The organism is Thermotoga sp. KOL6, from assembly GCF_002866025.1.
In the GTDB taxonomy this organism is placed as follows: domain Bacteria; phylum Thermotogota; class Thermotogae; order Thermotogales; family Thermotogaceae; genus Thermotoga.
Genome location: NZ_LNDE01000004.1, coordinates 1 through 115,343, shown reverse-complemented (window position 1 = coordinate 115,343; position 115,343 = coordinate 1). Strand labels below are relative to the sequence as shown.

Annotated in this window: 118 protein-coding genes and 3 tRNA genes (1 of these 121 running past the window's edge); 37 read left to right on the top strand and 84 right to left on the bottom strand. The window is 40.5% G+C overall.

Annotated elements, in window-relative coordinates; genetic code table 11:
- The 8 genes in view from AS005_RS08505 to AS005_RS08470 are tightly spaced (at most 26 nt apart) and all read left to right on the top strand, a layout consistent with a single transcriptional unit that may run on beyond the window.
- Nucleotides 1-131, top strand: the 3' portion of a protein-coding gene (locus tag AS005_RS08505) for a MinD/ParA family protein (protein WP_101511280.1). The gene continues 697 nt to the left of window position 1, outside the view; 131 of the gene's 828 nt are visible here — the last part of the coding sequence; its start codon lies beyond the left edge, outside the window; its stop codon occupies nucleotides 129-131.
- A gap of 6 nt (nucleotides 132-137) precedes the next feature.
- Complete coding sequence (locus AS005_RS08500; protein WP_101511279.1) at nucleotides 138-827, top strand: flagellar brake protein; 690 nt, start codon at nucleotides 138-140, stop codon at nucleotides 825-827.
- The gene (gene cheC, locus AS005_RS08495; RefSeq protein ID WP_101511278.1) at nucleotides 824-1,438 is read left to right on the top strand and encodes a CheY-P phosphatase CheC; all 615 of its coding nucleotides are present in this window, start codon (nucleotides 824-826) and stop codon (nucleotides 1,436-1,438) included. The genes AS005_RS08500 and cheC overlap by 4 nt, the downstream gene beginning before the upstream one ends.
- Nucleotides 1,435-1,908 carry a chemoreceptor glutamine deamidase/glutamate methylesterase CheD gene (gene cheD, locus AS005_RS08490; RefSeq protein WP_101511277.1) on the top strand — a complete coding sequence of 158 codons (474 nt, stop codon included), beginning with the start codon at nucleotides 1,435-1,437 and terminating at the stop codon, nucleotides 1,906-1,908. The genes cheC and cheD overlap by 4 nt, the downstream gene beginning before the upstream one ends.
- Before the next feature lie 17 nt (nucleotides 1,909-1,925).
- A complete protein-coding gene (locus tag AS005_RS08485) occupies nucleotides 1,926-2,570 on the top strand; it encodes a FliA/WhiG family RNA polymerase sigma factor (protein WP_233186300.1) in 645 nt (214 codons plus the stop codon).
- Nucleotides 2,554-2,856: a hypothetical protein gene (locus AS005_RS08480; RefSeq protein ID WP_101511276.1), complete on the top strand. Its 303-nt coding sequence runs from the start codon at nucleotides 2,554-2,556 to the stop codon at nucleotides 2,854-2,856. The genes AS005_RS08485 and AS005_RS08480 overlap by 17 nt, the downstream gene beginning before the upstream one ends.
- A 26-nt stretch (nucleotides 2,857-2,882) precedes the next feature.
- Nucleotides 2,883-3,335 (top strand): hypothetical protein, encoded by a 453-nt coding sequence (locus tag AS005_RS08475; RefSeq protein ID WP_233186299.1) that lies wholly within the window; start codon nucleotides 2,883-2,885, stop codon nucleotides 3,333-3,335.
- Complete coding sequence (locus AS005_RS08470) at nucleotides 3,320-3,982, top strand: hypothetical protein (protein ID WP_101511274.1); 663 nt, start codon at nucleotides 3,320-3,322, stop codon at nucleotides 3,980-3,982. Before AS005_RS08475 ends, AS005_RS08470 begins: the two co-directional genes overlap by 16 nt.
- Here the strand turns inward: AS005_RS08470 and AS005_RS08465 are convergent.
- The 11 genes from AS005_RS08465 to AS005_RS08415 form a co-directional block, all read right to left on the bottom strand.
- Nucleotides 3,969-4,199: a hypothetical protein gene (locus AS005_RS08465; protein WP_101511273.1), complete on the bottom strand. Its 231-nt coding sequence runs from the start codon at nucleotides 4,197-4,199 to the stop codon at nucleotides 3,969-3,971. The genes AS005_RS08470 and AS005_RS08465 overlap by 14 nt on opposite strands.
- Nucleotides 4,196-4,474 (bottom strand): stage V sporulation protein S, encoded by a 279-nt coding sequence (locus AS005_RS08460; protein WP_101511272.1) that lies wholly within the window; start codon nucleotides 4,472-4,474, stop codon nucleotides 4,196-4,198. Before AS005_RS08460 ends, AS005_RS08465 begins: the two co-directional genes overlap by 4 nt.
- Nucleotides 4,475-4,544: 70 nt before the next feature.
- Nucleotides 4,545-5,552: a galactose-1-phosphate uridylyltransferase gene (gene galT / locus AS005_RS08455; protein ID WP_101511271.1), complete on the bottom strand. Its 1,008-nt coding sequence runs from the start codon at nucleotides 5,550-5,552 to the stop codon at nucleotides 4,545-4,547.
- 13 nt (nucleotides 5,553-5,565) lie between these two features.
- A complete protein-coding gene (locus AS005_RS08450; RefSeq protein ID WP_101511270.1) occupies nucleotides 5,566-7,026 on the bottom strand; it encodes a glycogen synthase in 1,461 nt (486 codons plus the stop codon).
- Entirely contained in the window at nucleotides 7,023-7,652 is a 630-nt protein-coding gene (locus AS005_RS08445; RefSeq protein ID WP_101511269.1) for an MBL fold metallo-hydrolase, read from the bottom strand. Before AS005_RS08445 ends, AS005_RS08450 begins: the two co-directional genes overlap by 4 nt.
- Nucleotides 7,653-7,658: 6 nt before the next feature.
- Entirely contained in the window at nucleotides 7,659-8,369 is a 711-nt protein-coding gene (locus AS005_RS08440) for an undecaprenyl-diphosphate phosphatase (protein WP_101511268.1), read from the bottom strand.
- 2 nt (nucleotides 8,370-8,371) lie between these two features.
- Nucleotides 8,372-8,977, bottom strand: a complete 606-nt coding sequence (locus AS005_RS08435; RefSeq protein WP_101511267.1) for a CBS domain-containing protein — start codon at nucleotides 8,975-8,977, stop codon at nucleotides 8,372-8,374.
- Nucleotides 8,978-10,009, bottom strand: a complete 1,032-nt coding sequence (gene ispG / locus AS005_RS08430; RefSeq protein ID WP_101511266.1) for a flavodoxin-dependent (E)-4-hydroxy-3-methylbut-2-enyl-diphosphate synthase — start codon at nucleotides 10,007-10,009, stop codon at nucleotides 8,978-8,980.
- Nucleotides 10,006-11,508, bottom strand: coding sequence for an RIP metalloprotease (locus AS005_RS08425; RefSeq protein ID WP_101511265.1), 1,503 nt, complete (start codon nucleotides 11,506-11,508; stop codon nucleotides 10,006-10,008). The genes ispG and AS005_RS08425 overlap by 4 nt, the downstream gene beginning before the upstream one ends.
- Complete coding sequence (dxr, locus tag AS005_RS08420) at nucleotides 11,484-12,620, bottom strand: 1-deoxy-D-xylulose-5-phosphate reductoisomerase (RefSeq protein WP_101511264.1); 1,137 nt, start codon at nucleotides 12,618-12,620, stop codon at nucleotides 11,484-11,486. Before dxr ends, AS005_RS08425 begins: the two co-directional genes overlap by 25 nt.
- Nucleotides 12,599-13,207, bottom strand: a complete 609-nt coding sequence (locus AS005_RS08415; RefSeq protein ID WP_101511263.1) for a thiamine diphosphokinase — start codon at nucleotides 13,205-13,207, stop codon at nucleotides 12,599-12,601. The genes dxr and AS005_RS08415 overlap by 22 nt, the downstream gene beginning before the upstream one ends.
- A gap of 64 nt (nucleotides 13,208-13,271) precedes the next feature.
- Between AS005_RS08415 and AS005_RS08410 the strand changes: the two genes are divergently transcribed.
- The 3 genes from AS005_RS08410 to AS005_RS08400 are packed head-to-tail and all read left to right on the top strand — an operon-like array spanning nucleotide 13,272 to nucleotide 16,178.
- A complete protein-coding gene (locus AS005_RS08410; RefSeq protein WP_101511262.1) occupies nucleotides 13,272-13,685 on the top strand; it encodes a methylated-DNA--[protein]-cysteine S-methyltransferase in 414 nt (137 codons plus the stop codon).
- A complete protein-coding gene (locus AS005_RS08405) occupies nucleotides 13,682-15,616 on the top strand; it encodes a transglycosylase domain-containing protein (protein WP_101511261.1) in 1,935 nt (644 codons plus the stop codon). Before AS005_RS08410 ends, AS005_RS08405 begins: the two co-directional genes overlap by 4 nt.
- 4 nt (nucleotides 15,617-15,620) lie before the next feature.
- The gene (locus AS005_RS08400; RefSeq protein ID WP_101511260.1) at nucleotides 15,621-16,178 is read left to right on the top strand and encodes a pyruvate kinase alpha/beta domain-containing protein; all 558 of its coding nucleotides are present in this window, start codon (nucleotides 15,621-15,623) and stop codon (nucleotides 16,176-16,178) included.
- On the opposite strand, the gene AS005_RS08395 is transcribed toward AS005_RS08400, so the two are convergent.
- Entirely contained in the window at nucleotides 16,138-17,493 is a 1,356-nt protein-coding gene (locus AS005_RS08395) for a radical SAM protein (protein ID WP_101511297.1), read from the bottom strand. The two genes, AS005_RS08400 and AS005_RS08395, sit on opposite strands and share 41 nt — an antisense overlap.
- Nucleotides 17,490-18,233, bottom strand: a complete 744-nt coding sequence (locus AS005_RS08390) for a type III pantothenate kinase (RefSeq protein ID WP_101511259.1) — start codon at nucleotides 18,231-18,233, stop codon at nucleotides 17,490-17,492. Before AS005_RS08390 ends, AS005_RS08395 begins: the two co-directional genes overlap by 4 nt.
- A gap of 137 nt (nucleotides 18,234-18,370) precedes the next feature.
- Between AS005_RS08390 and AS005_RS08385 the strand changes: the two genes are divergently transcribed.
- The 9 genes from AS005_RS08385 (at nucleotide 18,371) to tsaB (ending at nucleotide 26,599) form a co-directional block, all read left to right on the top strand.
- Nucleotides 18,371-19,663, top strand: a complete 1,293-nt coding sequence (locus AS005_RS08385; RefSeq protein WP_101511258.1) for an O-acetylhomoserine aminocarboxypropyltransferase/cysteine synthase family protein — start codon at nucleotides 18,371-18,373, stop codon at nucleotides 19,661-19,663.
- A 3-nt stretch (nucleotides 19,664-19,666) separates the two neighbouring features.
- Entirely contained in the window at nucleotides 19,667-20,581 is a 915-nt protein-coding gene (gene metA, locus AS005_RS08380; RefSeq protein WP_101511257.1) for a homoserine O-succinyltransferase, read from the top strand.
- A gap of 156 nt (nucleotides 20,582-20,737) precedes the next feature.
- Nucleotides 20,738-21,787, top strand: coding sequence for a sodium ion-translocating decarboxylase subunit beta (locus AS005_RS08375; protein WP_369819498.1), 1,050 nt, complete (start codon nucleotides 20,738-20,740; stop codon nucleotides 21,785-21,787).
- A 12-nt stretch (nucleotides 21,788-21,799) separates the two neighbouring features.
- A complete protein-coding gene (locus AS005_RS08370) occupies nucleotides 21,800-22,024 on the top strand; it encodes an ATP-binding protein (protein WP_101511255.1) in 225 nt (74 codons plus the stop codon).
- Nucleotides 21,993-23,147 (top strand): 2-oxoacid:acceptor oxidoreductase subunit alpha, encoded by a 1,155-nt coding sequence (locus AS005_RS08365; RefSeq protein ID WP_101511254.1) that lies wholly within the window; start codon nucleotides 21,993-21,995, stop codon nucleotides 23,145-23,147. The genes AS005_RS08370 and AS005_RS08365 overlap by 32 nt, the downstream gene beginning before the upstream one ends.
- Nucleotides 23,148-23,201: 54 nt before the next feature.
- Nucleotides 23,202-24,491 carry a phosphopyruvate hydratase gene (eno, locus tag AS005_RS08360; RefSeq protein WP_101511253.1) on the top strand — a complete coding sequence of 430 codons (1,290 nt, stop codon included), beginning with the start codon at nucleotides 23,202-23,204 and terminating at the stop codon, nucleotides 24,489-24,491.
- 50 nt (nucleotides 24,492-24,541) lie between these two features.
- Nucleotides 24,542-25,462 carry a cation diffusion facilitator family transporter gene (locus tag AS005_RS08355; protein WP_101511252.1) on the top strand — a complete coding sequence of 307 codons (921 nt, stop codon included), beginning with the start codon at nucleotides 24,542-24,544 and terminating at the stop codon, nucleotides 25,460-25,462.
- Nucleotides 25,463-25,489: 27 nt separating this feature from the next.
- Nucleotides 25,490-25,966, top strand: a complete 477-nt coding sequence (locus AS005_RS08350) for a DUF3855 domain-containing protein (protein ID WP_101511251.1) — start codon at nucleotides 25,490-25,492, stop codon at nucleotides 25,964-25,966.
- Between the two features lie 9 nt (nucleotides 25,967-25,975).
- Nucleotides 25,976-26,599 (top strand): tRNA (adenosine(37)-N6)-threonylcarbamoyltransferase complex dimerization subunit type 1 TsaB, encoded by a 624-nt coding sequence (gene tsaB, locus AS005_RS08345; protein WP_101511250.1) that lies wholly within the window; start codon nucleotides 25,976-25,978, stop codon nucleotides 26,597-26,599.
- Nucleotides 26,600-26,606: 7 nt separating this feature from the next.
- Here tsaB and AS005_RS08340 read toward each other — a convergent pair whose 3' ends face one another.
- Complete coding sequence (locus AS005_RS08340) at nucleotides 26,607-28,985, bottom strand: ATP-dependent Clp protease ATP-binding subunit (RefSeq protein WP_101511249.1); 2,379 nt, start codon at nucleotides 28,983-28,985, stop codon at nucleotides 26,607-26,609.
- A gap of 255 nt (nucleotides 28,986-29,240) precedes the next feature.
- Here AS005_RS08340 and rsmH point away from each other — a divergent pair, with 255 nt between their 5' ends.
- From rsmH to AS005_RS08330, 3 genes are all read left to right on the top strand, one after another.
- Nucleotides 29,241-30,140, top strand: coding sequence for a 16S rRNA (cytosine(1402)-N(4))-methyltransferase RsmH (gene rsmH / locus AS005_RS08335; protein WP_101511248.1), 900 nt, complete (start codon nucleotides 29,241-29,243; stop codon nucleotides 30,138-30,140).
- Between the two features lie 106 nt (nucleotides 30,141-30,246).
- Nucleotides 30,247-30,396, top strand: coding sequence for a hypothetical protein (locus AS005_RS08810; RefSeq protein WP_158241066.1), 150 nt, complete (start codon nucleotides 30,247-30,249; stop codon nucleotides 30,394-30,396).
- Nucleotides 30,397-30,405: 9 nt separating this feature from the next.
- Nucleotides 30,406-32,157 (top strand): penicillin-binding transpeptidase domain-containing protein, encoded by a 1,752-nt coding sequence (locus AS005_RS08330; RefSeq protein WP_101511247.1) that lies wholly within the window; start codon nucleotides 30,406-30,408, stop codon nucleotides 32,155-32,157.
- On the opposite strand, the gene trxB is transcribed toward AS005_RS08330, so the two are convergent.
- From trxB to rplI, 7 genes are read right to left on the bottom strand one after another with little or no spacing between them, the layout of a single operon-like run.
- Nucleotides 32,148-33,101, bottom strand: coding sequence for a thioredoxin-disulfide reductase (gene trxB / locus AS005_RS08325; protein WP_101511246.1), 954 nt, complete (start codon nucleotides 33,099-33,101; stop codon nucleotides 32,148-32,150). The genes AS005_RS08330 and trxB overlap by 10 nt on opposite strands.
- Nucleotides 33,102-33,107: 6 nt before the next feature.
- Nucleotides 33,108-33,773: a thioredoxin family protein gene (locus tag AS005_RS08320; protein ID WP_101511245.1), complete on the bottom strand. Its 666-nt coding sequence runs from the start codon at nucleotides 33,771-33,773 to the stop codon at nucleotides 33,108-33,110.
- A gap of 29 nt (nucleotides 33,774-33,802) precedes the next feature.
- Nucleotides 33,803-34,285 carry a hypothetical protein gene (locus AS005_RS08315; protein WP_101511244.1) on the bottom strand — a complete coding sequence of 161 codons (483 nt, stop codon included), beginning with the start codon at nucleotides 34,283-34,285 and terminating at the stop codon, nucleotides 33,803-33,805.
- The gene (locus AS005_RS08310; RefSeq protein ID WP_101511243.1) at nucleotides 34,282-35,208 is read right to left on the bottom strand and encodes an SPFH domain-containing protein; all 927 of its coding nucleotides are present in this window, start codon (nucleotides 35,206-35,208) and stop codon (nucleotides 34,282-34,284) included. The genes AS005_RS08315 and AS005_RS08310 overlap by 4 nt, the downstream gene beginning before the upstream one ends.
- A 14-nt stretch (nucleotides 35,209-35,222) precedes the next feature.
- Nucleotides 35,223-35,645: an NfeD family protein gene (locus AS005_RS08305; RefSeq protein ID WP_101511242.1), complete on the bottom strand. Its 423-nt coding sequence runs from the start codon at nucleotides 35,643-35,645 to the stop codon at nucleotides 35,223-35,225.
- A gap of 19 nt (nucleotides 35,646-35,664) precedes the next feature.
- A complete protein-coding gene (rnz, locus tag AS005_RS08300) occupies nucleotides 35,665-36,507 on the bottom strand; it encodes a ribonuclease Z (RefSeq protein ID WP_101511241.1) in 843 nt (280 codons plus the stop codon).
- The gene (rplI, locus tag AS005_RS08295; protein WP_101511240.1) at nucleotides 36,504-36,953 is read right to left on the bottom strand and encodes a 50S ribosomal protein L9; all 450 of its coding nucleotides are present in this window, start codon (nucleotides 36,951-36,953) and stop codon (nucleotides 36,504-36,506) included. Before rplI ends, rnz begins: the two co-directional genes overlap by 4 nt.
- A gap of 88 nt (nucleotides 36,954-37,041) precedes the next feature.
- Between rplI and AS005_RS08290 the strand changes: the two genes are divergently transcribed.
- Nucleotides 37,042-38,109 (top strand): glucose-1-phosphate thymidylyltransferase, encoded by a 1,068-nt coding sequence (locus AS005_RS08290; RefSeq protein WP_101511239.1) that lies wholly within the window; start codon nucleotides 37,042-37,044, stop codon nucleotides 38,107-38,109.
- Between the two features lie 28 nt (nucleotides 38,110-38,137).
- On the opposite strand, the gene secF is transcribed toward AS005_RS08290, so the two are convergent.
- The 11 genes from secF to AS005_RS08235 all read right to left on the bottom strand — a co-directional run bounded on the left by secF (nucleotide 38,138) and on the right by AS005_RS08235 (nucleotide 46,938).
- Nucleotides 38,138-39,016, bottom strand: a complete 879-nt coding sequence (gene secF / locus AS005_RS08285; protein WP_101511238.1) for a protein translocase subunit SecF — start codon at nucleotides 39,014-39,016, stop codon at nucleotides 38,138-38,140.
- Nucleotides 39,013-40,413 carry a protein translocase subunit SecD gene (secD, locus tag AS005_RS08280; RefSeq protein ID WP_101511237.1) on the bottom strand — a complete coding sequence of 467 codons (1,401 nt, stop codon included), beginning with the start codon at nucleotides 40,411-40,413 and terminating at the stop codon, nucleotides 39,013-39,015. The genes secF and secD overlap by 4 nt, the downstream gene beginning before the upstream one ends.
- 3 nt (nucleotides 40,414-40,416) lie before the next feature.
- Nucleotides 40,417-40,767, bottom strand: coding sequence for a preprotein translocase subunit YajC (gene yajC, locus AS005_RS08275; protein WP_101511236.1), 351 nt, complete (start codon nucleotides 40,765-40,767; stop codon nucleotides 40,417-40,419).
- The gene (locus tag AS005_RS08270; protein ID WP_101511235.1) at nucleotides 40,760-41,263 is read right to left on the bottom strand and encodes an ECF transporter S component; all 504 of its coding nucleotides are present in this window, start codon (nucleotides 41,261-41,263) and stop codon (nucleotides 40,760-40,762) included. Before AS005_RS08270 ends, yajC begins: the two co-directional genes overlap by 8 nt.
- The gene (gene ribF / locus AS005_RS08265) at nucleotides 41,260-42,150 is read right to left on the bottom strand and encodes a riboflavin biosynthesis protein RibF (RefSeq protein WP_101511234.1); all 891 of its coding nucleotides are present in this window, start codon (nucleotides 42,148-42,150) and stop codon (nucleotides 41,260-41,262) included. Before ribF ends, AS005_RS08270 begins: the two co-directional genes overlap by 4 nt.
- Before the next feature lie 4 nt (nucleotides 42,151-42,154).
- A complete protein-coding gene (gene truB, locus AS005_RS08260; RefSeq protein ID WP_101511233.1) occupies nucleotides 42,155-43,084 on the bottom strand; it encodes a tRNA pseudouridine(55) synthase TruB in 930 nt (309 codons plus the stop codon).
- Complete coding sequence (gene rbfA, locus AS005_RS08255; RefSeq protein ID WP_101511232.1) at nucleotides 43,081-43,461, bottom strand: 30S ribosome-binding factor RbfA; 381 nt, start codon at nucleotides 43,459-43,461, stop codon at nucleotides 43,081-43,083. Before rbfA ends, truB begins: the two co-directional genes overlap by 4 nt.
- A gap of 14 nt (nucleotides 43,462-43,475) precedes the next feature.
- Complete coding sequence (locus AS005_RS08250) at nucleotides 43,476-44,336, bottom strand: HDOD domain-containing protein (protein WP_101511231.1); 861 nt, start codon at nucleotides 44,334-44,336, stop codon at nucleotides 43,476-43,478.
- Nucleotides 44,305-45,777, bottom strand: a complete 1,473-nt coding sequence (locus AS005_RS08245) for a cell wall metabolism sensor histidine kinase WalK (RefSeq protein WP_233186298.1) — start codon at nucleotides 45,775-45,777, stop codon at nucleotides 44,305-44,307. Before AS005_RS08245 ends, AS005_RS08250 begins: the two co-directional genes overlap by 32 nt.
- A gap of 6 nt (nucleotides 45,778-45,783) precedes the next feature.
- Complete coding sequence (locus AS005_RS08240) at nucleotides 45,784-46,791, bottom strand: L-threonylcarbamoyladenylate synthase (protein WP_101511230.1); 1,008 nt, start codon at nucleotides 46,789-46,791, stop codon at nucleotides 45,784-45,786.
- A gap of 60 nt (nucleotides 46,792-46,851) precedes the next feature.
- Nucleotides 46,852-46,938 (bottom strand) — tRNA-Leu (locus tag AS005_RS08235).
- A 129-nt stretch (nucleotides 46,939-47,067) separates the two neighbouring features.
- On the opposite strand from AS005_RS08235, the gene hrcA reads away from it, so the two are divergent.
- Genes hrcA through dnaJ form a run of 3 tightly spaced genes read left to right on the top strand, consistent with a single transcriptional unit; the run spans nucleotide 47,068 to nucleotide 49,710 of the window.
- Complete coding sequence (gene hrcA / locus AS005_RS08230; RefSeq protein WP_101511229.1) at nucleotides 47,068-48,087, top strand: heat-inducible transcriptional repressor HrcA; 1,020 nt, start codon at nucleotides 47,068-47,070, stop codon at nucleotides 48,085-48,087.
- Between the two features lie 4 nt (nucleotides 48,088-48,091).
- Nucleotides 48,092-48,592 (top strand): nucleotide exchange factor GrpE, encoded by a 501-nt coding sequence (locus AS005_RS08225; protein WP_101511228.1) that lies wholly within the window; start codon nucleotides 48,092-48,094, stop codon nucleotides 48,590-48,592.
- 5 nt (nucleotides 48,593-48,597) lie between these two features.
- Entirely contained in the window at nucleotides 48,598-49,710 is a 1,113-nt protein-coding gene (gene dnaJ / locus AS005_RS08220) for a molecular chaperone DnaJ (RefSeq protein WP_101511227.1), read from the top strand.
- On the opposite strand, the gene yqeH is transcribed toward dnaJ, so the two are convergent.
- From yqeH to AS005_RS08835, 23 genes are read right to left on the bottom strand one after another with little or no spacing between them, the layout of a single operon-like run.
- Nucleotides 49,707-50,798 (bottom strand): ribosome biogenesis GTPase YqeH, encoded by a 1,092-nt coding sequence (yqeH, locus tag AS005_RS08215; protein ID WP_101511226.1) that lies wholly within the window; start codon nucleotides 50,796-50,798, stop codon nucleotides 49,707-49,709. The two genes, dnaJ and yqeH, sit on opposite strands and share 4 nt — an antisense overlap.
- 11 nt (nucleotides 50,799-50,809) lie before the next feature.
- On the bottom strand, nucleotides 50,810-51,706 hold the full coding sequence (gene era / locus AS005_RS08210) for a GTPase Era (RefSeq protein WP_199203896.1): 897 nt from the start codon (nucleotides 51,704-51,706) through the stop codon (nucleotides 50,810-50,812).
- The gene (cdd, locus tag AS005_RS08205; RefSeq protein ID WP_101511224.1) at nucleotides 51,702-52,097 is read right to left on the bottom strand and encodes a cytidine deaminase; all 396 of its coding nucleotides are present in this window, start codon (nucleotides 52,095-52,097) and stop codon (nucleotides 51,702-51,704) included. Before cdd ends, era begins: the two co-directional genes overlap by 5 nt.
- A complete protein-coding gene (locus tag AS005_RS08200; protein WP_101511223.1) occupies nucleotides 52,039-53,400 on the bottom strand; it encodes a hemolysin family protein in 1,362 nt (453 codons plus the stop codon). The genes cdd and AS005_RS08200 overlap by 59 nt, the downstream gene beginning before the upstream one ends.
- A gap of 16 nt (nucleotides 53,401-53,416) precedes the next feature.
- On the bottom strand, nucleotides 53,417-53,872 hold the full coding sequence (locus tag AS005_RS08195; RefSeq protein ID WP_101511222.1) for a 23S rRNA (pseudouridine(1915)-N(3))-methyltransferase RlmH: 456 nt from the start codon (nucleotides 53,870-53,872) through the stop codon (nucleotides 53,417-53,419).
- Entirely contained in the window at nucleotides 53,869-54,783 is a 915-nt protein-coding gene (gene ftcD, locus AS005_RS08190; protein WP_101511221.1) for a glutamate formimidoyltransferase, read from the bottom strand. The genes AS005_RS08195 and ftcD overlap by 4 nt, the downstream gene beginning before the upstream one ends.
- Entirely contained in the window at nucleotides 54,780-55,550 is a 771-nt protein-coding gene (locus AS005_RS08185; protein ID WP_101511220.1) for a response regulator, read from the bottom strand. The genes ftcD and AS005_RS08185 overlap by 4 nt, the downstream gene beginning before the upstream one ends.
- A 39-nt stretch (nucleotides 55,551-55,589) precedes the next feature.
- Nucleotides 55,590-56,960: a PEGA domain-containing protein gene (locus AS005_RS08180; RefSeq protein WP_101511219.1), complete on the bottom strand. Its 1,371-nt coding sequence runs from the start codon at nucleotides 56,958-56,960 to the stop codon at nucleotides 55,590-55,592.
- 16 nt (nucleotides 56,961-56,976) lie between these two features.
- Nucleotides 56,977-57,627: a hypothetical protein gene (locus AS005_RS08175; protein WP_101511218.1), complete on the bottom strand. Its 651-nt coding sequence runs from the start codon at nucleotides 57,625-57,627 to the stop codon at nucleotides 56,977-56,979.
- Between the two features lie 49 nt (nucleotides 57,628-57,676).
- A complete protein-coding gene (locus tag AS005_RS08170) occupies nucleotides 57,677-58,711 on the bottom strand; it encodes an FtsW/RodA/SpoVE family cell cycle protein (RefSeq protein WP_255408103.1) in 1,035 nt (344 codons plus the stop codon).
- Nucleotides 58,712-58,753: 42 nt separating this feature from the next.
- Nucleotides 58,754-59,959 carry a hypothetical protein gene (locus AS005_RS08165; protein WP_101511217.1) on the bottom strand — a complete coding sequence of 402 codons (1,206 nt, stop codon included), beginning with the start codon at nucleotides 59,957-59,959 and terminating at the stop codon, nucleotides 58,754-58,756.
- Nucleotides 59,956-61,662 carry a GspE/PulE family protein gene (locus tag AS005_RS08160; protein ID WP_101511294.1) on the bottom strand — a complete coding sequence of 569 codons (1,707 nt, stop codon included), beginning with the start codon at nucleotides 61,660-61,662 and terminating at the stop codon, nucleotides 59,956-59,958. The genes AS005_RS08165 and AS005_RS08160 overlap by 4 nt, the downstream gene beginning before the upstream one ends.
- Entirely contained in the window at nucleotides 61,662-62,717 is a 1,056-nt protein-coding gene (gene ftsZ / locus AS005_RS08155) for a cell division protein FtsZ (RefSeq protein ID WP_101511216.1), read from the bottom strand. The genes AS005_RS08160 and ftsZ overlap by 1 nt, the downstream gene beginning before the upstream one ends.
- 16 nt (nucleotides 62,718-62,733) lie before the next feature.
- On the bottom strand, nucleotides 62,734-63,984 hold the full coding sequence (locus tag AS005_RS08150) for a cell division protein FtsA (protein WP_199203892.1): 1,251 nt from the start codon (nucleotides 63,982-63,984) through the stop codon (nucleotides 62,734-62,736).
- A 1-nt stretch (nucleotide 63,985) separates the two neighbouring features.
- Complete coding sequence (locus tag AS005_RS08145; RefSeq protein WP_101511214.1) at nucleotides 63,986-64,540, bottom strand: DUF4894 domain-containing protein; 555 nt, start codon at nucleotides 64,538-64,540, stop codon at nucleotides 63,986-63,988.
- A 2-nt stretch (nucleotides 64,541-64,542) separates the two neighbouring features.
- Entirely contained in the window at nucleotides 64,543-66,453 is a 1,911-nt protein-coding gene (gene gyrB, locus AS005_RS08140) for a DNA topoisomerase (ATP-hydrolyzing) subunit B (protein WP_101511213.1), read from the bottom strand.
- Nucleotides 66,454-66,738, bottom strand: a complete 285-nt coding sequence (locus AS005_RS08135; protein ID WP_101511212.1) for a DUF721 domain-containing protein — start codon at nucleotides 66,736-66,738, stop codon at nucleotides 66,454-66,456.
- Entirely contained in the window at nucleotides 66,735-67,556 is an 822-nt protein-coding gene (locus tag AS005_RS08130) for an aminotransferase class IV (RefSeq protein WP_101511211.1), read from the bottom strand. Before AS005_RS08130 ends, AS005_RS08135 begins: the two co-directional genes overlap by 4 nt.
- Nucleotides 67,516-68,820: a tRNA (N(6)-L-threonylcarbamoyladenosine(37)-C(2))-methylthiotransferase MtaB gene (gene mtaB, locus AS005_RS08125; protein WP_101511210.1), complete on the bottom strand. Its 1,305-nt coding sequence runs from the start codon at nucleotides 68,818-68,820 to the stop codon at nucleotides 67,516-67,518. The genes AS005_RS08130 and mtaB overlap by 41 nt, the downstream gene beginning before the upstream one ends.
- Nucleotides 68,817-69,269: an HPP family protein gene (locus AS005_RS08120; RefSeq protein WP_101511209.1), complete on the bottom strand. Its 453-nt coding sequence runs from the start codon at nucleotides 69,267-69,269 to the stop codon at nucleotides 68,817-68,819. Before AS005_RS08120 ends, mtaB begins: the two co-directional genes overlap by 4 nt.
- Before the next feature lies 1 nt (nucleotide 69,270).
- Complete coding sequence (locus AS005_RS08115; RefSeq protein WP_101511208.1) at nucleotides 69,271-70,230, bottom strand: 1-phosphofructokinase family hexose kinase; 960 nt, start codon at nucleotides 70,228-70,230, stop codon at nucleotides 69,271-69,273.
- Nucleotides 70,231-70,260: 30 nt separating this feature from the next.
- A complete protein-coding gene (locus AS005_RS08110) occupies nucleotides 70,261-70,965 on the bottom strand; it encodes an ATP-binding cassette domain-containing protein (RefSeq protein WP_101511293.1) in 705 nt (234 codons plus the stop codon).
- Entirely contained in the window at nucleotides 70,934-71,104 is a 171-nt protein-coding gene (locus AS005_RS08835) for a hypothetical protein (RefSeq protein ID WP_199203891.1), read from the bottom strand. Before AS005_RS08835 ends, AS005_RS08110 begins: the two co-directional genes overlap by 32 nt.
- A 125-nt stretch (nucleotides 71,105-71,229) precedes the next feature.
- On the opposite strand from AS005_RS08835, the gene AS005_RS08105 reads away from it, so the two are divergent.
- The 3 genes from AS005_RS08105 to AS005_RS08095 all read left to right on the top strand — a co-directional run bounded on the left by AS005_RS08105 (nucleotide 71,230) and on the right by AS005_RS08095 (nucleotide 74,322).
- Complete coding sequence (locus tag AS005_RS08105) at nucleotides 71,230-72,201, top strand: radical SAM protein (RefSeq protein ID WP_101511207.1); 972 nt, start codon at nucleotides 71,230-71,232, stop codon at nucleotides 72,199-72,201.
- Between the two features lie 81 nt (nucleotides 72,202-72,282).
- On the top strand, nucleotides 72,283-73,731 hold the full coding sequence (locus AS005_RS08100; protein WP_101511206.1) for a radical SAM protein: 1,449 nt from the start codon (nucleotides 72,283-72,285) through the stop codon (nucleotides 73,729-73,731).
- A 15-nt stretch (nucleotides 73,732-73,746) separates the two neighbouring features.
- Nucleotides 73,747-74,322 (top strand): TetR/AcrR family transcriptional regulator, encoded by a 576-nt coding sequence (locus AS005_RS08095; protein ID WP_101511205.1) that lies wholly within the window; start codon nucleotides 73,747-73,749, stop codon nucleotides 74,320-74,322.
- A gap of 14 nt (nucleotides 74,323-74,336) precedes the next feature.
- Here AS005_RS08095 and pheT read toward each other — a convergent pair whose 3' ends face one another.
- From pheT to AS005_RS08045, 10 genes are all read right to left on the bottom strand, one after another.
- The gene (gene pheT / locus AS005_RS08090) at nucleotides 74,337-76,703 is read right to left on the bottom strand and encodes a phenylalanine--tRNA ligase subunit beta (protein WP_101511204.1); all 2,367 of its coding nucleotides are present in this window, start codon (nucleotides 76,701-76,703) and stop codon (nucleotides 74,337-74,339) included.
- A gap of 14 nt (nucleotides 76,704-76,717) precedes the next feature.
- On the bottom strand, nucleotides 76,718-77,695 hold the full coding sequence (gene pheS, locus AS005_RS08085; protein WP_101511203.1) for a phenylalanine--tRNA ligase subunit alpha: 978 nt from the start codon (nucleotides 77,693-77,695) through the stop codon (nucleotides 76,718-76,720).
- A gap of 34 nt (nucleotides 77,696-77,729) precedes the next feature.
- A tRNA-Ser gene (locus AS005_RS08080) sits at nucleotides 77,730-77,818 on the bottom strand.
- Between the two features lie 21 nt (nucleotides 77,819-77,839).
- A complete protein-coding gene (locus AS005_RS08075; RefSeq protein ID WP_101511202.1) occupies nucleotides 77,840-79,027 on the bottom strand; it encodes an iron-containing alcohol dehydrogenase in 1,188 nt (395 codons plus the stop codon).
- A gap of 39 nt (nucleotides 79,028-79,066) precedes the next feature.
- A complete protein-coding gene (locus AS005_RS08070) occupies nucleotides 79,067-80,266 on the bottom strand; it encodes a uracil-xanthine permease family protein (RefSeq protein WP_101511201.1) in 1,200 nt (399 codons plus the stop codon).
- 47 nt (nucleotides 80,267-80,313) lie between these two features.
- Complete coding sequence (locus tag AS005_RS08065) at nucleotides 80,314-81,045, bottom strand: WecB/TagA/CpsF family glycosyltransferase (protein ID WP_101511292.1); 732 nt, start codon at nucleotides 81,043-81,045, stop codon at nucleotides 80,314-80,316.
- 46 nt (nucleotides 81,046-81,091) lie between these two features.
- Nucleotides 81,092-81,178 (bottom strand) — tRNA-Leu (locus tag AS005_RS08060).
- Nucleotides 81,179-81,216: 38 nt separating this feature from the next.
- On the bottom strand, nucleotides 81,217-82,521 hold the full coding sequence (locus AS005_RS08055; RefSeq protein ID WP_101511200.1) for a DUF438 domain-containing protein: 1,305 nt from the start codon (nucleotides 82,519-82,521) through the stop codon (nucleotides 81,217-81,219).
- 46 nt (nucleotides 82,522-82,567) lie between these two features.
- Entirely contained in the window at nucleotides 82,568-84,595 is a 2,028-nt protein-coding gene (locus AS005_RS08050; RefSeq protein WP_101511199.1) for an RND family transporter, read from the bottom strand.
- A complete protein-coding gene (locus AS005_RS08045) occupies nucleotides 84,592-85,026 on the bottom strand; it encodes a MarR family winged helix-turn-helix transcriptional regulator (RefSeq protein ID WP_101511198.1) in 435 nt (144 codons plus the stop codon). The genes AS005_RS08050 and AS005_RS08045 overlap by 4 nt, the downstream gene beginning before the upstream one ends.
- Nucleotides 85,027-85,134: 108 nt before the next feature.
- On the opposite strand from AS005_RS08045, the gene AS005_RS08040 reads away from it, so the two are divergent.
- The gene (locus AS005_RS08040) at nucleotides 85,135-86,529 is read left to right on the top strand and encodes an MATE family efflux transporter (protein ID WP_101511197.1); all 1,395 of its coding nucleotides are present in this window, start codon (nucleotides 85,135-85,137) and stop codon (nucleotides 86,527-86,529) included.
- On the opposite strand, the gene nagA is transcribed toward AS005_RS08040, so the two are convergent.
- The 7 genes from nagA to AS005_RS08005 all read right to left on the bottom strand — a co-directional run bounded on the left by nagA (nucleotide 86,522) and on the right by AS005_RS08005 (nucleotide 94,161).
- Complete coding sequence (gene nagA, locus AS005_RS08035) at nucleotides 86,522-87,613, bottom strand: N-acetylglucosamine-6-phosphate deacetylase (protein WP_101511291.1); 1,092 nt, start codon at nucleotides 87,611-87,613, stop codon at nucleotides 86,522-86,524. The two genes, AS005_RS08040 and nagA, sit on opposite strands and share 8 nt — an antisense overlap.
- A 10-nt stretch (nucleotides 87,614-87,623) precedes the next feature.
- Nucleotides 87,624-88,613 (bottom strand): SIS domain-containing protein, encoded by a 990-nt coding sequence (locus AS005_RS08030; protein ID WP_101511196.1) that lies wholly within the window; start codon nucleotides 88,611-88,613, stop codon nucleotides 87,624-87,626.
- Between the two features lie 15 nt (nucleotides 88,614-88,628).
- Nucleotides 88,629-89,450 carry a carbohydrate ABC transporter permease gene (locus AS005_RS08025; protein ID WP_101511195.1) on the bottom strand — a complete coding sequence of 274 codons (822 nt, stop codon included), beginning with the start codon at nucleotides 89,448-89,450 and terminating at the stop codon, nucleotides 88,629-88,631.
- The gene (locus AS005_RS08020) at nucleotides 89,443-90,345 is read right to left on the bottom strand and encodes a carbohydrate ABC transporter permease (protein ID WP_101511194.1); all 903 of its coding nucleotides are present in this window, start codon (nucleotides 90,343-90,345) and stop codon (nucleotides 89,443-89,445) included. Before AS005_RS08020 ends, AS005_RS08025 begins: the two co-directional genes overlap by 8 nt.
- A 61-nt stretch (nucleotides 90,346-90,406) precedes the next feature.
- Complete coding sequence (locus AS005_RS08015) at nucleotides 90,407-91,672, bottom strand: sugar ABC transporter substrate-binding protein (protein WP_101511193.1); 1,266 nt, start codon at nucleotides 91,670-91,672, stop codon at nucleotides 90,407-90,409.
- Entirely contained in the window at nucleotides 91,669-93,072 is a 1,404-nt protein-coding gene (locus AS005_RS08010; RefSeq protein ID WP_101511192.1) for a glycoside hydrolase family 3 N-terminal domain-containing protein, read from the bottom strand. The genes AS005_RS08015 and AS005_RS08010 overlap by 4 nt, the downstream gene beginning before the upstream one ends.
- Before the next feature lie 24 nt (nucleotides 93,073-93,096).
- Nucleotides 93,097-94,161, bottom strand: a complete 1,065-nt coding sequence (locus tag AS005_RS08005; RefSeq protein ID WP_101511191.1) for an ROK family transcriptional regulator — start codon at nucleotides 94,159-94,161, stop codon at nucleotides 93,097-93,099.
- 734 nt (nucleotides 94,162-94,895) lie between these two features.
- On the opposite strand from AS005_RS08005, the gene rbsK reads away from it, so the two are divergent.
- The 6 genes from rbsK to rbsB are packed head-to-tail and all read left to right on the top strand — an operon-like array spanning nucleotide 94,896 to nucleotide 100,517.
- Complete coding sequence (rbsK, locus tag AS005_RS08000; protein ID WP_101511190.1) at nucleotides 94,896-95,792, top strand: ribokinase; 897 nt, start codon at nucleotides 94,896-94,898, stop codon at nucleotides 95,790-95,792.
- Nucleotides 95,789-96,790 carry a LacI family DNA-binding transcriptional regulator gene (locus AS005_RS07995; protein WP_101511189.1) on the top strand — a complete coding sequence of 334 codons (1,002 nt, stop codon included), beginning with the start codon at nucleotides 95,789-95,791 and terminating at the stop codon, nucleotides 96,788-96,790. The genes rbsK and AS005_RS07995 overlap by 4 nt, the downstream gene beginning before the upstream one ends.
- A complete protein-coding gene (rbsD, locus tag AS005_RS07990; RefSeq protein WP_101511188.1) occupies nucleotides 96,787-97,194 on the top strand; it encodes a D-ribose pyranase in 408 nt (135 codons plus the stop codon). The genes AS005_RS07995 and rbsD overlap by 4 nt, the downstream gene beginning before the upstream one ends.
- Nucleotides 97,195-97,205: 11 nt before the next feature.
- Complete coding sequence (locus tag AS005_RS07985; protein ID WP_199203895.1) at nucleotides 97,206-98,675, top strand: sugar ABC transporter ATP-binding protein; 1,470 nt, start codon at nucleotides 97,206-97,208, stop codon at nucleotides 98,673-98,675.
- Complete coding sequence (locus AS005_RS07980; RefSeq protein ID WP_101511186.1) at nucleotides 98,672-99,595, top strand: ABC transporter permease; 924 nt, start codon at nucleotides 98,672-98,674, stop codon at nucleotides 99,593-99,595. The genes AS005_RS07985 and AS005_RS07980 overlap by 4 nt, the downstream gene beginning before the upstream one ends.
- 34 nt (nucleotides 99,596-99,629) lie before the next feature.
- Complete coding sequence (gene rbsB, locus AS005_RS07975) at nucleotides 99,630-100,517, top strand: ribose ABC transporter substrate-binding protein RbsB (protein ID WP_101511185.1); 888 nt, start codon at nucleotides 99,630-99,632, stop codon at nucleotides 100,515-100,517.
- Nucleotides 100,518-100,550: 33 nt separating this feature from the next.
- On the opposite strand, the gene AS005_RS07970 is transcribed toward rbsB, so the two are convergent.
- From AS005_RS07970 to AS005_RS07915, 12 genes are all read right to left on the bottom strand, one after another.
- Nucleotides 100,551-101,468: a sugar phosphate isomerase/epimerase gene (locus tag AS005_RS07970; protein WP_101511184.1), complete on the bottom strand. Its 918-nt coding sequence runs from the start codon at nucleotides 101,466-101,468 to the stop codon at nucleotides 100,551-100,553.
- A gap of 85 nt (nucleotides 101,469-101,553) precedes the next feature.
- A complete protein-coding gene (locus AS005_RS07965; protein WP_101511183.1) occupies nucleotides 101,554-102,504 on the bottom strand; it encodes a substrate-binding domain-containing protein in 951 nt (316 codons plus the stop codon).
- Between the two features lie 47 nt (nucleotides 102,505-102,551).
- On the bottom strand, nucleotides 102,552-103,490 hold the full coding sequence (locus AS005_RS07960; protein ID WP_101511182.1) for an ABC transporter permease: 939 nt from the start codon (nucleotides 103,488-103,490) through the stop codon (nucleotides 102,552-102,554).
- Between the two features lie 9 nt (nucleotides 103,491-103,499).
- On the bottom strand, nucleotides 103,500-105,005 hold the full coding sequence (locus AS005_RS07955) for a sugar ABC transporter ATP-binding protein (protein WP_233186297.1): 1,506 nt from the start codon (nucleotides 105,003-105,005) through the stop codon (nucleotides 103,500-103,502).
- Entirely contained in the window at nucleotides 104,986-106,014 is a 1,029-nt protein-coding gene (locus tag AS005_RS07950; protein WP_158241065.1) for a Gfo/Idh/MocA family protein, read from the bottom strand. Before AS005_RS07950 ends, AS005_RS07955 begins: the two co-directional genes overlap by 20 nt.
- An 18-nt stretch (nucleotides 106,015-106,032) precedes the next feature.
- The gene (locus AS005_RS07945) at nucleotides 106,033-106,662 is read right to left on the bottom strand and encodes a PIG-L deacetylase family protein (RefSeq protein ID WP_101511180.1); all 630 of its coding nucleotides are present in this window, start codon (nucleotides 106,660-106,662) and stop codon (nucleotides 106,033-106,035) included.
- On the bottom strand, nucleotides 106,659-107,657 hold the full coding sequence (locus AS005_RS07940; protein ID WP_101511179.1) for a LacI family DNA-binding transcriptional regulator: 999 nt from the start codon (nucleotides 107,655-107,657) through the stop codon (nucleotides 106,659-106,661). The genes AS005_RS07945 and AS005_RS07940 overlap by 4 nt, the downstream gene beginning before the upstream one ends.
- A gap of 301 nt (nucleotides 107,658-107,958) precedes the next feature.
- Complete coding sequence (locus AS005_RS07935; protein ID WP_101511178.1) at nucleotides 107,959-108,606, bottom strand: peroxiredoxin; 648 nt, start codon at nucleotides 108,604-108,606, stop codon at nucleotides 107,959-107,961.
- Nucleotides 108,607-108,792: 186 nt separating this feature from the next.
- Complete coding sequence (locus tag AS005_RS07930) at nucleotides 108,793-111,990, bottom strand: O-antigen ligase (RefSeq protein ID WP_101511177.1); 3,198 nt, start codon at nucleotides 111,988-111,990, stop codon at nucleotides 108,793-108,795.
- Between the two features lie 16 nt (nucleotides 111,991-112,006).
- Nucleotides 112,007-112,930 (bottom strand): glycosyltransferase family 4 protein, encoded by a 924-nt coding sequence (locus AS005_RS07925; protein ID WP_101511176.1) that lies wholly within the window; start codon nucleotides 112,928-112,930, stop codon nucleotides 112,007-112,009.
- Nucleotides 112,931-112,934: 4 nt separating this feature from the next.
- Nucleotides 112,935-113,636 carry a PHP domain-containing protein gene (locus tag AS005_RS07920; protein ID WP_101511175.1) on the bottom strand — a complete coding sequence of 234 codons (702 nt, stop codon included), beginning with the start codon at nucleotides 113,634-113,636 and terminating at the stop codon, nucleotides 112,935-112,937.
- Complete coding sequence (locus AS005_RS07915; protein WP_101511174.1) at nucleotides 113,636-115,207, bottom strand: CTP synthase; 1,572 nt, start codon at nucleotides 115,205-115,207, stop codon at nucleotides 113,636-113,638. Before AS005_RS07915 ends, AS005_RS07920 begins: the two co-directional genes overlap by 1 nt.
- Nucleotides 115,208-115,343: the final 136 nt, after the last annotated feature.

The window sequence follows — 115,343 nt, the reverse complement described above, 5'->3', positions numbered from 1 at the left end:
CTTTTGTTAAATCACACAGGCGTTCACAACCTGCATTCGCGATATTTGGCCTCAGAGAGAAGATATTAAAAGAACCTGTTCAAAGTGGAGGATTTTTGAACAAGATAAGACAAATGCTGGGAATAGGGTGATGAGATATGCAATATTATACGGAGTTAGTAAAAGCAAATGATGTCATCAGACCCGGGCAGAACGTTTCCGTTGAAGTTACCAGCCCTGAGGATTTAGAGGGGGAATACAAGAGTAGCGTTCACGATGTGGATTTTGAAAGGGGTATTCTGATACTCTCTATGCCAAGTTTCAAGGGAAGACTCGTCCCTCTTCCACGTGGAACACGGTGTGTTGTGAAAATAATAGACAGTTCCGCAATTTACATGTTCAGAACTTCTGTTTTGGAGAGTGGAAGGGACGAAGATGGTTTTCCAGTTACAAAAGTGTTGTTTCCAAACAAATTGAGAAAAGTCCAAAGGAGACGGTACAAGAGGATAAAAATATCTTTAGAGGGAACTTACAGAGTCTCCTCCAAAGATGAACCACCTAAACGTTTTGTTACAAGAGACTTCAGTGCTGGAGGAATGTTGATGGTCGTGAATGATATTTTAACACCAGGGCAAATCATATACGTTACCATAGATCTAGATACAGATTTGAAACTGGTAGATCATCCTGCCAGAATCGTGAGAGATGCTGGTATGCTTGAAACGGGGGAAAGAATGTATGGTGTGGAGTTCTTAAATGTTCCCCCTTCTCTTGAAAAAAAGTTGGTGACGTTCGTCTTCAGGAAAGAGATAGAAATGAGGAACAAAGAAAGGGGAGAGACCGAATGAACATATCTGAAAGACAGAAAGATCTACTGAAGGAAATTGGAAACATAGGATCAGGAAATGCTGCGACAGCTATTTCTTATATGGTGAACAAAAAAGTTGAAATTTCCGTTCCTAATGTGGAAGTCGTTCCTCTGAGCGATGTAATATTCGTGGCAAAAGATCCAGAAGAGATAGTTGTGGGTGTGAAAATGCCCATAGCGGGTGAATTAGAAGGGAACGTTCTTTTGATAATGGGTGCAAACGTGGTTAAAAAAATACTGGGAATTCTCGTAGGTAAACCACCGGAAAATTTGATGGAACTAGATGAGTTCTCTTCATCGGCCCTTCAAGAAATTGGAAATATCATGTGTGGGACTTATGTTTCCGCACTCGCTGATTTTCTGGGTTTTAAAATAGATACTTTACCTCCACAACTTGTTGTAGATATGATATCAGCGATATTCGCAGAAGTTTCTCTGGAAGAAATTGGAGAAAGCACCGATGATCAAGTAATATTTGTGGAGACTTCTCTCACAGTAGAAGACGAGGAACCAGTGACGTCGTATTTAATGTTGGTACCGAAACCGGGTTATCTAAAAAAGATATTCGAAAGGATGGGTGTTCAGGAATGAAAAAAGTAATAGGAATCGGAGAATACGCTGTTATGAGAAACCCAGGTGTTATAGTCACTCTTGGGTTAGGTTCTTGTGTAGCTGTGTGCATGAGGGATCCTGTAGTAGGAGTAGGAGGAATGGCTCATGTCATGCTCCCTGACAGCGGTGGGAGAATGGATAAACCTGGAAAATACGCGGATACCGCTGTGAAAATCTTGGTGGAAGAGCTTGAGAAAATGGGTGCAAAAAGAAACAGGTTGGAAGCTAAAATAGCCGGTGGAGCCAGTATGTTCGATTCCAAGAGCATGAACATAGGACAGAGAAACGTGGAAGCTGTGAAAAAGCATTTGAAAAATTTTGGAATAAAATTGCTGGCAGAAGATACAGGAGGTAACAGAGCAAGAAGTGTGGAATACAACATATCAACCGGAAAACTCCTCGTGAGAAAGGTGGGCGGTGGTGAACGATTAGAAATAAAAGAAATTTGATATGGGACAGAGAAAGAATGATAAGAAATTTGCTTCCAACGATCAAAAGGATTGCTGAAGACTTAAGCCACACTCTTCCTCCAAATGTGGAAGTAGATGATCTGGTACAAGAGGGTATCGTTGCAGCGCTTTCTGCTTTCGAGAGATACGATCCTTCGAAAGCTAGTTTCACAACGTTTGTTATGAAGAGAATAAAAGGGGCGATGTACGATTATTTAAGGAGAATAGATTGGATGCCAAGAAATTTGAGGAAAAGCGTGAAATTGGTAGAGAAGGCAATCTACGAAAACGAAGATTTCCCAACTGATGAAGAGATAGCCAGAAGGACAGGATTAGAATTAAAAGAGATCGTTCGAGCTAAGAATGAGATGATGCGAAGACAGTTATTGATGATAGATGCGTTTGAAGACGAACCTATTTTAAAAACAGAAGGTCCAGAAGAGAATGCTTACAGAGAACTTCTAAAAGAAGAAATCAAAAAGGCTATCGAAAAACTTTCAGACAGAGAAAAACTCGTTCTTTCCTTGCGATTTGAAAAAGATTTGTCTTTGAAAGAGATAGCCCATGTCATAGGTGTTTCTGAATCACGTGTATCTCAGATAGTGAGTTCGGCTCTTCTGAAAATAAAGAAGGAAGTGATGGGTAATGATCAGACCGATTGATTTTCAAGGCTTTGTGGTAAAGGGAGTAGAGTCCGTTCAAAATGTTTCTCAAATTTTGAATCAACAAGCTTTGATGCAACAGATAACGGAACAACATTTGATACAACGTTTTACAAGAGAACAACAATCAGTCAAAGAAAGCGACCTCACAGAAGGAACTAAGATGAAAACTTCAACAGAAGGAGAAAGAAAGAGAGAATTTCAAAACTATCGAGCAAATACTAGAAAAAGGAAAACCATATTAAAAGAAGAAAACAAAGGATTATTTTTGGACGTGAGAACGTGATGATCGCATATCTGGAGTCAAAGAGGGTGAATCAAAAATTTATCGGAGGACTCCTCGTAGTTGATGAAAGAGGAATTCCAATGGAGTTCAAGTACACCGATCCTATAATTCCCAACGAACTCCAGAAAATATTGTATGGAGGATCACTCGAAGTTTATCTGAAATCGGAACTCATAGCCAAAACTTTGATGAAAAAAATGGAGAAAAACCCAGACTTCATTTTCATTCGTGATCCCGAACTATTGGAAGTAGATCCTAGGCTGATTCTTATTTCCGAAAAGAAAGAACGCCTTGAAAAGCCCCTTCGTATTTCCGAGGAGGAAGCATTTCTCCCTTTCAGAGGTAATGCAATAAGGATTGTCGGAAAATTATCCGATGAACAATTAGAAAAACTCATGAATCTTTTAGAAAACTTTGATGTTTTGGAACCATTTCAGAGATTGGACAAGGCGTTGGATTATGTATGCTCAGGAGAATAGTAGCACTCATCAAAAAGTGGTTTGAGGGTTTTTTTCTAGAGTTAAAAGGTCCAAAGGTGAGTGAAATCGTATTCACTAGGCCGTCACTTGACGTGAAAGAAGAACATTTTGATCATGTAGTGACAGTCTGTTCACTAAAAAACGAACCAAAGGTTAAAAGCGAGATTTTCAGGCAAGAAGAAATACTCGTCGAAGAGGTAGTGAACAACGAAAAGATCACTTGCCATTCTGAAGAAATCGAGATTTTGGCCGTTGAATCTCATCTCTCAAGCCCCATCGAGATGGAAACGAACTTCCACTCGGAAAACTTTCTATTTTCAACAGATATCCGTTCTTTTATTCTTCTAGAGCCAAAGGTTTTTTCCAACAATAACATAAAAGCTTTGAAGAGAATAATGGTAAGAAGAGAAACGAAGGTTGATAAGAAAAAAATGGAAGGAGCACTGAAAGTGCTCCTTTCGGAATTAAAGGAGAAAAGTTTCGACCGAGTAAGTTTCGTGGGATATTACAGAAACGTACCATCTGGAAAAACAACCTTCTTACATGGGAATCTCTTAGTAGAAGCTGAAAAAGGAACATCAAGAGACTTAATGGTGTTCGAAATAATCATCAAAGGAACAAAAAAGTACATTTTCATCGCCGTTTGAAGAATTTTGAAAGCTCCTCAACATTTTCCAAAACCGCCTTGAAGAACTTGAAAGCCTCAATGTCAATTTCGGATCTCTTGTCCATGAAGTAGTATGTCATCTTTTTCCGAAATTTTTCCCTCTCTTCATCAGGCATATCTAGAATCTGAAGAACGATGGTTTTAATTCTCGGATCTTCCTTCATCGCCTTCAAAATTTCTTGAATTTCCGGTTTCATCCCTCACTTTTGTTGTTCTCCAGAAAGACCTTGAAGGAAATTCCCGTTCTCACATCGTCCCCGATCTTTATCTCGATGAATCCTGGTACAACGAAGAGATCCTTTCCGGATTCTTCTAAAAATCTCCTGGCAACAGCAAGAGCCTTTACCGCTTGATTTACAGCTCCCGCACCGATTGCCTGAATCTCTACCTTTTCACTCTTGGAAAGAGATCCGGCAATAGCCCCGGCAACTTTGTTTGGATTCGAATTCGAACTTACTTTTAGAATTTCCATTCTACCATTCCTCCTTACTCACGAGTTCTCTAACTTGCATTTTATCATAAAAGATTTATATGATTCAAACTCACTCTATAACCACTTCTCTCAGATATTTAGCGGCGTCTTCCGGTGGTACCGTGTTTATGTAGAAACCGGTTCCCCACTCGAAACCCGCTACCTTTGTCAGCCTTGGGAATATCTCTATATGCCAATGATAATAATCTTTCCCCTCAAGATTGGTAGGTGAAGTATGGATTATCAAGTTGTAGGGTGGGTTGTCGAGAGCCGAATAGATCCTGTAAAGCACGTTTTTTAATATTTTCGCAAGAGAACTTACCTCATCCTCAGAAATCAAATGAAAACTGTTCATATGTCTCTTTGGAAGAATCCAGGTTTCAAACGGAAATCTGGAGGCAAAGGGTTCTATCGCTATGAATTGATCGTTTTCTTCGACAATTCTTTCTCTTTCCCTCTTTTCTTCATCGATAATATCACAGAAAGGACATCTTTCTTTGTATTCGAAGTATTCCTTGGATCCATCGAGTTCCTCTTGAACTCTTTTAGGCATGATAGGCAATGCAATTATCTGACTGTGAGGATGGCTGAGAGAAGCTCCAGCATCTTTTCCATGATTTTTGAAGATCAAAATATACTTTATTCTGCTGTCCTTCATGAGCTGTTCGTATCTGATCTTGTAAGCCCAGATTACTTCTTCAACGTTTTTGTAATCCATAACGGCCAGGTGTGAGTTATGATCAGGCGTTTCTACGACGACATCATGATAACCAAAACCCATGGCTGCATCGTACATCCCTCTGCCATACTTTCTCAACGGTGTGTTTGGATCTACTGCTGGGAACTTGTTGGGTACAACTCTCACCCACCATCCAGGAGTGTTGGGTTCCGTGTCAGCAGGTCTGAAAGCAAATATTTCGGGTGGTGTCGTATGTTCGTTTCCATAATCGAAAGGGCAAAATCCTTCTTCCTGAGGTGTTTCCACTCTCACTCTTGCGAAATCATGAGGTCTCTTTGCTCTTTCTGTAGCTATTATGACCCATCTCTTTATAATAGGATCCTTTCTGAATTCCGGCATTTCCTTCTCCCCCTCATCTTCCCACTTTGGCAAGTGCTTTTTTGTAGAGCTCGACATACTCCTTAGCCGATCTATCCCAAGAGAAATCTGCGTTCATAGCATTTACCATGATTCTCTTCCAATGGTCTTTTTCCCTATAGTAGAAATGAAGTGCTTTGGAAACGGCTTCCAGAAAATGAGCTGAATCGTAGTTTTTAAAACCAAATCCTGTTCCCTCCAAGGTTTGTGGATCGTATTCTTTTACGGTGTCTGCAAGCCCCCCTGTGTACCTGACCACAGGAACCGTACCATATCTCATACTGAACATCTGGCCCAAACCGCACGGTTCGTATCTACTCGGCATAAGAAAAATATCTGCACCAGCATATATCTTCTGCGCCAAATCAACATCGAATTTTATGTTCGTTGAGACTCGTTCAGGATACTTCTCTTGGAACTTTCTCAATGCGTTCTCGTAGAGATCATCCCCTGTGCCAAGAATCACGATCTGCAGGTCAAAAAGGGTGAGATAGTCCATTATATCTATCAGGAGATCTAAACCTTTCTGTGGAACCAACCTGCTTATCAATCCCAAAAGTGCGATCTCTTTTCTTACTGGAAGCCCCAATTCCTCCTGGAGTTTTACTTTGTTTTCCCATTTGAGCTCAATACGATTGACGTCGTAATTCACGTATATTCTCTTGTCCGTAGCGGGATTGTATAGTTCGTAATCTATACCGTTTAGGATTCCATAAAGATCTTTAGCTCGCATTCTGAGAACACCATCCAATTTTTCTCCGTACTCTTCAGTTTGAATTTCTTTGGCGTATGTGGGACTCACAGTGTTTATCACATCACTGAAAACAATTCCGCCCTTCAAGAAATTGATCTGACCGTAGAACTCAAGTCCATCAATGGTGAAAACGTAATCAGGTAGTCCTGCAAAAGAGAGATATCTTGGGTCGAAAACACCTTGATATCCAAGATTATGGATAGTAAAGACAGAAGCTGTCTTCGAGAAAAAGGGATCATCTCTGTAAAGAGTTTTCAAATATACAGGAATGAGTGCAGTTTGCCAGTCGTTTACATGAACTATGTCAGGTTTGAGATCCAAGTGTTTCAACAAATCCAGCGTAGCAGCAGAAAAGAATATGGATTGCTCCCCGAGATCAGGACCAGCATATACTTCATCGGCGGAGAAGTAATATTCATTTGCTACGAAAAACGTTTTTACGTTGCTCCCAGGTAAAGTAGATTCGTAAACATCGAATTTTTCATCAGTTTTCACGTGAGAAACTGCGATTTCACTTACTACCTTTTCAAGTTTGTAACCAAATTTCTCGGCGTTTTTTTCCACCAGTTTATGCTTTGGCATAATCACAAAAACTTCTATTCCCTGCTTTTCTAGATATTTCGGAAGAGTACCGGCTACGTCTGCAAGTCCTCCGACTTTCGCAAAAGGGAAAACTTCATAAGAAACGAATGCCACCTTCATTCCTTCACCTCCAATTTCAACGGTGCATCGTGTGGAAAAACGAGAAGATCAATGTTTCCAACAGCGGAAAGAAAATCTTTCAGCTGACCTTCTTCGTACCCTTTGATTATATCATAGTATCTAAGCCTGTTAGGCAGTACATCCCCTACTACGAGCACTTTCCCTTCGTTATCTGTATGAATAAGGAAAGAGAGGTGTTCCCTAGCATGCCAAGGAGTATGAAATACATGAATTTTGCCATTCAGAAGACTTTCGTCTCCTTTCAGCAAAACGATGTTTTTCCAGGAGGAAATCACCAATGAATAAGCTTTGCCTAAAAGAGGACCAAATGAACGGTAATTTTTTGTTTTGTACGATTCATGAACATAAAAAGTTGCATTCTCGAAGAAGATAGAATTGAAGATGTGATCAAGATGTACGTGTGTAAAAAACACGTCGGTTATCTCATCAGGAGACACTCCCAAGTTCGAAAGTTTTCTTTCCAATTCTTCCAAGGATGGGAGGTTACCAGGATCTATCAACATTTTTCTCTTCTCTTCTTCCAAATAAATAACTGTGGAAAAATGTGCGTTCAACCTTTCTGGTACAAAAATGCTTCCCCCAGAAACCAAGATCTCCAATTTCAACTCGTATCACCTCACAAGATAACTGAAAATAGCCACAAAAAGACAGTAATAGGCGAACTGCCACACTTTTCCGGATTTAACGGATCTTGAGAGAATGTACAGTGCTGCTAGACCGGATAGAAACGCAGAAAATGGTGCCAAAAATGAAATCTGTGTTCTTTCTAATCCCAAAAGACCTGCTCCCAAGACAATGGGTATGGACATAAGGAAAGAATACTGAAGAGCGTCTTCTCTTCTATATCCTAAAAGGAGAAGAGTTGAAACGGTGATACCGCTTCTTGAAATACCTGGGAAGAGAGCTGCTACCTGCGCTAAACCTACAAGAAAGGCGTCTGAAGTTTTCATCTTTTCCATCGATCTATCACCAGAGCTCATTCTGGTGAACAAGAGTATTAAAGCAGTTATCAGAAAAAACACGGGAAGAACATCGAGGGAAGAAAACACATCGTCTATGTATTTCTCAAATAACACACCGAAAACACCGGCTGGTATCGTGGATATCACCAAGTTGGTAACAATTCGCCAGTTTCTCAAACTTCTCTTTATGCCATCCAATGCGAAAATAATGACGGAAGCTAGAGTACCAAGGTGAAGAACGGCAGTTCGATATGCATCAAGATCGATATGAAACAAATAGGAGAAAAGAGACAAATGCCCAGAGCTTGAAACAGGTAGAAACTCGGTGAATCCCTGGATCACACCAAGGAGCGCTTCCATTTTCAGAATCCCTCTTCTTTCTCCAAATTCTCTATTTTCAAACCTATCGTGTCGAAAAGATCTGCAAGCAGCTTTTCATTCTCAGTGTCCACTTTGATAAACACCTCTCTTCTTCCATCAACTTCTCTTGCTGTTAAAATCGAGAGAATGTTTATGTTTCCCCTAGAGAGCAGGTCCACTATTTTCTTTAGCTCACCAGGTTTGTCTTCCAAAATCACCGAGAACCGAATGCCCGGAACATCTATGGCAAGAGCCTCTATCAACGCTTCGAGAAAATCGTGTAAACTCACCGCTCCCACAACTTTCAAATTCTCATCAACCACCGGAAGATAAGGTTCTTGATGTTCTAAGAACAGAAGTAAAGCATGTGTGATGTTGTCATCTTCGTGAACAAAGAAGTCTGGGAGGGATGCCTTTTCAGAAATTGAAAGGGACAAGTCCATATCTATTAAATCTTCTTTGTTCACAACTCCTTTGAAATATCCCTCGTCATCGATTACAATACACTCGTTTGTTTGGTATTGCCTCATTTTGTGCAAAGTTTCTTTCACTGTTGCCGAATCTTTCACGACGGGAAAATCTTGAACACTCCATCTTTTGATCTTCATTTAATCCACCTCCTCAAGATATCGATCTATGTAAAATTTCAATCGATCGATTATCTTCTCCTTTGGAACCCGCTCCTTTACCTTGCCTTTTACGAATATGACCGCTCCATCTTTCAAACCGGCTACTCCTATGTCAGAATCTTTTCCTTCCCCTATACCGTTAACAACACACCCCATAACAGCTATTTTCACTCTCTTTTTGATGTGGAAAAGATTCTCCTCAACCATCGCTGCAAGTTTTTCGACATCGATTTCCGATCTACCACAAGTAGGACAAGCTATCACTTCAGGACCTTCTCTCAAACCGAGAGCGATCAGTATTTTTCTTCCCACGACCACTTCCCTTACAGGATCACCCGATATGGAGATTCGAATGGTATCACCGATTCCTTTCAAAAGAAGATAGCCGATGGCAATGGAAGATTTCACAATGGCCGTTTCTGCTACTCCCGCTTCGGTCACTCCCAAATGGATAGGGTAATCTACCTTTTCTGCAATGTATTCGTTCGCCTTTATCGTTTCAAGAACGTCGGAGCTTTTAACAGACACGACGATATCGTAAAATTCTAGACTTTCGAGTAATCTTACTTCTTCAAGCGCAGATTCTGCGAGATCTTTCCATCTTTCAGAAGTTCTCTTTCTCAATGATCCCACATTCACTCCCACACGAATGGGTACTCCTTTTTCTTTGGCTACCGCCACGACCTCTTTTAAGCGATCCTTTCTCATATTCCCAGGATTTATCCTTATTTTGTCCGCACCGTTTTCGATGGAAAGTATGGCAAGTCTATGATCAAACTGAATATCAGCAATCAAAGGGATATTGATTCTTTCTCTTATCTTTCGAATAGCTTTAGCATCTTCTTCATCTTGAACAGCTACACGAACCACATCACATCCTGCCTCTTCTAACCGCTTTATCTGAAAGATTGTTTCCTCTACGTTGGAAGTTTTTGTGTTCGTCATCGACTGAACACTCACCGGAGCATTTCCCCCAATGATTAACTTCCCAACTTTAACAGCCCTTCTCATATTCCCATCAACCTTCCTATATCGAGAAAAGTTATGTAAAGGAACAACAACATGAGGAAGATGAAACCAAGAAAGTGAATGATGTTCTCGACACGAGGGTCGAGCTTTCTTCTGGTAACCATCTCCACAAGGGAAAAAATAATTCTTCCCCCATCCAAAGCTGGAAGAGGTAAGAGATTTAACACTCCCAAGCTTATTGTTATGATGGCCACCACGGTAAGAACTGCTTCCATTCCACTTTTCGATGCTTGACTGATAACACCTGCTAGACCCACAACACCGACTATCTGTCCTGTTTGAACATTTCGGAAGAAATTTTTTAAAGAAGCAACCGTTGCGAAAAGTACGTAATTACATGCTTTTATAGAGAGTCCTACCGTTTCGAAAAAGTCCTTTGGTTTGTACCGTGGAATTTGTGGTTCTAAAACGTTCGGAGTCTCGAGAATTGTTTTCAGAGAACTCGCATCAACAAATTTTTCAACGAGCTTGTCATTCCTTTTGAATAGCACTTTAACTGTCCCAGAAAGACCTCTCCACCATTCTATTTTGTCTCCTTGAATGCTTATCATCAAAGTATTCTGACCGAGTGTCAACCTCTGATAGAGAATGATCAGATCTTGCCAACCATCTATTCTTTGTCCCTCAACTTCCAATATTCGATCTCCTTTTCTAAACAATATATTCCCTTTTTCGTAGAAATCCTCCCTGAAAACAGGCGAAAGTCCAGCAAAGGATATACCGATCATGTATCGTTCTGGAATTTCGGTGAAACTCTTCAAGATACCTTTTACCAAGCCATTTTCAAATTCCAAAGTCACGAATTCGTTCACATACTCCCTCAAAATCGAAATATCGTGATTTCCATTAACCGAAACGAGCTTACCTTTTGGGACTCCTTCAACACTTTCTAAAACTATTTCGTAAGTTTTTGGATACATTCTTGGTTCAATCAATACGGGCTTTTTTCTACCATTTCTCATCACCAGCATTTCCACAGGAAGTCCTTTTTGAATTTCACTAGAGATTATAGTCGTATCAAAAGCGATTTTACCGTTAATGGAATATACAATATCTCCCTTCTTCAAGCCCGCCTCTTCAGCGGGACTTCCAGGAAGGACTTCGTCTATTCCTGGAAGAGTGATTCCCCAATATAGAGTGATAGGGAGAAAGAGAACGTAACCTGCTACAATCGAAAACAAAGGACCCGCAAACGTTATCAAGAGCCTCTGCCAAGCAGGTTTGGAATAGAAACTCTTTTCACGTTCTTTCTCATCCGCTATTTCTTCGCCTTCTTCTCCAAGCATCCTTACGTATCCACCAATAGGAAACACGTTGAATCTAAAAACAGTTTCCTTCCCCTTAACAGAGAATATCTTGGGACCAAATCCTAAAGCAAATTCCAACACCTTTACTTTGAAGAGCTTTGCAAACAAATAATGTCCGAATTCGTGAACCATTATTACACCGGTGAGTATTAAAATGAAATAGACGATAACCATTCTGTCACCCTTCCTGCTGTTTTCTGCGCTTCCTCGTGGATCTGCTCAATCTCTTCCAAGTTTTTTGGTTCCGAAAAACTTGTGAACTCCTCCAAGGTTTTCTCTATGACTCTGTATATCCCTCCGAATCTTATTTTACCCTTCAAGAACGCGTTGACTGCTACCTCATCTGCTGCATTGAATACCGTTCTCAACGCGTAGGAATCTTTTATGCGGGGGAGTAGAGAAAGGACAGGATATTTTCTTGGATCAGGATCTTCGAAAGAAAGAGTTGAAATCTCTTCAACAGCGAAGGTTTCTAAATTGGCACGTTTTGGATAAAATAGAGAATAACTTATAGGTATCCTCATATCGGGTGGTGAAATAACAATTTTCACGTTTCCGTCCGGTAGGATAACAACTCCATGGACCAATCCTTCTCTGTGTATTTTGACATCTACTTTTTCAAAAGGCAAATCGAAAAGTTCCATAGCCTCTAGAACTTCGAATGTTTTATTCACCATCGTTGCTGAATCTACGGTGATTCGGGCTCCCATTTTCCACACAGGGTGTTTCAACACATCTTCCGGAGTAGCACTCTCCATATCTTCAACGTTCCAATCTCTGAGAGCACCTCCTGAGGCAGTAAGAATTATCTTTTGGACGTCTGATTCTAAAATCTGAAATATAGCATTGTGCTCACTGTCAACTGGTATCAGCTCAGTATTTGTTTTTTTCAAACTTCTCCTAACAAGGAATCCACCGCAGACGAGAGACTCTTTGTTTGCAAGACACACTCTCCGTGAATAACGAATAGAAAAAAGAACGGCCCTCAATCCGCTGAAACCTGAAACAGCTACCATTGTGATATCGGGTTTCAGACTCTCGAGCATTTCTCCAATGGAATCGTGCCCTTTCCATATCTTTTTCGCAAAATCGCTCTCCACTCGAACATCGCCCGTGACCGCTACGTTCTCCACTTGAAATTCCTCTACAATTCTTTTTGCCAGTTCTACATTTCTGTGAAACGATATACCCACGAGACGAATACCACTTGTCTTTCTCAATACGTCGAGAGTTTGAGTCCCAATGGAACCAGTTGCACCTAATATTACGAGGGTTCTTTCTTCCATCTGAAGTAAATCACACCTCCTTCTCTCACTTCTATCTCAACTTCATTACTAATAGCCACGTTACTCACACCATAAGGTTTCAAAATTGGCATCTTCGCGTCTTTTAAGGTGTATTTAAAACCCTTCAAAGTCACTCCTGTTGCATCTCCCCCGAGTGGGAGTATAGACCATTTCTCTCCAACCCGAGCTCGAAGAATCATTCTTCCTTCCACATAGCCAACTGTCAGATTTTCAGATTCGAGAACGGTGTTTTTGAACCTTTTCAAAAGATAAAAGAGCGCGAGAATCATATCCAATCGTTCACCTTGCCATCCGAAAACAATCTTCTCTTCGTCTTTGAAAAATTCAAGAGCAAGTTCAAGGTCTATCTCGTCTTTTTCGCTTGGATAAAGCTTCATCTCAACATTGTTTTTCCTCAGCCAATCCATCGTTTCGTTCTCTACGGAATCTGCGTCACCTATGAAAAAGTCCGGGATTATTTTCCTCAATCTCAGAAAATTTGCCCCACCGTCCACCGCCACTATCTTTTCGCAGCATGAGAAATCCAATTCTCCTTCATAGAGTCCGTTCGCAAATATGCAAATCATTGAAAGATGCCCCCTTTTCAAGACGAGCCTGATATAATTCTATCAGGGGAGGTGTGGATTTTTCATGAAGGATACTCCAGGAAAAATCTCTGTTCGGGTTGAAAATGGAAAAGTTGTGGAGATAAAATTAGGAACCGACGAATTCATCTGTCCAGAGAACGTAAAGCGCGAAATAGAGGAATATTTCCTTGGTAAAAGAAAGGATTTCACCTTCCCAGTAGAAATAAAAGGAACTCCCTTCCAAAAGAGAGTTTGGGCAGAAGTCAGAAAGATACCGTATGGCCAGACGAGGACCTACAAGGAAATCGCCGCAAAGCTCAACACATCCCCCAGAGCTGTTGGTCAAGCCCTCGCAAAGAATCCTCTTCCAATTTACATACCATGCCATCGTGTGGTTTCAAAAAGTGGACTTGGGGGATTCAGCGCTGGACTTGAGTGGAAGAAATTTTTGATAGATCTGGAGAGAGGTAAACAATGAAGAAATTCATTTTATCTTTCTTGATCGCATTCGCTTTTACTTTTTCTGTTTTCTGGAGTCTTTACTTTCTCTTCACCAAAGATCTTCCTCCACCTGAAAAAAGGCTCATTCCAACTCTCAGGGTGTACTACAACGACGGAACGCCTCTCTTTATATCCAGAAACATGTGGATAGATCTCTCGCACGTGCCAGAAACGTTCATAGAGATGCTCCTCACCTCTGAGGACGAGGACTTTTACGAACATCCAGGCTTCGATTTGAAAGGATTCTTAAGGGCAATAATAGTCGACATAAAGACGATGAGTTTCTCACAGGGCGGAAGTACTCTGACTCAACAGCTCGCCAGATCTCTCTATCTCTCTATGGACAAATCCGTAATAAGAAAGTTGAAAGAAATATTCATAGCGTTGTGGCTCGAACGCATAAGAACAAAAGATGAAATCCTTGAGATGTACATAAACTCTGTTTACATGGGAAATGGAATATACGGGTTCCAAACGGCAGCTCATTACTACTTTGGAAAAGATCTCTCAGAACTCTCGGTTTCAGAAATGGCCATCTTGGTAGCTCTGATAAAATCTCCAGAAAATTTCAATCCTCTGAAAAATCCGGATCTTTCGAAAAAAAGGGCTAAAGTGGTCCTGGACAGAATGTTATCAGAAGGCAAAATTGGTAAAACAGAATACAAACGATACGTTTCAGAACTGGAAAAGCTGGAGTTTCATCCGTGTCAGATCACGGTAGATGAAGAGCTTTTCTGGAGGATTGTTAGAGAAGCGCAAAATATAGGTTTTTCGTTGGATGAACTCAGACACGGATACAAGGTTTTCCTCACACTCGATAGAGAACTTCAGGAACTGGTTTTCAGAAATATCCAAGATGTAAAGACTGCTTTTGTTGGAATAAAGACAAAAACGGGCGAGATAGTGGCATTCCGTGGTGTTGGAATCCAGTATGGAACAGGTTGGAGACAAGTGGGATCCGCTATAAAACCCCTGTACTACTACTACGCCCTGTTAAAAGGAGTAAATCCTACAGATCTTCTCTTGGATCTTCCTATAAAAATTGACGATTGGAAACCGGAAAACTTCGAAAAAGATTATAGAGGGATAGTGAGTTTTAAAGAAGCTTTGGTGGATTCTCGTAATATTCCCTCGGTTCTTCTCTATTCTCACATACAGCCCGAGAACGTTAAAACTTTCATTATAGAGAATCTGAAGTTGAGATCCAGATATCCGGACGATCTAACTGCTTCTCTTGGAACGGTTGAGACCTCTCCTGAAGAACTGGTGAAAGTATTCGCTGCAATTTTTAATGGTGGAATAGTTTTGGAACCCTATATGATTGATAGAATAGAAGATAGGAACAGCAGAGTTGTTTACTCGGGTTCTCCAAAGGTAGTCTCCACGGTTCCTGCCTTTGTACGAACTCCTCAAGAAGCGAGTGGTATTATGAAGTGGATCATGAAGGAAGTAGTAGAAAGAGGAACTGGTGTTCGAGCTAGAATTTCTGGAAAGATCATTGCCGGAAAAACTGGAACAGCCGAAAACAACGCGTGGTTCATAGGAGGGGATGATGAATACATTTTGGCCTTGGTGAAGGATGGTAAAGAGCTTTTGGGTGGAAGAGATTGCGCCCCCGTTTGGAAAAATATCGTGATGAATTGGGGAAAATTCAAAGGTGTTCTCACGTTCGAAGAAGGAAAAGAGGTTGATCAAAAGCTTATTATCGACGAAAATACAATAAAATACATCGATTATGAGGAACTTGTGAAACTTCTGAACGATAGAAAAATCAGTTCAGAAAAAATTGTGAAAGTTTTGAAAGTTATGAGTTATAAGTATCAAATAGAACTTCTTTCTAACATGAATGCGGTGGATCCGATCGTTTCTTTGGAGATATGGAAAAGATTTCTGAGAGAAGGAGGATGATAATGTGATATTGTTCAAAAAACCGGGAGAAAAGAACACCAGAGAGACTTTAGAAATCGCTGTCAAAAAGGCTGCGACTCTTCCTTCGAAAAAGATATTAGTAGCTTCTACTACAGGACGCAGTGCAAAAATAGCTCTTGACATAGCACCAGATGACCTGAAGATAGTTACTATCACACATCATACAGGATTTGAAGAACCAGACATTCAGGAATTCGACGAAGGTATAAAGAAGCTGTTAGAAGAAAGGGGACACAGAGTATTGACAGCTACTCACGCCCTTTCCGCAGGAGAAAGGTGTTTGAGGAAAAAATTCGGAGGAATTTATCCTCTCGAGATCATCGCAAACACCCTAAGAATGTTCAGCGAAGGAGTGAAAGTGGCCGTCGAGATTTCTTTGATGGCTGCAGACGCCGGTCTTGTGAAAACAGCAGAACTGATAGTGGCATGTGGTGGAACAGGAAGTGGTCTCGATTCTGCCGTGGTCATTAAACCTGCAAACTCTTCTAATCTTTTCGATCTTAGGATTGTAGAGATTCTTTGTATGCCCCAGAACTTTTGATTTTCAGTTCCTGAACGATGCGCTTTATTTCCTGAATCTCCTCTGCACTCATTCCATATCTCCACCAAAAGGGAAGTACAGTGTTGTTCAAAAGAACAGGATCCGTGTTTGGATCTATCATTCCTCTTTCTATCAATTTTTGCCAATCTACCGTTCCAGGAATGGGAGTATACTCATTCACAGAAACACCTATGCCTTCGTTCAAACACACTTTCACGGCTTCCAAGACGTCTTTTTTCGTTTGACCTGGCATGTTTACCATAATGTAAGCCGAAACTTCTTCGGCCGTGAAGCCCACTTTTCTTAAAATCCTAGCAGCACGGATTAAATCTTTGTCATATACTTTTCCACCCGTTTCTTTTTGGAGCCTTCCTGTGGTCTCGTATCCAAGCTTTATGGTTTTGAAGTTCGCCTCTTTCAAAAGAAAGGCTGTTTCTTCATCGATAAGTCTTGCATGTATACCATTTGGTAAATGAAATCTCACATTCCACTTCCTCCCGATTATGAATTTGAGCAGTTCTTTAAAACGTTTTGAAACAAGTATGGCATCATCAAAAAAAGTCACGTCCTTCACTCTGAAGGTATCCAGGTATTTTTCGAGAGTTTCCACCACTTTTTCTGGACTTCTCACTCTGAGTCCTTTCCAAAGTTTGTGGACGGCACAGTAAGAACATTTGAAGGGACAGCCCAACGTTGTGATGAAAACCAAGTATCCAACTCTTTCGTAAAGTTCGTACATGGGATCGAAAACCTCGAACCAATCTTCTGGTATTTTTTTCGAAGGGAATCCCATCTTTTCAAGAAATTTGGGCAAAAAAATGAGATCTCCAAAGGAAAACACTCTGGCACCGCTTCGGGTTGCATGCTTTGGAAATAGCCTTGTATAAACCCCACCCAATACTATTGGAACATTGTATCGGGATTTAAGAAACTCTATTGTAGACCATACACCTGGGTACCAATAACTCAAAGTGGAAGTAACCATTATCAAATCGATCTTTCCAATTTGATCGAGTTTCCATTCTAGGTACCTCGGAGGAGCACCGTATCTTTTGTACTTCCTTGGTACAAAATGAAGAATTTTGGGCTTTTCTATTATCTCACTCGGGAACTTTCCTGTACCGAATTTTTTATCTCTCGGGACCTTTGTGAATCGATTTAATTCTGGATCGTGTCTGTTCAAAAGGTCTATCAAATGTACCTCGTACCCCATCTTCTCCATGGCGCGGGCAACGTACAGAAGGCCGAGAGGTTTGAGCCAGAAGTCGTACGCTGCAAAGTCGTGTATCCAAGGATTCACAAGAAGCACTCTCATTCTTCTCCGAAGCAACAATAGAACACCCCCTTAATTGTCAAATCTTCATCATGAACCTCGTGTTTAAGAATCTCTTTAACAATTTTCGATTGCCCACCGGTAAGCACCACAGGCATATCCCCGTATATTCTTTTCATCCTGGACACAATCCCTTCCAAAGCATAGACACTCCCGTTCACTACTCCGAGCTGAATATTCTCCTCAGTATCCTTTCCAGAGATAAGATCGGTTGGTTTTATTTCAACAAGGGGAAGTTTAGCAGTTCCTCTGAAAAGTGCATGAATCATCATGAAAAGACCTGGAAGAATAGCCCCTCCCTCGTAAGAAGCTTCAACAACCAGATCCACTGTTGTGGCTGTTCCCATGTCTATTATGATGCCACTGTTTCCGTACTCTTTTACCAAAGCTACTACATTTGCTACTCTATCAGCACCTATTTCTGAAGGATTTTTCACGTTCCACTTTATCTTTCCATCCTTTGCTTTCACCCAAACAGGTACCATTCCAAAGAACTTCTGAGAAAATCTTTCTATAACCACGTTCTGGGTAGGCACGACCGAAGCTACACCTATCCCTTTCGTTCTTTCCAAAAACTTTCCCATCAGTGGGAATAAATGGGCAAAAAGCTCATCTTCTGTTTGAAATACACCGGTTGAGAGTCTCCATTTTTTAAAACTCCTTCCATCCTCCGTAATGGCAAAAACCGAATGAGTGTTCCCCACATCGATCAATAGATACACTTGAGTCACCTCCTTGCTGTCTTTCACAAATCAAATGGTATCATTTATTTTACAATTTGTTTTAGAAGGTTGACAGACTTTTCCAGTAAGGCAATACTAAATGCCAAGAGGAAATTTTATCATGGGAGGTGGACTAATTGGACTGGAGAAAATTCGGTTTCAACACGAGGGCGCTTCATGCGGGATACGAGCCACCAGAATCGTTTACAGGATCGAGAGCAGTTCCTATTTATCAAACTACCTCCTACGTCTTCAAGAATTCTGATCATGCTGCGAAACTTTTTGCATTGGAAGAACCTGGTTTTATTTACACGAGGATAGGGAATCCTACAGTGAACGTTCTTGAGGAAAGAATTTCCGCTTTAGAAGATGGTGTAGGGGCTTTAGCTGTTTCTAGTGGACAAGCTGCCATAACGTATGCTATCTTGAATATAACAGGACCCGGTGACGAAATAGTGAGTGGGAGTGCACTTTACGGAGGCACTTACAACCTGTTCAAACACACACTCTATAAAAAATCTGGCATTGTGGTTAAATTCGTTGATGAAACAGATCCAAAAAACGTGGAGGAAGCCATTACTGAAAAAACGAAAGCCATCTATTTAGAAGCTATAGGGAACCCTGGGCTCACTGTACCAGATTTTGAGGCAATAGCGGAGATCGCTCACAAACACGGTATACCGCTCATTGTTGACAACACGGTGGCACCATACATATTCCATCCATTCGAACATGGAGTAGACATTATCGTGTACTCTGCCACAAAGTTCATTGGTGGTCATGGTACGTCGATAGGGGGACTCATAGTTGACAGTGGGAAATTCAACTGGGCGAACGGAAAATTTCCAGAACTCGTGGAACCTGATCCCAGCTACCATGGGGTGAGCTATGTTGAAATGTTCAAAGAAGCAGCGTATATAGTGAAGTGCAGAACACAACTTCTCAGAGATTTGGGAAGCTGTATGAGTCCGTTCAACGCGTTTCTGTTTTTGTTAGGACTCGAAACACTGAGCTTAAGGATGAAAAAGCACTGCGAAAATGCTCTAAAGGTAGTTGAATTTCTGAAGACTCATCCTGCAGTGAGTTGGGTCAACTACCCCATCCTGGAAAACAATAAAACTAGGGAGAACGCTCTGAAATATTTCAAAGAGGGGTACGGGGCTATTGTAACTTTCGGAATAAAGGGCGGAAAAGAAGCTGGAAAAAGATTCATCGACAACCTTATGATTATTTCTCACCTTGCTAACATCGGAGATGCGAGAACTCTCGCCATACATCCAGCGTCTACCACCCATCAGCAACTCACAGAGGAAGAACAATTGAAAACGGGTGTCACACCGGATATGATAAGATTGTCTGTCGGTATAGAAGATGTGGAGGACATAATAGCGGATCTCGATCAAGCACTCAAAAAATCTCAGGAGGGATGAAAATTGCCAATAAATGTTCCCAGTGGGTTACCAGCGGTGAAAATTCTTGCAAAAGAAGGAATATTCGTGATGACGGAAAAGAGAGCCATTCATCAAGATATCCGCCCTCTGGAGATCCTCATATTGAACCTAATGCCGGACAAAATAAAAACAGAAATACAACTTTTGAGACTTCTAGGAAACACTCCTCTTCAAGTAAATGTAACCCTCTTGTACACGGAATCCCACACACCAAAACATACTCCGATAGAACATATCCTGAAATTTTACACAACTTTTTCGGCTGTGAAGGAAAGGAAATTTGATGGATTCATCATAACAGGAGCTCCTGTAGAACTTCTTCCTTTCGAAGAGGTAGATTACTGGGACGAACTCATAGAGATTATGGAATGGAGTCGTCACAATGTGTATTCAACCATGTTCATTTGTTGGGCAGCTCAAGCTGGTCTTTATTATTTTTACGGTATTCCCAAGTACAGACTCCCAGAGAAACTGTCCGGCGTTTATAAACACTATATCGTGAAAGAAACAGTTCTCTTCAGAGGACACGATGATTTCTTTTGGGCACCACATTCGAGATATACAGAAATTAGGAGAGAAGATATCGAAAAAGTAGCTGATCTTCAAATACTTGCTGTGTCGGATGAGGCGGGAGTTTATGTTGTATCGAACAAGAATGAAAGGCAGATATTCGTCACAGGACATCCAGAGTATGACAGATACACGCTGAGAGACGAATATTACAGAGACATAAATCGTAATCTCAGGGTTCCTATCCCAGCAAATTACTTTCCGGACAACGATCCTAAGAAGAAACCTTTTCTCACTTGGTGGAGCCATGCTCATTTGTTCTTCAGCAACTGGCTCAATTACTGTATTTACCAAAAAACACCTTATAGATTGGAAGATATACATTGAAGAACCCCACTCCGGGGTTCTTTTTTGTTTCTTATGCTAGAATATTTTTGGTCCGTCAGCTATAAATGAGGAGGGAACAAGTTGTCTGTCTTGGCAACTCTGGAGAACTTTTTCAATCAAACAGCCTTTCCTCATCTTACCATAGGAAATATTCTGATGTTCGGGATAGCCCTCGCTCTTCTTTATGTTGCTATTGTAAAGCACTCCGAGCCTCTCCTTTTGATACCTATTGCTTTTGGCATCATTCTCGCAAACATTCCACCGGAAGCAACAGGTATTTTAAACGAAGGGGGCTTTCTTTACTACATAAAAAAAGGATTGGATTTAGGAATATATCCTCCCCTCATCTTCCTCGGAATAGGTGCACTTACCGACTTTTCATTCATGCTTTCCTATCCCATAACCATATTCTTGGGGGCAGCTGCTCAGATGGGAATATTTTTTACCCTTTTCATTGCAAAATATATGGGCTTTTCTTTAAAGCAAGCAGCGTCGATAGCCATAATAGGTGGAGCAGATGGTCCAACAGCTATATACATAACAAACACACTCTCTCCCGAACTTATTGCTCCCATTGCTATTTCTGCATACTCCTATATAGCACTCATTCCCATACTTCAACCTGTTGTTTCCAAACTCCTGACCAACAAAAAAGAGAGAAGAATCAAGATGAAACCACCAAGGAAAGTGAGCAGATTTGAAAGGCTCTCTTTCCCAATCGTGATAACCGTTACAACTGCTCTCTTGATACCAAAATCACTGCCTCTTATTGGTTCATTGATGTTGGGAAATCTTTTGAGAGAAGCAGGAGTTGTAAAAAGACTTGTGGAAGCAGCTAGCAGATACATCTTAGATACAGTTACAATTTTGCTGATGCTCTCTGTCGGGGCTTCTGCAAGGGCAGACATTTTTTTAAAACCTCAAAGTCTCAAAATTTTCTTCTTAGGAGCCACCGCTTTCATCATTGCCATGGGTTCAGGCATTCTGTTTGCAAAACTTATGAATTTGTTTTTGAAAGATAAAATCAATCCACTCATAGGAGCAGCCGGCGTTTCTGCTGTCCCAGACTCTGCAAGAGTTGCACAAAGGTTGGCCCAAGAAGAAGATTCCACTAATCACTTACTCATGCACGCAATGGGCCCGAATGTAGCGGGAGTCATAGGTTCAGCGACTGTAGCCGGTGTCTTTTTGATGTTTTTGAGTTGAGAAGGTGATGGTGTGAAATACAAAATAGAGGTCAATTACGATTGGTGTAAAGCGTGCAAACTGTGCGCGTGGATCTGCCCAACAAAAGCTATTGTGGCTGACGAATTAGGAAAACCCAGGACAGATGATGAGAAATGTGTGGGATGCCTAAGATGTGAGAAAATATGCCCGGAAATGGCAATAGAAATTTTGGGAAGTGAAAAAGATGCCCGAGATGATGTTTTTACAGGGAAATGAAGCTTGTGCTTTGGGAGCTATAAGAGCAGGGTGTAGATTTTTCGCAGGTTATCCCATAACCCCTTCAACAGAAATAGCCGAGGTTATGGCAAGGGAACTTCCTAAAGTTGGTGGTGTTTTTGTACAAATGGAAGACGAGATGGCGAGTGCAGCAGCGGTTGTTGGTGCATCCCTTGCAGGTGTTAAATCAATGACTGCAACGAGTGGGCCCGGATTCAGTCTTATGCAAGAAGTAATCGGATACGCGGTGATGACGGAAACTCCTTGTGTGTTCGTTAACGTTATGAGAGTAGGACCATCTACCGGATTACCGACGAAACCTGCACAAGGAGATATAATGCAAGCACGTTGGGGTACACATGGAGATCATGCCATCATAGCGTTATATCCCTCAACTGTAGAAGAAGTCTTTCGACATATAATTACCGCCTTCAATATGGCCGAAGAATACAGAACGCCTGTTGTGTTCTTAATGGACGCTATGTTAGGACATATGAGGGAGAGTTTCTATCCCCCGAAAGATGAAGAACTTTTCGTCATAGAACGATTGAAGGATACCTCTTTCGGCGATGAAGATTTATTTGTTCCTTTCTCAGAAAGTGAATATGCGGAACCCACACCGCTTCCTCTTGTAGAAATGGGAAAAACAAAGTTTCACGTCTCTGGACTTGTTCACGATGAATCTGGATTCCCTCTCAGTTCACCAGATGTGGCTGAAAAACTGATAAGAAGGTTGACTAACAAGATAAGGCTTCACGCTGATGAGATAACCTTATATGAAGAATTTGAAACAGAGGACGCGGAAATTTTGGTTGTAGCTTATGGTATAGTTGCACGAAGTGCCTTGAGAGCTGTTAAGATCGCAAGACGAGATAGAATCAAAGTAGGACTGTTCAAACCCATCACGATCTGGCCGGCTCCCGTATCAAGATTCAGAAAGTTGGCAGAGAGAGTACATACAATCATCATCGCTGAGATGAATCTTGGTCAATATGCAAAAGAGCTTATCAGCTCCATAGATCGAAAATCAAAGGTGATAAGGACAGTGAACAAAGTGAGTGGTGAACTTATAAAACCAGAGGAAATACTCAATGTTATAACCGAAACTCAAATAGAGATTTAACTGAATGGAGTACAATAAAGTTTTGGTGAATCAAATAAGGAGGAGGTGTGAAACATGTACGTAGAAATTGTTGATGTGAGGGCAAGAGAAGTATTGGATTCCAGAGGAAACCCCACGGTGGAAGCTGAAGTTATTCTGGAAGATGGCACCGTAGGAAGAGCGATTGTGCCTTCTGGTGCTTCCACTGGCAAGTTTGAAGCTTTGGAAATAAGGGACAAAGATAAGAAGAGATTTCTTGGGAAAGGTGTTCTTAAAGCTGTAGAGAATGTGAATGAAACTATCGCACCTGCTTTGATTGGGATGAACGCCTTTGATCAACCTTTGATTGACAAGACACTGATTGAACTCGATGGAACCGAAAACAAATCCAAACTCGGAGCCAATGCTATCCTGGCCGTTTCCATGGCGGTTGCGAGAGCAGCAGCTAATTTCCTTGGTTTGCCTCTCTACAAATATCTCGGAGGAGTCAATGCGAAAGTACTGCCAGTACCATTGATGAACGTGATCAATGGTGGTCAACATGCAGACAACAATCTTGATATTCAAGAATTCATGATCGTTCCAGTAGGATTTGAGAGTTTCAAAGAAGCTTTGAGAGCGGGGGCAGAAATATTCCACAATTTGAAAAAAATTCTTCATGAGTCTGGACATGTAACAGCCGTTGGTGACGAAGGTGGTTTTGCACCAAATCTCTCTTCCAACGAAGAAGCTATAAAAGTGTTGATAGAAGCTATAGAAGCAGCTGGGTACAAACCTGGAGAAGACGTCTTCATCGCACTAGATTGTGCAGCTTCTTCCTTCTATGATGAGGAAAAGAAAGTTTACTTCGTCGACGGCGAGGAAAAATCCAGTGAGGTTCTCATGGGATATTATGAAGAGCTGATAGCAAAATATCCAATAATCTCCATCGAAGATCCCTTTGCGGAAGAAGATTGGGATGCTTTCGTTGAATTCAACAAGAGAGTAGGAAATAAAGTACAGATTGTAGGAGACGATCTCTACGTGACTAACGTGAAAAGACTTTCCAAGGGTATCGAACTCGGTGCAACCAATTCTATTCTCATAAAACTCAACCAAATAGGAACGGTTACAGAAACACTCGATGCTGTTGAGCTCGCTCAGAAACACAACATGACTGCCATCATCTCTCACAGGTCTGGTGAGAGTGAAGATACATTCATAGCCGACCTTGCTGTTGCCACCAACGCGGGTTTCATCAAAACAGGATCACTCTCTAGAAGTGAAAGAATCGCCAAGTACAACCAACTTCTAAGAATCGAAGAAGAACTCGGAAAAGTTGCTGAATTTAGAGGGAAGGCTTCCTTTTACTCTATAAAGAGATAAAGAAAAGGCCCACTGTAGTGGGCCTTTATTTCCTTATGAGGTGAGGACGATTGGAAAGACACGATGAAATAAAAAAGGGCGCGTGGATAGGAATCTTTGGAAATGCTTTTTTAGCATCCTTGAAAGTGTTGATTGGAATTATAACAGGAAGCTATGCGATACTTGCAGATGGAATAGACACATCCACCGATATTTTCACTTCTGTGGTTATCCTTCTGTCAACTCGTATATCAGAAAAACCTCCCGATGAAACACATCCATACGGTCATGGAAAAGCGGAAACCATTGCCTCAAAGATCATCTCCTTTGTGATGTTCTACGCTGGTGTTTCTCTTCTAGTGGAATCTTTCAAAAGATTGATAACCGGTGGGGTTGTTCTGGAACTCTCTCCTCTGGCCTTCCTCGTCGTGGGAATTTCGTTAATCGGAAAAACTTTTCTGTTTCTCTACAAACTGTCGCTTGGGAGGCGTTTAAGTAGTCCAGCTACCATCAGCGATGCCTTGAACATGAGAAACGATATCCTCATATCTGGAACGGTGCTTGCGGGAATGTTAGCCATGAAAAGCTTCGGGTGGTGGCTCGACAGTTTACTTGCGATATTCGTTTCGATCTTGATTCTCAAAACCTCGTTTTCCGTTTTCTATGAAGCAGCTTACGAATTGATGGATGGATTGAGGAAATCGGACATGGATATATACAATGACATTTTTAATACTCTGATGAGATTCCCCGAAGTCCATAATCCTCACAGAGTCAGAGTGAGAAAGGTTGGCGCAAAACACTACATAGAGATGGATATAGAAGTCGATGGCAAGATGACGGTGAAGGATGCACACGACCTAACTGTGAAAATCAGAGAAGAGGTGATGAAAAAAAGGGACGACATAGAAGACATAACGATACACGTTGAACCATTGGGAAACATCGAAAGAGAGGGCTTTGGAGTAAAAAGAGAAACTACAAGGAGGTGATTCGGGCCCAGCCGGGTCCAAAATATTATGAGATTAATGGATAACTTGGAAATCGTGTATCGAAAAAGAGGAAGAAAATTCGGCGATCTTGAGAAGAAGATGAGAGAAATTTTAAAAGAAACTGGTGTCAGCTTGGAAATAGTGAACTCTGAAGTGATGGGGAAGCTCTCCCTTAAAATCAACATTTTAGATGATTATGAAAAACCGCCAGCTTTTGTTATGCGAGTGCTGACATCGGAGTCGAACGCGATGAATCTTCCACTCGGAGAATGGACAAATTTGGAAAACATTTTCGTGGAAGAGATAGATTTTCTTGATGAATACGAAGCGATGAAAATTCACTCAGATGGTGATAAATACACGATTTACATTCCTTTCTCTGTGGTGAGGAAGATCAACAGAAACGATGTAGTAGCGAAATTCATGGAGTACTTCTTCAAAACAAAGAATTGGGATACCAATGACTACGAAATTTCCGTTCGAGAGGTGGATAACATATTTTGAGGTGAAAAAATGAGGATATTAGCCGTAGATACTTCTTCAAAAATAAGAATAGGTTTGAAGAAAGATGAAGACATTTTTGAAATTTCCTACGTTGGAGCGAGAAAGCACGCGGAGATTTTACACGTTTTAATAAAAGAAATCCTGGAAAGAAACGAACTGTCCGTGAAAGATTTGGATGTTGTAGGTGTGGGGATAGGACCTGGAGGTTTAACCGGGCTCAGAGTCGGAATAGCAACAATAATAGGAATGGTGGCACCTTTTCGCATACCAGTTGCACCTCTAGTTTCATTCGAAATGGCAGCAAAAAGTTGTCCGAGCGATGGTGTCATTCTTGTAGCAAAAAAAGCGAGAAAGGGATACAGCTACTGTGCCGTTTACTCTAAAGAAGACGATAAACTCGATATCATAAAAGAACCATCTGTTTTAGCGGACAAAGAAATGGAAATAGTCGTATCAGAAATCAAACCGAGTATTTTCATAAAAGACGATGTGTTCATATCTCCTAGAACACTCGTCGAAGAAAGTGAGAGAATGTTGAAGGAGAAGAAAATCATCCAACACGACGAAGTAGAACCTCTTTATTTACAAAAGTCCATAGCCGAATTGAATTTTGAAAAAAGAAAAGGGGGCTGACGCCCCCTCATTGTACTTTTTCTAGTTCCCTAGCCACCTCTAATATCAACTTTTCACCATCATGATCCACTCTCACCGTTTGTCCTTCTTTCACTTCACCTGCTATGATCATTTTGGCAAGGGGTGTTTCTATTTCTTTTTCTATGAGCCTTCTTAGAGGTCGCGCACCGAACGTTGGATCGTATCCTTTTTCTGCAAGGTACTCTTTTGCTGCGTTAGTAATCGTGAGCTTTATGTTCTTATCTTTCAGACGATCTTCAAGTCTTTTGATCATAATTTCAACAATCTGTTTCATATGCTCTTTGGTCAAAGGTTTGAACACAACTACATGATCTATCCTGTTTATGAATTCAGGTCTGAAGTAATGCTTGAGCTCTTCTCTTACCTTTTCTTCAATCTCATCGAAACTTCTTCCTTCCTTGACGTAGTTCAGAATAAGATCGCTTGCAATATTACTTGTCATGATAATGATTGTGTTTTTGAAGTCTACCACGTTCCCTTTCGCATCGGTCAATCTACCATCATCCATTATTTGGAGCAGGATGTTGAACACATCAGGATGTGCTTTTTCTATTTCATCGAGGAGAATCACACTGTAAGGTCTTCTCCTCACCGCTTCCGTGAGCTGCCCTCCTTCTTCGTAACCAACATATCCCGGAGGTGCTCCTATCAATTTGGAGACGGCATGTTTTTCCATATATTCACTCATATCGATTCTAATCATAGCGTTTTCGCTTCCAAATAAAACTTCAGCGAGCGTTTTCGCAAGCTCAGTTTTACCGACACCCGTGGGTCCAAGGAACAGGAATGTACCCACAGGCCTGTTCGGATCTTTTATACCCGCTCTGGCTTTCCTTATGGCATCTGCAACAACTCTGACAGCTTCTTCCTGATCAACCAATCTTTGATGTATGATTTCCTCCAATTTCAAAAGCTTCTCTTTCTCAGATTCCACAATTCTGGACACAGGAACGCCGGACCATGACTCCACTACCTCAGCTATCTTTTCTGCTGTAACAACTGGTTTGTCACTTTTCAGAGATTCATACTCACTCTTGAGCTTGAAAAGCTCTTTCTTAAGTTCTGCGGCTTCTTTGTACTGCGATCTCACCGTGAGTTCATCAATCCGAGATTCAAGTTCCTTTATCTTCCTTTCGAGTTCCTGAAGTTTGGTTTCATCCTTTTTCTGTTTGGAAAAACCAAGCTTCACCCTTGCTGCAGCTTCGTCCAAAAGATCGATAGCCTTATCTGGGAGGAATCTATCGGTTATATACCTTGCTGAAAGCTTTGCTGCAGCTTCTATGGCTTCGTCCTCTATCCTGACTTTGTGATGTTCTTCGTACACCTTTTTCAAACCTTTTAAAATCTCTATGGTTTCCTCTACACTGGGTTCTTTTACCATCACAGGTTGGAATCTCCTGGCCAATGCTTTGTCTTTTTCTATATGTTTTCTGTATTCATCTAACGTGGTTGCTCCTATAACCCTTATCTCACCGCGTGCAAGAGCTGGTTTCAGCATGTTAGCCGCATCCATCGCTCCTTCTGCAGCACCAGCTCCAACTATGGTATGAATTTCATCGATGAAGAGAATTGTATTCTCCTTCTGCTTCATCACCTCATCGAGGAACGATTTCAACCTTTCCTCAAATTCTCCTCTGTACTTGGTACCCGCTATCATTCTACCAAGATCAACCATCAAAATACGTACATTTTTCAGAGAATCGGGCACTTTCCCTTCGATTATTCTTTGTGCGAGTCCTTCAACAATAGCTGTCTTTCCAACACCAGGATCACCAATAAGAATAGGATTGTTTTTCGTTTTTCTCATCAAAATCTCGATTACGCGCTCAATTTCCTTGTCTCTTCCTATAATAGGACCAACCTTACCTTCTCTCGCCAATTTTGTGAGATCGGTGGCAAAAGCTACTATTGGAGATTTCTCAGCTACAAATTCTTCTTCATGTTCTTTCACTTTCTGTAGAACCTTTTCGTAATCCACTCCGTGTTTCTTGAGAACGCGGGCAGCATGCGTCGAGCCATCTCTCAAAAGACCAAGAAGGAAATGAAGAGGACTCACATCTTTTTGTTTGAAAAGTCTAGCCTCTTTCCTTGCTAATTCCAAAACATAAGAGAGTTCTTTGGACACGTAGATTTGATCAGAAAATCCATAGAATATACCGTACTGAGAATCAATATAATCCTCGAGTTCATCGATTACCTCTTCCGCGTTCACGCCAACTTCCTTTAGTATCTTCGTAACTTCGTTTTCTTCATAGAGAAGCTGAAGAAGAATATGCTCGGGTCTAAGAAGATTTTGATTTCTGTCTTTAAGATCCTCTACACTCTTTTCAAAAATATCCTTCATCTTGTCGTTTAAATTCCTCATAATTCTCACCTCCGTACAAAATATTAGCACTCTAATATTACGAATGATAAACTAAAAAGTAAAATTTATGTTATAATATAATGTTTTGCACTCGATATTTCAATAGTATACACCAGTTTATTTGAAGTTTTTGACTGGGAATCCTTTCTAGAAGCTATTTCCCCTTGCTTCAAAGTATGTTCATATTTTTTTGATTTTTATGAAAAACACGTTATAATTCTCTACAAGCGAAGAATATCGTAAAGGTGTGGAAAAATGAGAAAATATACCCACTACCACATTCCAGTAATGGTTGAAGAGGTGATCGAGTATTTAAAGCCTGAGGATGAGAAGATAATCCTCGATTGTACTGTTGGTGAAGGTGGTCATGCAAAAGCCATTCTGGAACTATGCTCGAGATGTAAATTGATCGGAATAGACGTTGATTCAGAAGTCTTAAGAATAGCCGAGGAAAAACTCAAAAATTTTTCCAATCGTGTGAGTTTATTTAAAGCTTCTTACACAGATGCACCGTTTCTTCTCAAAACCCTAGGAATAGAAAAAGTAGATGGGATACTTATGGATTTGGGAGTTTCTACCTACCAGTTGAAAGGTGAAAACCGAGGTTTCACTTTTGAAAGAGAAGAGCCACTAGATATGAGAATGGATCTGGAAAGCGAATTGAACGCTCAAAAAGTTTTAAACGAACTATCAGAAGAGGAACTAGCACGCATTATTTTTGAGTACGGAGAAGAAAAGAGATTCGCACGAAGAATTGCAAGGAAGATAGTAGAAAACAGACCTCTCAATACCACCATCGACCTTGTGAAAGCTGTAAGAGAAGCTTTACCTTCCTATGAAATAAGACGCCGAAAAAGACACTTTGCCACCAAAACGTTTCAAGCTATAAGGATTTACGTCAACAGAGAACTTGACAACTTGAGAGAATTTTTGAAAAAAGCGGAGAGAATCCTCAACACCGGTGGAAGAATAGTAGTAATATCTTTTCATTCGTTGGAAGATAGGATAGTGAAAGAAGTTTTCAAAAGCTCCAAAAAATTTCGTATTTTGACGGAAAAACCTGTTCGGCCTTCTGAAAAAGAGATAAAAGAAAACCCGCGTTCCAGAAGTGCACGGCTTCGTGCAGCGGAGTTAGTGGGGGAAGGAGGAGATTAAACTGCCAGCGAAGGTTAATCAAAAGTCAAAGGTTCTGGTACTTTCTCCCCAACTTGTTTTCACAATTCTTGTTATTACCATCTTAATATTTGTGGGGATAACAGCATTGAGAATAGGCATGCTCTCTTTCCACTTAGTCCAAAGCAACAGAAGGTTAGAGCTCGAGATAAAGGAAATGGAGAGAACATATCAATCTCTGAAGGAAGAATTCAATTACATCTCTTCCCACTTCAATCTCCTGTATCCTTCGGAGTGAAAGCGTTAGATGGAAAAAAGATTAGGATTCTTGTTGTTAGTCTTTGCACTGTTTTTAATCATTTCGTTTGTGAACTTCTTTTTCTTTCCCCTTGGAAGAGGGAATCCCCACTGGTATATCTTTATTCCTCCCAAAAGAGGAAGTATCTTGGATGCGAAAAGAAGGAGGATAGCCTACGATTCTCCTAAATATGTTGCCTATCTAGATGTTGATTTCTTCAAGAGGCAAAAAGGTGAGAAAGCCGCCCTTGAAAGAACTTTAGAAGCGTGCGGCATAGAGGAAGACGTTGATGATGTTCTGAAACACAATTTCTTCAAGCTGGCTGAAGCTGAAAACAAAGAAGACGTGTTGAAAAAAATAGAACCTGATATCATTCCGTTCGTTAGTTTGGAGTTGGAATATCGCAGAAAGAAAATTCAAGATTATGGTATGGGTGTTCTCATTGGAACCGTGTTGAACGAGAAGGGAAAAGGAGGTATTGAAGGTTTTTTCGAGAATGTATTGAAAGGAAAAAAAGGGGGATTCATGGAGTTTTTATACAAAGGACCCAGGCTTTCTCCGGTTCTCACAGGTTACTCCTTACCAGAAAACGGGAAAGACGTTCAGACGTCCATCGACTTAGATCTTCAGAGGCGTGTCTATGAGATCGTTGAAAAGGCGGTGAAAGAATTCTCCGCAGCAGCTGGTCACGCAATTGTCATGGAATCAAAAACCGGGAAGATAATCTCGATGGTAACCACTCGAAACTGGAACGATCTGATCGGTGGATACATCGAGCCTGGCTCCACCATAAAACCAGTAGTTTACGCGATCGCTTTAGAAACGGCAGCTGCTTCCGTTTCGATGACAATAGAATGCAACGGATGGATAAAACCAGTCGAGAGCTTGTCCATCGTCATAAGAGATATTGAGAAACATGGGAAAATCAGCTTCCCAACAGGTATAGTGAAATCGTGTAATGTTATGAGTGTAAAAGTTGGAGAGCTGATCGTTAAAAAGATTGGTGTAGATGGCTTTTACAAGTGGCTAAAAAAAGTGGGATTCGGTAGCAAAACAGGTGTGGAGATGGAAGGAGAAATCGAAGGTGTTCTAAGAGAACCAAGTAAGTGGTCACTCATAGATCCTGCTGAGATCTCTATCGGCCAAGGAATCGGCGTCACCCCATTACAGTTGATATCTGCCCTCAATATTTTTGCCAACAATGGTTACTGGATAAAACCGTCTATTTCGAAAGACTCTCCCGTGGAAAAGAGGAAGATCTTTTCTGAAGATGTCGTCAAAGTTATAAAACAAGCTATGGTGGACGTTGTTAAAAATGGGACAGGAAAACTTGCACAAATGATAGGTTTGGAGATCGCCGGAAAAACAGGTACAGCCCAAAAAGCGGTCTCTGGAGAGTACAAAGATCTCTATCATTCGATTTTCGTAGGTTTCTTCCCAGCTGATGATCCAAAATATACGATTTTGGTGCACTTAGACAGTCCCTCTGGAATGTTCTACGGCGGGGATGTCGCTGCCCCTGTGTTCAGACGAATAGCAGAACTTCTGGTGGAAGGAAAAGAAGAGAAAATAAAAGTCATCGATGGCTTGATGCCTGATTTGATAGGTTTGCCTATCAGAGACGCCCTTCTTGTGTTAGATTCCCTTAGAGCAAAAAACGTTAAGATAAATGGAAAAGGGTGGGTAGTGACGAATCAGTCACCCCCACCCAATCATCCTCTGGAAGAGGAAGTTGTTTTAACCCTAGGCAATCAAAAATAATGCTTTGCAGCGTGTTCGATAGCAATCGCTCCATCGGCTACAGCCGTCACTATTTGCCTAAGATTCTTTTTCCTCACATCTCCAATTGCATAAAGCCCTTTCACGTTGGTTTCCATGTTTTCATCTGTTACAACGTATCCATATTGATCCATCTCTACCAGTCCTTCTAGAAGTTTGGAGTTCGGATCTAACCCAATGAATATAAACACTCCATCAGCTTTCAAGATTTTCGTTTCACCTGTTTTAACGTTCTCTATCACGACTTCTTCAACTTTATCTTTTCCACGTATTTCTTTTACGGTGGAATTGTAAATAATTTCTATTTTTGGATTACTTAGAACTCTTTCTTGAAGAGCTTTCGCTGCCGTGAGCGTTTCCAGTAGTTGCACCATCGTGATTTTGTTTACTATGTTAGAAAGGAATATAGATTCATCACACGCACTGTCTCCTCCACCTACGACTACTATATCTTTCCCAGAAAAAAGATATCCATCGCACGTTGCACAATAAGAAACTCCTCTACCGAAAAATTCTTTCTCGCCAGGCACGTTCAATTTCTTAGGATTCGCTCCAGTTGCAACGATTACCACAGGGGATTCCACTTTTTTTCCATCGTCTAGCTCAACAATTTTTTTGTCTCCCTGAATTTCCAGTTTCACAACCTCTGCGTTGTATATGTCCGCTCCGAAACTTTCGGCGTGTTCCTTGAATTTAGAGGCAAGTTCTTCACCCGTGATTTTCGGAAAGCCAGGATAGTTTTCAACAAGATGGGTGAGATTCACGTATCCACCCTCGATCGCTTTCTCAACGACCAATACAGAAAGACCCGCTCTTCTAGCGTAAATAGCAGCAGTGAGGCCAGCAGGACCTCCTCCAATAACTACCACATCGTACTTATCCTTGATTTCCCTTTTCTTCATGGATCCAGTATCAAAGAAGACCATCGCTTCTCACCCCTTTGCGAGTCTCAACACCTCGTTTATGAATTCTTTTTCAGGATAAGCTCCCACGAAAAACTTCGAAGGATCTCTATTTATCACGATATGTGGAACGGAAGACACTCCAAATTTTTCACTCAGCTCCCAATATTCGTTCGCTTCGATCATTTCTCCAACTATTTTGTCACTTGCCATAGCCATGTTGTGTGCCATGAGAACGGCTCTAGGACAATAAGGGCATGTGGGAGTTACGAAGACACTGATCCTTATGGGTTCTTCAATAGACTGCAATTTTTGTATACTCTCTTCCGAAAGTTGCGGTTTTCCTTTCGAAACAGTGATTATGTCTTGTATCAATGTTCCAAATTCATGACCAGAAGGTACTCCGTAAAATCTAATACCGTAGTCCTTTTCATCCTCTGAAAGAAGGATAGTAGCGGGTACCATTTCCACAGCGTACTTCTCAACGAGTTCTTTTTCAGAATCGAAATCGTGCATTTCGAGCTCTATCCTTGAATCGACTGAAGCGAGTTCCTCGAGTACCTGGGCGGTGATTTCACAATACTGACAACGTGCCTTATCTTTGGTTTCGAAGAACAAAATCTTCACTTTCTTTTCCAGCTCTTTCCTAAAAAGGTCTCTGAGATAAGCAACATCCTTTTCCGACAAAACTCCCATTTTTTCACCTCCGGTATTATTCTACCAAATTAGTCGAATTTGTCCATTCCATTTAGTAAACCTATTGTTACACCAAGAAACAAAATTATGGAAATTATGAGAGGATTTTTCAGCTCAGTATTAGAAAAGATGGTATATAGACCAAAGAAACTCAGAACCGGTTTTACAAAAGTTTTGAACAACCTTTTTTTGATCTGATAAAGACTGAACTCTTTGTCGTTGTACTCAAAAGATAGGAAAAGTATGCGATACTGTTCACTTATTCCCGTTAAGAAATGCACAGACTTTCCTAGGAAAAACAAAACTGAAAGAGCTGCAACTATCAAATAAAATATCGAAGTTCTCAACACCCAGGAGAACAAGAACAACAAACCCAAAGTTGTAAATTCGTTGAAGATTCTGAAAGCACTCAGATCCAATCTTTCACGCTTTTTCAAATACAGATAAGAAAAAAAGATGGACGTCACAAACCCTACTCCAGAAAAAACAATTCCTTCAAAAAACCAGGTCATTTCTCATCCCTCTTATTTTCTTCTTTCTCCTCTTTCTTGAAAATTTCAGAGATAACACCCAAACTTGCCAATATGGAACTAGCTTCGAAGGGTAAGAATATTTTGGTCGCTTGACCGTTGGCCATTTCTTTAAGCGTTTCTAGATATCTAACAGTAAGCAAATCTTTGGTTGGATTTCCTTCGTGTATCGCGTTGAAAACAAGTTTTATCGCTTCAGCTTGCCCTCTAGCTTCGAGAATGAGTTTCTGCATGTTCGCTTCAGCGACTCGCTTTATTGCTTCCGCCTCACCCTCTGCTCTCAAAATAGCCGCATTTTTCTCACCTTCCGCTCTCAAAATCTGAGCCTGTTTGTATCCTTCTGCCTCCAGTATAGCTGCTCTTTTTGTTCTCTCTGCCTTCATTTGTTTACTCATAGCATCTGTAATATCCTGAGGAGGATCGATCTTCTTAATTTCAACTCGTGTGATTCTCACACCCCACTTATCAGTTGCCTCATCGAGGACTGTTCGAAGTTTCATGTTTATTCTCTCTCTAGAAGTCAATGTTTGATCGAGTTCCAGTTCTCCTATCACATTCCTCAAATTCGTCTGTGCAAGCTTTATCGTTGCCATCTCGAAATTACTAACGTTGTAAACAACTTTGTACGCATCTGTGATCTCGTAATATATTACTGCGTCAACTGTAACTACAACATTGTCCCTCGTGATAACTTCCTGTGGAGGTACATCGATCACTTTTTCCCTCATGTCCACCTTTATCATTCTTTCAAAAAATGGGATAATAAAGTGTATTCCCGCACCTACTTCTCTCTTGAATTTTCCAAGGCGTTCAACCAAACCTCGTTCATAGGGACGAACTATCCTCAGTGAACTGGCAGCAACAATCAACAGGAAAAAAACGATAACAATAAGAGCCACTAACATAATCACTCACCTCCTCATACTCTTTTCACAACTACATGAGCTCCTTCTACCCTTAAGATCTTTACATGCTCACCTTTTTCAATAATCTCTTCGTCGTCTTCAGAAAAAGCACGCCAAATATCACCGTTGATCTTCACAAGACCTGTTCCACTTTTGTTATCGATCTTTTCTATGACAAGCGCTACCTTACCTACAATTTCCTCTACATGTATCTTTCTAGGTGATTCCCAATGCTGAACGAGCCTTCTGGTAAGGAGAACTAACACAATGGAGACTACTCCAAAAACGATTAACTGGACGTAAATACCCAAATAAAGAGAAACCAACGACGCAGCAAGTGCTCCTACACCAAACCAAAAGATGAAAAAGGTAGGAGTGAGTATTTCTGCTACCATCAGTATTACACCAAGGATGAGCCAGAACACCCAGGCTTCCATGTTATCCCCCCTCTGCATCCTACATCTCAAACACCTTCCTAGGATCCATATACATTATTTCTACATCCGGCATCATCTCTCTGTACTTTTTTATGATAGATTTGAGTTTTCTGATGTATCGCGTGGAGATATGATAGAGTATCACCCTCTTGACACCCGCTTTCTTAACTGTTTGCATAACTTCTTCTATTGAAGCGTGATTTTTATACCTCCGATCACGAGAATCCAAGAAGGTACATTCATGAATGAGAAGTTCAGTATCTTTCACCTCCTCAGGATCGAGCGCAAGCGAATCACCACTGATAGTGAGAATCTTCTTATGATATTCTTCTGTGACAAAGTCTCTTCCCTTTTTCTTAACCAGCTTGGCGATCTCTCTGCTATCTAAACCCTGAAATTCCCTTTTTAGCTTCCTTCTGACTTCAAAAACGTGATACCCAAAACTCACCTCAGATGCCACATGTTTTGTCTTGAAAGGTTGAACGTACCGCTTAAAACCACCCGCTTCTCTTAAAAACACTCTCTCTCCTTCTTCCAATGGATGAACGTTGAAAGAAAAACGTAGCTCTGGATTCGCTTTTTTTATGAAATTCGTGTATTCTTCGACGGCTTTGTTACCTTTTGGATAGTACACATCGAGGGGTTTCTCCCTGTCTCCCATCCCGTTGTTTCTTATGTTCACAACACCCCATAAACCCGCTACATGATCTACATGCCCATGGGTGAGAAACACATATTTGAAGGCGTAAACCTTGCTACCGAGAGTGGTAGAAACTCCTTCCCCTGCGTCGAAGAGAATACGCTCAGGAGAGTAATAAACCCAAGTTGAGAAGAGAGCTTTTGAAAACCCTATTATGTTCATTCCTCTCTCTCCACCTTGATCTCTATAGTATCCCTAACACCACCAGGAAGGGAAACTTCCACAGAGTAATTTCCCACCTCTTTTATCGGTTTTTCCAATTTGAACCATTTTTTGTCTAACTTCAATCCTGTTAGTTTCGAGATTTCTTCTGCTAAAGTTGTTGCTGTGACCGCTCCAAAAATTTTTCCACCTTTTCCTGCTTTGGCTTTTATAATATGTGTCCTCTTTTTCAACTCCTTCAAAATCTTTTCACTTTCTTCTTTTTCTCGTTCTCTCCTTTTTCTCTCTATTTCTTTTTCGTGTTCTATCGCCCTCTCGAGTCCTTTCGTATATTCTTTCGCAAGACCCCGAGGAATCAAATAATTTCTCGCATACCCATCTGATACTTCCTTGACTTCACCCTTTTTTCCGATCTTTGGAACGTCCTTCAGAAGAATCACTTTCAAAGGTGCCCACCTCCTGATAGCTTTTCCTTACCTAACCTATTCTATCATGGTTGATTGATATAATTCTGTGAGAAGGAGGTGTAAAGTTGTGAAAAAAGCGATCGTTTTATGCGCAGGAAGGGGTACTAGACTCAGGCCATTGACTTTCACCACTGCGAAACACCTTATTCCTATTGCAAACAAACCGATTCTTTTTTACAGTCTAGAAAGCATTGCTCGTGCGGGTATTGAAGAAGTGGGAATTGTTGTGAATCCTTTCAACAAAGAGGAATTTAGAAAAATCATCGGAAACGGAGAATCTTTCGGTTTAAAGATAACCTACATAGTCCAAGAGGAACCTAAAGGGCTTGCTCATGCTGTTTTAGTGTCCAAAGGATTTCTCGGCGACGATGATTTTCTCATGTACCTTGGAGACAATCTAATCCTTGAAGATCTGAGTAAGTTTCTAAGAGATTTCGAGCAATCGGATTATGCCGCATCCATTTTGCTTTCACCTGTCAAAGATCCTACGAGATTCGGAGTGGCTGTGATGGACGGAGATAGAGTGCTCAAAGTCGTAGAAAAACCGAAGGTTCCACCGAGCAATCTTGCAATAGTTGGACTTTATCTTTTTAGAAACAAGATTTTTGAAGGCATAGAAAACATAAAACCTTCGTGGAGAGGCGAACTCGAAATCACAGATGCCATAGAGTACCTCATAGAAAAAGGTGAAAAAGTAAAGGGTTACATCATATACGGCTGGTGGAAAGACACCGGAAAACCAGATGATCTTCTGGAAGCAAATCGCAAAATTCTTATGCAAATAAACGAAGAAATTTTGGGATCTGTTGACGAAAAATCCGATATACAAGGAACGGTGATGATAGGAAAAGCCACCAGAATTGTCAATTCCGTTATCAGAGGCCCTGTTGTAGTAGGAGAGAACTGTTTCATTAAGGATACTTACATAGGACCTTACACCTCTGTGGGAAACAACGTGATCTTGGAAGATTGTGAACTAGAAAACAGCATAGTTATGGATGATTGTTCGATCATTGGTATAGAGAAAAGAGTGGATTCCTCTATTCTGGGAAAGGGTGTTTCTGTTAGAAGCTCGAAAAAACGCCCTACGAGTTTGAATCTTATTCTCGGTGACATGAGTAGAGTGGAATTTTAAATTTTAAAGGGGCCACAAGGCCCCTCAATTATTTTGTCCACTTCACAATGATGGGGGATACTACGTACAGTGAAGAATATGTCCCCACTACAGTTCCCACGGTCATACCGAAAGCGAACGGTTTCACCGCATTACCAGCAAATAGCAGAAGAACGAAGACCACCAAGAACGTCGTTAAAGAGGTATTGATCGTTCTAGCAAGAACTTGGTTTATACTCATGTTCACAATGTTTACTATGTTCCTTCCTCTATATCTTTTCATATTCTCTCTGATCCTATCAGAAAGAACGATAGTATCGTTTAAAGAGTATCCAAGTAAAGTGAGGAACGCTGCCACCGCTGCAACGTTTATTTCGTATCCAAAAATAGAGAAAAATCCCATTGTGATCAAAACATCGTGAACAAGCGCGATAATAGCGGCAACACCGAATATGAATCTGAACCTGATGGTGATGTAAATCAAAAGCACCACGAGGGCTACAAGAATGGCTGTCCAAGTCCCTCTTTTGATTTCCTCAGCAGCTGTACCGCTTATTTCATTGAAGGAAACCACTTTTCCAGAAAGGAGGTGTTCAATTTCCTCTTGAATTTTTTGTTTTTCCTCAGGTTCATAAATTTTTGAAACGACGATAGAATACTTCAAGACATTGGCCGGATCCCCCGCCGAACGTACCTGAACAATTCTTGAACTTGCAAGTTCTTCAGAGATTTGAGAGATCGCTTTCCTTATGTCAGCTTCCGTAATGCTTTTGTTTTCAAATCGAACTACGATTTCCGACCCTCCGGTGAATTCAACACCGAAATTGAATCCTTTTGTAAAGATAGATACGACAGAAATCGCTATCAAGATCAAAGAAATCGTTATGAATATCCTCGATTTTCCCATGAAGTCAATCTCTCTTCTCATCGTTTGTTCCCTCCCTGCGCTTCTTCAACAACTTTGGGCGTTTTCAGAAACGGTGCTAGAGCATCGAGAAGGAGCCTACTGAAAACCAGATTCACGAAGATGCTTCCAAGAACACCTATGATTAATGTAATGGCAAAACCTTTCACGGTTCCAGTTCCGAAATAATACAATATGAGTCCGGTGAGAATAGTTGTGATGTTCGCATCGAGTATTGTCGACAGCGAACGATCAAAACCCGCTGCTATGGATGTTCTCACAGGTTTTCCTGCTCTCATTTCTTCCTTTATTCTTTCGTATATGATCACGTTCCCATCAACGGTTGTTCCTATGGTCAAGATGATACCGGCTATTCCAGGGAGGGTAAGAATGAATTTACCAGCTGCCATAACTCCCAAAAGCAAAATGGTGTTGTAGATGAGAGCAAGATCAGCAACGATTCCCATTGCTCTGTAGTAAACCAGCATGTAAGCAAGAACCAAAATAATTCCTATGATACCTGCTTTCAACGAAGAATCGATCACATCACGCCCAAGAAGTGGTGCAACCCACCCAGATGAGGTTTTCACGAGTCTAGCTGGCAATGCCCCACTTCTCAAAATGGCAGCGAGTTGTTTTGCCTCTTCTAAAGAGAAGTTTCCTGTTATTTCAGCCTTTCCATCAGTGATGATGGCCACAACTTGACCTGCAAACTGGACTACGTTATCTAGGACGATGGCCAGTCTTTTTTTTGGATCGTAAGTCCCCTCGGGAACATAAAGAGCTTGTGTAATCTTTTTGAACTTTTCTACATATTCTTTGGCTAGCTCGAATGAAACCTTGTAACCGTATCGACCCGTTCTTGTCTCTACCTCGGGTCTTGCGTAGATAATGCGAGGCGCTTCAAGAACTAGATCCTTTCTTCCCATTATCTCCTTCTTCACAAGGTACCATTTCCCATCTCTTCCTCTAAGCCATGTTGCATTCTCCCTTTTGGCTTCGAGAGCTAGTTCCGGCACTTTCGTTGGATCGTCACCGAGATATTCATCGAGTACTTGAGCAAAGTAAAGAACACCCGTTGAACCAATGAGTTTTTCAGCTTGAACTGTGTCAGTCGCCCCAGGTATTTCAACAACTATGTAAGATTTGTTTTCCCGAAAGACTTTCTTCACAGATGCTTCTGTATAACCAGCGGCATCGAGACGATTTCTCAAAACTGTCCACACATCATCGACAACATCAGTGGGATTTTCCGTTCCTTCTTCTATCTCAACCAGGTATTCGATCCTTGCACCACCTTTTATATCTAAACCAAGACGGATGTTAGACATCCAACCACCTTTGCTGGGCCAAAAGAGAGCCAGTAGGGCACCAATCAGAACTGCCAATACTACAACAAGTCTTACCTTATCTCCCCGCATCGATCATCCCTCCTGACTTTCTTGTGCTTTCTCTTTTATAACTGTAGAAATTGCCCTCTTAGTGATTTCAAGCTCCGTAGCATTTGCCGTTTTGATTTTAACGGTGTCTTTTTTAATGTCGATCACTTTCCCAACAATTCCTCCTATTGTAACAACAGTATCTCCGCGTTTTAATTGACTCAACATCTGCTGAAACTGTTTCTCTCTCCTTCTTTGAGGAAGGATGATCAAAAAATAGAAAATTGCTATGAAAAAGATGAGCATAAACAAAAGACTTCCCCAACCCCCGCTCGTGGAGGTTGTAGCAGTCCCGTTTGATGCACCGGGAGCTGCTGCGTAAACGATCTCAGGCATTCTCTTTTCCTCCCTTCTCAAATATCAATTGAAGTCTCCTGTATACAAGCGGAACTACTATGAATTGAAGTATCACACCAGGAATTCCCGTGGTGAAACTTAGAATTACAGAAGTAATCGGCTGAAGTTTGATGCCAATGAGGAGACCAATTGTATAGTAAGAGATAGAATAAACTAATCTACCAACGAGTATGGCAATGAGGAGACGTAGAAATATGTTGCTTCTTTTCATGATTCCTGGAATGAAGCCGTAGAAGAAGATCTCTGGTATCATGAACAGGAATATGGGAAAAGGAGGCATTCCCATAGTTAGAAACGAAAGGAGTGGAAGAAACGCCCCAACGATCCCCCCCACAAAAGCTCCCGAAGTTGCTCCGGCGAGCATTGCCACAAGGTGAAGAGGTAAAAACATCCTTCCAAGGTTAACCAAATGGAAAAGATAAGCGAGTGCTATTCCAACAGCAAGCCACATGGCAGTGTACGTTAACCTCTTCATGTGGTACCACCTCCTTTGCTTGAATTCGAATTGATTATATCACTCACCAACTTTCTCGCGAGAAAAACATCTTTTTCTATAGCGTTCTTCAATTCTTTAACAGAGGCGAATTTCTTCTCCGGCCTCAAAAACTTTATCACTTCCACTTTCAAGTACTCATTGTACAGCTCCCCTTCGAAGTCCAGAATGTAAACTTCGTACTTTATATGGGAGGAATCTCCCACCGTTGGCCTTAATCCCACGTTCATGACACCAAATTTTTTCTCTCGACTAGGAAGATGCACCCTAACTAAATAGATTCCTCTTCTCAAATCTACGAGCTTTTCTCTTCCTCTATCAATGTTGGCTGTTGGAAATCCCAACTTTTTACCAAATTGTCTATCTTTATAGACAATGCCCGATATTTCGTAAAATCTTCCAAGATACAGTGGTATTTCTTCCACATTACCTTCTTGGACAAGGCTTCTGATCAAAGAACTGCTCACTCTTTTTCCACCAACAACCACATCTTCAACCTCATGAACTTCTATTCCTTTTTTCTTTAAGAAAGAAGCGTCACCCTCCGCATTTTTACCGAATTTGAAATCTTTCCCAACAACAACAGTTGAAACTCCTGGTAAGTACTTTTCGACAAAGTGTTCCGGTGAAAGATCCTTGATCTGCAAAAAGTCTAAAACAACCGTTTTTGAATATTGAGAAAGAATCCTCACTCTTTCTTCTGTGGATATGAGAAGTCCTGGAAAATTGGGTGAGAAGTACTCTGGCGGATGAGAAATTGTGAATATTAAACCAGGAAGTCTTTTGAAAGAGGCAACATCTTTGAGTGCTTCCAAAATTTTTTGGTGTCCAATATGAACACCGTCGAATACTCCGATAGTGACAACCATGTTTTCACCTCATGTTAAAGACTTTTATGAGTTTCAACACTCGTTCATTCCTTCTCTGTCTTTTCAAAGTGTACAAAAAAGAAGAATTCCTTTCCGCCATAGCTAGTGCCAACAAATTCCCTTCTTCATCAAACACTTTAACAACATCGTCTTTTCTGAATTCATCCCATTCTTTGAGCATTTCTAAAAATATCTGTGAACCATTGAGGACCCCACTTGCAAATTTTTGATAAACCACGACACTTGCAAACCACTCCAATGTTTTCTCCAAAGGAATTATTTTGCTTTCCAATTCTTCCGGCGTAGCTTCAAAAACGTTAATACTTTCTTCGAGATTATGATGCCCCACTCGTTCTCTAACAAGTTCTACAGCTGTGGCGCCACATCCAAGTTTGTACCCAATATCCATACAGAGAGATCTTACATAAGTTCCTGACGAAACTTCTACCCTGAAAGAAACCTCCTTTCCTGAGATCTTCACATCCCAAATTTTGAAAATTCTAACTTTTCGGGGAGGCAGACTTATGATCTTCCCATCTCTAGCCAGTTTATAGAGACGCTCTCCTTTATATTTTTTTGCAGAATAAGCTGGTGGAACCTGCTCGTATTCTCCTACAAAGGAGAATATTGCTTCTCTTATTTCTTCCTCCGAAACTTTGCACTCTCTTTCTTCTACAACTTCACCTGTGATGTCAAAAGTTTCAGTTATCAATCCTAATCTCATTTTCACCCAGTACACTTTGTTCAGATCCTTGTAGAACTCTAAGACACGGGTGCCTTGGTTTATTCCAATAATGAGAACACCACAAGCAAAAGGATCCAACGTACCAGCATGTCCTACTTTCCGGGTTTTTAGCTTCTTTCTCACTTCGTCAACAGTATCGTGAGAAGTGGGACCTTTTGGTTTATAAGCAACAATTATTCCATGCTTCATTCTTTTTCTTTCTCCTCCCCTTTAAACGGATCGTATCCCAATTCGTTCAAAAGTTGATGAACCCTCACACTTGCCTCTATTCCCTTATCTTCATAGAAGCGAATCTCGGGTGCAACATAAAGCCTCAAATTTTTCGCCACAAAAGTTCTAAAAAAACCCTTTGCTTTATTAAGTATTTCTACCACCTCTTTCCGTTCTTCCGGTTTACCCAAGAAACTTACGTACACATCTGCATATCTTTTGTCTTTCGACAATTCGACGCGAGAGAAAGTCACAAACTCTTTTTTTAAACGTGGATCCTTCATATGCTGCAATGCTTCGGTCAAAAGTTTTTGTATTTCAGATTCGAGCATTGCCTTCCTGTAAGTTGGATGCATAATCTAACACCTCCTTATTCTTCTAATTTCAGAAACTCCTGTGCTCTTTCGTATTTTTCTTTGGATTTCTCTAAGATTCTCACAAGAGTTCTTGGTTTCATTCGCAACGCATTCAAGGCAAAAGGTGAAAGAGATGGCGTTCCCCAGGACAAAGAAGCTCCTCTCACCATGAGATTTGCCAATACATCTCCTATGTGTACCATCGCCACTTGATTGAGAAAAAGCTCGTTTGGGTTTGCTTCAACACTGTGATGATAATCGGCTGAATAGACAAGAAGATCGGGAAAGTTCCAAGTTGCCAGCAGCTTTGCTCCAACTTCAGTGTGTGGTGGAATTCCAAGTTCTTCCTCTATTTCTATCAAATTCCTTTTCGATTTTTTTGCGATTTGGGCTTCCATTTCCAAGACATCCGAAAACAGAAAATCATATACAACTTTCCCAATATCATGAAGCAGACCTGCTATGAAAATCTCCTCTTTTAAAGGATATCCTGTTGTTTCTGCGACAGTTTCGGAAGCAACAGCCGTTGCTATGAAATGTTCCCACAATTTTTCTCTGTCAACACCAGTTCTTTTGTTCTTGAAGATCATATCGTAGGTAAAAACACTAAGGGCAAGATTTCTCACCGTTTTGAAGCCGAGGATCATCACCGCTTCACTCAAAGTAGTTATTTTTCTCGGAATTCCATAATAAGCAGAATTTGCGAGTTTCAATACTCTGGCACTTAAACTGGCGTCCATCATGAGAGTATTTGCCACTTCGGTTGAAGAGGCATCCGGTTTCGAGCATACGGCTACTATTCTTTGAACAACAACATTAGGAGAAGGTAACTTATCTATTTCTTCAACTATTTTGTCCAACAGTGTTATCGCCATGATCTTCGGGGATCCATACGAAAAACTTGGATCCCTCTCCCTCCTTACTTTCAACCCATATCTTTCCACCATGTAGCTCCACAATTTCCTTTGTTATGGCTAAACCAAGACCTGTTCCAGAAACTTCGTACGTCAAAGAAGAATCAACTCTGTAAAATCGTTCGAATATCTTCTCCTTGGCGTGTTCAGGAATTCCTATTCCATTATCTTCGACGATGATCAACGTCCCTTCATCGTCTCTGTCCAATATCACTTTTACATACTTCTCCGAAGCATCCTTCTTTGAATACTTCACACCGTTGTTCAAAAGATTCAAAAGGACCTGCTTCATTCTCTTCTTATCCACTTTTACTTTGGTACACGGAACTTTTCTTTCGAAAAACACCTTCACACCGTGCGAGGAGGCAAATTCCCTTATCGCATCCACCGCACTTTCGATCAACTCACATATGTTAACCTCTTCTTTGTTTATCTGCAATGCTCTCCTTTCGAGTCTTGAAAAATCTAAGAGTTCATCGAGAAGGCTCTCAAGATGATTACTTTGGTCTAAAATCACTTTCATGAATTCCCCAAGAGTTTCACTGTCGAGCTCTCCCAAACTGTTGTAGATTGTTTCTGCATAAGCTTTTATCGCAGCCAAAGGTGTTCTGAGTTCATGGGATATATTCGCCACAAATTCTGTCTTCATTCTATCTATGCGTTTCAATCTCTCAAGTTCCTTAGAGGCTGTAACGTTCTCCACGATCGTTAAAGCCTGTACTTCACCGTTGTAAAAAAGGGGAACGGAAACAATAGAGAAATATTCCCCGTCGGATTCGATCTCACCTGTTCGCTCTACTTTGAATGAAATGGCTTCTTCCGAGATGGATATCGCTTCCTCCAGTACGTCCTCTGGAAAGTTTTCCTCTTCAAATTTTTTGTTCTGGAAACGTACTCCATTGTTTGAATAAACAAATATCCCTTCCGGAAGACTGTTGAGAATCGTACTCAAATAATCGTATGTTCCCTCCAGTTCGCGATAAAGCCTTATATTCTCCAGCACGACAGCAGAGAGAAAAGAAAAGATCTTGAAAATCTCCATCTCTTCCATCGAAGGTTGGTGATCCATGAAAACTATCAAGCTTCCAAAAAAATTCTCTAGCTTGACTATAGGAACGATTCCTACGTAGTTCCCCGAATCTTCTACAAAAGTAGGAGAAGCTTGTCTCAAAGACCAATCTATAAACTCCTCAAATCTGCTGACGTCTATTTCCCTACCAAGGATCACTCTTTTTTTCTCGTCGATCAGGAGAGCATCGCTGACATTCACAGTTCTTTTTACAAGATTCAACAAACTGAGGAGAACATCCTTTTCCTCTTTCGAATTCGAAAATTCCATTATCAATATCGATAGAAGCAAAAGTAACTTGTTAGTTTGGTGATCGTATGTTTCTTCCTTCAAGAAGGTTCACCTCACAATTTCACTCGCTGCTTTTCTGAGCCGATTCATCACAGCAAAAAGAATACCCCTTTCTTCAACCCCTTCAACAATTATATACTCTTTTTCTGTTTTTTCTGCTTCCCTGAGCGCTGCAAACATATTTTGGGCAATGCTGTAAGGTTTTTTCAAAGAACCTACAACGATTTTTTTTCTGTACAGATCCTTCCGCTCCTCAACGCATATCACAATATGATTTGGATATTTCCTCAAGATTCCTTCCATCTTTTCCAAATTTTCAACTAGGATCAAAGGTTTAGAAGGAGCATAATGTCGGTACTTCATACCTGGAGCTAAAGGCTTCCCAGAGAATTTACCACTTCTCACAAAATCTGGGACAACAAGTTCGGGAAAAATCTCTTTTAATTTTTCGACCTCAACAGGACCGGGTCTCAGGAGAACGGGATGATCTTTAGAGAGATCTATTATGGTTGATTCCAATCCGAAAGGAGCGTTCCCTGCATCCAAAATCATTTTGACTCTTCCCATGAAGTCTTCTACAACATGTTTTGCATTTGTTGCACTAGGCCTTCCAGACAGATTCGCACTCGGTGCGGCTATTGGATGCCCAAACATTTCTATCAATTTCTGTGCAACGGGATGCGCCGGCATCCTTACGGCCACTGTTGGTAATCCGGCGGTGACAACGGGAGAAATCTTTTTCGATTTCTTCGGGAAAATAACCGTTAAAGGTCCTGGCCAGAATTTTTCTAAAAAATCCATATAAGGTTCGTAATTGTCTGCTATTTCCTTGAGTTGAGAAAGAGAACCTATGTGCACAATAAGAGGGTTGTCAGAAGGCCTTCCTTTGATTTCAAAAATTTTCCTACAAGCTTCTTCGTTGTAGGCATCTGCACCTATTCCATAGACGGTTTCGGTGGGAAAGACTATTACTTCACCTTCTCGAAGCAACTTCACAGCTTCTTTTAAACTTTCCTCATCTGGATTCAACGGATCGATTTTCAACACTTTCGTCATAATTTTACCTCCCAGGATGAAACAATAAAACAAAGGGGCTCGTGGAGCCCCTTGTTGGTTTGGTGCCGAGGGCGGGACTTGAACCCGCACGGGGTCATCCCCCAGCTGATTTTGAGTCAGCCGCGTCTGCCATTCCGCCACCTCGGCCCTCTTCCTGCAGTATATATTAACAACTTTTCATTTACAAATCAAGTCCCAACGTTTTGCTCTTACCCTTGAATTCCCCTGAAATGTATGTTAAACTTATATTAGCACTCAACAGAAAGGAGTGCTAACATGAGAGGACGTCAAAACAGGAGAAAAGATCTCAAAAAACTGAACGATCGACAAAGAAAGGTTCTCTATTGTATTGTTCGAGAATATATAGAAAGCAAAAAACCTGTAAGTTCACAAAGAGTGCTTGAAATAAGCAACATAGACTTCAGCAGTGCCACTATAAGAAATGATATGAAAAAGCTGGAATATCTTGGATACATCTATCAACCCCATACCTCTGCTGGTCGCGTTCCGACCGACAAAGGTTTCAGGTTCTACTACGAAGAGATGGTGAAACTAACAGAAGAAACTACAGAAACAGATGTGGAAGTAGAAGCCATTAAATTTATTCCGCTCGCTGATCCTGAAAAGGTCTTACTCTTGGCTGGAAATCTCTTGTCCCGACTCACAGGAGGATACGTCCTACTGGAGAGACCGAATCCTAAAGAGTTAAGAATTCTTCGCGTATTGCTCATACCGATTTCCGAAGACTACATTATATTCTCCATACTTACAGAATTCGGTGTTTCAAAAATTACCCCTATAAGAGTCCATGAAAATTGGAACTGGGAAGAGATAGAGAAACAATTGAATCTTATTCTCAAAGGAAGAACGATTGATGAGATCTTGAGTGGAAAAGTAGAAACCTTGAGAGGGAGCAATCTTGTCAAATTGATAGAATCAGTGATCAGTGAAAAGCTAGAAAGGTACGTAGATGTTGGCCTGGAAAATCTCTTAAAGGATGACACTCTCGATCTCGAAGACATAAAGAATCTATTGGAAGAGGTGAAAGATCAAGAATTTCTCGAAAGTCTGATCGAAGAGGAAAAAGATGTAACGGTAAAAATAGGGAAAGAGATTGGGAGAAAAAAACTGGAGAAATTCGCGATCTTTTCTGGCAGATACTTCAAAAATACTTCACCAATAGGAAGTGTCTTTTTGTTCACCTCGAAAGTGACAAGATACGATAAAAACAGAAAAGTTTTCGATTATGTGTTAAACCGCTTATCTGAATTCTTCACATCGGTGTCCAGGAGGTGATAGAATGTCTGAAAGAGAAAGAATAGAATGCAAAGAATTGGAAGAAAGATGCAAAGAACTCGAAGAATACGCAAAAAGATTGAAAGCTGAATACGAAAATTATCGAGAAGAAGTCGCCCGAGAGAAAAGAGAGCTCATAAAAAATGCGAACGAATATTTAATATCAAAATTGATTCCCATTCTTGATGATTTTGAAAGAGCACTGAATCAAGGGGAACGCGGTGAATCTTTTTACGAAGGAATAAAGCTCATTTACAAGAAACTTTTGAACGTCCTTGAAAAAGAGGGACTCACGAAAATACAGATAGGGGAAACGTTCGATCCTTTCGAACATGAAGCAGTTGAAAGAGTAGAAACAGAGGATGTGGAAGAGTACACGATACTTGAAGTTGTCGAGAACGGCTACAAATTCCATGGAAAGGTCTTGAAACCTGCAAAGGTAAAAGTGGCAGTGAAACCTAGAAAAAGCGACATTTCCACTGGCAAACATAGTAGCGAGGAGTGATTCCAATGAGAAGAGAGAAAAAAGATTACTACGAAATTCTTGGTGTTCCGAGAAACGCCACTCAAGAAGAAATAAGAAGAGCCTACAAGAAACTTGTAAAAGAATGGCATCCAGACAGACATCCGGAGAACAGGAAAGAAGCCGAACAACGTTTTAAAGAAATTCAAGAAGCCTACGAGATTCTGAGTGATCCACAGAAGAGAGCCATGTACGATCGATTTGGATACGTGGGAGAACAACCTTCCTACCAAGAAGGAAGGACGAGTGGGAGTTTTTTCGAAGATTTTCTTAGAGATTTCGAGGATATTTTCAACAGGGATATATTCGAGGTGTTTTTTGGGGAAGAACCACATCGCAGAGAAAGAAAAGAATACTCTCATAGAGGAGAGGATATCAAATATGAAATAGAGGTAAATCTTTCTGACCTGATCAATGGAACAGAAATACCAATAGAGTACGAAAGATACGAAACATGTCCTAGATGTGGTGGTACAGGAGTAGAGCCTGATTCCGGGTACATCAACTGTCCTAAATGTGGTGGAACAGGAAGAATCAGAGAGGAAAAACGGTCTTTCTTTGGGTATTTTGTTAGTGAGCGCACATGTGACGAATGCGGGGGAACAGGAAAGATTCCCAGAGAGCTCTGTCATGAGTGTGGCGGGAGTGGAAGAGTTCTAAGGAGAGTGCGAAGAACTATAAAGATACCACCGAACGTTGAAGATGGAACTCAGTTGAGGATACCTGGCGGTGGGAATGCAGGATACTATGGAGGGCCTTATGGTGATTTGATTGTAATAGTGAGACTGAAACCCGACAACAGGTTCAGAAAATCCGGAAAGAATCTACTGTACGATATCACGATAGATTACCTCCAAGCAATTCTGGGAACCACTGTCGAAATCCCCCTTCCAGAGGGTGGAACCACTATGTTAAAGATACCAGCTGGCACACAACCTGGAACGGTGTTCAAATTGAAAGGTAAAGGTCTACCAGACGAGTATGGACGAAGAGGAGACTTACTCGTGAATGTTCAAGTTGAGATTCCAAAGAATCTGTCCAGAGAAGAAAGAAAAGTTCTCGAGGATTTGGCTAAAAAACGGGGAATTCCCATTACCTAACGTTTGGGATTCACTAAAGCTTCCCTCACAGCGAGTTTTACATTTTCCGGGACGGTAACTTCAACGATAAACGGTCCTCTTCGGACACTCAACCATCCCAGTCCTGCTACCGCCAATTCTTCTCCTTCCTTCAAGATAAAAGTTTCTTTCTTCCACTTGAAATCTTCGTATCTTGATTTGTTACACGGGGGTTTCAAAAAGTCACCCAATCTGTTTTTCATCAATTCATCTGCTCTTTTTCGCTTCGTTTCGTGAAAAACAACCTCCTTCGAGGAGAAGAGTAGAAATATAGGAGAAAGTTCCGTTTCATACTTTATATCGAATCTACACAATCCTCCCATGAAAACCGTTCTTTCACCTCTGGGTTTGAACGTCCTTCTCGAGAGCTCTCCCCTTGGAAGTATTCTTTTCTGACAGTCTGGATCTAGAAGATCCAGAATTCTATCTTTGGTCATGATTCCAGGGGTATCGTACAGATAAAGATTCGCATCTCTAGCTTTCCTTCTCAAGATACCTAAAGTTGTACCTGGGAAAGGACTAATCGTGTTTTCATGGGTGCATATTTTGTTCAAAAGAGAAGATTTCCCAACATTTGTGACACCTATTACCAAAACCTTATCGGTCAATTTGATGAGGTGTTTCACAAGCGACCTCAAACCGTAGTTTTTCTCCGCACTAACTACCCTTATATCCTCTGGGTTTGTCGTTCTTATTCTCCTCTTCACCCATTCTTTTACTTCCTTCACAGTAACCGCTTTCGGAAGAAGATCGATTTTGTTGATCACATAAACTATTTTTTTTCCCTTCAGAATATTTGCTATGTCCTCCCTGTAAGTGCTTTCAAAATCGAATATGTCTATTACCCAGAGGACAACTTCAAAACCTCCAAGATAAGATTTCAGCTGATTTTTGAAATCCCAATTGTATTCAACTGGTTCCAATTTCCCATAATGTTTTATTTTGAAACATCGCTGGCAGAGAATTTCCTTTCCTTCCTCCACTCTCTTTTCAAAAACTTCTCGAGGAATGTACCCAGGCTTTCTGGGATCTTCGAACTGTATGTTAGCTCCGCAGCCCGAACATTTCATGGGACCTCACCTCATTTGATGTCGTGTTTTAAACCTATTTCTTGGAGAATTATGAAGTCCTTCTCTCTCCATTTCTCTTTCACTTTCACATTCAGATCCAGAAACACTCTCCTTCCCACAAGAAATTCTATTTCCTCTCGGGCGAGTGTTCCAATCTTCTTTATCATACTTCCATTTTTGCCTATGAGTATACCTTTCTGGGACTCACGTTCCACGTATATTGTTGCCCGAATGTAAAGAACACCGTTCGGTCTATCTTTCACTTCCTCTATCACAACTGCTGTAGAGTGTGGTACTTCTTGTCTAGTGAGATGGAAAATCTTCTCTCTAATGATCTCTGCAGCCATGAAAGAAAGCGGCCTGTCTGTAATCATGTCCTCCGGATAATATTGCGGTCCTTCCGGTAACTCCTCCTTTATTTTTTCCAAAACATCAGATACACCGATTCCTTTCAAAGCGGAAATATAATGTACTGAAACTACGTTTTCTACCAAACTTTTCGCCAGTTCACCAACTGCTTTCGCTTTTTCCTCTCCAGACACATCTATCTTGTTCACCACCAAGATGGTTTTCGTTCCTGCTTCGTTAACTATTTTTGCAACATGTTCATCTGTCTTTGTAAATCCGTCGGCAGCGTCGAGCATGAACAGTATCAAATCTACGCCTTTAAGTGCTTGAACGGCTGCTTTTACCATGTATTCTCCCAATCTATGAAGTGGCTTGTGAATACCAGGAGTGTCAACAAAGATTATCTGGCTGTCCTTATCAGTATAAATGCAGTTTATTCTGTTCCTCGTTGTTTGAGGTTTATCGGAAACAATCACAACTTTTCTACCAAAAACAGCGTTTATAAACGTGGATTTCCCTACGTTCGGCTTTCCTGCCAGCGCAACGAATCCGGATTTAATGTTCTTCACCTCCTAATTTGAATCCTCTGGGGAAGAGATCTCTCAATTTGACGATTTCATAATTTCCCTCGCGATCCGCCATTATAACATCAAGATCTTCACAGAATTCGTAGAGCACCTGTCTACATGCCCCACAAGGTACCGTCTTTTCAGAAGAATCAGAAGCGATAGCGATAGCGACGAATTCCCTCTCCCCTTCGGAAATAGCTTTGAACACAGCAACTCTTTCTGCACACACGGTCAATCCATAAGATGCGTTTTCCACATTGACCCCCGTGAACACACGTCCACTCTTTGTGAGCAGAGCGGCTCCTACTCTGAATCCAGAATATCTAGCGTACGCTTTCTCCCGAACCTCCAGTGCTATCTTCACCAGTTTTTTCGGATCCACTCTCTTCACCCTCCAAAACTTTTATCATGATTTTCTCTATCCTATTCTTACCGACAGCCAACACTTTAAAATAAAGATTTCCTATGACGGCTTCCTCTCCGACATTGGGAATTCTTTTGAAATACTCGAGGAGATACCCTGCTATCGTTTCGTATTCCGTTTCTGGGAACTGAACACGAAGTTCTATTTCTAAATCGTTTATTGGAGTGCTTCCATCGACGATATAAGTCCTATCAGCAATCTTTTTTATTCCTGAAACCTCGTCGTAATCGTATTCGTCCATAATATCTCCAAAAAGTTCCTCTATTATATCTTCAAGCGTAACAAGCCCTGCCGTTCCTCCATACTCGTCAACTACAATCGCTATATGAATTTTTTTAGACTTGAGAATCTTCAAGAGTTCGTCTATACTCATAGTTTCGGGAACATAAAGAGCTTCTCTCATTATCTCCTTCACTTTCATGTTTTTCACTTCTTCGTAATTCTTTTCTGCCAAGATTGAGAGGACATCCTTGGCATAACACACTCCCACGATGTTGTCAATCGTTTCTCTGTACACCGGAATTCGCGAATATCCTTCATCTTCTATCAACTCTATCAATTCTTTTATCGTTTGATTCTCTTCTATGGCTACTATATCTACTCTCGGTGTCATAATCTCTTTCACAGCTATCTGTTTCATCTCAAAAGCTCGTTTGACAATTCTTTCCTCTTCTTGCTCTATGACTCCCATTTCGCCACCGACCTGAACAATGGACACAATATCCTCTTCAGTAATAAAGAGATCTTCAGAAATCTTTTTGCCGTGTCTCAAAGAAATTATGCCGTCAGACATTTTCACCAAGATTTTTCCAACAGGATCAAAAATTTTCGTTAGGAATCTGATTACACCTATGGATCTACGGAAGATTCTTTCAGGCTCTGCTCTCGCCATGACTTTCGGTGTGATCTCACCGAATATGAGCAAAATGGTTGTGATAAAGAGGGTGGAAACAATCGCCACAAATTCTTCACTCAAATTTCTGAGGAGATTCAAAAAGATGAGGGTGGAGATAGATGAGGCGAAAAGATTGACAAGGTTGTTACTTATCAAAATTGTAGTAAGATACTTATTAAAAAGGTGAATGTAGCTCTCTCTTTCAGTATCTCCTTCTTTTTTCTCCAAGAACTCTTTGATCTTAATCTTACTCATCAATGTCAGCGCAGTTTCGGAAGAAGAGAAGAAATTAGACAAATAAATCAGCAACGCTAACAACAATCCTTCCAGCCCCAAAGTCAACACACTACTAACAGGATCTTCCACTTTTGTTTCACCCCCATCAATAATGATATGTCTCCCCGTGTGTAATTTTAAACGCCCTGAACAGCTGCTCCAAAACGATCAAAGTGGCCATTCCATGAGTAAAAGTCATCTTTGACAATGAAAAAACACGGTGAGCCTTGGGAAAAAGTTCCTCACTCAACCCGTAAGGCCCACCTATTAAAACCGTCATATCTTTTCCTTTCATTTCCACATCTTCGATAAATTTCGCGAACTCCTCTGAAGAAACCTGTTCTCCCCTTTTATCCAAGACAACGATCAGACTATTGGACAGTATCCTCTTTTCCAGTTCCCTTGTTCCCAGCTTCACGACTTCTTCGATGTTCCCTTTGTGTGAAAGTTTCACGTCAAGGACTTCCAACCTACAAAAACGTTTTAAGAATTTTCTGTAGTGATTTAACCCTTCTCTCACAAAACCATCCAGTTTTCCACCTACAACGATCCTTATTTTCATTGTTCAGCTTCCTTGACTAGAATTTCAAGAAGGTTCGATTCTATGACTTTTTTAGTGTTCAAATCTGTTCTCAAATAGTAGGAGATCGTATGCATTAAAGATTCGAGAGGAAACAGTCCTACTATCTCCGAGCTCAAAACTGGGACACCGTATTTCTCTGCTTCCATCTTTATGAGTTCAAAAACACGATACAACGGATTTTTTTTGTGATTGGTAATGTTTATAGACACTTGAACAGCTCCTTTTTCTTTTAGTTCAATACCAATCGCTTTTACATATCTTAGACCACCACTAGAAAACCGAATTGCTCTTGCTATTTTTTCTGCAATTCTTACATCTCTAGTTCCGAGATTCACGTTGAACGCTATGAGGAACTCTCTTGCGCCGACCGCCGTTACACCAGCGGAAGGATGTACTCGATCTGGACCAAAATCTGGCTTCCATTTTGGGTCCTTTATCTTCTCGAAGAATCCTTCGAATTCTCCCTTTCTTATATCTGCAAGATTTCGCCTTTCCGGCCGAGTGGCGGATCTCTCATAAAGATAAACAGGAATGTTGAGCTCCTCTCCTATCCTCCGACCCAAAATTTTTGAGTACTCCACACACTCGTCCATCGTTGTGTTGTAGAGAGGAACGAGAGGAACGACATCTGTCGCACCCATTCTTGGATGTTGACCAGTGTGATTTCTCAAATCAATGAGTTCTGCAGCTTTTTTTGTCATATCAAAAAGAGCGTTCACAAGACTTTCTGGTTCTCCAACCAGGGTCACAACAGATCTGTTGTGATCTGCATCCATAGACCAATCGAGGATCCATACTTTTTTGTATTTTCTAGCTTCGTCCACTATCTTTTCGATTACTTCTTTCTTCCTCCCTTCGCTGAAGTTCGGTACCGACTCTATCAATTTCAAGGCTTGTTCCCTCCTAAACCAGTTGTTATCTTATCTTTTAAAGACTGGATAATCTCATTGTATGTCTTCCCATCATCTGGATAGCAAACAAAAACGTATGAGAAATTTTGGTTTAATTTATCCTTCATCCTTTCTGTAACAGCTGTGATACCATGTTTACCTGTCAGCGTAAGAACAAAGAGATATTCAGTGGCGGAAATCGGGAATATATAATCCGTTTCCCTGAAAACCTTCTTGATCTTTTCAAATTCTCTTGTTATATTTTCGAATTTGACGTACATAATACAGAAATGCCCACCAGATCTGCTACAGCGCTTTATTTCCTTTTTCACTATATCTCCAAATTTCAGTGCAAGTTCTAGGTCTTCGATGTTTCTCCTAATGGATACAGTAACTCCATATGGAGTTTGAGAGGAAAGAATTCTTTTTACCCTTTGTAAAAGGTAGTCTTGTCTGAATGGCTTAAGAATATAATCGAATGCTCCCGCTTTCACCGAACCAACTACAAGATCTTTGTTAACGTAAGCACTCAAAACTACCACTTTGGTTTCTGGAAACTCTTCCCGAATTTTTCTTATCAGGTTCAGACTCTCTTCACCTTCGAAAACATCGACAAAAACCAAATCTACCTTTTTTCCTCGAAGGATAGATACAGCTTCTCTAATATCTTTCGCCCATAGAACTTCGAATCCGTCCTTTTCAAGAGCGTTTTTCACAGCCAAAAAAGTGATCTTGGATTCGTCTAGCACGAGAATCGTTGCTTCCATCAGTGATCCTCCCTTATTACCTTAAATTTTATCATCAAATTACTCGATCTTGCTCAGAATGAATCTAAAGTACTCTTCTTCTTCATCGAAGACAACCGTTTTCACGATCGTCCTGTAACCTGGTTTCACCAAGGTTATTTCATAAGTTCCTGTCTGAATATAGATTGTAACCGGTGTTTCACCGTGATAGTATCCATTAAGATACACCAATGCTCCCGATGGTTCAGTTTCTATTCGGACTTCTGAGAAAGTAACTTCCTTCTCCAATCTTTTGAATATCTCCCTGTTTTCACCTGCTTTTAAACTCACTGTGAAGACTTCTGTTTCGTATCCTTCCTTTTCCAACTTGACTTCGTAAGTACCAGGATCTAATACCACATTCAGTCCGCTCTGACCGGTCGTTCCTACGTACCTTCCATTCAAGTAAACATTTACATCAGGTGGATCTGTTCTTAGTTGGAGTGTTGCACGAAGAGGTTTGAGATTTACATGAATCGATCGTCTTTCTCCCACATTGAGACTCACGTATCGTGTTTCCTCTTGATATCCTTCTTTCTTGAAGGTAATCGTGTAATTTCCTGGAGAGATATTCAATGTGAGAGGAGTTTCCCCTCTGTAATCACCGTTCACGTAGATACTCGCACCACTTGGGGAAGAACTCAAAGAAAGTTCAGCCGAAGGCATCTTAGCAATCACATGAACTGTTTGATCTTTTCCCACGTACACTTCTTTGTAGAAAGTATAGTCTCCAAAATAAACAGTCACATAGTGCATTCCTTCATCAACCATTACAGTTACAGGGGTTTTTCCTTTGTAAGAACCGTCCACATAGACAATCATGCTGGAGGGATCTGAATCAACTACTAAAGTCCCAAAAGCGGGAGCCTTTCCGACATAGAAATAGGTGATATCGGAGACCCATTCACCCATGAGATAAGGTTTCAATCTGTTCTGAACGTAATCGGACACATCCTCGGAGAGTGTCGGAAAAGATCTTGCCGTCCCAAGCTCCTTCAGTTGATTGAAAATGGGAATAGGTTTGGTGCTGGCAATAACTTGAATGTACTCTTTCCCGTAGGGTGGAGAGATTCTCAAAGAATAGGTACTCTTGGCCGGTATCTTCTTTATTTCGTTGGCTCTCACAAAATTGTCACTTTCGTACTTGTTCGGAAAGATCAATGTGACTTTTCCTTGGGCGTTTATATCGTAGATGAGAATGTAAGCATCTCTTGAGGATTTAACGAATATTTCTACTTTCTCACCGATTTCGTAGACGGACCCCTCTGGCTTGTTAAGCCATACATCTACCGTGAAGTAGGGCTTTTCGGGGAAGATAATGATACTTTTCACATCGAAAGAAAAAACAAAGACCGAAACAAGAATCATCAGGAAAAGAAAATATCTTCTCATGCTTTACACCTCCTCCTCATTTTGGCCACACAACTTCTGCTCCGAGAATTTTCGTCTCGGATTCGAGAGTGACCTTCGTTGATGGCATCCGTTGAGCAAACACTGCAAAACCATGAGAAGAATCTACCTGAATATTTCCGAGATGATAACGGTCATTCTCATCAGGTGATTTCGAAGAGATCTCAGTTACTTTGTAATAGTTTTCACCTTGAACTTTTTCGAACTCAACTAAAAACAGGAAATTGGGCGTCGGCACCACATCTTTTGAAAGGGGTTTCACTCTTGCTTGCCATTCTCCCGCATCTTGTTGATACCACACGTCCACATCGTATTCAGGAGAGTAACTCTTCCAAATACTGTTCAGATTATCTTTTATTGCAGTATTATCAACAATTTCTCCAGCAGCCGCAACGAAATCACCTGACTGCTCGTAAAAATTCGTTCTTGTGGCGTACTGAGAGGTATTATTTTCATAGTAAAGTACTATCACAGGATAGTCTTGTGCCCAATAGTCACTGTAGGATGGTTGGTACCAATCTTTAACTTCCTCAAGGTAGCTAACTCCTACTACTTCCACTACGAATTCCTGTTTGTCTTGGAGTAAAAGAGGTATACAACCTGTTAGAAAAACGAACACAATTAGCGATAACAGAAAGAACTTTTTCATACCATTCACCCCCTTTTTTTTAGGACCTTCACTTGAAAGTGGAAGTTCTCTACATTCTCTTTTCGAGTCTAGCGATCGCTATACCCTTTAGAATGAGGCCAACTATGAGGGAAAACACAAGAGTAGATGTTCCCCCATAACTGATGAAGGGAAGGGGCACACCAGTTACGGGAAGGAGACCAATATTCATGGAGACGTTTTCAAAAACATGAAACCACACCAGTCCACACGATGAAACCATCAGAATTTCCCAGTACTCGTCCTTCACGTTCAAAATCCATCTTGAAACTTCGAAAAAGAAGAACCCGAAAAGAGAAAGAAGAAAGACAATACCTATAAAACCAAACTCTTCACCGATGACGGACACTATGAAATCGGTGTGAGAAACGGGGACGTATCCCATAAGATTTGCCTTCCCCTTCATATAACCCGTTCCAAAGAACCCCCCAGCACCTATCGCGTGTATGGATTGAAGAACATTGTAAGAGTAACTTCTTCCGTACTCCTCTGGATTCAGAAAAGATAGAATCCTAGCTCGCTGGTAATCCTTGAGCCCGAAGAAGAAAAACACCGGCATCAAGATCAAAACAATCACCAAGAGTACGAAGAGTGGTTTCTTGTCAATTTTAGACGCCAAGACAGCCAGGAGCCAAATGAGTCCTATTGAAAAAGTTGTTCCAAGATCCGGTTCGAGAAAAACAAGTATCGCGGGTATCAACGCAAAAAGCAAACTTCTCCAAAACCATCTCTTTTCGAGAATATAAGGGAGTAGAACGATGAGGGAAAGTTTTGCCAAGTCTGATGGTTGAAGGCTAATACCTGCAAATCTAAACCACCTTTTGGAACCACCAATGGGGATTCCCTTGAAAAGAATTAAGACCAAAAGAATTATCGAAACCATGTAAAGCACGAAGGAAAACCTTCTTATAGTTACATCTCTCACGAATAAAACCGATATCATCAATGAAAATCCAATTGCGTCCCATATCAATTGTTTTGTAAAAAGAGATTCGTTTTCTCCATAAGTGGCACTCCTCAAAACAATCAAACCAAATATCATCAAAACAAGGATCAGAGTCACCACGATCCAATCTATTCTCCTGTTTTCATGAGGAATGATATCACCTCACTCTGAAACAACTATTTCCATTTCTTTTATTAATCTGTCTTTTTCGCTTTCCACTATAACGACCAATTTATACGTCCCCGGTTCATCGAACTTTATCAAATCATAAGCTGTTGTCTCGAAAATTTTTCTTGAAGAGAATCCATCGAGTACTATTCTATGTTCTTCCGAAATGGAATAAGAAAACACAGGTTCCTTCTTGGTAATAACGACCAAAACATTTGTCAAGATAATGTACTTTCTCTTCTTCTCGTTATTTAACAATTTCACAGAAAAGTCGTATCTTTCATTCGCCTTTAGAAATCTCTCCCCTTCAACAACCAGAGTGAGTCCGTGCAAATCTTCCTGATACGTTTTTGCTATAGAAATCGGTACAGAACGTTTCATAATACCGCTACTTGTTTCTAGGTTTAATTCGAGAAGGTAATCACCGGGACTCCTCGGAGCAGAAAAATTCACTTTATAAAGTTCTACCGTTTCCATTGCTCTCACTTCGAGTACCTTTTCTATGGGCACGTCTTTCTCAATGATTTTATTTCCATTTTCAAAGCCGACCAAACTCAAAGTCTTCACCTCTATTTTTCGGTTTTTAAAACTGATATTTTCGAGAAAAATGGACATTTCGATATTTTCATATGGAAAGTAGAAATCCTTTAAGTCTCCTATTTCCAATCTCCACTCTTCAATAACAGTCACCACTTTGCTTATAAAAACTTTCTGCCCGTTCAACTTCATTGAAACTGTTATTGTGTAATCACCACCCGCTAGATTCCCCAACTCTGTTTCTCTCAAGAGATCGAATACCAAAACACTTTCGAACCTATCTAGTTCCCTCTCTACTCTTGGAGGATATTGAAACTCATACACTGTATTGTTCTCCTTTTTGATTACAAAAAGAAAATCCTCGATTTCGAGCTTTTCTTTCCTGTTCTCTCTATTGTAAATTTTTACTTTTACATCGAGGGAATCATTAGGAAGATAGGATTCTTTTGACTCTATAACTATTTGAAATGGTCCCACAACACCGGACGGCTTATTTGTGAAGAAGATCTTCGTAAAGAAGAAGAGAAAAATTACGATGACGAAGTTCAAAGCAACTATGAGGTTCGCCCTACGGCGGATTCTATCCCTTCTTTCTCTCGCTCTTCTTTCCTTTTCTTCGTCTATCTTCTTCCACTCTTCTGGACTTCTAGAAAAGTACTTCATTCCGGTGTGGTCACCCTGAGAACCTCTTCGAGACTTGTCAATCCCTGCAATACCTTTTCAAGAGCATCCACAAACATGGTACGCATTCCCTTCTTTACGGCAAGTTTTGCGATCTCCATTTCACTGGCTCTTGACGATATCAACTCCTTGATCTCCTCGTCCACGATCAAAACTTCACCTATGGCCATCCTTCCTTTGTATTTCATTCCTCTACAGGCAGGACATCCTTCTTCCGAGGGGTAATAAATCTGTTCGGGCACATTCCCGAAAAACTGTTCGAAATAGTCACGATATCTTTCTTCTTGAAACTCTCCAGGGACCTTACATTCATCACACAACTTTCGTACCAACCTCTGACCTATAACACCTATGAGAGAAGTGCCCAAAAGATGGGGATCAATCCCCATTTCCATGAGTCTGGAGACGGCCCCCGCTGCCGTATTCGTATGGAGAGTGCTCAGAACCAAATGTCCTGTGAGAGAAGCTTCAACTGCAAGTTGAGCAGTTTCACGGTCCCTGATCTCTCCAACCATTATAATGTCCGGATCTTGTCTTAAAAATGCCCTGAGGTATCGAGCAAAGGTAAGACCGATCTCGGGGAAGACTTGACACTGTGTAACACCGTCGATGGTATATTCCACAGGATCTTCGGCCGTAATTATATTCACACTTTCACTTTTTAGATGATTTATCATAGCAACAAGAGTTGTAGATTTTCCACTACCGGTGGGTCCCGTAACAAGAATTATTCCATATGGTTTCTCCAAAAGGGATAGGATTCTTTTGTAGTTGTACTCACTGTATCCCAATTCTTCCAAACGTTTGTTCGCAGCAGACACCTTCAGAATTCTCATCACAACTTTTTCACCAAAGGTAGAAGGCATGGTTGACACCCTGAAATCATATTGTTCTCCACTTTTTATCGTGTAGAACTTCCCGTCTTGAGGTAATCTTCTCTCAGAAACGTCTAAACCACTTATGATCTTGATACGAGCCACAACAGGATTATGCTGGGGTTTTTGATATTCCAAAACTTTTCTCAGAATGCCGTCTATCCTAAATCTTACTCTCACGGTTCTTTTCATAGGTTCGATGTGAATATCACTCGCTCCCATTTCTATAGCCCGATTTATTATGTTGTTCACCAAGCGAACAATTGGGGCTTCTTCTGCAATTTCTTCTTCCTCTTCTTCCGCTTCCTCACCTGTTTGAACTTCAGATTCTTCTATCGCAACGTAAGGTTCTTCGAAAAGATCGAGCGGGACTCCAAGAACATAGGTCTGATAAAGCATGGAAAAGTCTCGAGTTGTTACAAGATATATCTCTGGATCCTTCCCCGTAAGAAATCGAACTTCTTGTTTTATCCTTGGAATGTTCGTTCCAATATCTGTAACAACAACAAGGGTCCCATCTTCTTTTTTCTCCACTGGAATAACGTGAAGGGACTCGATGATGTTCTTTGGAAGGGAGCCAACTACGTTGAGAGGTATATTCTTCGGGAGATCTTTCAAGATAGGAACACCGTATTGTTCGCTCAAAGCTTCGAGTAACTGATCTTCTGTTATATATCCTAATTCTATTAACACTTCCCCCAACGGTTTTTTCATCCTTTTTTGTATCTCAAGAGCTCCTTCCAGCTCTTCCCTGGTTAAAAATCCCTTCTCAATGAGTATTTCCCCTAACTTTTTGTATCTTCTTAACATCACAAAAGCCCCTCCAGGCCATATCTGTAGATGGCGGGAATGTCACCCTCGGGGAAGAGTATCTTATCTTCATCGGGGAATCTAGTGGCTATGAAGATAACTCGTATTTCGTCTTCGGGTATTTCGTCATCGAATATGAGACCAAACTTCACATCAGCATCTTCACTGCTATTCTGTCTGATGATCATGGCCGCTTCATGAACTTCTTCCATTCTAATGTTGCTGGGAGCTGTTATGTTGAACACTATGGAATTTGCGTTTTCAACGGGATGTTCTATCAATTTACTTTCCATCGCTCTCCTAGCAGCTTCTTTCGCTCTTTGTTCTCCCTTTCCAACACCGATACCAAGAATCGCCGCTCCAGCGTCTTTCATCACAGATTCTATATCCGCAAAATCTAGATTTATGTATCCTCTTTTCGTTATAAGCTCCGAAATTCCTTTCACTCCTTGATGCAAAGTTTCATCAGCCTTCAAGAATGCATCCTTTATTTTGACATCTCTCGGGAGTTCTTCCATGAGTTTGTTGTTGGAAATCTTTATGAGGGTATCAACATGTTCCCTCAACTTTTTTAATCCTTTTATTGCCTTCTTCAATCTTTCGGGTCCCTCAAAGTAAAAAGGTGTTGTCACAATGGCAACCGTTAGTATCCCCATTTCTTTGGCGATTTTAGCTATTACTGGAGAGGCTCCCGTGCCAGTTCCTCCGCCCAAGCCTGCTGTTATGAAAACCATGTGTGTATCCCCGAGCACTTCTCGAATTTTGTCTTCACTCTCCAAGGCCGCCTCTTCACCTATTTCAGGTCTTCCACCGGCCCCAAGTCCCCGAGTGATGTTCTCCCCTATTTGAATTTTTACATCAGCATTCGAGGCTTCAAGAACCTGAAGATCAGTATTAACAGCGACAAATTCCACACCGTGAATTCCTATTTCTATCATTCTATTTATTGCGTTGTTTCCAGCTCCCCCCACACCTATAACCTTTATCTTCAGGTTATTCGCTTGAGGTATGTTTCTGTTCTCTTTCTTCTTTTCAACATCAAGATCGAAACCCATACTTTTAACCTCCCAATCATTCCATCAATTCTTTGAACAACCTAAAAATTCTCTTGAACGGATTTTCACGTTTTGCGGGTGTTTCTTCGTAAGGATTTTCGGTCGAAGAGAAAACATTTCCAAAAGCGGCAGCAAAAGAAGGATCGTAAGCTGCTTCATCTGAGTTTACAATCAACGGCCTATCAGAGTTTGCATAACATCCAGTCCTCACAGGAGATCTAAAGATTTCCGTAGCAAGATCGTTTATTCTCGGAATTTTTGCTCCTCCTCCCGAGAGAACAACACCACCCGGTATTCCTATTTCTCCCTCTTCCATGATCTTTGCTTCCACTTCTCTAAACAATTTCTTGGATTTGCTCATAATCTCTCTGAGACGCGCATGTATAATAACTGCTAATTTTTTCATGTTTGTAGTTTTTATGGTGTTTCCATCCAACCCTCTGTACTGTATTTCATCTTCCTTAAGATCGCTGTACATGGCATTGCCATGCGTTATTATTAACCTTTCCGCCTCTTCAAAGGAAGTATCCAAAACCGCAGAAACATCTTTGATCACATGTTTCATACCAACAGGAACATAAGAAATTTTCACTGGGACACCGTTCTTGTAAGCTATCAAACCGGTGAAGTTATAACCCAAGTTCAAAACCACAACACCACGGTCTTTTTCCGAAGAAGTGAGAATTCCTTCTGCAGTAGACACGAGTGATGATCTCAACTGGAAAGGACTTTTAATTATATCTTGTAGGAAGTTGTAGAACATCTCATAAACCTTTACAGGAATAACGATAGAAGTGTACTCAACGGTGATCTTGGATGCTCTCATATCGAGAGGATTGAAAACGATTCTCTCATCGTCGAGTAGATATCTTTTAGAAAACAGATGAAGAGGTTTTTTCCCTTCCTCTTCAAGTTTTTCCAAAGCCTCCGATTGTATTTCTCCAAGTATATCCAAATTTATCAATCGTTTATCTTCGCCAAAGTCTCTCTCTGCTACAACATCTTTCTTCTCGAAACCTACATTGCTGAAAGATACGATGAATTCACTTCTTAAAGACCTTTGAAGTTGTTCTTCTAGTTCTCTTAGAAGTGTGTTCACAGATTCTTTAAAAGCAATAGCATCTTTTATTTCGCCTTCGTCTAATCCTCTAGATTTGACACTAGAATAAGCTAAAGCTTCCCATTCTTGATCGTGCTTTTTTAAAACTAATCCTTTGATGTATCTGGAACCTATATCGATAGAAGTAAAAAAGGTCGCCTTTGACAAGTCAATCACCCCTCATTTCCATCAAAATACCTTCGGATGAAAGAAAGTATTCGCCCCTTGGTTCGATCGCATCGTATTGTGACTCTATCACATCGAAATTCTTCACAAAAGACACCCAATCTTCAACCAAAATTCTGGCACCCTTGAGTAGAACAACTTCCTTTGAATCAAATAACACTGCCGAAATTAACGAACTTTTCAAAACGGTGTTAAGTAGTGTCAAAATATTTTTATCCTCTTCCGAAAAACGAATCCCCTCCAATTTCACTCCCAAAAATAACGGATAGAATTTCAAAAAACTCCAATTCGGGAGCGAACAAATCAGAATACCCTTTTCGGAAACCAGATAATAATTCCCCTTGTACAACACAACTCCTATGGGTTTTCTGGAATCTATTATAATACTATTCTCATGAATGTTAAAATTTTCTATCAAATTAGATGCTAAATCACTTGAGATGGTCACCATTTCTCGATGACTGGAGACAAAAATTTTTACAAAAAGAAAACCGTACATCAACATCAATATAAAAAATATTATTCTCAGGGCTCTCATGATTAAATATCTAGCTCTTTTACCTTCAACGCGTGTCTTTCTATAAATTCCCTCCTACTTGATGGATCGTTTCCCATGAGAATCTCAAACAATCTATCCGCTTCTTCAGCGTCTTCTATGGTAACTCTTATTATTTTCCTTGTTTCTGGATTCATCGTTGTTTCCCACAATTGTTCCGGATTCATTTCTCCTAGTCCTTTGTAACGCTGTATCTCCATTCTTTTTCCTTGGAACTTTCTTTTGTACTCAATCAACTCAGAATCACTATAAACATAGAATTCACTCTTTTCCGTTTTTAGCCTGTACAAAGGAGGAAGAGCTATGTAAACCCTCCCTTTTTCTATCAACGGCCTCATATACCTGTAAAAGAGGGTCAAAAGTAAAGTTCTAATGTGAGCACCATCTATATCGGCGTCCGTCATGATAATTATTCTTCCGTATCGAAGTTTGTTCTCATCAAAATCGTCACCTATCCCAGTTCCTATGGCGACTATTATGTCACTGATCTGTTCATTCTTTAAAAGCCTATCGAGAGAGGATTTCTCCACATTCAAAATTTTTCCCCTTATTGGGAGCACCGCTTGAAATTCTCTATCACGTGCTTGTTTGGCAGAACCACCAGCGGAATCCCCTTCAACAATGAAGAGCTCGGTTTTTTCTCGCTCAGTGGAACTACAATCTGCCAACTTTCCTGGAAGGGTGGTGCTTTGAAGAACGTTTTTTCTTCTGACCATCTCTCTGGCTCTTCTTGCCGCTTCTCTTGCCTGTTTAGTACTCAATATTTTCGAAAGAATCACTTTGATGATCTCGGGATTGGCGTCGAATATTCTTTTCAATTCTTCTCTCATAGCTTTTGCCACAGCTTCTTTCACTTCTTCGTTACCAAGCTTTGATTTTGTCTGGCCCTCGAATTCAGGGTTCCTAACGTAAACGCTTATCACAGCTGTCAGGCCTTCTCTTACATCGTCCCCTTGAAAAGAATCGTTATTTTTCAAAAAATTATGCTTTCTTCCGTACTCGTTCATCAATCTCGTAAGTGTCGTCTTGAAAGAGGTAACGTGTGTTCCACCATCAACTGTTTTTATAGTGTTAGCAAAAGAAAGTATCTCTTCCGAATATGAATCGGTATATTGAAAGGCAATTTCCACCATTACTTCTTCTTCTTTATCTTTGGTCTTAACCCTTTCAGTTCTCTTTATATGAACTACATCATGAAGAGGTTTTTTTCCACGATTCAAATACTTTACAAATTCTTTCAAACCACCATCGAACTTGAAAACCTTTTTCTCTCCGTTTATATTGTCTACAAACTCTAGTTTTAATCCCGGTACAAGGAACGCAATCTCTCTTAATTTATGTTCTAGAATATCCGGATCAAACTCAACATCTGAAAAAATAAGAGGATCCGGTTTAAAACGAACGATTGTTCCATGTTTGTCGGTTGGCCCCAGATCCTCAACAGGAGTGACAGGCTTTCCTCTTTCATATCGTTGCCTGTAAATTCTTCCATTTCTATACACTCTCACCTCGAGCCATTCAGAAAGTGCATTAACAACAGATACTCCTACACCATGCAAGCCTCCACTTATCCTGTAGGAATCTTTAGAAAACTTTCCACCAGCGTGCAACACTGTGAACACAACTTCCAGAGCACTCCTGCCCTCTTCCGGATGAATATCCACAGGAATACCTCTTCCATTATCCTCAACTTCTACACTTCCATCTTCGTAAAGTGTAACTCTTATCCAATCGCAATAACCTGCAAGAGCTTCATCAACGCTGTTGTCAACCACTTCGTACACTAAATGGTGTAAACCACGTTTCCCCGTGGAACCAATGTACATACCTGGCCTCATTCGAACAGGTTCTAGGCCTTTCAAAACCTTTATACTTTCGGCCGAATACTTCTCCATCTATTTTCCCCTCCTGAACCTCATATCTTTGAACAACTTCTTCCCTGCCTTCTCATTGAGAAGACGAAGAAGATTATCCTTTTGAAGAGAAAGCTCCGTCATCCATAGTGAATCGTCGCAAACAACATGAACAACTCCGTTTTCCACCTTTTCGATCTTAACGTGCCTGGCAATAAGAGGTCCTACCAATCTTTCCCATTCTCTCAAAATCATCCTCATTTTCAATTCCAAAAAAAATGACTGTTTGTTTGCAAGCTCTTCAAACAGACTTCCCAAAGGTTTCATATCCCCACCCAATTTTCTTCCAAATTCAAGACAAAAGGTTCGAAATTCTCCATAAGAGTTGTGGACACAGGCCCTGGTTCTTCCTCAAAAAACAGATGTTCATTCAACCTCCTGACAGGAACGATCCCCACACGAGTATGGGTCAGAAAAACCTCATCCGCTTCGAACAGTTCCCAAACCCATACCGTTCTTTCTTCAACTGGAATCTCAAGAGTATCTGCCAATTTTATAACGTTTTCTCTCGTTATTCCATCGAGAATGCCTGTTTCTATTGAAGGAGTAATTAACCTTCCCTCCTTCACCAGAAAAATATTGCTGAAACTTCCTTCACACACTTCCCCGTTCACACCAAGTAAGATCACATCATAGCAGTCTTTTATCTCTCTTCTCGCTAAAACAATATCTGTTCTTCCAGTTATCTTAAGATTCGGAGGAGTAGAAAGAGTGGGTATTCTTCGCACGCTCGCTATTTTTGTGTCGACTCCCATCTCAACATTGGGTATTTTCAGAGGAGAGAAAACGAAAAATGCTTCCCCAGAATCTACGGAGACATACACCCTTATTCTGCTTTCACAATCAAAGTGGCGAACTCCTTCTTTTAGGATTCCTAAAAATTCTTCGAATTTGAAAGAAAGAGCGATGTTGAAAAAACTAACAGATCTTTCCAAACGTTTGTAATGTTTATACGCAGCAAAAGGTATTCTGTTGTATGTTCTCAGAGTCTCGTAAGCCAGTCCCTTAGATATCTCATCGAACATCTCGTAATCCAAAGAAAAATCATTTGCGTGAAGAAACTTTCCTTTCCACCATATTAACACGACAGGAAATCACTCCTTCTTCTGATAAAGACTTCACTTTCACATCGTGAAACATTCCGACACCTTCACCTACAAACTCGTGTTTTATGTAGTACTCATCGTATCCAGAAAGGACACCTTTAGTAACGTACCATTCCGCAAGAACTCGTCTCTCTTTACCAACGATTTTCCTCTTGTATCTCCGCGATGTCTCTCTTGCTTTTTCCTTCAAAAATCGCATTCTTTCTTTCTTTTCATCCTCAGGAACTACTCCGTTGAATTTACTCGCAGGTGTTCCAGGCCTCGGTGAATACCTGAATATATGTACTCTGCTGAACTCTACCTCTTCTACAAGTTTCACAGTTCTCAGAAAATCCTCCTCTGTTTCGCCTGGAAAGCCCACAATTATGTCCGTCGTTATCGAAAAATCTGGATCGAGATCCCTCAGTTTCTCAACTACTCTTACGAAGTCTGAAACTTTGTATCTTCTGCCCATCCTTTTCAAGACGTTGTCCGAGCCGCTTTGAACAGATATGTGAAGATGATGGCAAATTCTCGGATTGGACTTAAAAAGATCCAAAATTCGATCGGTTACATCTTCCACGTTTATAGAACTGAAGCGTATCCGATAATCACCTGGAATGTTCTCAACCGATTTCACGAGCTCAACAAGATCCGTTCCAAGATCCTTTCCGTACCTTCCAAGGTTCACCCCTGTGATGACGATTTCTTTGTAGCCTTTCATCACCATCTTCAAAAATTCTTCTCTGAATATTTCAATGGGTTTGCTTCTTATTTTTGTTCCCCGAGCGTGTCTGATGGCGCAATATGTACAAGCGTTGTCACAACCATCCTCTACCTTTATGTAGGATCGAGTTCTATCTTCGAAACTTCCTTTCACTTTTTCGTAAACGGGACTGTTTGGTTCCGATACGAATATTCTTTTCTTCCCGTTCATGGAAAGAAGATAATCCACTATATTTTTCTTTTCGGATATTCCCAAAATCATATCAACAGGTAATTTTTTCGCTTCGTTGGGAAAGAGTTGGGCAAAACATCCTGTCAAAACAATTTTGGATTCCTTGTTATTTTTTCGTACATTCTTAATAAATCTTCTCACCTTTTTCTCAACTTCTTGTGTTACCGCACAAGAGTTCACTATGTAATAATCAGCATTCCCTTCGGGTAAAACCACGTACCCAGCTTTTTCCAATTGCTCAGCCATGTATTCACTTTCGTACTGATTCACTTTGCATCCAAAGGTTTCAATTCTAACGGTCCTCATATCTCCAACTTCCTCTCCGAGACCACCCTCAGAACATCAATTCTTCTTAATATACCGACAAGTTGCATAGAATCATCGACCACTGGAAGAGATTTAAAACCATGTCTTATGAGATAATCCGCCGCGACTATCAAGGGATCATCCTCTTTCACCACTATAGGAGGTTTGTTCATAAACTCTGAGATGGGTTTATCCTTTATTTTGACCACGTTCCTTATCAATTGGTTGGTGTCAGGTATGAAGGAAGCGGATCTTAAAAGAGAAAAGTAGCTTGGCACCAAAGCTTTTATCAAATCACTTTCACTTACAAAACCCACAACACGCATATCGTAATCAACTACAGGCACCCCAGAAAGATTTTGTCTTGATAAAAGCCTTATAACCGTTTCCACAGTCTCATCTTCAAAAACAGCGGAAATATCGTAAATCACAGCATCTTTTACCCTCATTTCATTTCACCCTTTCTACGGTGAAATGATCGTACTCTCTCTTTATTGCGTCGAGATCTGGCATGTACTTCTCTTTTCGTCTGGTTGCCGCCAGAGCCGATGCGAAACCAAACTTCGCCATTTCAAGGAAGTTCGCGCCATGCGTTACAAAGTAGTACACCATCCCTGCTACATAAGCATCTCCTGCTCCCAGAAGATGAGAAGTATCTATCTCCTCTTTTGATTCTATGATCCATACCCCATCTCTTGTAGCAACGATGTCACTTTTTATCTTATAGGAAACTACTGCCACATGTGCCTTTTCTGCAATTTTTTCTGCAAGTTCTACATAATCATCGAAAGTATTAGGTTTCAGACCAAGAAAGGAACTGTGATCTCCCCTCAAATCTGGTTTCACCACATTAGGATACTCAGGTCCTTCCAACATTTTTTCCAACAATCTTGGTGTTTGCTCTACAAAAACGAAGATTCCTTTCTCACGGGCAACTTTTACCAATTCATTACAAAGACTTTCATTTACTCCAAGCGGTATGCTTCCTGAAATAACCACACAGTCAACTTTTGAAAGTGTCATTTTGTATCTTCTCAAAAAATGATCCACATCCGATTTATCAATCTCTGGACCAGGGAAATTTATGGCCGTGATGGTATGATTTTTTTCATCGATGATTTCTATGTTCTCTCTTGTTTCACCGTCAACATAAACGAAATTCGTTGTGATCAGATTCGAAATTCTCCGCAATTCTTCAACAAGAATCCTACCCATGTGACCTCCAACAAAACCTGTGGCCACCGAAGGTATACCAAGTTTAGAAAGGGCTATGGATACGTTTATTCCCTTACCGCCTGGGCTCATTTGTGTTTTAGATAGATCTCCCAATCTATAAAGCTTGTTCACCTGGAAATCTTCTATAAAGATCTCCCTATCTAGCGCAGGGTTGAGGGTGACTGTTAAAACCATGAAATCACCTCGTCTTTCAGAATGAAACTCTCATAATTTCAAAACAAAATCTCTTGGACTTCCTGCATAATTGATTCTACCACTATTCAATATCACCAACAAATCGGCTATGTAGAGAAACCGTTGAAGGATGCGAGTTGATATGACGAAGGTCCTATCTTTTTTCATATCTAGGAAGGTCTCAATGATCCTTTCGAGGTTTTCATCATCGAGATGGTCTAATAAACAGTCCATCAATATGATCTCGGGTTTTTTTTGTTCCAATATAAACAGAAGGAGGGATATTTTTTCGGCGGGGGAAAAGAAAGAAAGGGGAGTTTTTTGACCCATGAATAACTTCTTGAGAATACCAAGATCATCCAATTTAGCGGAAAATTCATCCAATGCAACTTTTCTTTTCAGGCTCAAACTCAAGAATTCATCAAAGTTGTAATGATTCATGGCATCGATAAAGCTTGTATCGAGATACAAAGCCTTTCTTCTCACATAGGTATCTTCAAGATCCCTAACATCCTCACCAAACAAGTAAACAGTTCCATCTTCGACGAGTTCATCGAAAATTTCGTTGTTTAACTTGACAACAGATCTCAGCAACGTTGATTTGCCAGAACCTCGGGGCCCATACAACACGTTTATACCCTCTACGAACGAAAGAGTAATATTGTCTAAGATCACTTTACCGCTATTTGAAACGGAGAGATGATCAAGCTTTATCGGGAACCTTCTGTTTTCCATCACTCTCTCTTTCCTTCTCTTCGCCAAAACCTAAACGTCTTTTTATTTCTCTAAGAGCGTTTTCATCACCATTCTCCATCATCTTGAGGAGTTCTATCTGTGACAAAACCCTAGGATTCTTGGATATTTTCTTTTCCAAATGGCATCACCTCGTTGATGATTTTAAACCCAAACCTTTAATTCAACTTGTAAGTATCATTACAATTAGAACGTTCTCCTTGGGTGTAAAATTTCTCAGGTTAAAATCTATCCGGAGGTGATCAAATGCGAAATCCACCCTTCATAGTAGAATACGAACTAACAACGAGATGTAATTTCAATTGTAAACACTGCTATTGTGAAGCAGGAAAGCCTCATCCGAACGAACTCAGTTTTGAAGAAATAAAGGAATTGATAATCGATTTGAAAGAGATGAAGGTTTGGGCTCTCGATTTAGTAGGAGGAGAACCACTTTTACATCCGAGAATCCTCGACATACTTTCTTTTGGAAAAGAAGTGGGACAACGTCTTATGATAAATACCAACGGTTCACTGGCAACGAAAGATATGGTTAGTAAGATCAGAAAAGTCAATCCAAATGTGCTGATAGGAGTATCCTTAGAAGGACCCGATCCCGAAACAAACGACTACGTGAGAGGGAAAGGTAACTTTGAAAGAGCAGTACAAGGTATAAGAAACTTAATAAATGAGGGATTCCAGGTTACGATATTGCATGTGATAAACAGGAGAAACTGGAAAAAATTCGAAAAAATGGTGAAATTTGCTTTAGAAATAGGTGCAAGCGCTGTGTACGTTGACAGATTCATTCCCGTAGGAAGAGGCGCTATCTACGCAAAAGAATTGGATATGGAACCAAATGAATGGAAGCTTGCAATCGAGCATGTATTGAATGTTGTGAATTCCTACAAAGATGAAATCATTTTTTACGTAGAAGAATCGATTTCTGGTGATCTTTGCTCGGCCGGGATCAACCACGCTTCTATTTTGGTTGATGGGACAGCTGTTCCCTGTGGTCATTTCAGATACAAAAAGGAATATTACATGGGAAATATTCGCGAAAGAAAATTTTTCGAGATATGGAACGATTACAAACCTCTCCCTTCCCCTTCCTCATGCTCGCATTGTCCTCTCTTAGATAAATGCGGAGGAGGTTGTAAGGCTTACTACTTACTGAAAAACTACGAAAAAGACGAAGCAATTTGTGCTGTAAACAAGGGGAGATACAACATAAAGTAACAAAAAAGAAAACGACTTTTCACGTAGTGATCGTAGAATATTTTACCGACCGGTAAGTAAAAAAACATTGGAGGTGATTCAATGCCAGTAGGTGGAATCAAAGGGATGATCTATCGTCAAGCGGGAAAACTCGTTGGAACGTTTGTAAGAAACGCCGATGTGGAAACGTTGGGGAAGATTTTCGGAACTTTGAGTATGTTCACGAAAGAACCTGCTAAAAGTGGACTTAGAAAGCTCTCCGATCTTGCAAAAGAACGACATCCCATGGTGATGTCTTGGGTGAATGTTTTCAAAAAGGCAAGCCCAAAATGTGTCGAAGGTGTTATAAACAACTTGATCATCAACGAGTTTGCACTAGGAGAACCTATCAGACAAGAAAAAATGCACGAATACAAGACTGTTCTTCCAAAACTTTTAGTTTTGAGTCCTACATACGCATGTAACCTCAATTGTGTGGGTTGTTACGCAGGTCTTTACGGTAGAAAATACGAACTTTCCCATGACGAGGTTAGGGATATTTTGAAGCAGGCCAACGATCTTGGAATATATTTCTTCATTATCACCGGTGGTGAACCGTTCTTCTGGCCACACTTGATGGATATATTTGAAGAATTCAAAGACAGCTATTTCCTCGTTTACTCGAATGGAACTCTCATAAAAGAAGAAACAGCGAAAAAACTGGCCGAGCTCGGAAACGTTACTGTATCCATCTCCGTAGAAGGCTTTGAAACAGATACAGATTGGAGAAGAGGTAGAGGAATTTTCAAAAAAATATTGGAAGCATGGGAAAGATTGAGACGACATGGTGTGATTTTTGGAGCATCCGTTACAGCAACTCGCATGAACCATGATACTCTTATGAAAGATGAATTCTGGGATTTCTTGGAAGAACAAGGAGTTTCTTACGTTTGGGTTTATCAGTTCATGCCCGTTGGAATGAATCCAACCATGGATCTCGTTCCCACACCAAAACAGAGATACGAAAGATTCCACAAACTTGAACAAATAAGACTCAGTGGTAAATTTGCATTTGTTGCTGATTTTTGGAACCATGGATTCCTCACAAACGGTTGTCTTGCAGCAGGTGCAAAATATTTGCATATCAATGCTAAGGGCTATGTGGAACCGTGTGTCTTCCAGCAATTTGCAGTTGACAGCATACGAGAGAAAAAACTCATTGATATACTGAAATCACCATTCTTTGAAGCCTACAAGAGAATGATACCGTACAGCGACAATCTCTTCAGACCTTGCCCGATTATTGACAATCCAAAAGTGTTCAGGGCAATGGTCAAAGCGTTCAACGCAAAACCCCAGCACGAAGGTTCCGAGAGAATAATTACGGAACTTGCACCAGAAATTGATAAGCTTGCTGCTGAATGGAAAAAATACGCGGACAAACTTTGGTATGAAGAGGGATATTCAGAAATTTATCCTGCAAACAGAGGAGTATACTCTTACGAAGTAAGGATGAGAAGATACGCTGACAAAGAGAAACTCCTCGCTGTGGACAAGCGTTACAGAGATTAACGTGGAGGGATGAAATTGGGCAACGAGACAAAACGCAAAATTCTCGAAGCAGCGAAAAAAGCGTTTTCAAAATATGGTTACGATGGGGTCAGTATGGAAGAAATCGCACATGAAGCGGGTGTGAAAAAAGCTCTTATATATTACTACTTTCCAAGCAAAGACAAACTTTTCGAGGAAGTATGGAGAGAAGCAATAGAAGAGCTGGAAAATCACCTTTTTGCGGTTGCAGAAGAGACCAATTCCTATTTTGCAAAAATAAAGAAATTTTTGAGGTCTTACGTTGATTTCGTGTTGAACAAGACCGTTTTGAACGAAATCATAGAGAAAGAAAAAGTAACAATTCGTTTCGAAAGGGAAGGAAAATGGTCATCGCTCAGAGAAAAGTATGAAAATTTCATCAAGCGAGTAGAGGAATTGATAGAAGAGGGAAAGAAGCAGAACTATGTTTACAAAGATTTGGACTCCCGAGCTGCTGCGGAACTCATTGTAAATTCAATGGGAGATGTTCCAAGGGATAAAAAGTTGTTACAAAACATACAAGAAATGATATTGAGAGGCCTCTTGAAGATGAAAACAGAAGAGGGGCGTTAGCCCCTCTTTATTTTTTAGAATCTTCTTTTTATTCCAAGTTTCTTTTCTGCTTCTTCTACCATCTTTTCAAACATCTGATTCACTTCTTCATCGGTCAGAGTTCTCTCTGGATGTCTAAACACCACGTAAAAGGTGACACTGATCATACCTGTAGGCACACCTTTTCCTTCGTAAACATCGAAGACGCCAACTTCTTCTACAAGAGTACCACCCATTTTCCTGAAAAGATTCACAACCTCAATGGATTTGAAGCCTTTCGGCAATAGGAACGAAACATCTCTTCGAATGGAAGGAAATTTTGGAGTAGGTTTGTAGAAAGGTTTGCCTTTTGAAATCCTCCACAGAAGATCTAAATTTATTTCAAAGAAATAGACTTCTTCGTTAACGTCGTACTCGTCAAGTAATTTTGGATCCACCATACCTACAATGCCTAATTCTTCGATTTCAAAGAGTATCTTTGCCGTTCTGGTTGGGAAGAGCCCTGGTAGAATAGCTTCCTTGAAATCAACAGAAATCCCAAGTTTTTGAAACAGCTCATCCAACACTCCTTTTATTGTGTAGAAGGAAACCTTTCTCTTGTCGGTATAGTCGTAAGGGTTCTCCATACCGCAAGTCATAGCTGAAAGCATTTCGGTTTCTCTGTATTCTTCTTTCTCTTTGAAATACACCTTCCCTATCTCAAAAAGCTTCAGATTTCTGTTCTGCCTCTTGAAATTACCAGAGAGTACCTGTATCAGACTATAAAACAAAGATGTCCTCATCACGTCCATTTCCGAAGATATGGGATTGGAGAGTCTCACAGGTTCTTTGGCTACAATCGGCCACTTTTGCATCTGTTCCGAATCTACGAAAGAAAAACTTATAATCTCGTCGAATCCCATAGCTTTCATAAACTGAGAGATCTCTTTACGAAACAGCTGTCTTTCATTCCAACCTATGTTTAACGCTGGTACACTCACAACTTGAGACGGGATTTTTTCATAGCCAAAAACTCTCCCTATTTCCTCAATCAAATCGATTTCTCTTTCAACATCTGGTCTAAAGGTTGGTACGGTCACCTCGTATCTCTCACCCTCGTCTTTTACCTCGAATTCCAATCGTTCGAGGATCTCATTTGCTCCTTGAACCCTCATTCCGAGCACACTTTTGATTTTTTCCTTCCTGAGAAACACTCTCTTCTTCTCGATCCTCCTAGGATAAACATCCCAAAATTTGTTCAAAACAACACCGCCTGAGAGTTTTTGGATTAGCTCTGCAAGCCTCAAAGACACGAATTCCACATCATTAGGATCAACACCTCGTTCAAACCTGTAAGAAGATTCGGTGACGATACCAAGTGTTTTGGATGTCTTCCTTATCCTCACAGGGTTAAAATAAGCCACTTCAAGAACCAAGTTTTTTGTGTCATTATACACACCAGAATTCATTCCTCCCATGATCCCGCCGAGAGCCAAGATGTTTTCACCATCAGTTATCAAAATTTCTCCGCCTTTCAGTTCGTACTCTTTTTCATCAAGCAGGAGAACTCTTTCTCCACCTTCCGCTGATTTCACCACAATTTTTTTGTTCTTCAATCTGTTCAGATCAAAAGCATGGACAGGATGTCCTAGTTCTAACATGATGTAATTCGTAGCGTCGATGATGTTATTCAAAGATCTCATACCGGAAGCAACAAGTCTAGCTTTCATCCAGAGTGGGGAATCTTTTACCTCAACTCCTTTCATAATCCGAGCCGAATACCTTGGACACCCATCAACATCATTTATGAAAACTTCGAAATCTATTTCATCATCGACAAAAGAAACTTTTGGTGAGGGTTTTTTCAAAGGTCTGCCACTCAACGCAGAAAGCTCCCTAGCTACTCCTAGAACAGAGAGACAATCAGGTCTATTCGGGGTAATTTCCAAATCGAACACGTGATCTCTCAACCCGAATTTCTCTATGACGTTCATCCCCAACTCAACCGGTTCTGGAAATCTGTATACATTCTCTGATTTTTCCTCGAGCCCCAACTCCTCGAGAGAACAAAGCATACCTTCCGATACGATCCCTTTAAATTCACGCGGTTGTATCCTTACTCCGTCGTTTAGAGTTGCACCTTCAAGAGCTAAAATGACGTAATCTCCTTCTTTCACGGTCTTGTCTGCTGTGATAACAGTGTAATCTCTACTACCCGTACTCACCTTACAGATCAAAAGTTTTTCAGTTTCAGGATGCACCTTCGCTTCCAAAACCTTTGCTGTTAAAATCTCACCAGATAAGTTGAAAGGTTCTACGATATCTTCCACACTGGTTCCAGAAAAGGTGAGTTTCTCCGCTATCTTTTCTGTGTCCCAATCTAGATCTATGAATTCTCTAAGCCATGACTCGGGTACTTTCATTCGCTACACCCCCATCAATAACTACTGAGAAATCTAACATCGTTTCTGACGAACTCTCTGATATCTGTTATCCCATACTTCAACATAGCGATTCTTTCGACACCCATTCCAAAAGCGTAACCTGTCCATTCTTCGGGATCGTATCCCACGCTTAAGAACACGTTGGGATCGACCATACCGGCTCCGAGGATTTCAAGCCAACCGTATCCTTTTAGATAAACGTCTACCTCAAAACTTGGCTCTGTAAACGGAAAAAAACTTGGTCTCAATCTTACTTTTGCACTTTCTCCGAACATCCTTCGAGCGAATTCCTCGAGAGTGAACTTCAAATGGGCTACGCTGAGATCTTTATCGACGTGTAATCCTTCAACCTGATGAAACATGGGAAGATGTGTTGCATCATAATCTCTTCTATAAACCTTTCCAGGCGAGATAATGGCAATTGGGGGTTTCCTTTCGAGCATCGTCCTCACCTGAACGGGAGACGTATGTGTTCTAAGGAGTAAATCGTCCGTTATATAGAAGGAATCATGTTCGTCACGGGCAGGATGCCATTCTGGAGTGTTCAGAGCATCGAAATTATACCAAGTTGTCTCAATCTCGGGCCCTTCTACCACATCAAAACCCATAGCAACAAAGATTCGTTCTATCTCTTCCATGATCTTAGCAACAGGGTGAGAATGTCCTACCTTTCTCCTGGCACCAGGTATTGTTACGTCGATTCGCATCCTCTCCATTTTTTCTTTTTCCATCAACTCTTCTATTTGTTTCTTCTTCTCTCTGAACAGCGCTTCTACCTTTTCCCTGAGTTCGTTCACCCGTTTTCCGTAAGTAGGCCTCTCCTCTGGAGGAAGATTTTTGAGATTCTTCATCAAACTTGTTATCTTTCCTTTTTTTCCAAGAAACTCCACTCTGAATTGTTCTAGTTCTTCAGCGCTGGATACTTTTGATAGTCTTTCAAAAGCTTCTCTTTCAACGACATCTATATTCATTTTTCATACCCCCTGACCTCATTATACAAAAAAATGGCGGAGGCGGTGGGACTCGAACCCACAAGGGCCTCACGGCCCACCGGTTTTCGAGACCGGCTCCTTAGCCAGTTCGGACACGCCTCCGCATCCTGGTAATATTTTATTTCATTTTGCAGCTAATTTCAATATTTCCCTAACATCATCTCTCTCCAACACCTTAACCTTTCCTAAAGAATCCCCTTTTGGTTTCAAATTCTTCTCGACGAGGAGCATAACGTTATCGACAATTTTATCTATATCCTCTTCTGGAATGCCCACATCTTTGAGAGTAACGGGTGCTCCCACCTTTTTCAACCAACCCTTGAAGGATTCAATTCCTTTTAGTATAAGATCTTCTCCCTCACCTTCAAAGCCAATCACCTTTTTCGCAAATCTTTCGAACTGTCCAGGATTTTCTTTGTAAACGTACTTCATCCAAGCTGGAAAGACAATAGCAAGGCCAGCACCGTGTGCAATATCGTAGAGAGCACTCAATGAATGTTCTATCCGGTGACACGACCATTCCCCACCTCGTCTACCAACGGCCATCGTTCCATTCAGAGCTATGGTGGCACTCCATGCAAGATTTGCTCGTGCTTCGTAATCATCCGGATTTTCGAGCAGTCTTTCGACCATCTTCATGATAGTCCTTATCGTACCCTCAGCTATCTCATTCGTGATTTCCGGACTGCTTCCATCAAAATAGTACTCCAAAATATGTGCGATGGCATCGACAGCTCCATACACTGTTTGTTCCTTTGGAAGTGTTGATTGAACGGAAGGATCCACGATGGAAACTCTCGGGTAAAGTGCTCTGGAACTGACACCGTATTTTTCCTTCGTCTTTTCATTAGTTATGACGGCATTTCCATTCATCTCCGTTCCAGTAGCGGAAATCGTCAACACATCAAATACAGGAAGGGCCTTTTCAATTTTGTACTTACCTATGAAAGCGTCCCAAATATCTCCATCGTAAAGCACACCACCGGCCACAGTTTTTGCAGAATCTATCACACTTCCACCACCGACGCCCAAGATCGCTTCTACTTTTTCTTTCCTTGCCACTTCTATAGCTTCATGAACTTTCGAAAGGACAGGATTCGGTTTGACACCCGAAACCTCCACCCATTCCACATTGTGCTTTTTGAGAGATTCCACTACTTGTTCGTAAACTCCATTCCTCTTTATAGAACCTCCCCCGTAGAGGAAAAGAACTTTTCCTATACCAGCTTGTTTCAATTCTTCCCCTATCTGATGAATGGTTCCCTTTCCGAAGATCAGCTTTGTAGGATTATGGAAAACAAAGTTCTCCATAGATTATCACCTCCTAATTAAAGATTCTAACATGCCTTATCAATCTCTTCTTGGAAGTATCAAATTGAGAACGATCCCTACTAAAGCTGCGAGACCAATTCCTTTAAGCTCTACTCTTCCCACTTTCAAAACCGCTCCTCCTATACCAATTGTGAGCATTAGAGCAGCTATCATGAGATTTCTGGGTTTTGAGAAATCGACTTTTGCGTTCACCATTGTCCTCACACCAACAGAAGTGATCATCCCAAACAGTATGAGACTCACCCCTCCCATAACCGCTTGAGGTATCGTCTGTAAAATCGCACCAAATTTAGAAATGAACGCAGCGAATATGGCAACGAGCGCCGCTCCTCTGAGAACCGAAGGATCGTAAACTCTCGTGAGTGCCAAAACTCCTGTATTTTCACTGTAAGTAGTGTTAGCGGGTCCTCCCAGAAAACCTGCGACGGCGGTGGCAAGTCCATCTCCAAGAAGTGTTCTGTGTAATCCTGGATTGTCGAAGAAATTCTTTCCAACAACCGCACCGTTCGTAGTAATATCACCAAGATGCTCCATGAAAGTAGCGAGAGTAACCGGCACTATCATGAATATCGCACCATAATCGAACTTGGGAAGCATAATCTTGGGCACACTGAAAAAAGGTGTGTTTATAATCGGAGTGGTGTCTATTTTTCCCATAGACAATCCAATCACGTATCCAACTACCACTCCTGTTATCACAGGTATCATGCTGAAGAAACCCCTCGTCATAGTGGCAACAAAAACCACCGTGGCTATGACAACGAGAGCGAGTGGCCAGTCATTGGATGCCATTTGAATCGCAACGGGGCTGAGTGTGAGTCCAATTACCATAATCATGCTGCCGGTGACAACGGGAGGAAGAAGTCTCTTTATTTTCTCAGGACCTACGATTTTCACTATCAGAGCGTAGAGAACGTAAAAAAGACCTGCTACAAAAATTCCTCCTGTCGCGTAAGCAAGATCTCCGTAGATTTCTTTTACAGCAAGAATAGGAGCAATGAACGCGAAACTAGATCCGAGGAAAACCGGCACGATACCACCTGTTACAAAATGGAAGATGAGAGTTCCTATACCTGCGGTGAGGAGTGCTACAAGTGGATCGAGTCCAGTTATGAGAGGAACCAAGACAGTCGCCCCAAACATGGCCACGAAGTGTTGCAGAGCTAGTAAAAACCATCTCCATCCACCAATTCTGGTAACAGCTCCTTCCAATTCCACAGAAGACACCTCCCATTTAAAAATAAAGGCTCTTTGATAAAGAGCCTTTATTTTTCACCTTTTAACTTTTCCTTCAGAACCAAAAATACAAACTTTGCAATTTGTACTGGAACTTTTCGCTTACTCATTGGAGATTGAAGAAAACGATACAACCACTCGAGATTCATTCTCTGAACCCACATTGGAGCTCGTCTTTTCTTACCAGAAATAACATCAATAGAACCTCCCACTCCCATAGCAAGTTTCACTTCCAATTGAGGGAGATTCGCGTAAATCCATCTCTCCTGACGAGGAACTCCCATTCCCACGAACAGAAGATCAACCGACTTTTCGTTAATATCTTTCACCACACTCTTCGACTCCTCATCTGGAAAAAATCCGTCATGGTATCCCACTACATTCACACCGACCTTACGCATAACCCAACTGGCTTTTTCAACTATTTCTTTCTTGGCTCCAAGAAGATAAATTCGCCAACCAGTTTCTTTCGATTTTTCGCAGAGATAGTTCATTATCTCCACACCTGGCAGTCTTTCAGTTGATTCTTTTTTGAGAAACTTCATAGCCCAAACAACACCCGAACCGTCGGGTACAACTAAATCGGCTGAGTTAACTATACGGCGGTATTCCCTATCTTCTATTGCTTTCAGCAAAATCGAAGCGTTCATTGTGACAACGAAAGTTTTAAGTCGTCTTTCTATTCTTTCTTCTATAGCTTTTAGAAATTCCTGCCTCGTTCCACTCAAAACTTGAGTATTGAAGATCTCTATTTTTTTCACCTCGATTTCCTCCAAAAAAAAGCGGAGGGAAAACCTCCGCACTACCTGGTGCCGAGGGCGGGACTTGAACCCGCACGGGGAAACCCCCACATGATCCTGAGTCATGCGCGTCTGCCAGTTCCGCCACCTCGGCACTTCGTTGTAATAGTTTATCACAAGCCTAGAAGATTTTCAATCCTTCCAATCTAACAGTCTTTTTTCGCCTTCTAATTTCTTTATCTTGGTCACGTCTTGCACCACTTCGAGAGTTCCCAAATAGTCTCCGTTATTGTCTCTCACCGGGAAATACCTAATATGTATTATTTTACCTCCGAGATTTATCCAGAATTCTGCTGCTTCCTCTTTACCCTCTTTGAAAGCTTTCAAGATTTTGTTCACAATATGAACACTTCTCGGTGGGTGACAAAATTGTACAGGTCTTCCGATGACAGTTGGAGCACGATGGAAAATTCTTTGCCCTTCGGAGTAAAATCTCACTCTGTCGTTACTATCGATGAAAGTTATGTCGAAAGGAAGTGTTTTGAACATATTTTCAAGCTCTTTTTTGCTCAAGTAACCATGCCCAATGTTTATATCTTCCTCTTTTACAACTTGATATTCATCGGGTTTCAACGTACCAACAACTTTTTTCACTTCCTCCGGAATCTTTTCGAACGTTTCCTCACTCACTCTCGGGTCAGTCTGGTACGGCAGAAGAGGCTCAACATTTGGGTGCCATTCATCCTTTATAGAGATTTTGTAGTAACCGATTTCTTTTTCATAGAGCTTTATGGCCAACCATTCTCCATCGTCCAGAAGCACCTTTAGCGTTGGATAGAGTATGTTGTTTTCTCTGAAAACCATGTCCACCAACATTCTCGAAAGTTCTTGACATTCTCTTTTCAACCTCTCGTCGTCCTCCTCTTTTTCCAACAAATCCGATAGAAGCTTTATTTTCAATCTCACCTCGTCGTGTTTTGACCAAAGAACGGTAGGAACAGCTGTAATGCCCCTTCTTTCTAGGTAAGGGAACACGAGCATTTCCTCCCGTGTGTAATGTGTAAAACCTATCAGCTTCATTTTGGATACGTGTTCTTTCAATTTTCTCAAAAACTCTTCCCTTCTCGGATCTTCTTTCGGTAAAGAAAAAACAGTCGAACTCAGCAACGATAAAGCTTCAGCATCTTTCAATATTTCATTGTTTTCCTCATAAAGGGTGCGTAAAGGATGTCCATTCGGAAGCCGTTCTATCTCTCTTCCTGCTTCAGAAACAGCCCCTCTAAAAAATTCAACGTGGAGGTCACACATCTTTATAATGTCCTTGACTGTTATCTCTCCCTCTTTAAGTAGCTCTTGCTCTATAACGGGTATTTCAAAAGGAGACAAATTGGAAAGTACGTTTCCAAACTCTTGTCTCAAAGAAGCAGGATCTTCTCCTTCGTGAATTCTCTTCAACAGTGTTTTGAGAAGTTCTACTTTTCCCTCGTTACCTGGCATAAAATACCACCTCCAAGCAAATTAGGTACGACTCACTAATTATATTTTACCATTTCTTCGGTCTTTCAAGAATTAATGGTTGGACTACCAAAGTGAATGTTGCTCCCACTCCTATTCCAAGCATCATGAGAAGAGAGAGATTTTTGAACAATGCAAGCTCAGAAAAGAGAAGAACTGCGAATCCCGCGATCAATCCCAAAGCATTCGTGACGATGGATGGACCTACATTTCTGAGTACCAAATAAGGGTTTTTTAGTCTTCTTTCCTCAGACGCTATATGTATGGAGTAATCTATTACCAACCCCATCAATATCCCCGAGGTTATGGACGTGGAAACATCCAAGCTGATTCCAAACGTTGCCATGAAGAAGAAATTAAATATAGTCGTGAACACTATCGGTATCATCACACTGAGTGCGGTGATAGGCTTTCGGAATATGATGAAGACCATGATAAAGATCAAAATCGAAGCGAGTACGATACTTTGTATCTGAGATCTCATAATACTTTCGTTTATATCATTCCATATCAAAACAGACCCTGCGACATAATGTGACCAACCAACTTCTTCAACCATCTTGTCGATCCACTCTCTGACTTCTCTAACGTGTTTGTATCCTTCAGGAGAGAGATTGACAATGATTCTTATCTTGTTTCTATCTCCAACGAAAGTTTTCAAAAAAGGATTGGTCCTGGAAAGTGCATACATTATCGGAATGGGTATATCCACAGGGAAAACAACGCTAACTATGTAATCGTTCTTTTTTATTCTTTCAGCAAGATTCTTTATCACGCGTGAGTCTGATCCAACGAAAGGTTTGTCTTTTTCCAAAACGAGATACACAGGTTCCCTCAAATGAAATTTCTCAACTATCAAATCGTAAGCTTTTCTCGGTTCAGAATCCTTGCTGAAGTAAGACACCATATCCGAACCTATCTGTATTCTTTTGAGCAAGAACGGTGAAAGAACAGCCAAGGCAATAAAGATTACAAAAACAATGAAAGCAAGTCTTTTTCCAACATATCTCATTCCGAAACCTCTCGGTATCTTTTTAGGAGAGTAATTCCTGAACAATTCTATCCCCGAAGTAAATATTACAAGAACTACAACGGCAAGACCTGCGGAAACCAGGATTCCAAGCTCACGAAAAGCCTTTATATCTATGAAGATAAAAGACATAAAACCAGCGGCGGTGGTAAGCATAGAAAACAAAATGGGTTTGAATATGTGTTTTATCGCCTCTTTCTTATCTTCGAATCGAAACAAAGCGTTATAGAAATGAAGCCCATATGCGGATCCGATAATTAAAAGAAACGAAACAGTCATCACCGTCATGGTATTTAGAGACCTTCCTGTCAAGAAAAACACTGCAAAGACGAATATGGTTGCTAAAACAGGAACTATCAAGGAGAAAATCGCCGCTCTGAAAGATCTCAGTTGGTAATAGAAGAGAAGAAAAATCGCTATGAACATGAAAACAGGATAAACGAACATTTGTCTTACAAGCTCTTTGAATAGAAAACTATCTAGAACAGCTTCGCCGAAAAGATAGCTTTCTTTAAAATGTCCGGAAACAAGTTGTCTTAACTCCGATATTTTGCTTCTTGCATCAACATCAGCTTTAAATATGACATTCAAAAGCGCATACTTTCCATCCGGAGTGATGAAACTTTCTGCATTGGGATCTTTCAAAATATCTTCTGAAATGGTTCCATCCTTTGAGTAATAGCTTCCCAAACTGAATCCAGAGAATTTTGGCAAATTAACAGGGCTCATAACACTGGAAACGTAATCTCTCTCTTCGATCTCTTTGTGGAGCTTGTAGAGACTTTTTGCATCACTAAAGAAACTCTTGTCATTTCTCACCACAATTACGATAGAAGAGCTTCCTTCGAAATCTTTTGAAACCTTAAAGAGATTCTTCACATTTTCGTTGGTGGTTCTCTCCGGATCACCGTTATAACCTGGAAGAAAAACCTCCGGACCGGTTTCTATTTTTCCAAGAGAGAAAACTATTATGAAAGATATGAAAACCAGTGAAATGTAAAGTACGGTAAAAGCGTATCTTTTCATATATCCATTCCCTCCCTTGTCAAAGCCAGCACCAATCTATCGAATCCTTCGCCGATTATCCGCAAATCTTTTTCAGAAAATTTTCTAAGAACGATTCCTACGAGTTTATCGAAGTCGGAAATGACTTCTTCGAATGTCTTTTTTCCCTTCTTTGTCAGAATTACTCTGAAAGTCCTTCTATCATCGGGATCCATTTCTCGGGCAACAAGTTCCCTTTCTTCAAGGGAATCCACCACGTTCGTCACATTACTTTTCGTCGTCGCAAGGAACTCTGCAATTTCTTTCATTTTTTTTGGACCGAAAAGTGCGATATAAAGAAAAGCGTAAAGCTCCGTTGTCTTCATATCTGAAATCTCCTCGTTTGACAACAAGAATTTAGAAAACCTCATGACCAATGAAAAGAGAGTTTTGAATATCTCCAAAGAATCCATTCTCCCACCTCCATTTTTTTGACTGTCCAAAAAGAAAACAGTTCATATATTTTACTAAATAGTTCACCTTCCGAACTATTTGGTGTAAAATAGTACCCGGTGATGAGGATGAAATATTCGCTATTGAGAAGCTATTTATCAAAAGAAAAGGTACCAAAGATTAGAAAAGAACTCATAAAACTTGCATTGCCTGCTATGGGAGAAAATGTTCTTCAGATGCTCTATGGAATGGCAGACACTGCCTTTTTGGGTCATTATTCCTGGAAATCAATGAGTGGAGTGGGACTTGCAAACCAAATTTTTTGGGTTATCCAAGTTGTTCTCATCGCAGCCAGTATGGGAGCGACTGTTACTATAGCAAACGCACTTGGAGCTAGAAACAAAAAAGCTTTGAGAGCAATCGCATGGAATGGGATCTTTCTGGCACTCTTCACAGGAGTTGCTCTCACTGTTCTCACATTTTTCTCTGAGGCCTTGATATCTATCTTTCCAAATTTGGAAGGTGAAATAGAGAATGCAGCAAAATCTTATCTGAAAATCATCCTGGCAGGCTCTTTTGGGTTTTCGATAATGGCAGTGTTTTCCGCCATGTTAAGAGGTTTGGGAGACACTAAAACACCGATGATTGTCACGGGAGCAACAAACTTTCTCAACATCTTTTTGGATTACGCTATGATATTCGGAAAATTTGGATTTCCTGAATGGGGAGTGAAAGGAGCGGCTGTTGCAACGATATTGTCTCGATTTTTTGGAGCTGCCATCCTCTTTTTCATTGTATTCAGGAGAGAGGAATTCCATCTCGGAGAAGGATTCGAACCACCTAGATGGAGTGTTCAAAGGGAAATTTTACGCGTTGGTTTTCCAACTGCTGTGGAGAATCTCGTGTTTTCCGTAGGAGTGTTGGTATTTGCAAACATTCTTCTCATAGCTGGAGCAGAGGCGTACGCAGGACATAGAATAGGTATAAACGTGGAGTCTTTATCCTTCATGCCAGCTTTTGGCATTTCGATAGCCATTACAACACTTGCGGGAAGATACAACGGCATGGGAAGTAAAGAGCAACTTCTCGGAGTTGTGAGACAAGGATGGATTCTGAGTCTTCTCTTTCAAGTAACCGTTGGCATCATCATCTTTCTTTTCCCGGAACCTCTAATAAGGATTTTCACCAGCGATCCTCAAATAGTGGGAATCGCGAAACTTCCCGTGAAGATAATTGGATTATTTCAATTATTCTTAGCAACAGAGTTCAGTATGAACGGAGCACTTCGAGGAACAGGAAATACTCTCCCTCCAATGGTCATAACCTTCATCTCTATTTGGTCAGTGAGACTTCCAATCGCTTATATAATGGTAAGGTTCTTTAATCTTGGGCTGCTGGGTGCATGGATCGGTATGATTGCCGACATCATTTTCAGGAGTACTCTGAAACTCTTATTCTTTCTTTCGGGAAAATGGGAAAGAAGGGCTCTTATCACAAGAAATAGGGTGAAGGAACTCAGTTGATTTTTTTGTAAACGATTTCTCCTCCTTTCAGTGTAAGTACGGGATCAAGGTTTTGGTTCAACATGACCAAATCTGCTGTTCCACCTTCTTTTATTCTTCCAACTTCTTTCATTCCAAGCTCGATACAACTGTTATAAGAGGATACAAGTGCTACTTCTTTAAGAGTAGCTTTTGTGAATTTGACAAAATTTTTCACTGCTTCTGAGAACATCAGTGTACTTCCCGCTAGGGTTCCATCTTCCAATCTTGGAACACCGTTCTTCACCCTCACAAGAAGATCCCCCAAGAAAACTACACCATCACGTACTCCTGTAGCCGAGATGGAATCAGTTACAAGAACAATGTTTCTGGCTCCTTTCACCTTATAAACGAGCTGTATCATCTCTTTCGATAAATGTACTCCATCGCAAATGAGTTCTAGCTTCACATCTTCCAACAAAAGTCCTGCACCTGTGATGCCTATTTCCCTATGATGAAGCGGTCGCAATGCATTTGGAAAGTGAGTAATCCGCCTGACGCCTTTTTTGTAAACCCGCGTAAATTCTTCAAAGGAAGCGTTAGAATGGCCAGCAGAGAGAACAAATTCCTTTTCGAACAGTAAATCAATATTTTCTAACTCTGGAGCGAAGGTAATGATTTTAACAGGAAAAGAAAGTTCATTCACTTCTTTCTCAGATGGTGATTTCAGATATTTCCTGCTGTGAGCACCTCTTTTCTCCTCAGAAATATAAGGACCTTCCAAATGCAATCCTTTCATAGATGTGTTAAGCTTACTCGCGATATAGTTTTCTGCTCTGTGTAGAATCTTCTTTACATTCTCAAAAGAGGTAGAAACCGTAGTAGCTAGAAAAGATGTCACACCCTGTGAATAAAGGTACTCTTCCATTTTTTCAAATTCACAATTCATGGTATCAGCACCCATGATTCCATGAATATGAGGGTCCACAAAACCTGGCATCAAAATTCCTTTGATGTTGTGATAGTATTTCTTCTTGATCCTCGCTATTTTCCCTTCTTCTATTTCTAAGTCTCCTGTAAATTCTCCATCCAGCGGATCCACAATGAGAAGACCTTCTAGTACCATACTCAACACCTCATAGAACCACCGTTTTACTGAGATGTGGAGGATTATCTGGAGAAAGTCCTTTGGCAATTGCTTTTTCGTAACCAAGAATGTGCGACGGAATCGTTCTCAAGAACGCTGAACGCCAGTCGTTCGAAATAGGTATATCACCTGATTCCCCTATTTCGACAACCGTTGCCCCAAGTGTTTTGAGTTCTTCTTTTAATTTCTTCTCCTGTTCGTTCATATCTTCAACTTTGTGAATGAAAATCAGTGTTTTTTCTCCCACTAAAGCTTTTGGCCCGTGTCTGTATTCTAATGTTGAATAGGCCTCGGAGAAAGTTGTGGACATTTCTATACATTTTAAAGCGGATTCCAGGCCCACACCAAAAAACTCTGCCATTCCGAGAAAGACAAAGTGTTCATACTTCTGAACACTCAAATCTTTCACAACCTTCTCCGCAAGATCAAAGAAATCCTCTGTGTAATCTACCAGTTCTTTGTACAATTCTAAGGAGTTTCCCACGAGCTCATCTGCAGCAACCATCAATGTGAGAAGAATCAAATTGAAAGATTTCGTCATGACGATAGCGGATTCTTCTACTGGAAACACAAGAGGAATATCGCTCTCTTTGGCAATTCTAGAAGATTTTTCTATTGTCACTCCTATAGTTGTGTAACCTTTGCTTTTTAAAATTTCTTTTGCTAACAAAACCTCAGTTGTATTTCCCGTCCTCGAGAAGAGAAAAGCAATTCCTCTGTCTCTAATTTTGGGTGCTTTGTTGAATGCAATTTCTCCCGCAGGAATCGCTTTGCTTCTGAGGTTCAATATTCTCTCGAAATATTGAGACACAATGAAAGCAAGATTGTAAGAACTTCCACATCCTACAAAGAGGACTTCGTTCTCCAGATTCTTTTCCAGCTCCCCGAGAAATCTACGAACGATCTTTTGGGCAAATTTTTCAAAAAAGATCTTCAACTCTATTTTTTGATCTCTCACCTCTTTCAAAACAACAGACATCTTTTTCTACCTCCCTTAGTATTTGACACCACCAGCTATTGCATTCACAATGTATCTTTGAGCGAACAAGAACAAAACGATCACAGGTAGTATGGATAGAACAATACCCGCCGCGGTGTACCTGAAGTTGACTTGAAAGGTACTGTTCAAATAAACCAAAGCAACCGCCAAAGGATATTTATTGGAATCGGAGAGTACAACGAGAGGCCATAGAAAATTATCCCACCACGTTATCACCTGAAAGATGGTAAGAGTTGCTATATCAGGTTTTATCAAAGGAGTTATTATTTTCCACCAAATGTAAAGCTCACCCGCCCCATCGATTCGAGCAGCGTCCTCGAAACTCTTTGGCACACCAAGATACGCTTGTCGAAGCATGAATATTCCAAACATGGTGACCGCTTGTGGGAGAACAACCCCCATATAAGTGTTGAGCAACCCTAGTTTCCTCAAAGTAAGGTAATTCACGATGAGTGTGTTCTGAACAGGAATCATCATAGGAAGCAAAATTAAAAACAATACAACTTTTTTTCCTTTGAAATCTATCCTAGCAAGTGGATATGCTACCATGAGTGAGAAGAGGACGTTCAGAAGAGTTCCAACACCTGCTATTATGAGTGTGTTCAAGTAATATCCGCCAAGTTTTACCGTTTTCCATGCACCTACATAGTTGGAAAAGGTTACAGGCCATGGAAACAAACTCGGTGGGTATTTATAAACGTTGCCCCCTGCTTCGAAGGATGTCTTGGCTATCCAATAGAACGGCCAGAAAGAGAGGATAGCAAAAAAAGAAAGAACAACGTACACGATGGCTTTCCTTATGACAGCTTCACGCATAATAGCTCTTTAGACCTCCTTCTCTGAAGATAAAGAAATTCAAGAGGGAGAATGCAATGACAACAAAACTGAAAAGAATGGCAGCTGCGTTGGAATAACCGAATTGTAGGTATCCAAAAGCTTTGTTGTATATGAAGATACCCATCGTTTCTGTCGCGTGCACAGGTCCACCTTTCGTCATAGCATAAATTTCTCCAAACACGTTCAGAGCCGCTATAGAAGACATCGTAGAACAAAACAGGATGTACGGTTTCAGCAAAGGAACGGTTATCTTGAAAAACACCTGCGAAGGTTTTGCTCCGTCAACTCTGGCAGCTTCGATGAGTTCAGTGGGAATGCTCTGCAGTCCTGCAAGATATATGACCATGTAATAACCGAAACCTTTCCACATAGTAACGAACATGATGGCAAACAAAGCTATCTTCGGATCGGACAAAAAAGCGATAGGTTCCTTTATAATATGAAGAGATTGAAGCAAGAAATTCACAAACCCCTTTTCTCTGTACATCCACTGCCAAGTTATAGCCGCTATGGTTATTGGCGTGACAACGGGAAGAAAAATGAGGGTTCGGAAAAAGCTTCTCCCTTTCAAAGCTCTGTTCAACAAAACAGCTAGAATCATAGAGATCAATTGAAGTGGAGGGACAACTAAGAGATACAACAAACTATTCTTGAAAGCGTTCCAGAAAAGAGGATCTTTGAGAAGATTCACATAATTCTGGAGTCCCACGAACAAAGATTCACCAACCATATCGTATTGGTAAAAGGATATCTTGATTCCGAAGATTAAGGGGTAATATATAAATAGGATCATCAACAATGTAGGAATCGTAATGAAAAAAAATGCAAGTGTTAACTGTTTTTTTCTCAATTTCTGATGATACCTGTTTTTCATTCTTTCTCCCCTTTCGGTTATCTGTAAAGGAGAGGGGGGACTCCCCTCTCCCCACCCTTCTTTACTTCTTGGACTGAGTACTGATCAGATATCTCCAGTACTTTGTTGTTTCCTTGAGAGCTGTTTCAGCATCCTTTTGTCCGAGGAACACCTGTATGATGGCATCTTTCAACCTATCAAACGCTTCTTTTCTGAATGGGATATCGTCGTTGTAGAACGTGATATTTTCAAGATACTTAGCACCCATAATCCTGGCTTTTGCTGCTAAGGTACCATCATCTTTCGAGAACCATGAATCATTCACAGCAGCTTTCAACGTTGGGAAGATAGTCACGAGTTTACAGAACGCTATCTGATTCTCAAGATTAGCAACGAAAGCTGCAAATTTTGCCGCTTCTTTCGGATTTTTTGATCCTCTTACTATGTTTAGAGTTGAATACCATCCACTCATTCTCACGCCTGGTTTGGGTGCAGGAATTGGTGCCACATCGGACTTTTCGTAAATTTCTGGAGCGTTCCACTTGACTCTGTCCGCAAATTGAACACCTGTGATCAACATTGCGAGTTCTCCTGCTTGGTAAAGTTCAGTCGCTCTCGTCCATTCTCCACCCTGAACGATTTCGCTTGGAAGGTACTTCAACTTGTAAAGGGTTGCCCACTTATTGAGAGTATGAACATGATTTGGACTATCAAACAACACATCTTTTATTCTGTTGTTTTCGTCAACTGTGTACAGATTCAAACCGTCCCAATTGAAGATCGCTGATGGATCTTGGAATATGGTCGGCAGAACGCCATATTTTCCAGTTTTTTCCTTGATTATTACAGAGTAAAGGAGTATCTCGTTCCATGTCTTTGGAGGATACTTAGGATCAAGCCCTGCTTCTTTGAATATTTCCTTGTTGTAGAAAATCACATCAACTGCTGTGTACCATGGAATACCATAAATCTTGCCTTTCCAAGTGAGTCCTTTCATCATGTTGTCAAAGTACTGGTTCAGTACCTCTTCTGGTAAAAGATCGTTCAAGGGGAACAATACTTTTTTCTGCGCGAACTCGATCGTCCACTGGGCATTCAAATTAACGACATCAGGTGGATTCCCAGAAGAGTAAGCGGCAAGTAGTTTCTGTTGAAGAACATCCCAAGGTACATCCTCCCAAACGATTTCCACATCTGGGTTGAGCTCCTCGTATCTGTCAATGATCCCCTGGATGAAATCCGTGAATGTTGGCTTGAGCGACATAGTCCAGAAGACGATCTTCGTCTTTGGGAAGACAAAGACAGACAAGAGAACCACAAGCATCAAGACGAACAGAGCTTTCCTCATGCATCACACCTCCCTACAAGATGTCTTAAAGCTTTATAGATAGAAAGGGGTTTTGTTGACAAAGTAACGACGAACCTTCTATCTTTGAAGTGTTTCCAATCACTCGGATTTCTAATCACAAAATACGTAGTTTTCTCAGCTGGAAGTTCTAAGTGAGCTTTGAGAGCTTCTTCATTCATCGACGCGTTTACTACAAAATCCAATATCAAACCATTTTCAACTTTTTTCTCAGGGCCCTTTGTCACATTGTAACGGATCACCTCTTTCACTTTGAAAAATCTAGAGACAACCTTTGGAATTTCATCGTAATCTAATCCCGTTAAATCCGCAGGACTCAAATTTTCACTGGATGGCACTAAAACAACAACCTCTTCTTCATTTGAAAGAGATACATCCTCTTTGAAAAGCAAAGCTTTTTCAGAAACTTCAGACAGAAATCCAAAACCGCCAGAGAATTTTGCTTTTCTCAAATATTCTTCCACGATTTTCACAGATCTTTCCAACACATCTTTCTCAATTTCTTCATCTTTTACAAGCCTTTTCAGAGTCTCATAATAAACTGGTAAATTCCTGTAGTCGCTCAGTAGAATCATGTTCCCTCCTGCTTGGAAAAAGAGCTTCACAATCTCCTCCACCGAGAAATTTGCAGAAATGGCCTTCATTTCCATGGCATCACTAACAACAAGACCCTTGAAACCTATTCTCTCTCGAAGTATGTCTTTGATTAATACTTTAGAAAGGGTGGCGGGAAGGTCATCGATTTTGGGATATCTTATATGGGCTGTCATCACGGTTGCATCTTTCACTTCTTCTAAAACTCTCCTGAAAGGATACAAATCTGTTTCCCAAAGTTCTTCGAGAGTTGCATCCACTTCGGGAAGTTCATAATGAGAATCTTTTTTTGCCCTTCCATGGCCAGGATAGTGCTTCACACAAGGAAAAACACCGCTTCTTAGGTATCCACTGCAAGCTTTTAAACCATGTTGGGCTACGAGTTTCGGATCACTTCCAAAACTCCTCAGATCGACAACTGGGGCACTTCCTTTAAAAAAGAGATCCAAAACAGGTGCAAACACCATGTTGAAACCAAGCACATTCATGATTTTTCCCGAGAGCTCACAATATTTCTCTGTGTAACTAGAATCCACTCTTCCAAGAGACAAATTTCCTGGTGAAGATGGAATGTACTTTAAAACCTCAAGTTGTCCTCCCTCATGATCGGAACTTACAAGAAATTTCCCTTTTTTTGAGAGAAAATTCAGAAAGTCGAGAAACAGATACTCCTTGGAAAGAAGACCAGGATAGATTAAAATACCCGCAGGCGAGTATTTCTCAATAATTTCAACGACTTCATCGTTGAAGTCATCAAAACCACAGAAAAACAGTTTTCCATAGTCCATTGAATATCACTCCTTCCATTCTTTTCATTCTTTGACCAACCTGATAACCTCTTGAGCAAATTCGTAGTCTCTCACTATCTTTTTCCAGAAAGCACGAGCAGCACCGAAAGCTGTTGTCCAAAGACCTTTTTCATCAAATAAAATTTCAGTTTCCGAAATACGCCTTTTTTGAAGACGTTTTCTAATTTCCTTTTCAAGCTCCTTTACAAATATATCTGGAAAAAGGACGATATCGCCACCGAATACGAGTGCTTCTGGATCGAACAAATAGGCTACAAAGGAAGATATCGAGATCAGCTTCTCCAAGAGTTCCGAAAAGACTTTAAAGGGAAGTAATTTTAGGTTCGTTTCGTCTATATTCAACGGTTCATCGAGAATGGGAGGAAGAGTGTGTTCCTCAAATTCACCGGCGGCTCCTTTCGAACCTTCGTACAACCTATCTTCAAGCCAAAGCCCTGCACCAATCCCTACCGGAAGATTCAAATAATATGGGACAGAAAGAAGAAAGTACACCACATTCTTTCGCCGATATGACGAACCCACCACAGCAGCATTAGCATCATTGAGAACAATGGATTTTAGGCCAATGCTTTTTTCGATCAAATTTGCAAGCTCAAGGTTTTCAATTTTTATTGCAGAAGAAACGATTACCTCTCCATTTTGAATGATTCCTGGCATTCCAATTGAGATGCCAATTATACTCCTGTATTTCCTAAGAATCGTTTTCATTGTTTCAAGCAAAGCAGGGAGGAAGTTGCTCCCTGTAAGATCCTCATGCTTTTCAAAGGTATGAACAGGATTCCCTCTAACATCTATCACCACGCCCATTAACCTGTTTTGTTCGATACCGATACCTCCAACGAAAAACTTGCTTGGATTCACCGAAAAAAGACTGGTTTTCCTACCACCTTGTGAACCAGGTGCAAGTTCTTCTGTTTTTACAACAAAACCTGATTCAATCAGTGGCCGGAAATTTCTTGAAACAGTCGAAGGATTTATGGAAAGCTCTTTTGCAATTCCCTTCATAGAAACTTTTTCGTGTTCTATCAGAACTCGTAAGATTTGGTGTTGGGTTGGAGAAAGAATCATAGCATTTACCCCCTTGATGGTTAGTTGCATGCTGCACGCAACTTCATATTGTATTGTTAAACAAAAGGTATCACCATGTCAAGTTAATTTGCAGTTAATTAACAATTAAAATTCTAACGTTTTACCACATCTATTTTGGATTTATAGAGTGTTCAGGAGATCTTGTACGATGGGCACGAAGAAGATATTCAAAAACATGTGGCTCCAATAACCGTTTGATAGGACATACATAAAAAACTCGAAATATATTCTTTTTCACAGAAATATCAAAAATTATTTTCGATTAATATGTATTTTTTCTTGTTTTCATTCAGTTTTAATACTTGAATTTGGTAGGTGTTTTTTTGTTATCATACTTGTGAAAACGATTTCGAAAACGATTTCAGCAAAAGGCAAGTTCGAATTTATCGATTTGAAAAAATAATCTCAGAATCATGACAAAGAACACAAACAGGCGCTTATGCTCTTAAATTCCAATAACCTATTCAAAAGAAGGTGGAATACAAATGCTTCTCGAAGATCTCAGGATTAAATAAAACAACCCGAAGAGGAAGGATACGATGTTTCTGAAGTCACAGACTCTTTCGATTGGTATCTGATTTTACGAAGTTCTAAAAGATCTTCCAAAGAGAGAAGACTACAGCTATCATGAACCTTCCGAGTGGGAAGAGATAGTTTCTAAAAGTTCCTTCGAAGAGATTTAAAAGCCAACATGAGGAGGGAGGTAACACGAATTGATAGCAGTTGTTGGAAGTTCAAACGTCGATGTCGTTCTCAAAGTAGATCACTTTACCAAACCTGGAGAAACGCAGAAAGCTTTAGAGTTGTCCTTTTTCCCCGGTGGAAAAGGAGCAAATCAAGCCGTAACAGTAGCAAAGCTCGGAGAAAAAGGTTGTTACTTTGTAACATGTGTTGGAAACGATGAATATGGGAGATTGTTAATTGAAAATTTTACACTTTACAAAATCACAGGATTTTCTCTCATCGATAAACCGACTGGCAGAGCTTTCATTGAAGTTACAAAAGAGGGGGAAAACAGAATCATCATTTTTCAGGGTGCAAACTCCTACTTGACAAAAGATAAGATCGATTGGGAAATGCTTTCAAGAAGTCAGATAGTGCTCCTTCAAAACGAGATACCATTTGAAACTACTTTAGAAGTAGCAGAAAAGTTCTCAGGCTTGGTAATTTTTGATCCTGCGCCGGCTCAGGAAATAAGAAAAGAAATAATGCAGCACGTGGATTTTATCACACCAAACGAAGAAGAAATGAAAATGCTATCCATGGATTTGTTCGGAGAGTTCTCTACGTTGGAAGAATCAGCCAAGAAGATGTTAAATATGGGAACAAAGAACGTGATAATCAAGCTTGGCGAAAAAGGTGTCCTTTTGATCAACCAGAAAAGAACATACCATATACCGGCTTTCAAAGTAAAAGCACTCGATACAACAGCTGCGGGGGATGTGTTCAATGGTGCGTTTGCGGTTGCGATATCAGAAGGAAAAGACACTGAGAGCGCCATAAAGTTTGCTAATGCAGCTGCTGCTATATCTGTTACAAGATACGGTGCACAAACGTCCATACCTAAAAGGGAAGAAGTAGAGAATCTTCTCAACGAGGTGAAAACATGAAAGAAATAACGATAAGAGACATCGCTCGTGAGGCAGGAGTATCACCGTCTACCGTTTCCAGAGTAATAAACAACAGCGCTCCCGTAAGTGATGAGCTAAGAGAAAGAGTTTTATCGACTATAGAAAAACTCGGGTACAACCCCAATCCAATAGCACAAAGCTTGAGAAGGGGTTTCACCAACACAATTGGTTTTGTTATTCCTGATATAACCAATCCGTTTTTTTCCTTAATAGTCAAAGGGGCAGAGGATTTTCTGAAGAGAAAGAAAGTATTTTTGATGATATGTAGTTCGAATCACAGCGTTGAAGAAGAAGAGAAATTGCTTCAAATGCTTATAACAAGGAAGGTCGATGGGCTACTGTTCATAGGAGCGGGAAGTCACAATAACGTTATTAAGAATTCCCTCAACAAAACAAAAATAGTCTTTGTAGACAGGCTATATGAAGGGTGTGAAGCACCATACGTTGTTAGCGACAATTACAATGGTATGAAAAATTTGATCAACTATTTGATAAACATCGGGCACAGATCTTTTGTATTTCTAAATGGAGAAAAGAACACGTACAGTGCTAAAGAGAGACTGAAAGGGTTTCTCGACGCTTTAAAGGAACGCAACGTAAAAGAATACGAAGTATATTTTGGGCAGTTCACATACGAAAGTGGTTTTTCCCTTGCAAAAAAACTGAGAAAGATACCCGATGCAATTGTTTGTGGAAACGATTTGATGGCATATGGAGCGATAGATGCTTTAGAAGAAAAAGGCTACAGCATACCAGATGATGTCAGTGTAACAGGATTCGATGATCTTCCCTTCAGTAAGCACTACAAACCTTCGCTCACGACGGTGAGACAACCATTTTACGAAATGGGCCGCGAAGCAGCAAAAATTATCTTCCATCTGATCAACGGAAAGATGAAAAGGAAAACTGGCGTTGTTCTTGAAACAAAGCTGGTAATTAGGGAAACAACCAAACAGAGAGGAGGGTGTGGAAGGTGAAAAAGACCGGCATATTGAATTCAGAGATTTCTAAAATTGTAGCGGAAATGGGACATATGGATCTGTTAACAATCGCAGATCTTGGTTTTCCAATTCCTCAAGGTGTCAAAAAGGTTGATTTGGTAATAGACAATGGCAGGCCTGGTCTTCTTGAAGTCGTCGAGGTGATATTGAAAGAATTGAAAGTGGAAAAAATCATATTGGCAGAAGAAATGAAAACGGTAAATTCCTCTACACTCCAAAAGCTTGTTGAGTTAATAGAAGAGATAAATGGCCCTGTAAAAGTGGAATTCGTGCCGCATGAAGAATTCAAAAAAATATCTAGAGATTCCAAAGGGATCATAAGAACAGGTGCAAACGTTCCCTATTCAAATGTGATACTCGTTGGGGGTGTTACATTTTGAAACTCCTTGAGATGAAGCATATTACAAAGCGTTTCCCTGGTGTAATAGCACTTGATAGAGTAGACTTCGACTTGGATAAGGGAGAAATCCACGCTCTCGTTGGAGAAAATGGAGCAGGAAAAAGCACTTTAATGAAAATATTGGCAGGTATTCTCAAACCAGATGAGGGAAAGATTCTTTTGGAAGGAAAGGAAACACTCTTTTCCTCTGTCTTGGACGCTCAAAACAAAGGAATCGCCATGATATACCAAGAATTGCATCTCTGTGAAAATCTCACAGTAGCTGAGAATATATTTTTAGGTCTAGAAAGGCGCTGGAATGTATCTAAAAAGCAACTCTTTGCAGAAGCCAAAAAATTGCTCGAACAATTGGGATTCGATTTAGATCCCAGTGATAAGGTAGAGAATCTAGGAGTTTCTGAAAAGCAACTTGTGTCTATAGCAAAAGCTCTTTCAAGAAACGTAAAAATCCTCATAATGGACGAGCCTACCGCAACCATTACTGAACATGAGGTGGAGAGACTCTTTGAAATAATGCGTGATCTTAAGGGGCAAGGAATCTCCATTGTATTCATTTCACATCGACTTGAAGAAATATTCGAGATAGCTGATAGAGTGACTGTATTGAGGGATGGGAAAAAGGTAGGTACCGGTAGGATAGAAGATTTTGATAGAAACGAAATCATCAAAATGATGATAGGAAGAACCATTACAGAAATGTACCCAAAGTTCAACACACCTGAGGAAGAAACAGTTTTTCAAGTAAAAAACTTCGCCGTTCCAAATCACGTAGAACCCCTTTCTTTCACGGTTAAGAAAGGAGAAATTTTTGGTGTAGCAGGTTTGGTGGGATGTGGAAAAAGTGAGTTAGCCTTGGGACTATTCGGAGCTATAGAATCCCGATTTGAAGAAATGGCTCTTTTCGGGGAAAAAATCACCAAACTTAAAACCCCGCTAGATGCTTTAAAGAACGGGATCGTTATGATACCGGAGGACAGAAAGATAATGGGCCTTGTTCTAGAACTGAGTGTTATGAAAAACATTATTCTTCCAAACACAGAATTGGTTTCGCATTTTGTAAAAATCGACTGGAAGAAGGCAATGGAAATGAGTGAGAGACTCGTGGAATACTTGAAAATCAAAACGCCATCTGTAAAACAGTTGGTCAAAAATCTTTCGGGCGGAAACCAGCAGAAAGTTGTGATAGCAAAATATCTCCTTAAAAAACCTCGTCTGGCCATATTCGTGGAACCAACGCGCGGTATAGATGTGGGATCGAAAGTTGAAATATACAAATTGATAAATCGATTAGCAAACGAGGGTGTAGGCATCATTTTTATATCCTCAGAATTACCTGAAATAGTGAATCTTTGCGATCGTGTCATGGTTTTGCACAGAGGAAAGAAGACAGCCTTGCTTGAAAAAGAAGAAATTACTCAGGAAAACATAATAAGAGCAGCAATGGGGGTGTACAGTGAATGAAAAAAATATGGCATCTCGCAAGAAGTTATCCTGTTGTAATCGGTTTCATAGCTTTGGTAACAGTTTTATCGATCTTGTCCGATCGATTTCTTACTGTTTCCAACTTCCTCAATGTTTTAAGGCAAGTTTCCATTCAAGCAATTATTGCTTTTGGAATGACGATCGTTATCATTTCCGGTGGTATAGATCTTTCAGTGGGTTCCGTGTTCGCTTTTAGTGCTGTTGTTCTCGCTTCCTTATTGAAGCAAATCGGATCTATACCCCTTGCAATTCTTCTAAGTCTTGGAATAGGAATAATGCTGGGTGCGTTCAACGGATTGTTAATAGCGAAAGCAAAGTTACAACCCTTTATTGTCACGCTTGCAACAATGGCAATCGCTAGAAGCTTTACACTCTTGTATACAAACGGTATGCCAATAACTGGGTTTAGTCGGACATTCACTTTCATAGGAAGAGGTGAGATCGCGTCGATACCTATCCCTGTTCTGATCATGTTTGGTGTTTTCTTTCTCACATGGTATCTTCTGTCTCAAACAAAGTTGGGACTTTATGCATACGCCATTGGTGGGAACGAGGAAGCAGTTAGACTCAGTGGTGTAAATGTAGATAGATACAAAATTTCTTTCTACGTAATAAGTGGACTGTACAGTGCTATAAGTGGGATCATCCTAACAGCTAGACTCAATAGTGCTCAACCTATATTTGGTCAAGGTTATGAACTCGACGCCATAGCGGCTGTCGTGTTGGGAGGAGCCAGTTTGACAGGTGGTAAGGGAACAGTTTTGGGAACTCTTTTCGGTGCACTGATTATGGGGATTATAAACAATGGGCTTAATCTCCTTAATGTATCTCCGTTTTATCAGCAAGCCGTAAAAGGAAGTATCATACTCGCGGCAGTGCTTTTAGAAAGGGAAAAATAATCCCAAATCTTTTATTGAGGGAGGTGGGTTTGTTATGAAAAGGTATCTCGGTATTGTGCTTCTGGTAATTTTGTTGACTGGTAGCATCTTTGGAGCAAAATTTGTGATAGGATTGTCCTTGTCAACTCTTAACAACCCGTTCTTTGTCACTCTGAGAGACGGTGCATTAGACACGGCTCAAAAATTGGGGATAGAGCTAATAGTGGTAGACGCTCAAGACAACCCTGCCAAACAACTGAATGACATTGAAGATTTGATTCAAAGAAAAGTAGATCTGATAATCATCAATCCAACCGACAGTGACGCCATAGTTACGGCTGTGGAAAGTGCAAATGAAGCAGGAATTCCAGTAATAACCGTTGACAGGGCTTCGAACGGAGGAAAGGTAGTTTGTCACATTGCTTCAGACAACGTCGAGGGAGGAAGAATGGCCGCAAGATATATCGCACAGGTTTTGAACGGAAAAGGCAAGGTTGTAGAACTTGTTGGAATACCTGGAACATCCGCTGCGAGAGACAGAGGGAAAGGATTTGAAGAGGAATTGGCGAAATATCCCGGTTTAGAGCTCGTGGCGAAACAAACAGCCAATTTCAACAGAGCAGAAGGTCTAACAGTTATGGAAAATATATTGGAAGCACATCCCGACATCGATGCTGTGTTCGCACAGAACGATGAAATGGCCCTCGGAGCCATCGAAGCCATAAGAGCTGCCGGAAAACTTGATCAAATAATAGTAGTTGGTTTCGATGCTATTCCCGATGCTATCGAAGCAATTAAGAAAGGAGACATGGAAGCAACAATTGCACAACAACCATATCTGATGGGACAATTAGCGGTAACAAAAGCTTTCGAATATCTCACCACCGGTACCGTATTCTTCCCAGTTGAGCTGAAACTTGTTACCAAAGAGAATGTTGAATAAAAGGAAAGCGGGGGTTATCCCCCGCTTTTCGCTTCATGTAAATTCTTTCAAAAATTCCAGCCCCATTCTGAGCCCCTTCTTGGATTTTTCCACTGTACCACTCCATACAGGATCTTCATGCTCTATACTTATAACAAAGTCATACCCTGCTTTTTTCAAAGATCTGATAAAATCTGACCAATCTATCTCTCCAAAACCTGGCAATCTGTATTCCCACCAGCTTTTCCCATGCAGGTTTGTCCCAAAATATCCGAATATACCTTGATTGTAAAGTAAGTCGTCCTTTACTTCCACATCCTTGGCATGAACATGAAAAATCCTATTACTAAACTCTTCTATCACCTTCATATAGTCTATTCCCAACCAATACAGATGAGAAGGATCAAGATTCAAGCCAAAAGAATCTGGGGTTATACGAAAGATTTCTCTCCAAATTTGTGGAGAATAAAACACATTACCTATTTTCTCAGGTTCCTGCCATCCAACCATAGGGCAATTTTCTATCATCAGCCTCACATTTTTACTCTCGGCATAACCGATTAATGGCTTAAAAACTTTCTCGAATTCCTTAATGTTTTCTTCAACGTTTTTTGAAACGTCCCTTCCTACAAACGTTCCCACAAGCTCTACTCCCAACCAGCTAGCAACATCGATTACCTTTTTCAAATGCTCGTTTACGAAACGCCTTTTCTCCAAGTTGACATCTAAGTTGTTATCGTAATACGCAAGTGAAGAAATTATCATACCCTTCTTTTCCAATAAAACCTTCAAATCTTTTGCTTTTTCCTTTGTGAACGTATTAACATCTATCGTTGTTGCCGAAAAATCTCTCTCGTTCGATAAAGGCCATGCAGCAATCTCAAGAGCTTCAAAACCCACACTAGAAGCCCAATCTACTATCTCTTCTAGTCTTAGAGTTCCTAAAGCTACTGTGAGAAAACCTATTTTCATTCTCACTCACTCTCCTTGCACTTTCGGTTCATATGTTATCCAACAAAACGAAGAGTGGGGAACACCCCCACTCTCTTTAACTAACTCAGAATACTGACTCCGGATAGTAGTAATCTTTTGCATTTTCTTTGGTAATTGTTTCCGTTGAAAGTATTATCTTTCTAGGAATTCCTTTTTGATAGAAACCGTTCAAGGATTCGCCTCTCAAACCCATCACAGCCAAATTGATAGCGGTGGCTATCATGTTGGGTGGGTACGTGAAATCCACTTCTATCCAAGGATGTCCTTCCATTATCATTTTCACTATGTTCTTTTCTCCTGCTCCTCCAACAAGAACGATGTCCTTGTTCCATCCAGCTTGTTTCAAAGCCAGTAAAACACCATGTAACATGTCATCGTCACCTGTCCACACTGCGTCTATATCGTTGAATTTTGTCAGTATATTTTGCATAACTTCGAACGCTTTTTCCCTACTCCAATATCCGGGTTGTTGAGCTATTATCTTAATTCCCGGATACAGTTTCAGTGCATCCTTAAAGGCATTGACCCTTTCCGTATTTATTACAGAGGGTATACCTTCAATTATTACAACGTTTCCTTTACCGTTGAGTTTTTCTCCAATGTACTTTCCAGCCAGATATCCGTACATATAGTTATCTCCTGCAATATAAACGTTGTATTCTTCTGAAGTTATTCCTCTGTCAACTATAACTGTGTATACTCCTTCTCTAAACGCTTGAACACATATAGGTGTTAAAGGCGCGGATTCATATGGGAGTATCACTAGAGCATCTATTCCCTTTGTCAAGAGAGCTTGAACCTGAGCAATTTGTTCACTCGGTTCCCTTGCAGTGACAAGATAAAATTCCACATTTGGATCGTTCTTGTACTGGTCGATTGCATACTTGGCCCACCATACAACCCCTGCTGTCCAACCATGATCAGCTGCCGGAATAGCTACTCCTATCCTCAACTTTTCCGCAAACAGCCCTACCAACCCGAGTATCACTAAGAGCATGACAATAAACCTTTTCATACATACACACCTCCCAAAAGTTAAGTATGGAATTTATTATCCCCCCATTATTCTCTTCGAAGATTTTGCATCAAAACCGCTCCTATTATTATCAAACCTTTCACCATTCCTTGTAAATAAACCGCTACGTTGAGCATTACCAACATGTTGTTTATGACTCCTAATATCAAAGCTCCTAGAAAAGTACCTATAACACTCCCCTTCCCTCCACTAAGACTCGTACCACCTATTACAGCCGCAGCTATAGCATCCAACTCAAAATTCATCCCAGTCGATGAAGAACTTACGGAACCCATCATTGATGAGAGCAAAACCGCGGAAGTGGCAACAGAAATTCCACTTATTGTGTACGTTAGGGTTCTTATTTTGTCCACTTTTATAGCGGAATACACGGCTGCTGTTTCATTGGCACCCACTGCAAACACATAACGCCCGAATTTGGTTTTCTCGAGAACAATATGAGCGACTATTGCGTAGACGATAAAGACAATCATTGGTATAGGCATTCCCAGAAAAAAAGCCATTCCAAAACTGGAATATTTTAGGGAGTTACTCATGTATACTCCACCGTTTGCAAAGTGCAGCACTAGAGATCTGTAGATCGCCATTCCACCGAGTGTAACAACGAATGCAGGTATTTTCCCTTTTGTTATCAGAATCCCCATACCTGTTCCTAGGAGTGCTCCCAATCCATAAGCTAAAAGTATTGCAACGAAAACGCTGAACAGGCTATCCCCAAACCTGTTCACTGTTTCTATGGCAAAGGCTCCTACAAGTGCAACCATAGAACCAACAGATAAATCTATTCCTCCCGATATCAAAACAAAAGTCATACCTATGGCTAATATTCCTACATAAGAGGTTTGCCAGAATATATTCAAAATGTTCCTTACTTTAAGGAAGGACGGACTAAGAATTCCTGAGACGACAACCAAACCAATTAAAACGAAAACTATTCCAAATTTCGAAAGCAGTTTAATCTTCATCCCCTCCTTTCAAACCGATACCCCTGTAGCGTGATATATAATATTGTTCTCGGTGAGATCTTTTTCTTCTAAACATGCAACAATTTCTCCTGATCTCATTACATAGCATCGATTACACATACCTATGATCTCCGGTAACTCTGAAGAAACCATTATTATGGATACTCCATCTCTTTCGACCAATCGTCTCATGATCTCGTATATTTGATGTTTAGCATTAACATCAACCCCTTTGGTAGGTTCATCAAATATCAAAATTTTTGCTTTTGTTTCAACCAGCTTTGAAATAACCACCTTCTGTTGATTGCCTCCACTTAACGTTGTTATCAACTGAAAGGGACTTCTAACACGAATATCAAACTCTTCAATATATCGCCCGAAGGTTGATAGTTCACTCTTAGCGTTTATTAATCCCTTATTTATATGTTTTTTTAGAGACATCAGCGTGGTATTTTTAAAAGCTTCAAAAGTTGGTATTATTCCTCCAGTTTTCCTATCTTCAGGAAGATAGACTATACCTAACCTTTTTGCAACATCAGGTGATTCTATTCTCACTTTCCTACCCTGGAAAACAATCTCCCCATTCCTAATCTCCCTCAAACCTATCAAAGCTTCCATAAGCTCTGTCCGCCCTGAACCAACCAATCCGTAAAAACCCACTATTTCTCCTTCAAAAACATTGAAAGATGCATTTTTCACAGATCCGTCTTTTGTGGATAATCCTTTTACCTCTAGTATTTTTCCAGTGCCCGGTGAACTTTTCGTTGGGAACATTTTCTCCAAAGTCCGACCTACCATCATTTCCGCAACTGATTTTTCTGATAAGTCTATGTTCGGCCCTTGAAAAACCTTCTTCCCGTCTCGAAGAACAATCAATTCATCTGCTATTCTCAAAACTTCTTTTAATCGGTGAGAAATAAAAATTATTGATAAACCGTTTTCTTTAAGCTTCTTTATGACTTCAAAGAGTCTCTCTACCTCTTCATCAGTTAAAGAAGAGGTAGGTTCATCAAATATGAGTACCCTGGCTTTCTTCACCAGTGCCTTCGCAATCTCTATCATTTGCTTCTGTGCAGGCGAAAGATTCTGAACCAATTCTTCTGAAGAAATATCCAGCCCTATTTCTTTGAGAGTCTCATTCGCTGCCGACACCATTTTTCTCTTATCGAGAAAAACTCCTTTTGTTATTTCCTCACCAAGAAATATGTTTTCGTATACATGTAATGTATCAACCAAATTCAACTCTTGAGGTACCAGAATTATTCCCTTATCTCTAGCTTTTAAAGGTGAGAGTTTTTCCTCATTACCATCGACAAATATCCTCCCCTCGGTGGGTTGAAGGAAACCCGATAGGATTTTCATCAGAGTACTCTTACCGGCACCATTTTCACCAACTAGACCATAAACTTTCTTGGGAAAAATCTCGATATCAATATTGTGTAACACCCTCACCCCGGAGAAATCCTTACAGATTCCTATTCCTTTCAGTATGGGTTCACTCCTCAATATGTACAAGCCTCCCTTTTTCCGAAGATTCTATCAGCCTCTCAATTACTTTTATCGCAATATAACCATCTTCTGGCTTGACAATTGGTTCTTCCATTCCCAAACAAACTTTTGCAAAATGGTCTATCACCGGAAGTTTCCAATAAGGATCCTCATTGGTAAAAAGAGGTTTCAGTTTGATTTCTCCATGGAAGCTCACAGGTTTAGAAATGTATATATCTATTTTCGTGGGATCAGTTTGACCAACCTTTAAAGTTCCTTTATCACCGTACACTACTATGTAATTTTCTTCCAATCCTTTCGTTATCCAGTTAACATCCAGAGTTGCTATACCACCATTAGAAAGCTCTAGAATAGCACTTGCTGTATCTTCAACATTTCCTGCTTTCTCCAGTCTTGCCATTTGAGCAAAACATTTTGTGAAATCTAAATTGGTGAGATATCTTATAAGATCTATCTTGTGGACACCCAGATCTCCTAAAACTCCAAAAAATGCCTTTTCTTTTTGAAAAAACCAGGAAGCATTTGGCGACCAATTCTCAGGGCCAGAGTGACTAAACATTGTTTTTACAACACGTACTTCACCTATTAGTCCAGCTTCTATAATTTCCTTTGCCTTTTGGTGATGTGGAAAGAAACGCTGAGAATGATTCACCATAAGAACTTTTTTATGGTCCTTAGCAGTATCAATCATTTTCATTGCTTCCTTCGAACTCGTTGCCATTGGCTTTTCAACCAAAACATGCTTACCCGACTTTAAAGCTTTTAGGGAAATTTCGGCATGCAGCGAATTAGGAACAGCGACAACAACTGCTTCCACATCCTCGTTTTTAAGCATCTCCTCATAATTCTTATATGTTTTCAAATTGAAATATTTTGTTCTGAAGTATCTTAATCGTTCTTCGTTAGGATCAGCTATAGAAACGAGTTCAGCGTATTCTGAAAAATAGATATTCGGTATGTGGAGTACTTCAGAAATCTTCCCTGCCCCTATTACTCCCATTTTTAACTTTTTCATGAACATCCCTCCAGATTGTCAAAGTCTTGAAATATCAAAAAGTTTCCTACTGTAAGGAGACAAAGGGAAACGACTTCCAAAATGTTTGAAAACTTCGGCAAATTTGCATCCGACTTGTATTCCCCTGAATCCAGAGGTGTAGATAACTGAAGGCAGAATTTCTTCTTCGAACACACGAGTTTGAAAAGCTCCTTTCATCATCTCTATGGCTTCTTTTTTCGCTTCGTAAAATTCCGTAATATCCACTGCTATGTCAAAAGAAAAATCCAAACTAGACGCTGGTATCTCAAAAGCGAAAATCTCTTTTTCTTTTCTTCTGGCCAATTTCAAAGTAATCTCCGAAACCAGTTGATGATCAAACAGAATCTCTTTAATCCAATGGGTAAAGACAATATCTGGATTTAACCTTTTCATCAAATCGGTTAGATTTTCAGCTAAAACCTTTTCGTCGATGTTTGAGTAAGAAAAATCAAAATTCAATGGATTCCCCCCTAAAAATCTCACCGCTTCTTCGAAACCTTTTATTCTGTCGCCACAAATACTCAGTACCCATACTTCAAAACCTGCTTCTCGCATTCTTTTAATGGTGCCACCCATACCAATGATCGGATCGTCACTGTGAGCGGCAACGACCAATATCTTTTTCATTTTCGTGTTAACCTCCTTGAACTAGATTCACGAATCACTAAATGAGGCGAGAACACATAACGTCTTATCTTGACCTTGCCTTGTATCAATTCGATCAACAATCTCGCTGCAGTTTCACCCATTTCTTCCACAGGTTGATGAATAGAAGAGAGCGAGGGTGAAACAACCTCACAAAGTTCTTTGTCATCATCAAAACCAACTATTTGTATATCCTGTGGTATCATCAACCTTTCCTCTCGTATAGCTTTCAATGCACCCAGGGCAACTAAATCGTTCATACAGAAAACACCATCCACCTTGATCTTCGAAGCGAGAATTCTTTTCATCATTTCATAACCTTGATCTTCGTTGTAACCTGTTTCGAAAACCATGGGTTTCAAATTCTTCTCAATCATAGCAGCACTGTATCCTTTTTTTCTTTCGATGGAGACATAAAGCTCAGGAGTACCACCAAGATGTATTACATTATTGCAACCATTTTCAAGAAGATGTTTCGTTGCAAGATACGCTCCATAATAGTTATCCAAAACAATCGATATAACGTTCTCATATTCGTACTCTTTATCAAAAACGACTACAGGAAGATAAGTTGACACCTCTCTCACCAGATCATCGTCTACACGCGAATTTCCTATGATCAACCCATCAACACCTAGAAATCGGGCTTTTCTGATCAATTTTTCTTCTCTAGATAAGTCTCTGAAGGAGTCTATCAAAATAACGAAGACATCTTCTCCGCACACTTTCTCAACACCACGAGTGAGTTTTGCAAAAAAAGGATTTGTTATATCGGGAACTATCAACCCTATAGTTATTAACCGTTTCTTCAAAGCCATTGCACGCGCGTGAAAATTAGGTGTGTAATTCAACTTTTTCGCTATTTCCAAAATTTCTTTTCTTTTTGCCTCGCTGACTCTACCTTTCCCATTTAGAACATTCGAAACTGTTGCTACTGAAACATTTGCCAGTTTCGCGATATCCTTCAAAGTTGCCATTCATCATTCCCCCACAGTGGTAAACCGATTTATCTAAATTTAAAGTACCTCATGTGAAACTATATCTAGATATGAATTTTTAGTCAAAGTTCATAAAAATTGAATACAAGAGTCTATATGATTTTATGAGCGAATATAGCGAAATAAAACACAAAATCGCAAAATTTCTTGCTGAACAATTTTATCTAACAGAAGAACTACCTTTACTATTGGTTGATTAATCGTTTAACGAAACTTAGTCATCAAAAAGAAAAAATGGCCCCGATGGGGCCATTCATATTGTTCTCACTTTTGTATCTGGTTACACTTTCTTGTAACAGAACCACCAATCGAGACATTCATGATCCTTGGATTCGAGTCTCTCCTTTGCTTTTTCGATACTTGCTGGTGGTGGAAGTATAACAGAATCTTTGACTATTTCATTTTCGGGCCAGTTGGCTGGTAACGCTACTTTCTTTTCATCAGAAACCTGAAGTGCCTTTACAGCTCTCAGAATTTCATCGATGTTTCTCCCCACCTCTGGCGGATAGTAAATTATAGCTCTCACGATACCATTGGGATCTACTATAAAAACTGCTCTTACAGTGTTAGTTCCTATTTTGGGATGAATGAGCCCCAATTTTTTCGAAAGTTCACCGAGGTCATCGGCTATGATTGGAAATTCTATATCGACTCCTAACTTCTCCTTAATCCATTCGACCCATTTGATGTGTGAAAAGACCTGATCGATACTCAATCCTATTAGTTCTGTGTTTAGCTTCCTAAATTCATCGTACCTTTTCTGAAAAGCAAAGAACTCGGTTGTACAAACGGGCGTAAAATCAGCTGGATGACTGAACAATACGAACCACTTTCCTCTGTAATCATCTGGTAAGACCTTCTTCCCGTGAGTTGTTCTCACTTCAACTCTTGGAAACTCCTCTCCAATCAATGGAATTTTCCCTTCCATACATAACACCTCCCTACAATTTTATTTTTCAAAAACATTTGAATTTGTAACCTTCATAGGAAATTATAGGAAATTATTTCTTCTGTTTAATTACGAAAATGTTACAATCAAGAATTTATCTCAATAATCATTGTAAAAAAAGGGAGGAGAAACCTCCCTTTCGTTTCTAATCAATGATTTGACCTTTTAGAGAATCTCTTCTATACCCTTCATAGTTTCTTTAACGTGTTTCAAATACTCCATAACCTGCTCTTTTGTTTCAAATCTTTCGCCTCCCAAAAGATTCACACTCCAGTCTTCCAAAATCACTTTCCATTGTTCATCGTTTGCTGTACTGTAGGCACTTTCGAGGCTTTGTAGATAGTGACTCACATCATTAAACAAAAGTCTATAGTGGTCCAAGAATCTCACATACCTTTCCAGAACAAGAACATCCTTGAGTCCAACAAGATTATTGAATATTTTGCTTAGAATTTCCGAAATCTTAGTGATATCGATCCCTTTCTGTTTCACATAATCTTCGAATTTTCTCAACTGTTCAACAATCAAATCTTGCCACGGATTCAATTTGTAGGAGTAATTTTTCTCAGTTATGAATCTTTTCATCTCCTGAGCATTTATAGATAACCAATTGAGATTTTTAAAGCGTTCGAGCAAATTTTCAAATAAAGTTTTGAATTGATCAGCTTCTTCTCTTCCAAGCACACTCTCAAGATAAAGATGTAATCTGTCAATAGTTTTTCCAAAACTTGTATCTGCTGCAAGTTCGTAACGTGTGAATAAGTTCTTGATTTCAGTATAACTTTTTTTGTACAAATTAAGCACTTTTTCAAAGGTGAAGAGAGCTTCCTGATGATTGCCCGAACTCATATACTCAAAAGGCATTGCATGGAGAAAATCCAATACACCATCCGGTACACCCCACACACCGACTTTTTGCATGTTCCCAACAGCCCATATTTCCTTTTCCGCAAGATAGAAAAGGAAATCCCTGTTCTTTTGAACAGTTAAGGGTTGAATTTCTGCGGCTTTAGTGGCAAAGTATCTGTAAATATCCTGACCTGCTACTGCTTTCCTGAGATCATAATGTTTCCAATCGGGAAATCTGTTCCATGCCCCAGGAAGATTATGAACAGTTATCTTGGCGTATCTCACAAATTCATTGTAATACTCGGAAGCTCTTTCAGCGAACGCTTTCTTCAAAAGATCAATTTGCGATTTTGAAAGCAAAACCTTTGCGACTTGGTGGAGTCCCGCGTATCTTGTAGCAAGTCCTCTATAAGTGTTTCTTTCATTAAAAGATTTCAGAGAAGACAAATACAACGATATGGAATCTAGAAAAACTTGCGCAGTTATGAGATCATCCGTTCCTAAAACTTCAAAGTCTGAAAACTCGAGATTTCCCAAAAAAATCAGATCCGTCTTTTTAACGTCCGGAAGAATTACCTTCTGATATTCATCAAAGTTCTGATCGAAGAATTTCAAATAATCTTCCTTCTCTTTCAAGTGACTTTTCAGTTCGTCCAATCTGAACTGACTCGCTGCGAGTAAAGCAAGATAGAAGTATGACCTTCCATAGGTCTTGTTTATTTCGACAGACTTGAGCAAATATTCTTTAGCCTTCTTATACAATTCCAGTCTTTGAGACAAAAGTTGGGATCTGTAAGCTGATATCCTCTGTAAAGCACTTTGAAGTTTCTGACGTTCTTTTTGTATGGTCTCAACCCTCAATTTTTCGATCTCCAAATCAGTGGGTTTCAACGGGAGATTTTGTTTCATAACGAATTTTTTGAATTCATCCGGTTTCAAATAACTGTATCTTCCCGTTAGGGAATTCAACTCCTCGAACGATTCTTTTATCTGTCGTTCGTAGCTATCCAGATTGGAAAGATCTTCTTCAACTTTTCTAATAGAAAGATAAGCAGCATTTCCTTGCTTGAAATAAACTTCGGAAATGAAGTAGTTCCATTTTAAGTAAGCGGAAACAAGGCTTATCAGAAGAACAATCATACTGAATACAAACGCTTGTTTTCTGTTCACAACCAATTTCCTTCCCGAATAAAAATAGCCACCAACAGCTATAGAAGCAACTGAAACGGCAAGAAAACCGTTGGGGAGAAGATGAGCAGGGAAACTGAAAGCACTGTGCATCATAAAGGTCAAAAACGAGCTGGCGAGAGCTAAAAACAGCAAAAGGTCGTCTCTCGATGTGATTCTGCTCAATATTTTGAAGAACAGAATAGCAAGAGATATCGCAAGAAAGATCACCGCAATGAAACCGACTATTCCCATTTCTCCTAGGACTTGTAGATAATCGTTGTGCGTCCTCTTGAAGTTGTTCCAACCGTAGATCAGAGTTGGATGATCTTCCATAACGTCTCCCATATAACTTATAGTGAGAAGCTGATAAGTTCCTATTCCTGTTCCAAAAATTTTGTGGTCCCTCCACTGATATATGGAAGACAACCAAGAGAGAAGTCTTTCGTGCCAAGAACTAGTCTCGGCAACTGCTTGGATTCTTTCAGTTGGTGACACCTCTCCATAGCCGTTCAAAGGAGAAGGAATGGTGTAGAGCACTATCAGAACGAAAGCAGCGATCAGTACAAAAACGGTGAGAGCTTTGCTCATTCCGAGGACTTCTTTATTTACTTTGACGAGTTCTTTTTTCTCCCTGAATATCAAGTAAAACATCAAAAATATACTCAAAGATATTATGTTTGCAACGTAAAGGGATCGCGTTTGACCAATCAGTATTCCTGATATCATCAAAAGAGCTGATACAGCTGCTATGACTTTCACAATGGAGGCTTCTTTTTTCCTGAAGTCAACTCCCGCAACAAGGTAAAGTGCGAGAGGAAGGTTCAAAGATAGGAAATTCGAAACAAAATTTACATTTCCAATTGTCCCCTTTATGGTTCCTCTGGAAAAGGGACTTCCTATCTTCCCAAGAAAAACATCGAAACCGCCATAGAAGTTTAAAAGAGCATCAAACGCTATGAAACCAGCTAGCGCAACACTAACAACGAGGAATCTCTTTATCCTCTCTTTGGTAACAAAGAAATTAGATATGAAAAGTGATGTTATAGCCATGAGAAGAACATAGATGGCAATGTCGATCGAGTATCTGAAATACAAAGGATTGTCCCGGTACACGTTTATTGTTGAGAGAAGAGCGGAAATTGAGAATGTAAAGAAGGCAAAATGTGCCATTGTGAATTTTATTTCTACTTTCTCTTTCTTTGAAAGCTTCCATAACGTCATGATGAATACAATTACCAAAAAAGCAGTTATAATAGCGTATTTTGGCACACTGAATTCGTACGTTAACTTCCTCGAGGAGAAAAGAGCCACTACAGAGTACATTGCGTAAAAAACTATCTCCATATCCTTTCCCTCCTGTTCAATCGTATCCAGTCAAATTCAAGCCTTTCACAAGAATGTACGAAAAAAAACCGCTGATACAGAGCGATATAACACTCGTCAGCGTGTTGTTCATTGCACCAAGACTGAAACCGCAAAAGAGAGAGTGTATCAAAGACATGATAAAAAGCGATTTCCTCACACCAAATTGACGTGAGAGTTTATCGTACATGTGATCTTTGTCGCCAAAAAAGATCGGCTTTTTACTCTTGTATCTTCGAAGAACGCTAGCAAAAAAGTCGAGAAGAAAAATCCACAGAAGAAAAAGGAAGGAAACAAGAGAATTGAACGAGGGATGACGATTTTGAGAAATGAACAGTATTGAAAGCACGACGGCAATCAAATAACTTCCGGCATCTCCCATGAAAATCTTCGCAGGTGGAAAGTTGAAAACCAAATATCCCAGGGAAGCTCCAAGAAGTGCGAGAGAAAGCTCTTGAAAGAAAGACCCTTGTACCAACAAAAAGAAAAAGAAAGACGAGATAGCAACCAAACTACTACAAAGACCGTCCATTCCATCCATCATGTTCACAGCATTTATAAGGATAACCACGAGTAACATCCAAAAAGCCGAATACCACACATTATAAAATCCCACAAATCTCCAAATCAAAAGTAGGGAAATGCCAAACTCCACGATCAATCTGAAAAAGGGCGAGAGTGAAAATAAATCGTCAAGCAACCCGATCGCCAGAGCCAGAGAAGAGGCCAAAAGGACTGGGGAATCTTTCCAGAGAAATGGTAAGAGCCCCGTGAATATACCCAAACCACCGAGGTAAGGGACTTCCCTCCCATGTGGTTTGAGAACGCCATCGGGTTTATCTACAATTTCGAATTTTTTAGCTATTCTGCCAAAAAACCAAACACCGAACAAACTTAAGAGAAAACTCAGAATAAAAGCCATTACCTCACCTCAATTTTGTGGTAACAAGACCTCCTTTCTCAACAACAACATACTCGAAATTGAACCTTTTCAACTGCGTCAACACTTCCATGATACCTCTACCTATGTGTTGAACTTCGTGAGCATCGGAACCAATGGTGATGAGTCTCCCCCCAAGATCCCAATACATCTCTATTATCCAATAATCGGGATTCGGTTTCCCGTGTTTGAAAAGTCCGGCTGTATTTACTTCGAGTATTTTCTCGTTCTTCACAAGGAATTTCAGTACTTTTTCCACCAAATCTCTGTTTGATTCAAAGTCAACTTCTGAATATCTCGCAGGGTAATCGAGATGAGCGAGAGCATGAAACTCCACCCTCTCCATAACAAACAGTGTTCTCTCAAGGTAATCTCTTGCAAGTTCAGCGGGAGACAAGTTTTCACTAGTTTTATGTATTCCTAGAAGCAAGTAATCGAATCCTTCGGGAAAGAATGCGTTACCCACTCCATCCCAGCTGATTTCCGCACCACGAGGGAGGTTGAATTTATCCATCGTGAGAAAATACTCCTCCACATCGAAACTGTGAACTAGCTCCCCATCCACGTATTCATAATGATCTGTGATACAAAAGTAATTTATACCGAGTTTTTGAGTTTGAGAAATGATATCTTCAATCTCTGCTTTTCCATCGTAAGAAAAAGTGGAATGAAGATGCATATCTATCATTATGATCCCTCCAGTACTCTCTTCAGGTATACGAATATGGGATGAGGTGCTCCTACTTTACTTTTGTACTCCGGATGAAACTGGACTCCCACGAAGAAAGGATGATCTTCTATCTCAACGGCCTCTACAAACTCGGATTTAGCAGAAACAACGAGTTTGTAACCCTCTTCACCGGGTTTCTTGAAAAGTTCTGGAAACGCTTCCTCATTCGCTTCGTATCTGTGCCTGTGTCTTTCATGAACTTCATCTATCCCACCGTACACTTCGTAAAGTTTCGTTCCTGGGAAGATCTTCACCTTTTGAGCCCCAAGTCTCATCGTGCCACCCAGTTTTAATATCCTTTTCTGCTCTTCCATGAGGTCCACCACAGGATAAGGCGTTTTGGGATCGAATTCCGTAGAGTTGGCTTCTTTGTAACCCAAGACGTTTCTTGCAAATTCTATAATCATGAGCTGCATGCCAAGACATATACCAAGAATGGGTTTTTTTCTCTCTCGAGCATATTTTATAGCTTTTATCTTGCCTTCTATTCCTCTTCTTCCAAATCCTCCGGGTATGATCAGGGCATCGTACTCATCAAGAGTCTTCGCAACTTCTTCATCGTCCATTTCCTCGAGCATTTGACTGTCCACTACTGTTGGTTTTTCTATGCCCGTCAAAAAAACAGATTCTATGATGCTCTTATAAGCATCATCGGTGCCGAGATATTTTCCCACCAAAGCAATTCTGTAAGGTTTGAAAGCTTTCGGATATGACCAATTGAAATCCGAATCTTTCAAATCAATCTTCAGTTTGGAAGAGATTTTTTCGTGAAGTCCCATATCCCTCAATATTTCTGGTACTTCGTAAACGTTCTTGGTGTCTGGAAGATTTATAACGAAGTCCTTCGAGACACCCGAAAAAAGAGCTACTTTGCTCATGCTGGGAATATCGAGAGGAAATTCACTCCTCACGATAATCATATCGGGAGTGATTCCTATTCTTCGGAGAAGCTGAACGGACTGTTGTGTAGGTTTCGTTTTGAATTCATTCGTTGTTCTCAGATAAGGAACGTAGGTGACGTGAGCAAAAAGAAAATTCTCCTTTCCTTCCTCGATTTGAAGTTCTCTTACCGCTTCTAGAAACACCTCACCTTCAATGTCACCAACTGTACCCCCGATCTCTACAACAAGGAGCTCTGCTTCGATGGATCTTATCCTATCTTTTATTTCTTCAGTAAGATGAGGTACGATCTGAACAGTGTTGCCTAAATATTTTCCTTGCCGTTCCTTTTCTATGACCTTTAGATAGACTTGGCCTGCAGTCATGTTGTTATTTCTCGTCATATTTTTTCCCAAAAATCGTTCGTAATGTCCAAGATCTAAATCTGCTTCATAACCATCGTCAGTAACGAACACCTCACCGTGCTGATTGGGATTCATAGTACCCGCATCCACGTTCAAATATGGATCGATCTTCAAAACGTTTACATCGACTCCATATTCCTTCATTAACCTTGCCAAAGAAGCAGAGAATATACCTTTCCCTATACCGCTCAATACGCCACCTGTCACAATAACGTACTTCTTCATTCCATTCCCTCCTTCTCCTGATAATGTTATCACTTACAAGGTGAATTTCTTGTTTCTTTAACATAAGAAAATCAGAAAGGAAGGAAAAAGACCTCAGGAAGCACAAAAAGACCATATGTTAGCCAAAAAATACTTA

What these genes read in the sequence shown, in the direction of transcription:
- AS005_RS07945 (WP_101511180.1), bottom strand. Translation starts at nt 106,662, where the DNA reads ATGAAAAAGATATTGGTCGTTGCCGCTCACAGTGACGATCCGATCATT.
- AS005_RS07915 (WP_101511174.1), bottom strand. Translation starts at nt 115,207, where the DNA reads ATGAAGAAGTACGTTATTGTGACAGGTGGCGTATTGAGCGGTATAGGG.
- eno (WP_101511253.1), top strand. Translation starts at nt 23,202, where the DNA reads ATGTACGTAGAAATTGTTGATGTGAGGGCAAGAGAAGTATTGGATTCC.
- AS005_RS08120 (WP_101511209.1), bottom strand. Translation starts at nt 69,269, where the DNA reads ATGAGGGTAAAAGATGCTGTGATTTACGATATTTCCGCTGTTTTTGAA.
- tsaB (WP_101511250.1), top strand. Translation starts at nt 25,976, where the DNA reads ATGAGGATATTAGCCGTAGATACTTCTTCAAAAATAAGAATAGGTTTG.
- cheC (WP_101511278.1), top strand. Translation starts at nt 824, where the DNA reads ATGAACATATCTGAAAGACAGAAAGATCTACTGAAGGAAATTGGAAAC.
- AS005_RS07985 (WP_199203895.1), top strand. Translation starts at nt 97,206, where the DNA reads ATGAAGCATATTACAAAGCGTTTCCCTGGTGTAATAGCACTTGATAGA.
- AS005_RS08250 (WP_101511231.1), bottom strand. Translation starts at nt 44,336, where the DNA reads ATGGCGATAACACTGTTGGACAAAATAGTTGAAGAAATAGATAAGTTA.
- AS005_RS08185 (WP_101511220.1), bottom strand. Translation starts at nt 55,550, where the DNA reads ATGGAAGCAACGATTCTCGTGCTAGACGAATCCAAGATCACTTTTTTG.
- AS005_RS08480 (WP_101511276.1), top strand. Translation starts at nt 2,554, where the DNA reads ATGATCAGACCGATTGATTTTCAAGGCTTTGTGGTAAAGGGAGTAGAG.
- AS005_RS08175 (WP_101511218.1), bottom strand. Translation starts at nt 57,627, where the DNA reads ATGAAAAAGTTCTTTCTGTTATCGCTAATTGTGTTCGTTTTTCTAACA.
- truB (WP_101511233.1), bottom strand. Translation starts at nt 43,084, where the DNA reads ATGAAGCATGGAATAATTGTTGCTTATAAACCAAAAGGTCCCACTTCT.
- AS005_RS08160 (WP_101511294.1), bottom strand. Translation starts at nt 61,662, where the DNA reads ATGTTAAGAAGATACAAAAAGTTAGGGGAAATACTCATTGAGAAGGGA.
- AS005_RS08225 (WP_101511228.1), top strand. Translation starts at nt 48,092, where the DNA reads ATGTCTGAAAGAGAAAGAATAGAATGCAAAGAATTGGAAGAAAGATGC.
- AS005_RS08005 (WP_101511191.1), bottom strand. Translation starts at nt 94,161, where the DNA reads ATGATTCTTTCTCCAACCCAACACCAAATCTTACGAGTTCTGATAGAA.
- AS005_RS08350 (WP_101511251.1), top strand. Translation starts at nt 25,490, where the DNA reads ATGAGATTAATGGATAACTTGGAAATCGTGTATCGAAAAAGAGGAAGA.
- secD (WP_101511237.1), bottom strand. Translation starts at nt 40,413, where the DNA reads ATGCGGGGAGATAAGGTAAGACTTGTTGTAGTATTGGCAGTTCTGATT.
- AS005_RS08395 (WP_101511297.1), bottom strand. Translation starts at nt 17,493, where the DNA reads ATGAGAGTGCTTCTTGTGAATCCTTGGATACACGACTTTGCAGCGTAC.
- AS005_RS08145 (WP_101511214.1), bottom strand. Translation starts at nt 64,540, where the DNA reads ATGAGAGCCCTGAGAATAATATTTTTTATATTGATGTTGATGTACGGT.
- AS005_RS08050 (WP_101511199.1), bottom strand. Translation starts at nt 84,595, where the DNA reads ATGAAAAGATACGCTTTTACCGTACTTTACATTTCACTGGTTTTCATA.
- AS005_RS08365 (WP_101511254.1), top strand. Translation starts at nt 21,993, where the DNA reads ATGCCCGAGATGATGTTTTTACAGGGAAATGAAGCTTGTGCTTTGGGA.
- trxB (WP_101511246.1), bottom strand. Translation starts at nt 33,101, where the DNA reads ATGGTCTTCTTTGATACTGGATCCATGAAGAAAAGGGAAATCAAGGAT.
- AS005_RS08450 (WP_101511270.1), bottom strand. Translation starts at nt 7,026, where the DNA reads ATGAAGGTGGCATTCGTTTCTTATGAAGTTTTCCCTTTTGCGAAAGTC.
- AS005_RS08330 (WP_101511247.1), top strand. Translation starts at nt 30,406, where the DNA reads ATGGAAAAAAGATTAGGATTCTTGTTGTTAGTCTTTGCACTGTTTTTA.
- AS005_RS08115 (WP_101511208.1), bottom strand. Translation starts at nt 70,230, where the DNA reads ATGGTTTTAACAGTCACCCTCAACCCTGCGCTAGATAGGGAGATCTTT.
- nagA (WP_101511291.1), bottom strand. Translation starts at nt 87,613, where the DNA reads ATGGTACTAGAAGGTCTTCTCATTGTGGATCCGCTGGATGGAGAATTT.
- ispG (WP_101511266.1), bottom strand. Translation starts at nt 10,009, where the DNA reads ATGAGAAGGGCTGTTAAAGTTGGGAAGTTAATCATTGGGGGAAATGCT.
- AS005_RS08470 (WP_101511274.1), top strand. Translation starts at nt 3,320, where the DNA reads ATGCTCAGGAGAATAGTAGCACTCATCAAAAAGTGGTTTGAGGGTTTT.
- AS005_RS08460 (WP_101511272.1), bottom strand. Translation starts at nt 4,474, where the DNA reads ATGGAAATTCTAAAAGTAAGTTCGAATTCGAATCCAAACAAAGTTGCC.
- AS005_RS07965 (WP_101511183.1), bottom strand. Translation starts at nt 102,504, where the DNA reads ATGAAAAGGTTTATTGTCATGCTCTTAGTGATACTCGGGTTGGTAGGG.
- AS005_RS08030 (WP_101511196.1), bottom strand. Translation starts at nt 88,613, where the DNA reads ATGTCTGTTGTTTTGAAAGAGGTGAGAGATCAAAAAATAGAGTTGAAG.
- AS005_RS08100 (WP_101511206.1), top strand. Translation starts at nt 72,283, where the DNA reads ATGCCAGTAGGTGGAATCAAAGGGATGATCTATCGTCAAGCGGGAAAA.
- AS005_RS08310 (WP_101511243.1), bottom strand. Translation starts at nt 35,208, where the DNA reads ATGTTAGTGGCTCTTATTGTTATCGTTTTTTTCCTGTTGATTGTTGCT.
- gyrB (WP_101511213.1), bottom strand. Translation starts at nt 66,453, where the DNA reads ATGGAGAAGTATTCGGCCGAAAGTATAAAGGTTTTGAAAGGCCTAGAA.
- AS005_RS08165 (WP_101511217.1), bottom strand. Translation starts at nt 59,959, where the DNA reads ATGAAGTACTTTTCTAGAAGTCCAGAAGAGTGGAAGAAGATAGACGAA.
- AS005_RS08270 (WP_101511235.1), bottom strand. Translation starts at nt 41,263, where the DNA reads ATGAAGAGGTTAACGTACACTGCCATGTGGCTTGCTGTTGGAATAGCA.
- AS005_RS08075 (WP_101511202.1), bottom strand. Translation starts at nt 79,027, where the DNA reads ATGGAGAACTTTGTTTTCCATAATCCTACAAAGCTGATCTTCGGAAAG.
- AS005_RS08305 (WP_101511242.1), bottom strand. Translation starts at nt 35,645, where the DNA reads ATGGAAGCCTGGGTGTTCTGGCTCATCCTTGGTGTAATACTGATGGTA.
- AS005_RS07920 (WP_101511175.1), bottom strand. Translation starts at nt 113,636, where the DNA reads ATGATAGATATGCATCTTCATTCCACTTTTTCTTACGATGGAAAAGCA.
- dxr (WP_101511264.1), bottom strand. Translation starts at nt 12,620, where the DNA reads ATGGAAGAAAGAACCCTCGTAATATTAGGTGCAACTGGTTCCATTGGG.
- AS005_RS08465 (WP_101511273.1), bottom strand. Translation starts at nt 4,199, where the DNA reads ATGAAACCGGAAATTCAAGAAATTTTGAAGGCGATGAAGGAAGATCCG.
- AS005_RS08025 (WP_101511195.1), bottom strand. Translation starts at nt 89,450, where the DNA reads ATGCGTGAAGCTGTCATAAGGAAAGCCATCGTGTACGTTGTTCTTTCT.
- ftsZ (WP_101511216.1), bottom strand. Translation starts at nt 62,717, where the DNA reads ATGGGTTTCGATCTTGATGTTGAAAAGAAGAAAGAGAACAGAAACATA.
- AS005_RS08045 (WP_101511198.1), bottom strand. Translation starts at nt 85,026, where the DNA reads ATGGATTCTTTGGAGATATTCAAAACTCTCTTTTCATTGGTCATGAGG.
- rnz (WP_101511241.1), bottom strand. Translation starts at nt 36,507, where the DNA reads ATGAACATAATAGGGTTTTCAAAAGCTCTCTTCTCAACTTGGGTTTAT.
- AS005_RS08425 (WP_101511265.1), bottom strand. Translation starts at nt 11,508, where the DNA reads ATGGTTATCGTCTATTTCATTTTAATACTCACCGGTGTAATAATGGTT.
- AS005_RS07935 (WP_101511178.1), bottom strand. Translation starts at nt 108,606, where the DNA reads ATGGAAGGGAAAATTCCATTGATTGGAGAGGAGTTTCCAAGAGTTGAA.
- yqeH (WP_101511226.1), bottom strand. Translation starts at nt 50,798, where the DNA reads ATGAAATGTTCGGGCTGCGGAGCTAACATACAGTTCGAAGATCCCAGA.
- AS005_RS08195 (WP_101511222.1), bottom strand. Translation starts at nt 53,872, where the DNA reads ATGAAAATAAGGATCGTTGTAGGTGGAAAACTGGATGGTTTTGTGAGA.
- AS005_RS07970 (WP_101511184.1), bottom strand. Translation starts at nt 101,468, where the DNA reads ATGAAAATAGGTTTTCTCACAGTAGCTTTAGGAACTCTAAGACTAGAA.
- rbfA (WP_101511232.1), bottom strand. Translation starts at nt 43,461, where the DNA reads ATGCATCCAACTTACAGGAAGGCAATGCTCGAATCTGAAATACAAAAA.
- AS005_RS08105 (WP_101511207.1), top strand. Translation starts at nt 71,230, where the DNA reads ATGCGAAATCCACCCTTCATAGTAGAATACGAACTAACAACGAGATGT.
- secF (WP_101511238.1), bottom strand. Translation starts at nt 39,016, where the DNA reads ATGAGAAGAGAGATTGACTTCATGGGAAAATCGAGGATATTCATAACG.
- AS005_RS08180 (WP_101511219.1), bottom strand. Translation starts at nt 56,960, where the DNA reads ATGAGAAGATATTTTCTTTTCCTGATGATTCTTGTTTCGGTCTTTGTT.
- AS005_RS08410 (WP_101511262.1), top strand. Translation starts at nt 13,272, where the DNA reads ATGAAGGATACTCCAGGAAAAATCTCTGTTCGGGTTGAAAATGGAAAA.
- AS005_RS08340 (WP_101511249.1), bottom strand. Translation starts at nt 28,985, where the DNA reads ATGAGGAATTTAAACGACAAGATGAAGGATATTTTTGAAAAGAGTGTA.
- cheD (WP_101511277.1), top strand. Translation starts at nt 1,435, where the DNA reads ATGAAAAAAGTAATAGGAATCGGAGAATACGCTGTTATGAGAAACCCA.
- AS005_RS07995 (WP_101511189.1), top strand. Translation starts at nt 95,789, where the DNA reads ATGAAAGAAATAACGATAAGAGACATCGCTCGTGAGGCAGGAGTATCA.
- AS005_RS08135 (WP_101511212.1), bottom strand. Translation starts at nt 66,738, where the DNA reads ATGAAACCTTTGGGAAGTCTGTTTGAAGAGCTTGCAAACAAACAGTCA.
- AS005_RS08315 (WP_101511244.1), bottom strand. Translation starts at nt 34,285, where the DNA reads ATGACCTGGTTTTTTGAAGGAATTGTTTTTTCTGGAGTAGGGTTTGTG.
- dnaJ (WP_101511227.1), top strand. Translation starts at nt 48,598, where the DNA reads ATGAGAAGAGAGAAAAAAGATTACTACGAAATTCTTGGTGTTCCGAGA.
- pheT (WP_101511204.1), bottom strand. Translation starts at nt 76,703, where the DNA reads ATGAAAGTACCCGAGTCATGGCTTAGAGAATTCATAGATCTAGATTGG.
- AS005_RS08055 (WP_101511200.1), bottom strand. Translation starts at nt 82,521, where the DNA reads ATGCCAGGTAACGAGGGAAAAGTAGAACTTCTCAAAACACTGTTGAAG.
- rsmH (WP_101511248.1), top strand. Translation starts at nt 29,241, where the DNA reads ATGAGAAAATATACCCACTACCACATTCCAGTAATGGTTGAAGAGGTG.
- AS005_RS08500 (WP_101511279.1), top strand. Translation starts at nt 138, where the DNA reads ATGCAATATTATACGGAGTTAGTAAAAGCAAATGATGTCATCAGACCC.
- ribF (WP_101511234.1), bottom strand. Translation starts at nt 42,150, where the DNA reads ATGGTTGTCACTATCGGAGTATTCGACGGTGTTCATATTGGACACCAA.
- AS005_RS08010 (WP_101511192.1), bottom strand. Translation starts at nt 93,072, where the DNA reads ATGGACTATGGAAAACTGTTTTTCTGTGGTTTTGATGACTTCAACGAT.
- AS005_RS08040 (WP_101511197.1), top strand. Translation starts at nt 85,135, where the DNA reads ATGAAATATTCGCTATTGAGAAGCTATTTATCAAAAGAAAAGGTACCA.
- mtaB (WP_101511210.1), bottom strand. Translation starts at nt 68,820, where the DNA reads ATGAGGACCGTTAGAATTGAAACCTTTGGATGCAAAGTGAATCAGTAC.
- AS005_RS07930 (WP_101511177.1), bottom strand. Translation starts at nt 111,990, where the DNA reads ATGGAGATAGTTTTTTACGCAATGTACTCTGTAGTGGCTCTTTTCTCC.
- galT (WP_101511271.1), bottom strand. Translation starts at nt 5,552, where the DNA reads ATGCCGGAATTCAGAAAGGATCCTATTATAAAGAGATGGGTCATAATA.
- hrcA (WP_101511229.1), top strand. Translation starts at nt 47,068, where the DNA reads ATGAGAGGACGTCAAAACAGGAGAAAAGATCTCAAAAAACTGAACGAT.
- rbsB (WP_101511185.1), top strand. Translation starts at nt 99,630, where the DNA reads ATGAAAAGGTATCTCGGTATTGTGCTTCTGGTAATTTTGTTGACTGGT.
- AS005_RS08110 (WP_101511293.1), bottom strand. Translation starts at nt 70,965, where the DNA reads ATGGAAAACAGAAGGTTCCCGATAAAGCTTGATCATCTCTCCGTTTCA.
- AS005_RS08440 (WP_101511268.1), bottom strand. Translation starts at nt 8,369, where the DNA reads ATGGAAGCGCTCCTTGGTGTGATCCAGGGATTCACCGAGTTTCTACCT.
- yajC (WP_101511236.1), bottom strand. Translation starts at nt 40,767, where the DNA reads ATGCCTGAGATCGTTTACGCAGCAGCTCCCGGTGCATCAAACGGGACT.
- AS005_RS07925 (WP_101511176.1), bottom strand. Translation starts at nt 112,930, where the DNA reads ATGGCTTTTATTCTGAGTTTTCTCTTAAGTTTGTTCGGTGTTTGGTTT.
- pheS (WP_101511203.1), bottom strand. Translation starts at nt 77,695, where the DNA reads ATGAATATAGATGTCGTTGAAAGAGAAGCTTTTGAAAGACTATCAAAA.
- AS005_RS07960 (WP_101511182.1), bottom strand. Translation starts at nt 103,490, where the DNA reads ATGAAGATTAAACTGCTTTCGAAATTTGGAATAGTTTTCGTTTTAATT.
- AS005_RS08485 (WP_233186300.1), top strand. Translation starts at nt 1,926, where the DNA reads ATGATAAGAAATTTGCTTCCAACGATCAAAAGGATTGCTGAAGACTTA.
- AS005_RS08015 (WP_101511193.1), bottom strand. Translation starts at nt 91,672, where the DNA reads ATGAGGAAAGCTCTGTTCGTCTTGATGCTTGTGGTTCTCTTGTCTGTC.
- AS005_RS08240 (WP_101511230.1), bottom strand. Translation starts at nt 46,791, where the DNA reads ATGACGAAAGTGTTGAAAATCGATCCGTTGAATCCAGATGAGGAAAGT.
- AS005_RS08320 (WP_101511245.1), bottom strand. Translation starts at nt 33,773, where the DNA reads ATGGGAGTTTTGTCGGAAAAGGATGTTGCTTATCTCAGAGACCTTTTT.
- AS005_RS08415 (WP_101511263.1), bottom strand. Translation starts at nt 13,207, where the DNA reads ATGATTTGCATATTTGCGAACGGACTCTATGAAGGAGAATTGGATTTC.
- AS005_RS08375 (WP_369819498.1), top strand. Translation starts at nt 20,738, where the DNA reads ATGTTCGGGATAGCCCTCGCTCTTCTTTATGTTGCTATTGTAAAGCAC.
- AS005_RS08405 (WP_101511261.1), top strand. Translation starts at nt 13,682, where the DNA reads ATGAAGAAATTCATTTTATCTTTCTTGATCGCATTCGCTTTTACTTTT.
- AS005_RS08435 (WP_101511267.1), bottom strand. Translation starts at nt 8,977, where the DNA reads ATGAAGATCAAAAGATGGAGTGTTCAAGATTTTCCCGTCGTGAAAGAT.
- AS005_RS07940 (WP_101511179.1), bottom strand. Translation starts at nt 107,657, where the DNA reads ATGGCAACTTTGAAGGATATCGCGAAACTGGCAAATGTTTCAGTAGCA.
- AS005_RS07980 (WP_101511186.1), top strand. Translation starts at nt 98,672, where the DNA reads ATGAAAAAAATATGGCATCTCGCAAGAAGTTATCCTGTTGTAATCGGT.
- AS005_RS08020 (WP_101511194.1), bottom strand. Translation starts at nt 90,345, where the DNA reads ATGAAAAACAGGTATCATCAGAAATTGAGAAAAAAACAGTTAACACTT.
- AS005_RS07950 (WP_158241065.1), bottom strand. Translation starts at nt 106,014, where the DNA reads ATGAAAAAGTTAAAAATGGGAGTAATAGGGGCAGGGAAGATTTCTGAA.